Annotated in this window: 76 protein-coding genes (1 of these 76 running past the window's edge); 28 read left to right on the top strand and 48 right to left on the bottom strand. The window is 57.2% G+C overall.

Going from position 1 to position 115,343, the window contains the following annotated elements; translation table 11 throughout:
* A protein-coding gene (locus L6R21_17230) for an extracellular solute-binding protein (GenBank protein MCK6560941.1) crosses the window boundary here: on the top strand, positions 1-1,693 show its 3' portion. 731 nt of this gene lie to the left of the window's left edge; only the last 1,693 of its 2,424 coding nucleotides appear in the window; its start codon lies off the left edge, out of view; it ends in the stop codon at positions 1,691-1,693.
* Positions 1,686-2,582: a carbohydrate ABC transporter permease gene (locus L6R21_17225; GenBank protein ID MCK6560940.1), complete on the top strand. Its 897-nt coding sequence runs from the start codon at positions 1,686-1,688 to the stop codon at positions 2,580-2,582. The genes L6R21_17230 and L6R21_17225 overlap by 8 nt, the downstream gene beginning before the upstream one ends.
* A 140-nt stretch (positions 2,583-2,722) precedes the next feature.
* Here L6R21_17225 and L6R21_17220 read toward each other — a convergent pair whose 3' ends face one another.
* From L6R21_17220 to L6R21_17210, 3 genes are all read right to left on the bottom strand, one after another.
* Positions 2,723-4,453: a peptidylprolyl isomerase gene (locus L6R21_17220; protein ID MCK6560939.1), complete on the bottom strand. Its 1,731-nt coding sequence runs from the start codon at positions 4,451-4,453 to the stop codon at positions 2,723-2,725.
* 158 nt (positions 4,454-4,611) lie between these two features.
* A complete protein-coding gene (locus L6R21_17215; protein ID MCK6560938.1) occupies positions 4,612-5,466 on the bottom strand; it encodes an alpha/beta hydrolase in 855 nt (284 codons plus the stop codon).
* A 206-nt stretch (positions 5,467-5,672) separates the two neighbouring features.
* Complete coding sequence (locus L6R21_17210) at positions 5,673-7,778, bottom strand: serine hydrolase (GenBank protein MCK6560937.1); 2,106 nt, start codon at positions 7,776-7,778, stop codon at positions 5,673-5,675.
* A 278-nt stretch (positions 7,779-8,056) separates the two neighbouring features.
* On the opposite strand from L6R21_17210, the gene L6R21_17205 reads away from it, so the two are divergent.
* Positions 8,057-10,438, top strand: a complete 2,382-nt coding sequence (locus L6R21_17205) for an ABC transporter permease (GenBank protein MCK6560936.1) — start codon at positions 8,057-8,059, stop codon at positions 10,436-10,438.
* A 6-nt stretch (positions 10,439-10,444) separates the two neighbouring features.
* On the opposite strand, the gene L6R21_17200 is transcribed toward L6R21_17205, so the two are convergent.
* Entirely contained in the window at positions 10,445-10,975 is a 531-nt protein-coding gene (locus L6R21_17200) for a DUF6265 family protein (GenBank protein ID MCK6560935.1), read from the bottom strand.
* Between the two features lie 1,018 nt (positions 10,976-11,993).
* Between L6R21_17200 and ssnA the strand changes: the two genes are divergently transcribed.
* The 15 genes from ssnA (at position 11,994) to L6R21_17125 (ending at position 40,497) form a co-directional block, all read left to right on the top strand.
* Complete coding sequence (ssnA, locus tag L6R21_17195) at positions 11,994-13,340, top strand: putative aminohydrolase SsnA (GenBank protein MCK6560934.1); 1,347 nt, start codon at positions 11,994-11,996, stop codon at positions 13,338-13,340.
* A gap of 173 nt (positions 13,341-13,513) precedes the next feature.
* Positions 13,514-15,532, top strand: a complete 2,019-nt coding sequence (locus L6R21_17190; protein MCK6560933.1) for a glutamate synthase — start codon at positions 13,514-13,516, stop codon at positions 15,530-15,532.
* A 25-nt stretch (positions 15,533-15,557) separates the two neighbouring features.
* The gene (gene xdh, locus L6R21_17185) at positions 15,558-18,122 is read left to right on the top strand and encodes a selenium-dependent xanthine dehydrogenase (protein MCK6560932.1); all 2,565 of its coding nucleotides are present in this window, start codon (positions 15,558-15,560) and stop codon (positions 18,120-18,122) included.
* Positions 18,123-18,841: 719 nt separating this feature from the next.
* On the top strand, positions 18,842-20,098 hold the full coding sequence (locus L6R21_17180; protein MCK6560931.1) for a threonine synthase: 1,257 nt from the start codon (positions 18,842-18,844) through the stop codon (positions 20,096-20,098).
* The gene (locus L6R21_17175) at positions 20,095-21,564 is read left to right on the top strand and encodes a pyridoxal-phosphate dependent enzyme (protein MCK6560930.1); all 1,470 of its coding nucleotides are present in this window, start codon (positions 20,095-20,097) and stop codon (positions 21,562-21,564) included. The genes L6R21_17180 and L6R21_17175 overlap by 4 nt, the downstream gene beginning before the upstream one ends.
* Positions 21,565-21,587: 23 nt before the next feature.
* Complete coding sequence (locus L6R21_17170; protein ID MCK6560929.1) at positions 21,588-22,769, top strand: YgeY family selenium metabolism-linked hydrolase; 1,182 nt, start codon at positions 21,588-21,590, stop codon at positions 22,767-22,769.
* A gap of 270 nt (positions 22,770-23,039) precedes the next feature.
* The gene (locus tag L6R21_17165) at positions 23,040-24,020 is read left to right on the top strand and encodes an ornithine carbamoyltransferase (protein ID MCK6560928.1); all 981 of its coding nucleotides are present in this window, start codon (positions 23,040-23,042) and stop codon (positions 24,018-24,020) included.
* An 18-nt stretch (positions 24,021-24,038) separates the two neighbouring features.
* The gene (locus tag L6R21_17160) at positions 24,039-25,364 is read left to right on the top strand and encodes a 4Fe-4S dicluster domain-containing protein (protein MCK6560927.1); all 1,326 of its coding nucleotides are present in this window, start codon (positions 24,039-24,041) and stop codon (positions 25,362-25,364) included.
* Between the two features lies 1 nt (position 25,365).
* Positions 25,366-25,914 (top strand): BMC domain-containing protein, encoded by a 549-nt coding sequence (locus L6R21_17155; GenBank protein ID MCK6560926.1) that lies wholly within the window; start codon positions 25,366-25,368, stop codon positions 25,912-25,914.
* Positions 25,915-26,642: 728 nt separating this feature from the next.
* Complete coding sequence (locus L6R21_17150) at positions 26,643-28,727, top strand: PEGA domain-containing protein (GenBank protein ID MCK6560925.1); 2,085 nt, start codon at positions 26,643-26,645, stop codon at positions 28,725-28,727.
* Between the two features lie 14 nt (positions 28,728-28,741).
* Positions 28,742-29,356 carry a hypothetical protein gene (locus tag L6R21_17145; protein ID MCK6560924.1) on the top strand — a complete coding sequence of 205 codons (615 nt, stop codon included), beginning with the start codon at positions 28,742-28,744 and terminating at the stop codon, positions 29,354-29,356.
* 143 nt (positions 29,357-29,499) lie between these two features.
* Positions 29,500-36,339, top strand: coding sequence for a fibronectin type III domain-containing protein (locus tag L6R21_17140; protein ID MCK6560923.1), 6,840 nt, complete (start codon positions 29,500-29,502; stop codon positions 36,337-36,339).
* Positions 36,340-36,585: 246 nt separating this feature from the next.
* Positions 36,586-38,295, top strand: coding sequence for a sigma 54-interacting transcriptional regulator (locus L6R21_17135; GenBank protein MCK6560922.1), 1,710 nt, complete (start codon positions 36,586-36,588; stop codon positions 38,293-38,295).
* A gap of 551 nt (positions 38,296-38,846) precedes the next feature.
* Complete coding sequence (locus tag L6R21_17130; GenBank protein ID MCK6560921.1) at positions 38,847-39,512, top strand: hypothetical protein; 666 nt, start codon at positions 38,847-38,849, stop codon at positions 39,510-39,512.
* A gap of 475 nt (positions 39,513-39,987) precedes the next feature.
* Positions 39,988-40,497: a hypothetical protein gene (locus tag L6R21_17125; GenBank protein MCK6560920.1), complete on the top strand. Its 510-nt coding sequence runs from the start codon at positions 39,988-39,990 to the stop codon at positions 40,495-40,497.
* A 95-nt stretch (positions 40,498-40,592) separates the two neighbouring features.
* Here the strand turns inward: L6R21_17125 and L6R21_17120 are convergent, their stop codons facing one another.
* The gene (locus L6R21_17120) at positions 40,593-41,252 is read right to left on the bottom strand and encodes a response regulator transcription factor (GenBank protein ID MCK6560919.1); all 660 of its coding nucleotides are present in this window, start codon (positions 41,250-41,252) and stop codon (positions 40,593-40,595) included.
* 159 nt (positions 41,253-41,411) lie between these two features.
* On the bottom strand, positions 41,412-42,569 hold the full coding sequence (locus tag L6R21_17115; protein ID MCK6560918.1) for an ATP-binding protein: 1,158 nt from the start codon (positions 42,567-42,569) through the stop codon (positions 41,412-41,414).
* A 241-nt stretch (positions 42,570-42,810) separates the two neighbouring features.
* Between L6R21_17115 and L6R21_17110 the strand changes: the two genes are divergently transcribed.
* The 4 genes from L6R21_17110 (at position 42,811) to L6R21_17095 (ending at position 48,494) form a co-directional block, all read left to right on the top strand.
* Positions 42,811-43,410 (top strand): hypothetical protein, encoded by a 600-nt coding sequence (locus tag L6R21_17110; GenBank protein ID MCK6560917.1) that lies wholly within the window; start codon positions 42,811-42,813, stop codon positions 43,408-43,410.
* 13 nt (positions 43,411-43,423) lie between these two features.
* Positions 43,424-45,091, top strand: a complete 1,668-nt coding sequence (locus L6R21_17105) for a T9SS type A sorting domain-containing protein (protein ID MCK6560916.1) — start codon at positions 43,424-43,426, stop codon at positions 45,089-45,091.
* 61 nt (positions 45,092-45,152) lie between these two features.
* Positions 45,153-46,604: a T9SS type A sorting domain-containing protein gene (locus L6R21_17100; GenBank protein ID MCK6560915.1), complete on the top strand. Its 1,452-nt coding sequence runs from the start codon at positions 45,153-45,155 to the stop codon at positions 46,602-46,604.
* A gap of 114 nt (positions 46,605-46,718) precedes the next feature.
* Positions 46,719-48,494 (top strand): T9SS type A sorting domain-containing protein, encoded by a 1,776-nt coding sequence (locus L6R21_17095; GenBank protein MCK6560914.1) that lies wholly within the window; start codon positions 46,719-46,721, stop codon positions 48,492-48,494.
* A 272-nt stretch (positions 48,495-48,766) separates the two neighbouring features.
* On the opposite strand, the gene L6R21_17090 is transcribed toward L6R21_17095, so the two are convergent.
* From L6R21_17090 to L6R21_17070, 5 genes are all read right to left on the bottom strand, one after another.
* On the bottom strand, positions 48,767-49,246 hold the full coding sequence (locus L6R21_17090) for a copper chaperone PCu(A)C (GenBank protein ID MCK6560913.1): 480 nt from the start codon (positions 49,244-49,246) through the stop codon (positions 48,767-48,769).
* Between the two features lie 153 nt (positions 49,247-49,399).
* A complete protein-coding gene (locus tag L6R21_17085; GenBank protein ID MCK6560912.1) occupies positions 49,400-49,978 on the bottom strand; it encodes an SCO family protein in 579 nt (192 codons plus the stop codon).
* 83 nt (positions 49,979-50,061) lie between these two features.
* On the bottom strand, positions 50,062-50,511 hold the full coding sequence (locus L6R21_17080) for a cytochrome c (GenBank protein MCK6560911.1): 450 nt from the start codon (positions 50,509-50,511) through the stop codon (positions 50,062-50,064).
* Positions 50,508-51,116: a superoxide dismutase gene (locus L6R21_17075; GenBank protein ID MCK6560910.1), complete on the bottom strand. Its 609-nt coding sequence runs from the start codon at positions 51,114-51,116 to the stop codon at positions 50,508-50,510. Before L6R21_17075 ends, L6R21_17080 begins: the two co-directional genes overlap by 4 nt.
* 276 nt (positions 51,117-51,392) lie before the next feature.
* Positions 51,393-52,343, bottom strand: coding sequence for a hypothetical protein (locus L6R21_17070; GenBank protein MCK6560909.1), 951 nt, complete (start codon positions 52,341-52,343; stop codon positions 51,393-51,395).
* Between the two features lie 984 nt (positions 52,344-53,327).
* Between L6R21_17070 and L6R21_17065 the strand changes: the two genes are divergently transcribed.
* Complete coding sequence (locus tag L6R21_17065; protein ID MCK6560908.1) at positions 53,328-53,840, top strand: hypothetical protein; 513 nt, start codon at positions 53,328-53,330, stop codon at positions 53,838-53,840.
* A gap of 302 nt (positions 53,841-54,142) precedes the next feature.
* Here the strand turns inward: L6R21_17065 and L6R21_17060 are convergent, their stop codons facing one another.
* The 26 genes from L6R21_17060 to L6R21_16935 all read right to left on the bottom strand — a co-directional run bounded on the left by L6R21_17060 (position 54,143) and on the right by L6R21_16935 (position 95,393).
* Entirely contained in the window at positions 54,143-56,299 is a 2,157-nt protein-coding gene (locus L6R21_17060; GenBank protein ID MCK6560907.1) for a beta-galactosidase trimerization domain-containing protein, read from the bottom strand.
* A gap of 53 nt (positions 56,300-56,352) precedes the next feature.
* Positions 56,353-58,650, bottom strand: coding sequence for a hypothetical protein (locus L6R21_17055; protein ID MCK6560906.1), 2,298 nt, complete (start codon positions 58,648-58,650; stop codon positions 56,353-56,355).
* Between the two features lie 101 nt (positions 58,651-58,751).
* Entirely contained in the window at positions 58,752-62,189 is a 3,438-nt protein-coding gene (locus tag L6R21_17050; protein ID MCK6560905.1) for a fused MFS/spermidine synthase, read from the bottom strand.
* Between the two features lie 64 nt (positions 62,190-62,253).
* Positions 62,254-63,501 carry a Gfo/Idh/MocA family oxidoreductase gene (locus tag L6R21_17045; GenBank protein MCK6560904.1) on the bottom strand — a complete coding sequence of 416 codons (1,248 nt, stop codon included), beginning with the start codon at positions 63,499-63,501 and terminating at the stop codon, positions 62,254-62,256.
* Between the two features lie 60 nt (positions 63,502-63,561).
* On the bottom strand, positions 63,562-64,722 hold the full coding sequence (locus L6R21_17040; protein MCK6560903.1) for a hypothetical protein: 1,161 nt from the start codon (positions 64,720-64,722) through the stop codon (positions 63,562-63,564).
* A gap of 73 nt (positions 64,723-64,795) precedes the next feature.
* Positions 64,796-66,001 carry a hypothetical protein gene (locus L6R21_17035; protein ID MCK6560902.1) on the bottom strand — a complete coding sequence of 402 codons (1,206 nt, stop codon included), beginning with the start codon at positions 65,999-66,001 and terminating at the stop codon, positions 64,796-64,798.
* Positions 66,002-66,063: 62 nt separating this feature from the next.
* Positions 66,064-68,082, bottom strand: a complete 2,019-nt coding sequence (locus L6R21_17030; protein ID MCK6560901.1) for a hypothetical protein — start codon at positions 68,080-68,082, stop codon at positions 66,064-66,066.
* Between the two features lie 238 nt (positions 68,083-68,320).
* The gene (locus tag L6R21_17025; protein MCK6560900.1) at positions 68,321-69,175 is read right to left on the bottom strand and encodes an MBL fold metallo-hydrolase; all 855 of its coding nucleotides are present in this window, start codon (positions 69,173-69,175) and stop codon (positions 68,321-68,323) included.
* 18 nt (positions 69,176-69,193) lie between these two features.
* The gene (locus L6R21_17020) at positions 69,194-70,783 is read right to left on the bottom strand and encodes a gamma-glutamyltransferase (GenBank protein ID MCK6560899.1); all 1,590 of its coding nucleotides are present in this window, start codon (positions 70,781-70,783) and stop codon (positions 69,194-69,196) included.
* A gap of 142 nt (positions 70,784-70,925) precedes the next feature.
* Positions 70,926-72,482, bottom strand: coding sequence for a hypothetical protein (locus tag L6R21_17015; GenBank protein ID MCK6560898.1), 1,557 nt, complete (start codon positions 72,480-72,482; stop codon positions 70,926-70,928).
* Positions 72,483-72,656: 174 nt separating this feature from the next.
* The gene (locus tag L6R21_17010; protein ID MCK6560897.1) at positions 72,657-73,841 is read right to left on the bottom strand and encodes a glycoside hydrolase family 18 protein; all 1,185 of its coding nucleotides are present in this window, start codon (positions 73,839-73,841) and stop codon (positions 72,657-72,659) included.
* Positions 73,842-73,887: 46 nt separating this feature from the next.
* The gene (locus L6R21_17005; protein ID MCK6560896.1) at positions 73,888-75,933 is read right to left on the bottom strand and encodes an alpha-galactosidase; all 2,046 of its coding nucleotides are present in this window, start codon (positions 75,931-75,933) and stop codon (positions 73,888-73,890) included.
* Positions 75,934-75,991: 58 nt separating this feature from the next.
* Positions 75,992-77,071: an amidohydrolase gene (locus L6R21_17000; GenBank protein ID MCK6560895.1), complete on the bottom strand. Its 1,080-nt coding sequence runs from the start codon at positions 77,069-77,071 to the stop codon at positions 75,992-75,994.
* A gap of 35 nt (positions 77,072-77,106) precedes the next feature.
* On the bottom strand, positions 77,107-78,165 hold the full coding sequence (locus tag L6R21_16995) for an amidohydrolase family protein (protein ID MCK6560894.1): 1,059 nt from the start codon (positions 78,163-78,165) through the stop codon (positions 77,107-77,109).
* A gap of 251 nt (positions 78,166-78,416) precedes the next feature.
* Positions 78,417-79,469 carry a T9SS type A sorting domain-containing protein gene (locus L6R21_16990; GenBank protein ID MCK6560893.1) on the bottom strand — a complete coding sequence of 351 codons (1,053 nt, stop codon included), beginning with the start codon at positions 79,467-79,469 and terminating at the stop codon, positions 78,417-78,419.
* 113 nt (positions 79,470-79,582) lie between these two features.
* On the bottom strand, positions 79,583-80,734 hold the full coding sequence (locus L6R21_16985) for an IPT/TIG domain-containing protein (protein ID MCK6560892.1): 1,152 nt from the start codon (positions 80,732-80,734) through the stop codon (positions 79,583-79,585).
* A 136-nt stretch (positions 80,735-80,870) separates the two neighbouring features.
* The gene (locus tag L6R21_16980; protein MCK6560891.1) at positions 80,871-81,872 is read right to left on the bottom strand and encodes a PorV/PorQ family protein; all 1,002 of its coding nucleotides are present in this window, start codon (positions 81,870-81,872) and stop codon (positions 80,871-80,873) included.
* An 80-nt stretch (positions 81,873-81,952) separates the two neighbouring features.
* Positions 81,953-84,034 (bottom strand): hypothetical protein, encoded by a 2,082-nt coding sequence (locus L6R21_16975; GenBank protein ID MCK6560890.1) that lies wholly within the window; start codon positions 84,032-84,034, stop codon positions 81,953-81,955.
* Positions 84,035-84,119: 85 nt separating this feature from the next.
* The gene (locus L6R21_16970; GenBank protein MCK6560889.1) at positions 84,120-87,116 is read right to left on the bottom strand and encodes a TonB-dependent receptor; all 2,997 of its coding nucleotides are present in this window, start codon (positions 87,114-87,116) and stop codon (positions 84,120-84,122) included.
* A gap of 45 nt (positions 87,117-87,161) precedes the next feature.
* Positions 87,162-88,532, bottom strand: coding sequence for a GWxTD domain-containing protein (locus L6R21_16965; protein ID MCK6560888.1), 1,371 nt, complete (start codon positions 88,530-88,532; stop codon positions 87,162-87,164).
* A gap of 17 nt (positions 88,533-88,549) precedes the next feature.
* Entirely contained in the window at positions 88,550-90,244 is a 1,695-nt protein-coding gene (locus L6R21_16960; GenBank protein ID MCK6560887.1) for a hypothetical protein, read from the bottom strand.
* A gap of 10 nt (positions 90,245-90,254) precedes the next feature.
* Positions 90,255-91,166: a DMT family transporter gene (locus L6R21_16955; protein MCK6560886.1), complete on the bottom strand. Its 912-nt coding sequence runs from the start codon at positions 91,164-91,166 to the stop codon at positions 90,255-90,257.
* Positions 91,167-91,233: 67 nt separating this feature from the next.
* The gene (locus tag L6R21_16950) at positions 91,234-92,586 is read right to left on the bottom strand and encodes a class II D-tagatose-bisphosphate aldolase, non-catalytic subunit (protein ID MCK6560885.1); all 1,353 of its coding nucleotides are present in this window, start codon (positions 92,584-92,586) and stop codon (positions 91,234-91,236) included.
* 51 nt (positions 92,587-92,637) lie between these two features.
* Positions 92,638-93,594 carry a carbohydrate kinase family protein gene (locus tag L6R21_16945; GenBank protein ID MCK6560884.1) on the bottom strand — a complete coding sequence of 319 codons (957 nt, stop codon included), beginning with the start codon at positions 93,592-93,594 and terminating at the stop codon, positions 92,638-92,640.
* A 9-nt stretch (positions 93,595-93,603) separates the two neighbouring features.
* Entirely contained in the window at positions 93,604-94,647 is a 1,044-nt protein-coding gene (locus L6R21_16940; GenBank protein MCK6560883.1) for an SIS domain-containing protein, read from the bottom strand.
* Positions 94,648-94,694: 47 nt separating this feature from the next.
* On the bottom strand, positions 94,695-95,393 hold the full coding sequence (locus L6R21_16935; protein ID MCK6560882.1) for a DeoR/GlpR family DNA-binding transcription regulator: 699 nt from the start codon (positions 95,391-95,393) through the stop codon (positions 94,695-94,697).
* Positions 95,394-96,480: 1,087 nt separating this feature from the next.
* Here L6R21_16935 and L6R21_16930 point away from each other — a divergent pair.
* From L6R21_16930 to pal, 4 genes are all read left to right on the top strand, one after another.
* Positions 96,481-96,975 carry a response regulator gene (locus L6R21_16930; protein MCK6560881.1) on the top strand — a complete coding sequence of 165 codons (495 nt, stop codon included), beginning with the start codon at positions 96,481-96,483 and terminating at the stop codon, positions 96,973-96,975.
* A 234-nt stretch (positions 96,976-97,209) separates the two neighbouring features.
* Positions 97,210-98,697 carry an ATP-binding protein gene (locus L6R21_16925; protein MCK6560880.1) on the top strand — a complete coding sequence of 496 codons (1,488 nt, stop codon included), beginning with the start codon at positions 97,210-97,212 and terminating at the stop codon, positions 98,695-98,697.
* Positions 98,698-98,740: 43 nt separating this feature from the next.
* A complete protein-coding gene (locus L6R21_16920; protein MCK6560879.1) occupies positions 98,741-100,162 on the top strand; it encodes a sigma-54 dependent transcriptional regulator in 1,422 nt (473 codons plus the stop codon).
* 539 nt (positions 100,163-100,701) lie between these two features.
* On the top strand, positions 100,702-101,271 hold the full coding sequence (pal, locus tag L6R21_16915; protein ID MCK6560878.1) for a peptidoglycan-associated lipoprotein Pal: 570 nt from the start codon (positions 100,702-100,704) through the stop codon (positions 101,269-101,271).
* Here pal and L6R21_16910 read toward each other — a convergent pair.
* The gene (locus tag L6R21_16910) at positions 101,234-101,509 is read right to left on the bottom strand and encodes a hypothetical protein (protein ID MCK6560877.1); all 276 of its coding nucleotides are present in this window, start codon (positions 101,507-101,509) and stop codon (positions 101,234-101,236) included. The two genes, pal and L6R21_16910, sit on opposite strands and share 38 nt — an antisense overlap.
* Positions 101,510-102,683: 1,174 nt before the next feature.
* Here L6R21_16910 and L6R21_16905 point away from each other — a divergent pair.
* Positions 102,684-103,166, top strand: coding sequence for a DinB family protein (locus L6R21_16905; GenBank protein MCK6560876.1), 483 nt, complete (start codon positions 102,684-102,686; stop codon positions 103,164-103,166).
* Here the strand turns inward: L6R21_16905 and L6R21_16900 are convergent.
* From L6R21_16900 to istB, 10 genes are all read right to left on the bottom strand, one after another.
* Positions 103,156-104,223: an AraC family transcriptional regulator gene (locus tag L6R21_16900; protein ID MCK6560875.1), complete on the bottom strand. Its 1,068-nt coding sequence runs from the start codon at positions 104,221-104,223 to the stop codon at positions 103,156-103,158. The two genes, L6R21_16905 and L6R21_16900, sit on opposite strands and share 11 nt — an antisense overlap.
* A gap of 99 nt (positions 104,224-104,322) precedes the next feature.
* The gene (locus L6R21_16895) at positions 104,323-105,090 is read right to left on the bottom strand and encodes a nucleotidyltransferase domain-containing protein (GenBank protein ID MCK6560874.1); all 768 of its coding nucleotides are present in this window, start codon (positions 105,088-105,090) and stop codon (positions 104,323-104,325) included.
* A gap of 206 nt (positions 105,091-105,296) precedes the next feature.
* On the bottom strand, positions 105,297-106,175 hold the full coding sequence (locus L6R21_16890) for a sugar phosphate isomerase/epimerase (protein ID MCK6560873.1): 879 nt from the start codon (positions 106,173-106,175) through the stop codon (positions 105,297-105,299).
* Positions 106,172-107,260, bottom strand: coding sequence for a glycoside hydrolase family 88 protein (locus tag L6R21_16885; protein MCK6560872.1), 1,089 nt, complete (start codon positions 107,258-107,260; stop codon positions 106,172-106,174). Before L6R21_16885 ends, L6R21_16890 begins: the two co-directional genes overlap by 4 nt.
* Before the next feature lie 891 nt (positions 107,261-108,151).
* Positions 108,152-108,943, bottom strand: a complete 792-nt coding sequence (locus L6R21_16880) for a hypothetical protein (protein ID MCK6560871.1) — start codon at positions 108,941-108,943, stop codon at positions 108,152-108,154.
* Positions 108,944-109,077: 134 nt separating this feature from the next.
* Entirely contained in the window at positions 109,078-109,917 is an 840-nt protein-coding gene (locus tag L6R21_16875) for a HEAT repeat domain-containing protein (protein MCK6560870.1), read from the bottom strand.
* Between the two features lie 30 nt (positions 109,918-109,947).
* Complete coding sequence (locus tag L6R21_16870; protein ID MCK6560869.1) at positions 109,948-112,284, bottom strand: HEAT repeat domain-containing protein; 2,337 nt, start codon at positions 112,282-112,284, stop codon at positions 109,948-109,950.
* 557 nt (positions 112,285-112,841) lie between these two features.
* Positions 112,842-113,768, bottom strand: coding sequence for a hypothetical protein (locus L6R21_16865; protein ID MCK6560868.1), 927 nt, complete (start codon positions 113,766-113,768; stop codon positions 112,842-112,844).
* Between the two features lie 213 nt (positions 113,769-113,981).
* Complete coding sequence (locus tag L6R21_16860; GenBank protein MCK6560867.1) at positions 113,982-114,317, bottom strand: hypothetical protein; 336 nt, start codon at positions 114,315-114,317, stop codon at positions 113,982-113,984.
* A gap of 313 nt (positions 114,318-114,630) precedes the next feature.
* Positions 114,631-115,308 (bottom strand): IS21-like element helper ATPase IstB, encoded by a 678-nt coding sequence (gene istB, locus L6R21_16855; GenBank protein MCK6560866.1) that lies wholly within the window; start codon positions 115,306-115,308, stop codon positions 114,631-114,633.
* Positions 115,309-115,343 lie beyond the last annotated feature (35 nt).

Genomic DNA, 115,343 nt, shown 5'->3' with positions numbered 1-115,343 from the left:
CGAAGATGGCCGCCGCGTGCTGCTCGACAGTCCGGAAGTGCGCGAGGCGCTCGTTTACATCAAACGCCTCTATGATGCTTTGGGCGGACGCCGCGACGTGGTGGATCCGTTCGAGCGCGGTTATGGTCGCGACGCGACCGATCCTTTCCTCATCGGCAAGTTGGCAATGCGCATCGACGGCAATTGGTATCTCAACAAACTCGCGCGCCTGGCGCCGGATTTCGAGCTGGGCGTGGCTCCGCCGCCCGCACCGCCAGGCAAGCCGACGACCACATGGTCGGGCGGCTTTGCCTGGGTCATTCCAACCAAAAGCAAGCATCCCGATGAAACCTGGCGCCTCATCGAGTATCTGGTCTCACCAGCCGGCTTGCTTGCCGAGGGCGAGGAACAAAGCCGGGTGAATGCCGAGACCGGCAACGCCCTCTACGTCCCCAAACTGATCGCGCACAAAGCTGCGAATGAAGAGCGGCTGCGCGCCTTTCCGATTCCCGTGCCGGCTCTGCAGCGCGCGCAGGAAGTCTTCGTTGAGCTGTTGAACGTCTCGCATTTTCGGCCGGTGACGCCGGTGGGCCAGCAGTTGTGGGATGAGCATGTGCGCGCCACCGATCTGGCGACTTACGGCGCGCTCACGCCGGAGCAGGCGCTGCGCGAGAGCGCACAACAGGTACAAAAAGCCGTGGATGCTTTCTACGCCGATGAAACGCGGCCCGTCGTGCCGCTGCAATGGAGTTTCGCGCTGGCCGCGGTGCTGCTGCTGACCGGGCTGGCCGTGCTCCTCTGGCACTTGCGGCGGCTGCGTCAAGCCTCGCCGCGCGCCTGGCTGGAGGCCAGAACCGGTTTGATCTTCGCATTGCCGTGGGTCATCGGCTTTCTCGTGCTCATGTTCTGGCCGACGCTGACTTCCCTCCTGCTCAGTCTCACCGAATACGATGTGCTCTCGCTGCCGCGCTGGGTGGGATTCAAAAACTTTGTCGCGATGTTCAGCGGCCAGGACATGATGTTTTGGAGAAGCCTGGGCAACACGCTCTATCTTGCCGCCTTCGGTGTGCCGCTGAGTTTGATCACCGGCCTGAGCATCGCACTGCTGGTCAATCAAACCGGCCGCAGCGTGCGCTGGTATCGCACCATTCTCTATCTGCCCGCGATCGTGCCCGCGGTGGCAGTGGCGATCGTGTGGATGTTTCTGCTTAATCCGCAAAACGGGCTGATCAATTTCGTGCTGGCCCAGGCGGGCATGGCTTCGATCAACTGGCTGGGCGATCCCCGCTACACCAAAGTTGCGGTCATCATGATGCTGCTGTGGGGCGCGGGCGGCTCGATGGTGATTTGGCTTGCCGGCCTGAAGAGCATCCCACCCTCGCTCTACGAGGCGGCGCGCATCGATGGCGCGGGCACGGTGGGCCGCTTCTTCCGCATCACTCTGCCCCTGCTCAGCCCTTATGTCTTCTTCAATTTGATCATGAGCCTGATCGCCTATTTTCAAATCTTCACGCAGCCCTACTTGCTGGACGCGCGCGGCGGCCCGGAGGATTCCCTGCGCATGTATGTCTTCTATCTGTTCGACAATGCTTTCAAATATTTCAAAATGGGTTACGCCAGCGCGATGGCGTGGATTCTCTTTCTCATCATTCTCGTCCTCACGCTGGTCAATTTCAAGCTGGCGCCGAAATGGGTTTACTATGCCGATGAATGATCGACGACTTGCACCGGCAGGCGGCCGCGCTGCCGGCTGGCAGCAGCGGTTGCAACAGTTCATCCAGCGCCGGGTGTTGTATCACCTGGTGCTGTGCGCCACCTCGCTGCTCTTTGCCCTGCCCATCATCTGGCTGATCGCGACCTCGTTCAAGACGGATGCCCAGGTAGTCAGCTCGGATACGTTAGCGGAGTTCTTCGTGCCGAATCCCGTGGCCTGGGACAACTACGGCCGCGCCATGGCGCGCATCCCGCTGTGGCGTTATCTCGGCAACACTATACTGGTCACCAGCCTTTCCATTTTGGGGACGGCGCTGGCCAGCTCGCTGGTGGCGTTTGCCTTTGCCCGCTATCGCTGGCCGGGCCGCGAAGCCATGTTTCTGCTGCTGCTCAGCACCATGATGTTGCCGCCGCAAGTCACCATGGTGCCGGTATACTTGATCTTCGCCAAGCTCGGCTTGGTCGACACGCTCACGCCCTTGTGGCTGCCTTCACTGTTCGGCACGGCGTTCTACATTTTTCTGTTGCGGCAATTCTTCAAAGGGCTGCCGCGCGAACTGTTCGAGGCCGCGGAGATCGACGGCGCCAGCTCCTGGCGCACCTACTTCACCATTGCCCTGCCGCTGGTGCGCCCGGCTTTGATCGCTGTCATCATCCTGCAGTTCATGGCCTCGTGGAACGACTTTTTGAATCCCCTGATCTATTTGCAGGATCAGGCGCTCTACACGCTCTCGCTGGGCTTGCAGGCCTTTTCCTCGCGCTACGGCGAAACCGAATGGGGGCCGCTGACCGCCGCCTCGCTGCTGATGATCATTCCGGTGTTCACACTCTTTTTCACCGCGCAGAAATACTTTATTCAGGGGATTGCCCTGGCGGGCATGAAGGAGTGAAATGAAAATGCTGGCCGGGCAGCCGGCCCAGACGGGCAGTCACGTTGGTCTGGAACTGGGGCCACCGCGTCCAACGACACGAGCGGTGAGATTATGCTCGGGCAAGATTGCAGCAGAGCGACAGCGCTGGCATTGCCGTTCTAAAACACCGTGCCCCGCTGCCGGAGGGCTTGGGTGAGATTCTCTTCATAGAACTTGATGGCTTCTGGGCGGTAGTCCGCGGGCAACAGGCTTTGCTGCCTGCTTTGCCACGCGGACCGCTGCCAGTCTTCGCGCACGCGTGCTTCGATCTCCTCCCATTTCGGCGCGCGGCGATTCTGCCGGCCAATGCGTATGATGCTGTATCCCTCCGCTGTTGCCAACGGCGCATAAAGATTGCCGGACTGCAGTCGCGCGGCCTGCTGTCCAAAAGCGCTTTCCTGATCTGAAATCACTCCCAGAAAACCGCCGCGCTCCCGTGTTGCGGCCCGCCGGGAATAACGCCGAGCCATTTCACCAAAATCGCTGCCGGCTTGAATGGCCTTGGCGATGGCCAGTGCGGAATCGCGCTGCGCAACCAGAATCTCATACACTTCGGATTCGACTCGCTCGCCGTAGCGCGCGCGGTGTTTGGCATAGAATTCGTGCAGCGCCGCCGCTGCATCGGTAACCGAGTCTTGCGCGGCCAGGGTCGCGTGGTAGGCGTACTGCAGCTCGGCGCGCCGGGCCTTCTCGCGCACCACCGGATCATTGGCGAAGCCGCCGGCTTGGGCGGTTGTCGTCAAGATTTTATCACGCAGCGCCACTTCCAATGCTTTCTTCAAATTCGGCTGCAACAAGTGGCGCGGCAACTCCGGCAGCGCCTCGAAGAATTCCTGCACCGTGAACGGCTCGCCTGCCACCGTGGCCGCAATCTCCTGAAACGAATCGAGTGGCGGCTTGCGCTCGATCTCCTGCAAGGCCTGCGGCCAGCGCGGCTGCGTCGAATGCTGCAGGATGGGCGCGAGATATTCCCACACGCGGCCGAGCACGGCCATGTTCACCACCAGCGGTTTGTTCCACACCAGCTCGCGCAAATGCCGGGCGGCGGCCATATCCAACCGCCGGCTGAGCAGGCGTTGGTAAAGATCCTCCCGCTCCCACGGGGTTACCTCGCCGAAGCGCAGCGTGGTGCGAATCGAATCCACGCGGAAAACATGCCAGCCCATCAACGATTGCACCGGCGGCGAAATCTCGCCGCGCTCGAGCTGATAAAGCGCCTCCTCCACCGGCAGATCGGTGTCGCCCCAACCGAGCCAGCCGAGATCCCCGCCGGCCGCGGCCAGCGCGCTGTCGGGGAGGGTGGCCGCTGCCAATGCTTCAAAGGGAACGCCCTGCTGCAACTGCTGCCTCAGGCTTTGCATTTCTTCTTCGGATCTGGCGAACAACTGCCGCACGCGCAGTTGTGTGTTTTGCCGCTGCCGGGCGACAGCGATTTCGGCTGCAGTCGGCGCGGCGATGGTGTCCTTGAGCGTCACTTCGAGATAGCGCCGCCGCAGAAAGCGCCTGAAATCCCGCTGCAGGGGCCGCTGCACTTCGGCGGTTTGGTGCAGTCCTTTAGCCATGCCCACGTGCGCGATCAATTCCTGTTCGATCATTTGTTGCGCGAACTGACGGCGCAACGCCGGTGAATCGGGCGCGCTGGTGGTTTGCCAATACTGAAAGTAGGATCTCTCGAAATCGGACTGGGTGATCTTGATTTCCCGCCATTCCGCCACTAACGGCGGGCGCTCGCCCTGGCACGCCGCGAGAACGAGCATGCACGCAGCGCTGATCCAGCCGGCGAACCGGATTTTAGACAGGATTGGAACGGTTTTCATCATGCCAACCATGGGAATCGTTGTCAATCGCATCACGCGGCGCTGCCATCTTGAACCGATCCTTTGCCGGCCACAGCTCTGCGAAGATTCAAGCCCAGCGCCAATTTTTTCACAAAACCCCAGTGCAGTATCTATAGCCTGCCCCCTCGGCAGACCGGCGTAACCCTGCACACGTCTGCGCCGGTCGCAATCTAGGGAGTTTCACCCTCGAACACCACACGCAATCCCCGGGTCAATGCCGCAGGAAAAACGCTGTTGTGATTCTCGTCCGGGAAAATTCGGCTGCTCATTTGCAGTCCCTGATATTTTCGGGAAGCCAGCACGGTGGCGAATTGCTCCAGATCTTGCGCCATGATGGGATTCTCCTGGCTGCCCACCGCCAAAAATACGCGCGCCGGTAGCTGCTGCCGGCCCGTGGCCGCTTGCGCCTCGAACGTGAAGATGACGCGGTGGTCATACCAGTACGATGGGCTGACGATGATGTATCTCTGAAAGGCCTCCGGATTCGTCAGCAGCAGGTAAGTGGCAAACAAGCCGCCATAGGAATGGCCGACGAGGGTGCGGTCGTTGGGCTTGACGCGATACTGCGCCGCGATGAACGGAATCAGTTCGGTCACAATGAACCGGCGGAATTGCTCCCCGCCGCCGGAGAATTTCTGAAATTCCGGGCCATAGCCGCCGTCCAGTGTGTGCGTGGGCGTGTAATCGCGCGTGCGGTTGTGACGGTATACGGGCAGGACCTGGCTCGCGCCGGCATAGGCAATGCCCACCACCATCATCTCCGGCAGATTCCGCCGGTCAACCAGATGTTCGATGATATTGTGCGCCAGCGCGAAGGCGTAATCCGCATCCAACACGAAGACGACGGGATATGCTTTGTTCGTCCCGGCATACTGCCGCGGCAAGCTCACGTACAGGGTGTAGTCAATTTCAGTGACGGCGGAATGCAATGATCGCACTTCGGTATGAGGCAGGCAATAAGCCGGGAAAGCGGAATCCTCCGGCGCGTCGGCAGCCTGCCCCCACGCGGCAAAGAGCGGCAACAAGATCAGCGCAAGGCCGCCACGCCAACGGGCTCTGATACTCCTCGCGGTGTGGTTGCGGAGTCCGGGAGAATGGAAAAGACGAATGCAGATTGGTGTGAGATTCCTCATCGTGCGATCGTTCCTGCAAAATCAAGTTGCCGGCCCGCCCGCGAGCCGCGCGCAATGCCGGCCCCGCTGCTGCGCAGCAGCAAGTAACTCTGGCCGGATTACTTTGTGATTTTCTCCAGCATGGCCTTCGCGTTTTGGAAGTTGGGATCAATCTCCAAGGCCTTCTGGTAATAGGTGATTGCCTGCTGCCGGTCCCCTTTCTGCAAGTGAAACTCCCCCAGACTGTCGTAGAGATTGGCTGTTTGAGGATACAATTCCACGGCGATTTGCAGCAAGGCCATGCCCTGGTCAAGCTGTCCGCGGCCGGCAAGCTCGTAGGCGAGGCGATTCAAACCTTCGGCGCCGGCCGAGCCTTGGGGATTGCGGGCCGCGGCCTGTTTGATGCGGGCCAGGCCTTTTTCCTTCGCGCCGAAGAGAGCAAGTGCGACGCCGTGTCCGGCCAGGAGCGCGTCCGAGCTGGGATAAAGCGCCGTGCCCGTTTCTCCCGCGGCCAGCGCTTTCTCGTGCTCGCCGCGCAGCATGTACTGCACGATCGCCTCATCAAATTCGCTGATGAAACTCGGATAGATTTGCGCGCCGGCGAACAGCTTCTGCAGATGAGCCTGCACCGCGGCGAAATCAGAGCGCGGCGCCAGCGCCAGGGCGCGCACTTCTGGCGTCCACGTCCGTTGCCAGTCACGTTGCCAGCGCTGCACTGATTTTTCGAAAGCAGCGTGAAAGCGGAAGGTGGCAGGGTGGCGAGCATCCTGCTGGTACAGGGCGATATAGTCATGGAAGAATGGAATCGCGCCGGTTTGATGATAACTCTCGAGCCGGACTGCGCCGGCTTTTGCTTTGAGGCGCGCGGCCATGTAGGAGCCGATCTTGCTGAATGCCTGCTGCGCAACGGGATGGCGGCCCTCGCGGATTTTCTGCAGCGCCGCAGCGTGATCTCGCTGCAAGGCCGGAGGGCTGACGTGCTGATTGAAATAGGAAAACGCTTGCGCCAGCTCCGCCGGATCCTCGCTCGTTGCTTTGCCGAACCGCTGGAAGTCATTCAAGCCGCTCGCAAAAACTTCGCGCAGGCCGAGCAAGATGGCGTCGCTGACTTTGTCGGGCGCGTAGGCCACGATATTGGCGGGTTCTTCCAAAACGGCGGCCACCACGAGGTTGGCATAGGCCGCCGGATTGGCGCTTTCGAAATTGCAGGCAACCGCAACGATGAAATTGCAGCACGGATAATTGTAAAGCATGGTGCGTGTCTCCTGCTGACCGCCGCTGTGGCGCACCATGAAGTGGCCGAGACTATGGCCCGTGCCCCAGCCCATGCCGTAGTCGGTGAGGCGACCGTCTTTGGTCGCCATGGCTTCATACATCTGCTCGAGGCTGGCGCGGGAAAGCAGCTTGCCGGTGTTCAGGCCGTGCGCAAACTTGACCATGTCCAACACCGTACTGCGCGTGCCGCCCGCGGCAAAGCGGCTGCTGAGGTTGACAAACTCGGAATTCTTGATCTCGCCTTCGACGAGTTGATAGCCGCGCACGCGGTGCGGAATCAAATCATAGGGATCATCGAGGCGAGTGTCGTGCATGCCCAGCGGCTCCCAAACATGCTGACGCATGTATTCACCATACGACATGCCGGAGGCGCCTTCAATCACCGCGCCGAGCAGATTGTAGCCGTAGCTGGAATAGTTGTAGCGCGTACCCGGCTCGGCGACCAAATCAAAATCCTGGAAGATGGCGATGGCCTCGCGCGTCGACTTCGGCGCGGTGATATGCAGCTCTGCCGCGGCATTCTTGTAATGGCTGATGCCGCCGAGATGGCCGAGAAGCTGGCGCACCGTGACCGGCCAGGCCTTTTGCGGGAAATAGGGCACGTATGCCTGCACCTCGCGATCGAGATCGATCCGGCCGTGCTCCGCCAATTGCAGGATCGCCGCCGCGGTCATAGGCTTGGTGACCGAGGCGAGACGATACATGGATTTTTCCGTGGCCGGCACTTGATTCTCCAAGTCCGCCCAGCCGAATCCCCGCGCCCACTGAAAATCATCTTTCATGAAGGCAATGGAAACCGCGGGAGTCCGATCACTTGCCATTTGCTTTGCCACCGTCTGCTCGATGGTTTTGATGGCCCCGGCAAAGCGGCCGGCTTCCTGCGCGCACAGCGGCAACACCCAAAGCAGCAGCACCAGCACGGCAATGCGGCCTCGCAACAGAGTTGTCATCGCGTTCTCCTTCCGGTTGAAAAGGTGCGTTGGAAAGAAGCGATTCATTTTGTCAGACACAAGTGCATTGACGCGAATGCGCGGCAGGATGCCCGATTCACCTCCATTCACTTCCCGCAGGCCCTCGTGACGCAGCGCGACAGCAGCACACCACCATGACCTCTTGCACCCGCCGGCAACCTTTTCTCGGACTTGCTTGTCTCATTCTGCAACCTTAAAAGAGGCCGCCTCGTGGAGGTGCCAAACCGGAGGCTGAATCCAATCGGAGCACAGACCTGATGCTGAAACATTACCTGACGATTGCTTTGCGCAACCTGGCCAAGCACAAGGGCTACACCTTCATCAACCTCAGCGGGCTGGCCCTCGGCCTGGCGTGCTGCTTCTTCATCCTGCTTTACGTCCGCCAGGAGCGCAGTTTTGACCGCTTTCACCAGCATGCGCCCCGCCTCTATCGCCTGCTGCATGCTGCCCGCGAGGGCGAGCCGGAGCGCTCGGCGATCAGCGCCTCCGGCTATGCCACGCATCTGAAGCAGGAGTTTCCCGAGCTTGAAGTGGTGCGGTTCTTCACGGCCAACAGCCGCGCCAATCTCAAAGCGGGCAGCGAAACGCGCACGGTGGACGGGTTTTTCTATGCGGACTCTGCGGTGTTTCGCGTCTTCACTTTTCCACTGCGCCAGGGTGATCCCGCCACCGCGCTGGCCGCGCCCAACACCATGGTGCTGTCGCCGGCAGCGGCTGCAGCCTGGTTTGGCCGCGACAATCCCGTAGGCAAAACGCTGACGCTGTTGCGCGGTGATTTGAAGCTGGATCTCAGAATCACCGGCGTGCTGCAGCCGCTCCCCAAGAACTCGCATCTGCAGTTTGACTATCTGACCTCATTCCACACGATTACCGCCTTCATGGGGGAACAGGCGCTGGCGGAATACACGAATTTCAACTACTACACCTATCTTTTGCTGCCCGCCGGCGCCGCGCCGGAGAACTACACCAGTCGCTTTCCCGAGTTTCTGCAGAAATATCGCAATGCCGAGGCCGCCAACTCCACCGCGCTGGCGCTGCAGCCGATTACCGACATTCATCTCACCACTGAGGTGCGCTGGGACATCGGCAGCAACAGCGATAAACGCCACCTCTACATTTTCTCCGCCTTGGCTGTGCTCATTCTGTTCATCGCCTGCATCAATTTCGTGAATCTGGCCACGGCACGGGCGGCGCAACGCGCGAAAGAGATCGGCGTGCGCAAAGTCGTGGGCGCCGATCGGGGGACGCTGCTGCTGCAGTTGTTCGGGGAATCGCTGCTCGCCGGCATCTGCGCGGTCGGGTTGGCGCTGGCTCTCCTGCAAACGGCAGCGCCGCTCGCCGGCGAACTGGGGGGCGGAAAGCTGGCAGTGGAGGTGTTCGCCAATCCCGGCTTGTTGCTGTTGCTGGCGGGTATCGGCTTGGCGGCGAGCGTGCTGGCCGCGATCTATCCGGCGGTGATTCTCTCGGGATTCGACCCGGCGAAAGTTCTGAAAGGCCTGGTCACCCGCGGCGCCCAAGGCGCGGCGCTGCGCAAGGGCTTGATCGTCGCGCAATTCAGCATCGCAGTTTTCCTGTTGATCGCGATTCTCACCGTCCGCGATCAACTTGCCTACATGAAAACGCATGAGCTGGGCTTCGACAAGGAACAGGTGCTCCATCTCAATCTCAGCGGCGCGGCTAAACAGCGCTTCGCGGCGTTTCGACAATCACTGTTGGCGCATCCCGGCGTGCGCAACGTTGCGCTGGTGGCCAACGTGCCCGGCCGCGTCGGCACCAGCCGCGGCTACGTCTGGCCCGGCAAGGAAGAGCCGGAAACCAGAAGCTTCTACACCATGCTGGTGGATGAGGAAACCGTGCCCACCCTCGGCTTGCAGATCATGCAGGGCCGCAACTTCTCCCGCGAGTTTTCCACCGATGCTGGACACGCTTACATTTTGAATGAAACCGCCGTGCGCGAATTGGGATGGGAAGATCCGGTCGGCCGCCCGTTTCGGGTGTGGGATGAAGAGATGGGTCAGGTGATCGGGGTGGTGAAGGATTTCCATTTCAAATCACTGCATCAAAAAATCGAGCCGCTGGTGTTGGATATCAAGCCCGAGTGGTCGTGGAGCGCGGCGATTCGCCTGGCGCCGCAGCAAACTGCGGCTGCGCTACCGTTCCTCGCCGAACAGTGGCGGGCCTGCGAGCCGGATTTGCCCTTGGACTATCGTTTTCTCGATGCCGACTTTGACCGGCTCTATCAAACCGAAGAACGCCTGGGCCGGCTGTTCAGCGCGTTCACGTTTCTCGCCTTCTTCGTGGCTTGTTTGGGGCTGCTGGGACTGGCTTCCTTCACGGCCGAGCAGCGCACCAAGGAAATCGGCATTCGCAAAGTGCTGGGCGCTACCGTGCCGTCCATTCTGCTGCTGCTCTCCAAAGAATTCAGCCGGCTGGTGCTGCTCGCGTTTGCGCTGGCCGTGCCCGTGGCATATTACGCCACCGATACCTGGTTGGAAAATTTTGCCTATCGCCTGGACTTGGGTCCTCGCCCCTTTTTACTCGGCGGCGGGCTGGCTTTGGCCATTGCTCTTTTGACGGTGAGCTTACAGGCGACCAAGGCCGCGGTGGCGAATCCCGTCAAGGCGCTGCGCTACGAGTAACTTGCTTCACTCAAGCTTCTGAAACGAGAATTCGATCTGCTTCGCTTCACCCTGACCACCCTCTTTGCCCGCAGTGATGACCAGCAGTGAACCATCGGCATTGAGGATATAAGTGATGCGCTGCGGAAAATCATGCTCGGGATTTTCAAAAACCGCGCGGCCGCCCTCGAGTGAAGTGAGCCGGAACGCCACGGGCAAGCGATTCTCCGCCACTTTCGCGAGGTAGAAGATCTCGCCCCGCATTTCCGCCAGCACCAGCGCCTCGACCAGCATGCTGTCGCCGGTGGCCTTGGAACGGCGCACGCCCTCGCCTTCAAACGTTCTCTCGCTCAGTTTGCGCCAGCTTTCATAAGTGATACTCTTGGCTGATTGGCGTTTCCAGGTGCCCAGCAGCCACTCGAAATCCTTTAGTTTGGGCGCCTGCGACTGTGCCGAAACAAAGCCCGGCAGTCCACACGCCACCGCCAACAGCATGAGTATCACATTTCGCAGCATTTGAAAACTCGCGGTCATGTTGCCACTGCGTCTTGCCGGCATGCCAACCCTCCTTGCCATAATGCAGGATACGGTGATTCGTTGTTTTGACATGAAATCGTTGCTTGATGAGAAAGCAAGACATTCCAACTGATAGAAACAACCCAACTGATAGAATGCCGTTTCATCCATCAGTACTACAACGTTGAGTCGAATTCTCTTGCACAGACAAATAGGCCCAAGGTGCGAAATGTGGAAGCGAAGGGCAACGCCCTGGAAGATCGGTAATCATAAGATATCGCCAAGGCCCAACCGGGCGCCATAGACCCGGGTCGGGAATGCCGCCTCTGCAGGGCTATACGCGATGGATTTTATCGGTTTCCCGGGCGCTGCCCGTGGGCTATGACAGGCGACCCCTTTGGGGTCAAGCCGGCCTTCTAAAGAAGACAGTGTATACTTGACGTTGTAGTATTAGGCAGAGAGTAACCTCGTTGCATAAAAGCAAAGACATTCCCACCGCGAAAATACGAAGACGGGAAGAAAAGAAACAGAGTGGCTGCCATTCAAATCCTGTAAACCCTGCCCATCCTGTCAAGAATCGCCCACACCACCTGCGCGGCTTTCCGCGTGCCGTCAAACCGGCACAACGGTTACAAGACGATGGTCGCCCACACGCGTTCAATGCCGGTATGCAGTAGCTTTGGTTTTTGCAGTAGTGTCTCTCCAAAAATGTTCCACTCTCGGCTGAGCCGAGGTTTCCAGAACTTCGAGTGTCGGGGAAACTTTGAGGGTTTGGATGCAACGGCCAAGCCGTTGCGGGAACATTTTCTCAATGGCTGTTCTTTTCCGCGAAAACAGCGTAGCGGTTCAGCAGGCGCTGCGATCTTGGGCAATCAACCCGCAGTGCCAGCCTGCCGATCACATGGCTCGGTCAGACGAAATTCCGCGTTTGGACATCTCGCCAAAACTTCCTATCTTCGCCGCACTCGCAGCCGGCCTCCGGCTCCGGGATGACCCAAAGGCGCGTCGACGGCCATCAGCACGCGCAACAGATCTCTCCGTCCATGCCGGTGAATTGAGCATGAAAACTCTCATTCACAATGCCGTCATTTTCACCAACGCCGGCGCCACGCCGGTGCTCAGCTCGCATGCCGTCGTGATCGACGGCCATCGCATCGCAGAAATCTCTCCCGAAAACGCAGCCCGGCAGAAGCACCCTGAGGCCGCGCGCCTCGACGCGGGCGGCCGGCTGCTCATGCCCGGCTTGATCAACGCCCACATGCACTTCTACAGCACCTTCGCGCGCGGTCTGGCCCTGCCGCAGCAGCCCCGCGATTTCGCCGAGGTGCTGCGCCTGCTGTGGTGGAAATTGGATGCCAGCCTGGATGACGCAGCGGTCTACTACAGCGCCTTGCTCGCGGCAACCACCGCCGTCAGGCACGGCGTCACGGCCGTGATCGATCACCACGCCAGTCCGAATGCCATCGCGGGCAGCCTCGACCGCATCGCGGAAGCTTTGGAGCTGGTGGGCATGCGCGGCGTATTGTGTTATGAGATCACCGATCGCAACGGCAAGGCCGGCGCGGCCGCAGGACTGGCGGAGAACGAACGATTCCTGCAAAAATGCCGAAACGCCAATCATGAAGACGAACGTCATCTTTTCGACGCCATGGTCGGTCTGCACGCTTCCTTCACGGTCGATGACGATACCCTGGAAGCTGCGGCAGGCCTCAGTCGCGCACACCGTGCCGGCTGCCATGTGCACGTGCTGGAAGATCCTGTCGATCAGCAACTGACGCGCGCGCGCTATGGCCGCGCAGTGATCGAACGGCTGCACGCCTGCGGGATTCTGGGGCCGCAAAGCCTGGCCGCGCATTGCATTCACCTCACGGAAGCCGATCAGGAAGTGCTCGCGCAAACGCAGACGCTGGTGGCGCACAATCCCCAATCCAACATGAACAACGCGGTGGGCCGCACCGACGTCTTTGGTTTGTTGCAGCGCGGCATCACGGTGGGCCTCGGCACGGACGGCATGTCGCCCGCGCTGCTGCCCGACCTGCGCACCGCGAATCTGTTGCACAAGCATGATCTGCACGACTGCAATGCCGGCTGGAATGAGATTCAGCAAATGGCGCTGCGCAACAATCCCGCGATTTATCACCGCCTCACCGGCAAGCGCGTTGGCGCGATCGCGCCGGGCAGCCTTGCCGATCTGGTGTTGATTGATTATTATCCTGCCACGCCCCTGACGTCGGAGAACTTCTGGGGGCATTTGCTGTATGGCATTGCCGAAGCGCCGGTTGACACCACCATGATCAACGGCAAAATTGTGGTGCAGAACGGGAAGTTGCTGCAGCTCGATGAGCAACAGATTGCCGCCGAGGCACGGACGGTGGCGCAGCGCGTATGGCAACGATTCTACGCATGAGCCGCGGCATGGCCGCTGCCGCCAGCGAACGCCCGGATTGCCTTAAGACGAAATGATTTGGGGAAGGACGTATTCGCTCGAATCATCATCTTCTCATTGAATTTCCTGTTCGCCGTGGCGTTTCTGTGCACAGCGCAGCGTTGCGGCTTCTGCCAAATCGCATCGAGAGTAACATGGCCGAGTTACAGGGCATGCCAGTGGGTCGCCATTTGGAAGCAATCGTCGCCGAATGCCGCGCGCAAAATTCCATTGGCGGCTACCCGGCCCGCAAGATGTTTCGCGGCTTTCCGGGATTCGATTTTGCCGTGGATTTTCATGGCCGGCGGCCGGCAACGCCGCTGGGCCCGGCTTCCGGGCCGCACACGCAGATGGCGCAGAACATCGTGCTGGCCTTTCTCGGCGGCAGCCGGATCATCGAGCTGAAGACGGTGCAGATACGCGATCAACTGCAAATTCCGCGGCCGTGCATCGACGTGCGCAACGTGGGTTACAATATCGAATGGTCGCAAGAGCTGCGGCTGCACGAGTCTTATCAAGAGTATGTCAACGCCTGGGTGCTGCTCAAGCTTATCGAGAAGCTGGAGCTGCTCGGCGTGCCGGCCGGCGATCCCTTCTACGCCACGGTTTTCGACCTCTCGGTGGGCTATGATCTAGCGGGCATTTCCTCGCCGCCGATGCAGCGCTGGCTGGCCGGCATGCAGAATGCCGAGGCTGCGATTGCCGCGGCGCTCGCCACGCTGCCGCCGGCGTTCCGCCACTTGCGGCACACCGCCATTCCCCCCAACCTTTCGGATTCGGTGACGCTCTCCACTTTTCACGGCTGCCCGCGCGAGGAGATCGAAAACATCGTGCAGCATTTGATCAGCGTGCACGGCTTTCATGTGATCGTGAAGATGAATCCCACCCTGTTGGGATATGAAACCGTGCGCCGCGTGTTGCACGAAGCGCTGGGCTACACCGAGATGCAACTCGATCCACAGGCCTTCGAAACGGACCTGCAATTTGACGAAGCGGTGGCCATGCTGCAGCGGCTGCAGGCTTTCGCCGGCCGCCACGGCCGTCACGTCGGCGCGAAATTCACCAATACGCTGGTGGTGAAGAATCACGAGCGCATTTTCAAGGATGAATTTATCTACCTCTCCGGGCCGCCCCTGCACGTGCTGGCGATGCACGCCATGCAGCGCTTTCGCCAGGCCATGGGCGCGGGATTTCACCTTTCCTTCTCCGCCGGCATCAACAAACAAAATTTCGCAGCGGCCGTGGCCTGCAACCTGCGGCCGGTTTCCACCTGCACCGATTTGCTCAAGACCGGCGGCTACACGCGGCTGTTCGATTATCTCAAAAATCTCAAGCAAGCAATGGCAGAAACCGGCAGCCGCACGATCGCTGAGTTTATTTTGGCGGACGCGGGCGGAACTGCCGCCAGCGTGGCGGCTGCCGGCGAGATCAATGCCGGCAGAATCGTGCCGGCGCTGGTGCACGATCCGCAGTATCACGCGCGCATGAATCGCAAAGCGCCGCCCAAGATCAACAGCCATCTTGCACTCTTTGATTGCATTACCTGCAACAAATGTCTGCCCGTGTGTCCCAACGCCGCCAACTTCTCGCTTCCCATTGGGAAAAAAAGCCTGCCGCTGATCAACTATCGCGTCGACGACGGCAAGCTCACTGCGATTCCAGCGGGTGAATTCGTGCTGGCGCAGGCGCAGCAAATCGCCAATCTCGCGGATTTCTGCAATGACTGCGGCAATTGCGACACCTACTGCCCGGAGGCCGGCGGTCCGTTCATCGAGAAGCCGCGTTTCTTTTTCACGCAAGCCAGCTTTGAGAAATCCGCGCAGGGCAACGGCTTCTACTTCGCCGCGCCCGACACGCTGATTGGCCGCCTTGCCGGCGAAGAGTATCAGCTCACGCGCGCAGCCGCAGGGCAAAAATACCTTTTCCGGTCAGCGCAGATCGAAATGGAATTCGATCACAACGATCAGCCGCTCGCCTTTGCGCTCGCAACCGGCGCAGCCTCGCCTGAGCTGGTTGACTTGCGGCCGTATCACATTCTGCGCACGCTGCTGGAAGGCGTGCGCGGCGCACAGCAGGTGTATGCCGCTTTGCTGCTGCAACCGGCCGGCAGCCAGTCTGCCGGCGCAGTGCCACCTCCGATTTCCGGTGATTTCAACGTTGTTCCCTCGAGCTGAAACACAATTGGAGAAGAGGTGCTTCATGAAACTGACGCTCAATGGCGCCGCGCAAGAATATCACGGTGATCCGGAACTGTCGTTGCTGCGTTATCTGCGGGAACACGCCGGCGTGCTTTCTCCCAAAGACGGCTGCGCCCCGCAAGCCGCCTGCGGCTGTTGCGTGGTGGAGTTGAACGGCAGAGCGGTGCTGGCCTGCGCCACGCCCATGAAAAAAGCAGCAGACGGCCGCGTGATGACGATCGAAGGCCTCGGTGGCTACCGCCAGTCGGTGTTCGCGAACGCCTTTGTTGCCAGCGGCGGCGTGCAATGCGGGTTTTGCATCCCCGGCATCGTGATGCAAGGCAAGGTGCTGCTCGATCACAATCCCAATCCTTCCCGGCAGGAAGTGCAGAAGGCATTGACCCCGCATTTGTGCCGCTGCACGGGGTACAAAAAAATCGAAGACGCGATTCTGCTCGCTGCCGAAGCGCTGCGCGCCGGCCGTGAAATTCCTGCGCCCGCCGGGGACGGCCGTATCGGCAGCAGGCATCCCAAGTACGAGGCCGCGGATTTGGTGTTGGGCCAACGTCCGTTCGTTGCGGATATGAGCGTTGCCGGCATGGTGTACGGCGCGTTGAAACTGAGTGAGCATCCGCGCGCCAAAGTGCGCGCGCTGCACACGGCGGCCGCGGAAAAACTGCCGGGGGTGCTGCGCGTGTTCACGGCCAAAGACGTTCCCGGTGAACGTTGCATTGGATTGATTATCAACGACTGGCCGTTGCTGGTCGCGGTGGGCGAAGAGACGCGCTACGTCGGCGATGTCATCGCAGGCGTGGTGGCGGAAAGTGAAGATCGCGCGCGCGAAGCGGTGGAAATGATCGAGGTTGAGTATGCAGTGCTCGAGCCCATCACCGATCCGGAAACGGCACTGCGGCCGGAGAGTCCGCGCCTACATCCGGGCGGCAATCTCCTCTCCGAAACCGTGATTGAGCGGGGCGAAGTCGCCGAGGCGTTGGCCGCGGCAGCGTTTGTTGCACGCGGCACCTATCAGACCCAGATGATCGAACACGGCTTTCTGGAGCCGGAATGCTGCCTGGCGCTGCCCACTGCCGACGGCGTGCAAGTTTATTCGCAGGGACAGGGCGTCTATGAAGATCAAAAGCAGATCGCGCGGCTGCTCGCTCTGCCCGAGGCCGGCGTCGAAGTGATTCTGGTTCCCAGCGGCGGCGGCTTCGGCGGCAAGGAGGATCTCTCGGTGCAAGGCCACGCGGCGCTCTTTGCGCGGTTGCTGCAGCGGCCGGTGAAAATCACGCTCACGCGCGATGAGTCGATTCGCATGCACCCCAAACGCCATCCGCTGCGCATGACCTACACGCTCGCCTGCGATCGCAGCGGCCGGCTCACTGCGCTCGAGGCGGACATCCTCGGCGACACCGGCGCCTATGCTTCGGTGGGCATGAAAGTTCTGGAACGCGCTGCCGGCCACGCCACCGGCGCCTATCACATTCCGAATGTGTATGTCATCAGCCGGGCGGCCTACACCAACAATCTGCCCTGCGGCGCGATGCGCGGCTTCGGCGTCAATCAAGTCACGTTTGCGCTGGAGAGCTGCATCGATGATCTCTGCGCGCAGGGCGGCTTCGACCGCTGGCAATTCCGCTATGACAACGCCTTGCGTGACGGCAGCCGCACTGCCACCGGCCAGGTGATTCGCGGCGGCTGCGGCGTGCGCGCCACCTTGCTGGCGGTCAAGGAACCGTTCCAAGCCGCCCGTTACGCCGGCATTGCCTGCGGCCTCAAGAACACGGGCATCGGCAACGGCATGCGCGATGAGGGCAAGGTGAAGATCGTGATTGCCTCACCGCACCAGGTGATCATTCACCACGGCTGGACGGAGATGGGCCAGGGCGTGCACACCATGGCGGTGCAGTTTCTCTGCAATGAAACCGGTATTGATCCCAAGCTCGTCGAAGTGCAAGTGAGCACCGCGGCGGCGGCCTCGGCGGGCATGACCACGGCTTCGCGCGCCACCTCCATCATCGGCAATGCCATCATCAAAGCGGCGCAGCGGCTGCGGCAGGATCTCGAACGCAGCCCGCTGGCGGAGCTGGCAGGCCGCGTCTACGAAGGCGAATGGATTTGTGATTGGACCACCTCGCCCAAGTCCGATCACGAGGAAGCCGTCACGCACTATTCTTACAGCTATGCCACGCAAGTGGCCGTGCTCGATGAGCAGGGCAATGTCGCCAAGATCTATGCCGCCCATGACGCCGGCAGAATCATCAATCCGAATTTGTTCGAAGGCCAGATCGAAGGTTCGATTCACATGGGCCTGGGTTATGCACTCACCGAGGATCTGCCGCTGGCGAACGGTGTGCCGGTGAGCACCCGGCTGCGGCAATGCGGAATTCTGAGAGCCAAAGAGATGCCGGAGATCGAGGTGATCGGCGTTGAAGTGGCGGACCCGCACGGCCCATACGGCGCCAAAGGCGTGGGCGAAATCGGGCTGGTGCCGACCGCGGCCGCGGTGGCCAATGCGCTCTATCAATTCGATGGCCGCCGGCACTATCGCCTGCCCATGCGGCGGAGGCAGAGGCAGCCGGATTGAAGCCAATGGATTCGCCGGTTGGCGCAATGCCCCACAAGTGGGCAGAACAACGAAATCGCGGTAGCAGAGCACTAATGCTGGGTGACCTTGATTTTCCCGACGCTGATAAACCGTAACACAAAGAAAGTCGTCAACGGATTGAAACAACCCAGCGGATAGATAACTACGCCATATTTCAGACAAGCTGAAATCTGATGCCCTGTGGGCAGCAATAAGCCCGATTCGTACACTGTTGTCTCTCACGAGGTATCCACCACCACTGTCATCCAGTAAGGATCTTGTGAAGATTTCGGCACACTGCCGTGTCATTCACCTCAAAAGCTCACCGCGAGACGCGAAGAACGCGGAGAAGGATTCTCTTGATTTCAAAACTCTGCACTCTCCGCGACTCCGCGGTTCATATATTTACTTTGTGGTTAAGAATCTTTCAGAACGCTATTCTGACTCTGCGCACCTTATGGCCTCAAATGCTTCCGCGTGTCATGCAGAAGGAAGCCTGTAAAATCCCCGGCGCCGTGCTCGAATCTTCACGGAATCCTTGCAGAATGACATCGGCTGGAGTCAGGCTTTTGAAGGGAACAGGCCACTCGCCTGCAACTGGAATCGCGGGCGAGGCCTTGAACTGCCAACTTGCGGTTTCACTCGCAAGCTGGCCAATGAGAATCGAAAGCAATCGCCCGGCTATTCAACAGCGGCCATAACCAACCACACGAGTCTTCATGCCCAATCTCTCTCATCTGCGCTGCGTCTCCTGCAACCGCAACTTTTCTCCGGCAGAGATCGACTACACCTGTCCTGCTTGCGGCCCGCTGCACGGCACGCTCGAGGTGTGCTATGACTACGACGCCGTGGCCAAAAGGCTGACGCGCGAAGCGCTTGACGCTAATCGGGATTTCACGCACTGGCGTTTTCAGGAACTCCTGCCGATCAACTATTCCCATTACATTCAACCTTTGGCCGTCGGCGCGACTCCGCTCTATCACAGCACAGTGCTGGCGCAACAGTTGGGATTGCGTTCGCTTTGGATCAAGGATGACGGCCGCAATCCCACCGCCTCGTTGAAGGATCGCGCCAGCTCGGTGGCCATCGTCAAGGCTTTGGAGAAGGGCGTCACCACGGTCACGGCCGCCTCCACCGGCAACGCCGCCTCCTCGTGGTCGGCATTCACGGCAGTGGCGGGACTGCGCACCGTCATCTTTGTCCCGGAAAATGCGCCGGCCGCCAAACTGGCGCAACTGCTGCTCTATGGCGCGCTCGTGCTGCAGGTGCGCGGCACTTACGACGAGGCGTTCGATCTCTGCTGCCAGGCCGCGGAAAAGTGGGGCTGGTACAATCGCAGCACCGCGATCAATCCCTATCTCGGCGAGGGCAAGAAAACCGCGGCCCTGGAAATTGGCGAGCAGTTGCGCTGGCAGATGCCGGATTGCGTGTTTGTTTCCGTGGGCGACGGCTGCATTCTGCAGGGCATGTGGAAAGGCTTCACCGACCTGCACGCGGTGCGGTTGATCGACCGGCTGCCGCGCATGATCGGCGTGCAAGCGCAGGGCAGCGCGCCGTTGGTGCAGGCCTGGCAACAGGGCGCTGCCGCAGCCGCGCCGATCGTGCCCGACACCCTCGCCGACAGCATTGCCGTGGGCGTGCCGCGCGATCAAATCAAAGCGCTGGCAGCGGTACGCGCCTCGCAGGGTGAATTCATCGCGGTGAGCGACGAGGAAATTCTCTCCGCCATGTCGACTCTGGCGCGCCGTGCCGGCGTGTTCGCCGAACCTGCGGGCGCCACGGCACTGGCCGGCCTCACGAAAATGTCGCGCGACGGCCGCCTGCCGGAAAATGCCACTGCGGTGGTGATGGTCACCGGCAACGGCCTCAAAGACATTCAAGGTGTGATGCAGGCGGTGCGCCGCCAGCCGCTGCGTGTCGAGAACAGCCTGGCGGAGGTCGAACGGAAATTGTCATCTCATCAGGAGTCACTATGATCGACCTGCAAATCCATGAGCCAACCTTGCAGCAGGCCGTGCGACGCGCGCGTGAGCGCCATCTCATCATTCCGACGTTTGATCAACTCATGCACCCGGAGAAAATTCCTGCAGCCATCTCCAGCCAACTGCGCCGGGTGGGCTTGTGGGAGGTGAATCCGCTCAACCTGTTTCGCATTACCTGGAAGAATGAACCCCGAGATAGCGGTGGCTTGTTTGGCGGTGTGAATTTTCTCGAAATTCCCGCGCGCCTGAGCGGCGTGCCGGCGCGCATTCTTGCCCTGGTGGGCAAATGGTTTCCCACCGGCGCGCACAAAGTGGGCGCCACCTTTGGCTGCCTGGTGCCGCGTCTGGTGACCGGCCAGTTCGATCCCACCAGCCACAAAGCCGTGTGGCCCTCCACCGGCAATTTCTGCCGCGGCGGCGCTTACAATTCCGCGCTATTGGATTGTGAGTCGATTGCCATTTTGCCGGAAGGCATGAGTCGCGAGCGCTTTGACTGGCTCAAGGCCATTGCCGGCGAAGTCATCGCCACGCCTGGTTCCGAATCCAACGTCAAAGAGATCTATGACAAGTGCTGGGAATTGCGGCGCACGCGCAACGACATCATGATCTTCAACCAGTTCGAAGAGTTCGGCAACTACCTCTGGCACTTTCATGTCACCGGCCGGGCGGTGGAGGAAGTCTTCGCGGCCGTGCACCAGCCCAACCAGCGGCTGGCGGGCTTCGTTTCGTCGACCGGTTCCGCCGGCACGCTGGCCTGCGGCGATTATGTGAAGCAAAAATTTCCCCATGCCAAAATCGTCGCCGCCGAAGCGCTGCAATGCCCGACGCTGTTGGCCAACGGCTACGGCAGTCATCGCATCGAGGGCATTGGCGACAAGCACGTGCCGTGGATTCACAACGTGCGCAACACCGACGTGGTCGCTGCGGTTGACGACGAGGCCTGCATGAGTCTGATCCGTCTGTTCAATGAACCGGCCGGCCAGGACTATCTGGCGGCCAGCGGTGTGCCTGCGGCATGCATCCAACAACTGCCGCTGCTCGGCATTTCCGGCATTGCCAATCTCATCGCCGCCATCAAGTTCTCCCGCTATTTCGAGCTGACTGAGCGCGACGTGATCTTCACGGTGTTCACCGATTCGATGGATCTCTACACCAGCCGCCTGGAGGAATTGCGCGCGGCCGAGGGTCCTTACACCCGTGAGCACGCCATCGCCGATTACCACCGTCATTTGCGCGGCGTGAGCACGGATTTCCTGCTCGAGCTGACGCAGCTCGAGCGCAAGCGGATTCACCATCTCAAATACTACACCTGGATCGAGCAGCAAGGCCGCCGGCTCGAGGAGCTGCAGGCGCAGTGGTACGATTATCCGGATTACTGGCTGGCGATTCAAAATCAAATCGACGAAATCGACCGGCACATCGAAGCATTCAATGCCCGGGTGGCCGGGCCGCAGGCATAATGACTTTTTGAAAGGAGAACACGGTGAGCGACATTTTGCGGCGAGCGCAGGAACTGGAAGGTGAGATCACCGCCTTTTTGTGCGACCTGGTGGCAATCCCCTCGACCAGCGGCAAAGAGGAGCCGGTGATTGCGCGCCTGGAGCAGGAGATGAAAAAACTCGGCTATCATGAAATTCGCCGGGACGGCCTCGGCAATCTCATGGGCCGCATCGGCAGCGGGCCGCGCGTGTTGGCGATTGACGGCCACTGCGACGTGGTGGACGTCGGCAATCCTGACTTGTGGGAAACGCCGGCGTTTCAACCGGTGGTGAAAGACCGCAAGATCTACGGCCGCGGCGCGTGTGATCAAAAAGGCGGGTTGGCAAGCGCGGTTTATGCCGGAAAGATTCTGGCCGAAGTTGGCGTCCCGGCTGACGTGTCGGTGTGGGTGATCGCCACCATTTTGGAAGAGGATATCGAAGGGCTGTGCTGGAAATACCTGGTGGAGGAAAACAAGTTTCGGCCGCACGCGGTGCTGCTGACGGAGCCGACCAATCTCAATGTCTATCGCGGCCATCGCGGCCGGCTGGAGATCAAAGTGAAGACCGAGGGCGTGTCCTGCCACGGCTCGGCGCCGGAGCGCGGGGTCAACGCCATCTATCACATGGCGCCCATCATCAGCGCGATCGCGGAGCTGCACGGCCGGCTGCGCCACGACGATTTTCTCGGCAAGGGCAGCGTCACGATTTCCGACATTCGCTCGACTTCCCCCTCGCTTTGTGCGGTCGCCGATTCCTGCACCATTCATCTCGACCGGCGCCTGACAGCCGGCGAGACCATCGAAAGCAGCCTGGCGGAAATCCGCAATCTGCCCGCATTTCAGCAGGCCAACGCGCAGGTGTGGGTGCCGGAATACCGCGCCGCGAGTTACACCGGGACCGTGTTCCCCATGCCATCCTACATGCCCACTTGGGTGTTGCCGGAGGAACATCCGTTGCTCGCGCGGGCGCGCCAGAGCTACCGCACACTGTTCAACGCCGATCCCAAAGTCGACAAGTGGACGTTCTCCACCAACGGCGTGGGCAGCATGGGCATGTTCAACATTCCGACGCTGGGATTCGGGCCCGGTAATGAAGTGTTGGCGCACGCGCCCAATGAGTATATACCGATTGATCATCTCGTCAAGGCCATGGCGTTCTATGCCGAATTTGCGCACGGCTTTTGAGCCGGCGCAGTGGTGCTGGAGTTTGGCAAGTTCGTGCCCTGCTATTCACGTTTGCTGAAGTCGTATCCGTCCAAAAATGTTCCACCCTCGGCTGAGCCGAGGTTTCTAGAGTTTCAAGTGTCGTGAAGACTCTGAGGATTTTGATGCTGCGGCCAAGCCGTTGCCGGAGCATTCACTCCAAAGTTCGCGACTTCAGCAGGACCCCTGGAGGGGTCTGCCCTGAGTGATTGACGTTTTTCATACTCACCCCATCCCTTTTCAGGAGAAGTTATGATCGGATCGTTGCGTGGCAAAGACTACATCTCGACGCAGGATTGGAGCAGCGAGGAACTCGAACTCGCGCTGGAGACGGCGGCCGAGCTGAAATTCATGTTCAAGAAAGGCGTGCCGCACCGCTACCTGCCGGACAAGACCATCTTTCTGCTGTTTTTCGACAAGTCCACCCGCACGCGCAATTCCTTCGAGGCCGGCATCACCCAGCTCGGCGGCCACGCGCACTTCATCGATTCCTCCAGCTCACAAATTTCCCACGGTGAAAGCGCGAAGGACACCGCCTTGATTCTGTCTTCCTATGGCCACGGCATCGCGGTGCGCCATGATCTCGTGCCCGGCGAAGGCAACACCTACATGCGCGAGATCGCGCGCTGGGCGGACAAGCCGGTGATCAACATGCAATGCGACGTCGATCATCCCTGCCAGACGCTCGCCGACTTGATGACGATGCGCGAGATTTTCGGCAAGGACTTGCGCGGCAAAAAAATCGCGGTGTCATGGGCCTATGCACCCTCCTACGCCAAGCCGCTGTCGGTGCCGCAGGGCCTGTGCCTGCTCATGCCGCGCTTCGGCTTGGACGTGGTGCTGGCGCATCCGCCCGAGTATGATTTAATGCAGCCGGTAATCGCAGCAGCGCAAGCCAACGCACGGGCGGCCGGCACCAAATTCGAAATCGTGCATGACATGGATGCCGCCTGCGCGCAAGCCGACATCATCTATGCCAAAAGCTGGGGCATCGAGTCGCTGTTCCATGAGCCGCAGCGCGCTTTGGAAATTTCCAAAAAGTACCGCGACTGGATTTGCGACGAGCGCCGCATGCAGCTCGCCAAGCCCAACGCGATCTACATGCACTGCCTGCCCGCCGATCGCGGCAATGAGGTGACGGATGCCGTGCTCGACGGGCCGCAGTCGGTGATTTATCAGGAAGCTGAGAATCGCCTGCACACCGCCAAAGCGATCATGGCGCTGACCATGTAACCCGCAATCGGACGGCCAATGAAAAACCTGGTTGAGCTGGTGCGCAATGCCGGCGTCGTGGGCGCGGGCGGCGCCGGTTTTCCCACCTACAAAAAAATCGACACGCGCGCCGATACGGTCATCGCCAACGGCGCGGAATGCGAGCCGCTGCTCTACAAAGACAAGGCGCTGATGGAGCATTACGCCGGCGAGATGGTGGCGGGGCTGCGGCTGGTGATGCAGCACGTCGGCGCGCAACGCGGCATAGTCGCGGTCAAGCACAAGAACCGCAAATCGATTCAGGCCCTCACTCCCCATCTCGAACCGGATATGTCGATCTTCGAAATGGAAGACGTTTATCCGGCCGGCGATGAATTCGAAGTCGTGTTTCACAGCACCGGCCGCCGCATTCCCGCCGGCGGCCTGCCGGTGCACGTCGGGGTGGTCGTGCAAAACGTGGAGACCTTGTTCAACGTTTATCGCGCGGCGCAAGGCCACGCCGTCACGCATTCACTCCTGACGATTCATGGCCACGTCAAGCAGCCGCTCACCGCCTGGTTTCCGGTGGGCATGAGCTACGGCGAGGTGCTGGCGGTGGCCGGCGGCGCCACCATCGCTGATTTTGTTCTGTTGGATGGCGGCCCGTTGATGGGCAAAGTGGTCACCGATCTCAGCACGCCGGTGACGGCCGTGACCAGCGGCCTCATCGTGCTGGGCCGCGAAACCCGGCTGGCGGAGAGAAAATCCCAATCCGAACGCGCCTTCAAGCGCATCGGCAAATCGGCCTGTGATCAATGCAGCCTGTGCACCGAGATGTGTCCGCGCTATCTGCTCGGCTATCCGATTCAGCCGCATTTGGTGATGCGTTCGCTGCTGACCACCGGCCCGCTGAGCGAGACGCTCTGCCTGTGGGCGCAGGCTTGTTGTGAATGCAACATCTGCACGCTGTGGGCCTGCCCGGAAGAGCTGGATCCGCGCAACGTGTGTGTGGTGACCAAGCGTGATCTCAAAGCGAGCAACCGCTGGCTGCCGCCGGAACAACTGCAAAAGCTCACCAAAGAGGTGCACCCGCTCAAGGCCTACCGCTCGGTGCCCACGCAACGGCTGATGCAACGATTGGGCTTGTACAAATTCACGCAGGAAGCGCCCCTGTTCGAGGAGACCATCTCGCCGGCGCAGGTGGCCATTCCCCTGCAACCGCCCACCGGCACCGCGCCGCAGCCGCGCGTGCGGCCCGGCGATCGCGTGGAGATGGGTGATCTGCTCGCGCAGCCCGAAGCTGACCGCCTGAGCGTGCCGGTGCACGCCAGCCTCACCGGCCGGGTGGTGTCGGTCGATCAAGTCATCGTTATCGCAAAGGAGTAGCATGGAAAACGCCATCGGCCTGATAGAATTGACCTCCATCGCCCGCGGCTATGAAGTTGCGGATGCGCTGCTGAAAACCGCCGGCGTGCAGATCGTGTTCAATCGCAGCATTTGTCCGGGCAAGTTCATGGTGATGGTGGCGGGCGATACCGCCGCGGTGCACGAAAGCATGCAGGTGGGCCTGGATCGCGGCGGCGAAACCGTGGTGGACAGCCTGCTCATCTCCAATGTGCATCCGGAAGTTTTTCCCGCGATCAGTGGCACCCGTCTCATCACCGCGACCGGCGCGCTGGGCATCATCGAAACATTTTCGGTGGCTTCGGTGATCGAAGCGGCCGATGCCGCAGTCAAGGCGGCCAACGTGCAATTAATGCAAATTCATCTCGCCATGGCGATTGGCGGCAAGGGCTACGTCACCCTCACCGGCGAGGTCGCGGCCGTGACCGCGGCGGTGGAGGCCGGCGCCAACTACATTCGCAACAAAGGACTGTTGGTGAGCAAAGTCGTCATTCCCCAACCGCGCCGGGAGATTTTGGAAGACAAGATTTAGGCAAGCCGCACCGCCGCGGGCAAGAGGCCGGCACCGCAACGCGCCGCAACCGGCCTTGCCGCCGAACGCACGGAAGATTGCGCTTGCGCAATTTCTTTAGGATTGCTATACTCCCGCCCTGATTTTTTCCCTCCCAGGATATTACTCATCATCAGGACGTCGTTTTGAGGCCCGGCAGGGAAGCATGCCGTGATTGTGCTTTGCTGCAAGCATACAGACCAGCGTTACGTATTCCCGGGCTTTTGCCGGATGGCGGGCAACGTACATACTTTGTGAGTAATGCCGTCATGACGATAAATCAACCCACCCAAAATCTGGGGCATAGAATCCGCTTACCTGCACGGGCTGTTGCTCCCGCTGTCCATTCTATCGCTTAGCAGCTTTTTTCGCTGCGGCGGAATGAGCTGAAAGGTGTAACGGTTCACCTTCTGAGCTGATCGTTCCTCGCCATCTTCAGGCACGGCATTGTTGTGATGGGCATGTCGCAGTGCCGCGCAGCCGCGCTTGCGTGAAAAATTCGTCTTCCAGGAAGGTGTTTGGCCCCACACCAATCGCCGCGCAGGCCGGGCGGGGACGTGCTCCTGCTGGGCTGCCGGTGAAGGCAATCAGACGCTACCCAATCCTCGGGCGTTGGCCGGAGCCGGTTGAAATGAGACCGCCGGCGCGGCCAGCCTGCAAGGAAAAGGCGCTGCCGGCTGTTGTGACCTCATAACGACTCGCGTCGACTGATGGAAGCAAGGCTCATCGGCAAGACGATTGACAACTATCGCATCATCGCGCTGCTCGGCAAAGGCGGCATGGGCGTCGTCTACCAGGCCCTCGACCTTCAGCTCGACAAGATCGTGGCGCTCAAGATGATGGACCTCGGGCTGTCGCGTGACGAGAGCTTCTTAAAACGGTTTCGCGCGGAAGCGCGCGCGCTCGGCAAGCTGCAAGATCCCTTCATCGTCAACGTGCATGCGCTGCGGGAAACCGAGTTGGGGCTGCTGCTGGTGATGGAATTCGTTGACGGCGACACGCTGGCGCAAATACTCCGCAGCCGCGGCCCGCTTCCGCATGCCGAAGCGCTGCCTCTTTTCCACCAAATCCTGCACGCCCTCGAGCACGCCCACCGCGCCGGCGTCATTCACCGCGACTTGAAACCCAACAACATCATGGTCAATCGCCTCGGCACGGTGAAGGTGATGGACTTCGGGCTGGCCAAGCTGCAGCATCCTTCCGAACCCACCACCAGCACGATCACCGGCGGCACGCTGCACTACATGTCACCCGAGCAAATTCACGGCATGTCCCAGGTCGATCACCGCAGTGATCTCTATTCCGCAGGCATGAGTTTGTATGAAACCCTGACGGGCAAAACGCCCTTTGACGCGAGCTTGACTGATTTCGCAACCCGCCAGGCGATCGTGGCAGGCAACCTGCCTTCGCCGGAGCGCCTCAATCTGGCCATTCCCAGGGAACTGGCGAAGATTGTGATGAAAGCGCTCGCGCAAAACCCTGACGGGCGATTTCAATCAGCCGCGGAGATGGCCGCAGCACTCACCGAATTTGAACAGGCTGCCGCCGCGCGAATTTCTCCGGCAGCAGTCAAGCGCTCCGGCAAACGGCCGCTGGGAAGAATCGCCCTGGCTGCGCTGGCCGCGATTGTTGTTGTGGCTGCGATCTTGCTTTCACAAAGACTCGCGCGCAATTCCGGCGAACTCGCACAATCTCCCCTTCCCAGCCTCTCGCTCGCCACCCAGCCCGGCGGCGCAACCGTCTTCCTCGATGGCGATTCCACCGGTGTCACACCGCTGAAAATGACCCCGGCGCGCGCAGGCCGGATCGCGCTGCGGCTGCAAAAGGCAGATTACTTCCCGCTCGACACGGCGGTGACAATCATTGCAGGCCGGCCGGAGGCTTTCTCATTCACCATGCGGCCGGCAGCGAAGCTGAGGCTCACCGTCGCGCCGCCGGAAGCCAGTGTGAAAATCGATGGCAGGCCAGTCGCGGCTGTGGAACTTGCCGATCTGCGGCTCAACGTGGGCCGGCATGACATCGACATCTCAGCACCCGGCCATCAAACCCGGCGGGAGGAGCTTGTGCTGTCGCACGGCGCGAATCCTCCGCGCCGTTTCGTGCTGGAGAGAAACCCGCTGCCAAGCGAGACAACGCCGGCAGCGGGCACACTCGCGATCAAATCCGATCCTGCCGGCGCCGCAATTCTGCTGAACGGACGCGCGTTCGGCGTGACTCCCCAAACAGCAGTGATCGCCGCCGGCCGGCATGAAATCATCTTGCGCCTGCCGGGATACAAGGACGACACCACTTTCGTAACAATATTTTCCGGACAAACCAGCGAAGCATTCGGCAGACTGCAGTTGCAGACCGGAACCTTGAGTGTGCTGGTGAAACCGTTTGGCACCATTTACCTCAATGGCGCGCTGGAGCGGCAGGAATCAACCCTGCGTTTCACCAAAACGCTGGCGGCCGGCGTGCATCGCCTGACGGCGGTTCATCCCACGCTGGGGAGATGGGAAAAGAACGTAACGATCGCGCCGGACGAAGAAGTGTCGCTCGAGATCGATTTCAACAGGCAGGCGACGCTGCGCGTGACCGCTTTCGATCAATCGAACAATCCGGTGTATGCCAGCATCATTGTTGACGGCAACGACCTCAATCAAAAAGCGCCCAAGCAGCTCATGTTGCACATCGGTCTGCACACGATCGCGGTTCGGCAGGAAGGTTATCGTATGGTGGGTCCGGCCAAAACGATTCTGTTGGAAGGCAATGTCAACGAGCCTTTGCGTTTCACGCTGCAAAAACTTCAATAGCCCGGAGATTGCTTATGCCTCACAGCAGACATGGCGCGCGGCGGCCAATCGGCCTCTGGTCATTCACTGCCCTGAGCTTGTCCCTCTGGTTGAGCACCGGTTTGGTGGATCACACGCGGGCGCAAACTCCCTGTGCGTCCGAACTGGCCGCGGCGGAGCGGGAATTTCATGAGGCCAATTTTGATGAAGCGCTGGCGCAGGCCGATCGCTGTTTGAAGCAAAGCAGCCTGCCCGTCGCGGCACAATTGCGGGCCTATCGCGTGCAGGCCATGGTCTATCAAGCCCGGGATGATGCGCAGCAAGCCCGCGAGACGGTTCGCGCCATGCTGCGCCTCGCATCGGACTATCAACCCGATCCTGAGCAGGATTATCCCGGTTTCGTCGACCTCGTCGAACAAGTTCGCGCCGAAGAACAGCGTACGACACCAGTCGCGTTGTCCTCCCCACCTGCAGCACCGGATTCTGCCACAGCTTCGCAAAAGAAGAGACGCGGCATGGCGAAGTGGTTCTTACTTGGCGGCGGTGCTGGCGTTGCCGCCCTCACGGTAGCCATACTTGCCGGTGGCAACACCAAGAATGGGGCTGCCCCCACGCCGCAATCTTTGCCAACGCCACCGCCACTGCCATGAGATTGCCGGCATTCGGCTCAAACGCCACAACTCACCAGAAGTGAAAATTTCGCACCGCGGCAATCCAAAGCTGGCGGGACAAAAAAATCGACGGGCGGCCTGCTGAGACTTTGGCAAGAGCGCCGCCAAATGGGAGAGAAACGATGAAACTCAGCCGGTTGCAGGTGTTGCCCGGATCACGCGGCACCACCCACGTGGTAATCCTTCTTCTGTGGCAGGCGCTGGCGCTGGGCGAGGCGCGAGCGCAATCCTTCTGGCAAAAGAGCGGTGGTCCCAGCGATCAGGGTCGCATCACGGCAATGGCAGCCAACCGCGCCGGCGTTCTGTTTGCCGGCACCGAGCAGGGCGGCATCTATCGGTCGGAGGATGAGGGCGCAACGTGGCAGGCGATCAACAATGGCTTGACGAACCCATACGTCTCGGCGTTTGCCATTCAATCGAATGGCTATGTTTTTGCCGGCACGAATGGCGGCGGCGTTTTTCTCTCCACCGATGACGGCGAAAGCTGGGCGCAGGTGAATAATGGCTTGACCAATCTTTCCATCACCTGTATGGCCATCAACTCCGAGGGCCGCGTTTTTGCGGGCACCGATGGCTCCGGCGTTTTTGCGAGTCGCACCGGCGGCCTCTGGACGCAACTGGCCGGCGGCCTCGCGGATGGAAAAATTCGCGCCGTAGCCGTCAACAGCAGCGGGCACCTCTTCGCCGGCACGTTTGACACCGGCATCTTTCGCTCGCTGGATGAAGGGGCAAGCTGGTCGCCGGTCAACAGCGGCTTACTTCACACCCGCGTGCGCGCCTTTGCAATCAATTCCCTGGATGAAATCTGGGTCGGCACGCTGGCCGGGGGTGTGTACCGCTCAACCAACAACGGCAATTCTTGGGTGCGGGTGAGCACGGGTTTGACCAACATGAATGTGCTGTCGTTGCTCAAAAACTCAACTAATGATTTTTGCGTTGGCACAGACGGCGGCGGAGTATTTCGATCAAAAGATCGCGGTCAGAATTGGGTGCCCATGAGCACGGGGCTGACCGAGTCCGTGATTCCATCGCTTGCAAGAGGGCAAGGCGATGTAGTCTTGGCAGGAACTTCTCAATCCGGCATTTTCAAAGGCGTGCTGAACACCTTTGTGCCAAATTTGTTCGCTTCTGCCTTTTCCTTCAGTCCCAACGCCGTCGCGCCCGGAGGCACAATAAGTTTGAGCGGCACGATAACCAACAACGACGCGGATTTGGTTATAACTGACATCAAAATCAATTTCTTCCTATCCAAGAACAACACCGGAGAACCAGATTTTAGCCGCTTCCTGCATTCCTACACCATGCCTCCGCCGCTGGGATTCAATGAAAGCAAAGATTTCAGCGGAGAACTCGCGACTGTGCCGGACACAACCAGCCCTGGGAGTTACTATGTCTGGCTGAGCCTCGACCCAGACACCACCATCCGCGAAAGCAACGAAGAAGACAACTATCGCGTTTCTGTTTCCACCCTGCAGGTCACTGCCAATCCGCCACCGCCCACGCCGCCCGAGGCGCCGACCAACTTGCAGGCAAATGCGATTTCGAGCACGCAAATCAATCTCACCTGGAACGACCAATCCGGCAATGAGACTCGTTTCAGAATTGAAAGAAAAATTGGAACCGGCGCTTTCACCTTCCTCCTCAACAAAGCCGCGGGCAGCACGAATCACAGTGACACCGGCTTGACGCCGGGAACGAGATACACCTATCGCGTGCGCGCGGAAAACGACGGCGGCAACTCCGCCTATTCCAATGAGGCCTCGGCCACGACGCCGGCGCCGCCCACCGTGACCACGAACGCTGCAACCAACGTCGGCAAGCGCACTGCCACGTTGAATGCCACGGTCAATGCCAACCTTGCCAGCGCTACGGTCAAATTTCAATACGGCTTGACCACGAGTTACGGCAGCGAAATAACCGCAACACCAAGCCCTGTGACCGGCAACAACGCCACGGAGGTGAGCGCAGTCTTGCCGAATCTTGCCGCCAACACGACTTATCATTTTCGCGTGACTGCGAGCAACAGCGCGGGAACCAGTAATGGCAGCGACCGCACGTTCACGACGTTACCCAATACCGTGCTGTATGTCTCAGCCACGCGCGGTAACGACGCCAACGCGGGCACCGCCAACTTGCCTGTGCGCAACATTCAAACCGCGCTCACTCGCGCGAGTGCAGGCGACACTGTCAAAGTGGCTGCCGGCAATTTCAGCGAGGGTTTGCAACCGCAAGCACAAGTCGTATTGTTGGGCGGTTATACGGAGGATTTCTCGGCCTCGGCGCGCGATTTTTTTCTCAACAGAACGGTGATTCGAGCGGTCAGTACGAATATGCTGGTTGATTCACATGGCAGCACAATCGCAGGCTTTGTGTTTGATGGCAACAACGTTGCCGAAGATGCTCTGGTTTTGCAAGGCGCCACCGTGGCCAGGCATAATGTGATCTATGGCATCCGGCAAGGCCAGGGACGCGGCGTCGCCATTTCAGGTGCCGCACTACTGATCAACAACACGATTCACAACTGCGCGACCGCGGTGCAAATCACTTCCGGAGCAGCCGCTGCGGTGGTGAAGAACAACATCATCACCAACAGCAGCGTTGGAATTGACAACAACGCAGCGCCTGGCGTGCACCGTTACAACGATGTTTTTAACAACGAAGTCAATTACGCCGGCGCATTCAATTTTTCCGGAGTCGGCGATATTAGCCTGGCGCCGCGCTATCTCGATCCCGCGGCCAACGATTTTCGCTTGCAAAACACTTCGCCGGCGCTCGACGCCGGTGATCCGGCGGATGCGGTCGGCGAGGAGCCGGCGCCGAATGGCAGCCGCATCGACCTGGGCGCGTACGGCGGCACGAAAAACGCCACGCCGCGCCTGCTGCCGCCGGTTTTGCTCACGCCCGCCAACAGCGCTGATGGCCAGCCGCTCACGCCCACGCTCTCCTGGCAGCCCGCCACCGGCGCGAATTCCTACCGGCTGCAAATTTCCACCGGCGCAGACTTCACCACCGCGGTCTTGGATGATTCCACCCTCAGTGTTACCGCATGGCCGGTGGGCCCGCTGGCCAACAACACACGCTACTACTGGCGCGTCAATGCCAAAAACAATTTTGGCCCAAGCTTCTTTTCGAGCGTGTTCGAGTTCATGACAGCTAACCCGACGCTGAGCAGGGTCGCGCCGGCGAGCGGCAATCGTTTGCAGACGCTGGAGGTGACTTTTACCGGCAACAACATTGCCGACGATCTCGCGATAAATGTCGGGGCGGATATTGCGATCAATTCCAAAAGGCTGCACAGTCCGGAGAGTTTGACCGTGAATCTCTCCATCGCCGCCAACGCTGTGACCGGGCCGCGTGAGTTTTCGGTGGGCGAATCGAACAGCCAGATTTTCACTGTTACCAATCCCGCGCCCACGCTGGCCAGCATTGCCCCGGCGCGCGGCGATATGGAACAAACCTTGGACGTGATTTTCACCGGCAGCAATTTCTTTCAAGATGCCACCACGGTGAATGCCGGCAATGGCATTCTCGTGAATGAGATAACCGTGACAAGCCCAACCAGCTTGACGGCAAACCTCACCATCACCGCCGCGGCTGACACCGGCAGACATGATTTCGTGGTGATCAACAGCGGCCCCGGCGGAGGCGTCTCGGCCAGTCAAGCCTTCACGGTGAATCCGCAGACCGTGGTGTTGGCGGCGCTCGCGCCGGCCAGCGGAGATCGTTTGCAAACGCTGGAGGTGATTTTTTCCGGCACCAATTTCACTGAAAGCCTGGCAGTAAATGTGGGGCCGGATATTTCGATCAACTCGCAACGGTTCAACAGTCCAGAGAGCATAACGGTGAATATTACCATCGGCGCCAATGCCGCCACCGGGCCGCGCAATTTTTCAATCGGCTCATCCAACGGCGTGGCGTTTACCGTCAACAATCCCGCGCCCACCCTGGCGGAAATTTCTCCGGCCAGCGGCGATCTTGGCCAGACATTGGAGGTGGTTTTTACCGGCAGCAATTTCTTTCAGGATGCAACCACGGTGAACACCGGCCCGGGAATAGAGGTGAATGCGATCGTCGTGAACAGTGCCACCAGCCTGACGGCGAACCTCACGATTACCGCGGCGGCTGACACCGGTGCTCACAATTTTTCGGTGAGCAATGCCGCGCCCGGCGGAGGAACCTCAGCCACGCAGATGTTCCGCGTGCAGCCGCAGACGGTGACGCTGACCAGCATCGATCCCGCCGCCGGCGATCGCTTGCAAAGCTTGAATGTGATTTTTACCGGAACGAATTTTGATCAGAATCTTCCGGTGAACACCGGCCCGGGCATTACCGTCAATCTAAAAAGTCTGGATAGCGGCGACACCAGCTTGACCGCGAATATCACGATCAGCGGCCAAGCTGCCACCGGGCCGCGCAATTTTTCCGTGGGAACGTCGAACAGCCAAACGTTCACCGTGCGCAATCCCGCGCCAACATTGGCCGGACTCAGTCCTGCCGCAGGCGATGCCGGACAAACGCTCGACGTGGTTTTCATCGGTACGAATTTCTTTGGCGATGCTACTGCGGTGCATGTGGGATCGAACATCACAGTCAACTCGATCAAAGTAAATAGCGAGACCAGCTTGACCGCGAATCTCACCATCTCTGCCGGCGCGGCCCGGGGTGAGCGCGAATTCTCCGTGACCAACAGCGGCCCGGGCGGCGGAACTTCTGCTACGCAAACGTTCACGGTGCGGCCGCAAAGCGTGATATTGGACAGTATCGCTCCCACCGGCGGCAATCGTCTCGACACTCTTGAAGTTGTTTTCACCGGCGCCAACTTGAGCGAAGATTTGACGGTGAATGTTGGGCCGAATATCACGGTCAATCAAAAGCAACTCAGCGATGCAACGCGCCTGACGGTGAATCTCACCATTGACAGCGCTGCCGCCACCGGGCCGCGCCTTTTCTCGCTCGGCGCCTCCAATAGTCAAACCTTTACCGTAAGCAATCCCGCGCCGGTATTGACCGGCATTGCTCCGGACTCCGCCCGCATTGGGCAAACGGTTGCAGTGGAATTTTTCGGCATGAACTTCTTCCCTGATGCCACCACCGTGAATGTCGGCAACGGCATCACGGTCAATGCCATCGAAGTCAGAAGCACGACCAGCATGCGTGCACGGCTCACCCTCTCGATGGCAGCAGCTTTGGGTGTGCGTGAATTCTCCGTGAGCAACGCCAGCCCGGGCGGCGGCGTTGCGGCGAGCCGGGATTTTACGGTCTTGCGCAGCAATGCGGCGCCGGAAATCTCGCATATGCCGGAATCGTCACGCCCCAACGGCCAGAGCATTGCAATCACGGCCAGCATCATCGACGACAACGGCGTTGCCGGCGCGCATTTGCATTATCGCCGCGCCGGTGATCCCGGCTTCATCAAGCAGTCAATGACGCTCACCGGCGGCAACAATTATCGCGGCGATATTCTGGCAAACGCCGTAACCTCGCGCGGGGTGGAGTATTTTATCACGGCAACCGATGCGGATAGTGCACAAGACCGGCTACCGCCGGACCAATATTTCTCGATTCAAATACAAGTCTCCAGCGAGGCGCGGCATGATGAGCAGGGCACTCCCGTGGCGCAGCCGGCAGGCAATACGCAAGCCGCTTATCGTTTGATCTCCGTGCCCCTGCTGCTGGACGAACCCAATGCCCATGCCGTTCTCGCCGACGAGCTTGGCCCTTATGATGACACCAAATGGCGGCTTTATGGCCTGTCGCTGCTCGCTTCACCAAATCTCAACGACAAAGAGCCTTATACCGAACTGCGCAACAGCGGCGATTTGTTGCCCGGAAAAAGCTTGTTCCTGATCGTCAACGAGCCGGGCAAGGTCATTGTCACCGGCACAGCGCGCTCGGTGCGCACCGATCAGGAGTTTGCCATTACCTTGCAGCGCGGCCACAACTTCATCGGCGCGCCGTTCAACTTCACCATTCCAATCAACAAGCTGCGTTTGCAAAGCGGCAACAGCGTGACGCTGCGAACGTTCAATGCCAGCGGTTGGCCGGAGGCCGCGGCGCTCGCGCCCTGGGAAGGATACTACATCGCAAACCTGAACGAGACGACAGACATTCTTTTCGTTGATCCGGATCTCTCCTCCGGCCCGCAGAAAGCAACGCCGGCAGGCGCAACCAGCGCCGGCGGTTGGCGCGTGCAAATCATGGCAAGCTGCGCCGCAGCGCGCGATGATTTCAATTTTGCGGGCGTGTTGCCGCAAAGCAAAAATGATTATGACAGCCACGATCGCGCCGAGCCGCCGCCCATCGGCGAGTATGTCTCGCTGTATTTCCCGCATCCGGAATGGCAAAAGGCCCTGGCGCGCTTCAGTGATGACATGCGCTCTGCGGCGACGCCCAATCACCGCTGGGATTTTGACGTGGCCAGCCAAGCCCACGGCGAAACGGTCAGACTGCAATTCGATTTGAAGGAAATGCCGGCCGGCGAGGTTGAGCTTTATCTGCTTGATCCTGATCTGCAGTATCGCCAAAACGTGCGCGAGAATCCCGTTTACACGTTTATCGCGCGCGGTATCGAACATGCGAAAAAGCTGGCGTTGGTGGCAGGTGAAAAGGAGTTCGTTGCCGAACATGTCGAGGCGGTTGCACCCTTGCCGCGTGACTTTGAGCTGCACCAAAACTTTCCGAATCCGTTTTCCAGCATGGCTTCAGAACGCACGCGCGGCATGGCAAGCACCACGATTCGTTACGGCCTTCCCAGCGACGCGCGCGTTACGCTGCGTGTCTTCAACCTGCTGGGCGAGCTGGTGGCCACGTTGGTGCCGGGCGAGGCGCAAGCCGCGGGGTATCATCTCGTCAACTGGGATGGCCGCGATGCGGCCGGCCGGCCGGTGACAGCAGGCGTCTATTTCTACCAACTCAGCGCGAATGCGATTTCCCAAGTGCGGAAGGCGGTGGTGTTGAGGTAGGGCTACCTATTTCTGATGCTGGTTTGATCTTCAACACGGACGAACCGCGACCACAGCGCGAATGCGCATGAATTGACACGAATAGGAGAAATTGACGTTGATTCGTGGTCAAAGCATGTGCCCAAGAGCAAAGATTTCACTCATGAACTTTCAGGATTTTATTCTGACTTTGAGCGCCGTACGGCGCACAATATTGGGGCAAGTATCCTGAACTGGGATTTCGTGACAACTCTTTGGGAGCATATCATGGCTTTTCAGATTACGACGCTGTTACCGACGATCAAATCCCTCCTGGCAATGACGGAAGTCGAGAATGCTCTGCCGGTGGTGCTCGATCTCGTCAGCGAGTACACCGGCGCGGAACGCGGCTGCCTGGAGTTGTATGACGAAACCGGCGGCATTGCCTTCAAGAGAGCGCGGCAGCACGGCCAGGACCTCGACGATGAAGAATTGAGCCGGATCAGCAAAAACGTCGTGGCGCTCGCGCGGCTGACGCAAGAGGTGATCGTGAGTGAGAATGCCATGGCCGATCCGCGCTTCGACGATCCCGAACGCTCAAAGCAGACGATTTTGAATCAAAAGCTGCTGTCATTTGCGTGCGCGCCGCTGTGCGAAGGCGACCAGGTTTTCGGCGTGGTTTATCTCGATCATCGCCAGGAAGAAGCCAAATTCAACCAGGAAACCCGGCAGTTGTTGCACGAGCTGACCGAGCTGCTGGCCGGCCCGCTGCGCCAATCGCTGGACAACACGCTGGCGCAGCGCCGCGAGCGCGAGCGCCGGCAGCGCCACATGCAACATGTCAGTGATGAACTGGCGCGCATCAAAGGCTATCGCGACATGATCGGCACCAGCCCGGCAATGCAGCAGGTTTATCAATTCATCGAAGTGATGAAAGACTACGATGAGTACAATGTTCTGATTCTCGGGGAACCCGGCGCCGGCAAGGAGCTGGTTGCAGCAGCATTGCACCGCGCCAGCCGCCGCAGCAAGAAAGAGATGATCGCGTTCGATTGCTGCACCGTCGCCGAATCCCTGCTTGCTTCCGAGCTGTTCGGCCATGAAAAGGGCGCGTTCTCGGGCGCGGATCAAAAACGCGAGGGTTTGATCAACGCCGCCGAAGGCGGCACGCTGTTTTTGGATGAAATCGGCAACCTGACGCTCGACGTGCAAAAGAAACTGCTGCGCTTTTTGGAGGAGAAACAATACCGCCGGATGGGTTCCAACACCGTATATCGCGCCGACGTGCGTCTCATTTTCGCCACCAACAAGGATTTGAAGAAACTCGTGGCCGAGGAAAAGTTCATGCCGGACTTGCTGGATCGCCTCGAGCGCGGCCGCACGCTCACCCTGCCGCCGCTGCGCGAGCGCGGCCGCGATGTGTTGTTGATCGCGGACAAATTTCTCCAAACCTTCAATGAACGCCACCGCACGCAAATCCGGTTTGCGCCGGAAGCACGCGATTGGCTGTTGCGCTACCATTTTCCCGGAAACATTCGTGAGCTGGACAAGATCGTCGACAACGCGGCGTTCGGACTTTTGATTTCTCCCGATGACGATCAGGTGATTCAGCCACATCATCTCAGCCGGTTGGCCGTGGCGCATTCCTCCCGTTCCGACGGCTTCTCTGCGGCCGAAGACAGCTTCTATGCGCAATTCCTGCCCGAAGCGTATCGCAGCCGCAATTTTATCGCGGGCCGGCATTCGTCTGAGGGCAAAAACGCGAAATACGAATGGCATGATCAATTGCACGTTGCCGTGACCCCGGCGCTGGATATTCCCTTCCGGTACGCGAAAGAAGCGCTGATCAAAGCCTTTGAATACAATTTTTTCATTGCACTGCTGCGCGAGGCCAAAGGCGTGGAAAAAAACGCCATCGCCCGCGCCGAGGTCGATCCCAAAACCCTGATCGAAAAAATGAAATCGTTCGGTCTCAAGCGTGAATGGTTTGTGGAATGAAACATGTTCGCGTAAATTGAAGCTCTTCAGGCAGCTTTATACTACGCCCACAGAAGTGGAACTGCCACAAAAAAAAGCCTTTTCAGTGGGATTTCATTTCAGTGGGCGAAACACTCTCAGGACCGCGGGGCGGGATAATTCCAACTTTGAAGAGCTAATTGCCCTAAAGCCTTTTAGCCACGGATTTACACTGATCAAACACGGATTTCATTTCTTTTCACGAAACTATCCTAAAACAAAAATCAGTGAAAATCCGTGTTCATCTGTGGCTAAAGAAAATTCGCTGTTTCTCTTCCCTCCGTTTGCAGCGTAGTGCGGCCTTCTCTCCATACGAATGGACTCTACCCCACATTCATTGTGTTGTGACAACGGCACGATACAACCTCGCCTCTGTTTAATTCTTTGATTTTCCTACACACCGCTTTGCATCATTAGGCCATTTCATCGTGGTACGACTTTGGTATTAGGCATGTTTGCGCGCGCATCTCAAATCAAGTTCTCCACGGCCGTGGAATTTAATCATCAAAATTCCACCAGAAAGGAAGACCACGATGAAAGATGCCAGGATGTTTACGGGCGAGGAAAACCATGCCATCACCACTGCGGAAGCACTCACGTTTATCAAGCAATTCCGCGAGCACTACGGCCCCGAAGCGGCGCCCGGCGTGTTTCTTGACAAGCATGCGGTGCAGGCCATTCTCGCTCAGCCGCACGCCGTGGGCATGCGCTATTACTACGGCGTTGACAGCTTCGATCAAACACAGCTTGTGCTGGTGGGAACCAATACGAATAGAAATGATCTGCTCGAAGGCGAGCCGCTCAAGCTCTCGATGATGAATCCGCCGCTGAACGAGCGCGGCCGCTACGATCGCGCCGCTGTGAGCCACGGGATTTCACTGCAAGAAGCCTCGGAACTCACAGCGCGCTATCAAGAGAACTTGCAGCCCGGCCAGCCCAAAGGCGGTTTCTTTGGCAAGCAAGCGGTGCAACGATTGCTCGATCATCCCGAATGCGTTGGCCTGCGCTTTTTCTTCGGCGCGCACAAGGATGGCAAGCGAGCGGTGGTCGGCATGTGTGTGGACAAATTCGGCGCGGAGATGTTTCACGGGCCAGCGATGGAGTTATCCATTGGTTGCCCTCCCTACTGCGGCATTCCTAATCTTCTGAATCACGGCATCGCGGTCAAGGGCAAGACGCTGAGCGGAAGCACCGTCTAGACCGCACGATGCAACCGCCAATCGAAGTCCATCCGGAAGGTGCAGCGGATGGACTTTTCATTTCTAACCGGCCCTGTTGCGTTTTTGCCGCTTTTTGTTTACCATGCCAGCACTGCATTTCCGGCTCCATGGGTCTTCAGAGAGTCAAGTCCGTGTTGCTTCAGCAAGAAAACTCGACCACGACTGATCGCGTCCGGCCGCAACTCCTCTAATCGTGTTCCTGCGCGCCTGATCTCAGATCGAAGCGCCTCGTCTGGAGGCGGCTCGTTCGCGTTCGGAATTGTGAGACGCTTCGCACCCGCATTAAGAAATCGGGAACGAGATGAGGTATCCCCTACTTATTCTGTGTTCAAGCATTTCGACTTCCCTGCCCTTCCTGGCATGGGCCACGCTCCTCAGGCGTCACACCAGACCAGCCAATGGCCTGCAGTTCTTGTGGGCGTTCTTTGCCTCTGCCACCCTTGCTGAGATCATTTTGCTCATTCTCAGTGCGCAGGGCATACAGAGTGCCTGGTTTTTTCATGTCTATACACTGGTGGAATATGTCTTGCTCGCCTTGATCATCACGAATTGGCAGACGGATGCCACCGTTGCCCGCCTGATGCGCGCAAGCATTCCCGTATACCTCTTTTGTTTTATCTTGGTGAAGCTTGCCGGTCTGGAGAGTCTCGAACCGGGATCCTATAACAATCTCACCAGGCCGCTTGCCGTTCTCTTGTTGAGCACGTTTTCCTTTCTCACCCTACAAGCCTTGTGGCGTCAAACGCCTGCAAATCTCACCGGCGATTATCGCTTCTGGATGCTGCTTGCCATGCTGCTGTATTACAGCACCTCCCTGGTTCTCTCTGCTTTCATGTTCACCAAAAATCATGATCTGCTGAAAGGCCTCTTCGAAACGCACGCCGTTGTAAACATCATACGTAATCTCTTGTTCACAATCGGCGTCTTTCAATTGAGAAAAGCACAGCAAACGGCCCTGCAATAGCCGAAAGAAGGGGCCACGGATGAACACGGATTCTCACGGATTTCATGTTTTGCATTCAGCCGTGACAATCCGTGTCGATCTGTGGCTAAAAGCCCTCACTCCCCTTCCTGAATGATCTTCTCCCGAATGGCATACTTCGTCAAGTCTGCCACGCTGTAGAGTTTGAGCTTTTCCATGATATTGCGGCGGTGGGTGTCAACGGTTTTGGAGGAAATATTGAAACGGAGGGCGATGGTTTTGGAATTTTCTCCCAGAGCAATAAACCGCAAAACTTCCAGCTCGCGGTCGCTCAGGGCATTGGGATTGGGCGAGGGGGTCTGCCGCAGGATATTCACGAACTCTTCCTGAATCGTGGCATTCACGCCTTTGCTAAAGTAGAATTTGCCTTCCATCACGGTTTGAATGGCTTCGTGCAATTCATCGGCGGTGCAACCTTTGGACAAATAGCCCGAGGCGCCGGCTGACATCATGCCTTTGACGTGGGGGCCGTCTTCCATCACGGAAAGCGCAATGACTTTGATCTCCTTGTGCGCCGCGGTGATTTTGCGTGTGGCCTGCGTGCCGGTGATTTCTGAGCCGCGCAAACCGATATCCATAATCACCACCTGCGGCTGCAGCTTGAGCGCCAGATCAATCGCCTCCGCACCGTTATCCGTCTCGCCCACCACTTCCACCGCAGACTGGCTCTCCAGCAGCGCGCGAAATCCCGCGCGAATCACGTGATGATCTTCAACCAACAGGACTTTGATCTTCATTGCGTCTGGTGATCCTTTTGCCCTGAAGTTGGTTTCAGGTTAATCGTTGGTTGATGGTCGTTCGTTGCTGGTCGCTGGTTGGTCATTTGACCATTCAGAATGGCCAGTGGTCAATGGCCGTATGCTCGACTACTACCCTTCGCCCTACTCCCCTCCACCCTACTCCCCACGCCCCGCCTTGTCTTGCGGCACCCAAACGCGAATCTGTCCGCCGCCCAATTTGGCTGAATTGCCGATCTCGAGCCCACCTTGATAGTATTCCACGCGATTCTTCACATTGAACAAGCCGAAGCCTGAATCGGTATTCATCGCCAACTGGCTGGCCTCCACGGCGAAGCCCGAGCCATTGTCTTCCACCGTCAGGGCGAGCTGGTGCTCGGCGCGACTCGGCGAGATGAGAATCTCATCTGCGCCGCCGTGTTTGACGGCATTGTAAATGAACTCCCGCACGGCTTTGTAAAGGAAAATGCCAATTTCCTGATTGATCTGCATTTCCTGCCAGCCGTCTTCGAGCTGAATGGCAAGATCGTGCTGCCGCTTGAAATCCACCGCCAGCGCTTCAAGGGCCGCCACCAAGCCGACATTGTAGAGGATGGGCGGCACGAGATCGGAAATCAGCGTGCGCGTGCCCTTGGTGAATTCTGCAATGGTGCGTTCCAACTCTTCGAGCCCCTGCCGTATCTCCGGCGTGGCGTTCTGCTTTTTCAGGTTATCGAGCAGGCGTGAGGAGGAAATCAGGATTTCGCCGATGCGATCGTGGAGATCCTCGGCGATGCGTTTGCGCTCGCGCTCCTCCCCTTCCGAGGAAGTGGCGGACAGCACTTGCAGCTTGCGCTGCGTGTGCAACAGCTCGTTGGTGATGTCGAATCCCCGCAGGAGGTGGAAGTCGGAATTGTCCCCGGAGCGTTGCCGCTCCCATTCGAGGTAGAGAACTTCGCCGTCTGGCAATTGCAGCGGCGCGCGGCGGCTGGCCGCCTCCACCGGCGGCGCCGGGGCGGCAACAGCGTCGCGAGGAATCCGCAGCGCGGCTGGCAGGAAGCCCAGCTCTGCGAGCTTTATGCCGAACAGTGCCGTACGCAAATGGCCGGCCACTGCCGGATGGCGCACCTTGACGTCGGCAACACGGTCGCGACCATCGAGCAGGATCGTGATGAAAGCAGGCGTGAATTCCAGCGCGGCGTCCGCCAGCCGCTGCGTCTTGCGGAGCCTTCTTGCTGAAATCACCAGTTGAAAACCGAACATGCCGACGACCAGGCTGATCATGGCAACCGTGAAGCCTATGGCAATAATGAAGTCAGAGGTTGTTACTTCATTCACGATCGCGCTCCTTGGCCGGAAGTCAGAGTTTCGGAGCGCCCATTCTAAGGATTTGCGCGATCAATGAAAAGGGAAATCTTGCCGCACGGCAGGGCCGCTTGATGAGGCTCCCCCCGTGCCTCATCAAGCGCATGGTTTGGAGGAACCAGACAGGCTGGACTGGCTCACGACCTCCCTGAACTGAGGCAGGGGCAAGCGGCGAGGCAAGCTAAGGAGAAGAAACTGCAGCGGCACTAGGCCAATGGCGCACACGCTAGGCATTCTGCTGAGCCAGCCGAGCCGCGCCCACCGGCTGCGCGCTGAGAAGATCAGTATTCCCCGCATCGCGTGCCCGACCCCAAGCAGTCGTGAGCTGCACCAACGCGACGCTAGGCGTATTCCTGACCCGTACGGCCAAATGCCTACTGTTTCTGGCGGGCAGAACAGCCATCTTTGCCGCACTCGCTTTCTCGGGATTCAGATCGCTGACGGCGAGGCCATTACGGAAACGGAGAACTGGAATGCAAGAGTTCGTGATTGGCACCGGCAATCTGGTTTCATTGGCTGGCAAGTCTCTCGGGGGCTCGCCGCGGGTACGTCCATTGGCAGTGAATTATGGTCTTTTTCTGGGACTTCTCTACAGACGACTGGAATCCATTCCACCTTCCGCACTTTTGGCGCATTCATCCCATCCTTTGGGTCACTGCTTGATCTGTTGATCTTATTGCAGAGTTATTTGATCCCGCATTGTGATTTCAGCGTGGCACTGTTTTCGTTATCGGCATTCTTGCAGACCAGCCGGAAATCAGTATCTGGCAAGGGCAGCAACACATTCATTCCATTCATCCCATTCACACTTTAAAAGGATTGTGCAAATGAACTGTAAGATCCCTACAAAGAAAGCCGCTATTGTCATCTTGCTTGTTTCACTTTCAACGATAGCTAATGCTCAGGTCCCGTATCTCGTTAAGGATATAAATCCTGGTCCAAATGGTTCGGGACCGTATGAACTGACAAATGTCAATGGAACACTTTTTTTTCGAGCCACTGACGGTATCAATGGTATTGGCCTCTGGAAAAGCAACGGCACGTCAGAAGGTACAGTCCCAATCATAGTTAGCGATCCAGCAGTTGGTAAAGCTTTTTTCTTTAGTAACTTTGTAAACGGCGATGGTGTACTTTTCTTTCTTGCGGCTGTTTCTTATAATGACTTCATTCTTTGGAAAAGTGATGGTACCACAGATGGCACATCGCTAATCAAAAAATTTGACCCCGAGGGTAAATCATTCACATCGTTTTTAACATTTGTCAACAGGACTCTGTTTTTTATTGCCAATGACCAAGAACATGGGATAGAATTATGGAGAAGCAACGGAACTGCCGAAGGAACTTTATTGGTCAAAGACATTAACCCTGTAGGCGATTCACAGCTTTACGGACTAACTAACGTCAATGGAACACTATTCTTCTTCAACAACAAAGGTTTCGTGAACGGTTATGAATTGTGGAAAAGCGATGGTTCTGCCGATGGGACTGTGCTCTTGAAAACCTTCCCAGGAGGATTTTCATCTCCCTTCATCCCGACTAATGCCAATGGAACACTTTTCTTTTTCGCCAATGACGGTGTCAGTGGTTTTGAATTGTGGAAAAGCGACGGGACCGCTACCGGAACAGTATTGGTCAAAGACATTAATCCGGGGAATGGGAGTAGTATAAGCTCTAATTCGTTTTATCAAAGCGAGCTTATAAATGTGAATGGTACGCTTTTCTTTGGTGCGGTTGAGGGTACGACTACCGGATTAGAGCTATGGAAGAGCGACGGGAGTCTTGAAGGTACCGTACTCGTAAAAGACATAAACCAGACGGTAATTGTGAATTCATTCCCAAGATCATTGACCGCAGTTAACGGATCCCTTTTCTTTTGGGCATTTCATGATATACAAAGAATCAGCTTGTGGAAGAGCGACGGGACGCCTGAAGGCACTCTACTGGTCAAGGACCTTACTTCTGAAAAAATATCACAAATTCTGCTATTGACCGATGTCAATGGAACACTCTTCTTTGCTTCTCATTATGACGCGTTCAGTAACAACAAGTTGTGGAAAAGTGATGGCACCGCGGATGGAACAGTAGAGGTAGGCCCTCCCTTTAATCCGATCTATCTAACAAACGTCGATGGCACGCTCCTTTTTAGCGCCGAAGGTGCTGGTGCTGGGCTGGAGCTGTGGGCGCTTAAAACACAAACTACTTCGGTAAATGAAGGTGATGGACAGCCTGCCTTGTTCGGTCTTTTTCAAAATTACCCCAACCCCTTCAACCCTTCGACCAAAATCTCCTTTGCCTTGCCGTCTGCTCAAGAAGTAACACTAAAAATTTTCAACCTCGCTGGCCAGGAAGTCGCCACGCTGCTGGACAACGAGCACAGGGCTGCGGGCGTGCATGCACTGACGTTCGAAGCGCAGCATCTTCCCAGCGGAATTTATTTGTACAGATTGCAAGCTGGTGAGTTTGTGGAAACAAAGCGGATGGTTTTGATTCGATAACGTCAAACACTTTCATAGAATCGAAAAGCGCAGAGAAGACCACATCTCGGAGAAAGAGAAAATGCGAGCCTCGTTCCTAATCGGATTTCTCACCTTGCTGTTGCATGGGGAAGCATTGCCGCAATTTACAGAGACCAGACTGTTTGCCAGCGATGGTGTCAGAGGAGATGGTTTTGGCGCCTCCGTCTCAATCTCGGGAAACTATGCAATCATCGGGGCTTCTTTCAAGAATTCGGCTCAAGGAGCTGCCTATGTCTTCAAGCGTTCGCCTGCCGGGTGGGTGCAACAAAGCATCCTCACCGCCACCGATGGCGTTGCAGGAGATGGTTTTGGGATCACGGCCTCGCTTGCTGGTGACCGAGCGATTATCGGTGCTACTCATGTGAACGGCGGCACGGGCGCGGTTTACATTTTCGCGCTTACACAGGGCGTTTGGAAAGAGGAGGCCAGGCTGACCGCTAGTGATGGGCAATCGCGTGAGTTCCTCGGCTCTTCCGTCGCGATCTCCGGTGATTATGCTCTCGCAGGAGCTCGAACGGCTAATGGATCAGCAGGCGCAGTATACGTTTTCATGCGTACAGCCGGGGGCTGGCTTGAACAGACGAAGCTTGTTGCCAGCGACGCTGCGCCTTTTGATGTTTTTGGCTGGTATTCTTCGCTCTCCGGCGATTTCGCCATCATCGGCGCTTATGGCAAAGACAATAGAAAGGGAGCAGCCTATGTCTTTGAGCGCACGCAAGACACTTGGATCGAACGAGTGAAACTGACGGCACCAGATGGAGTGGCGGGCGACCAATTTGGTGTCGTTAATATCTCGGGGAAGTATGCCATTGTCGGAGCGCCGACACACAATTCCAGAGGCGCCGCATATCTTTACGAACAAACGACCAGCGGTTGGAGGTTGCGCACAAAACTGACGTCAACAGATCCCAACGCAGGAGATTTCGGGATCGCAGTTGCAGTTTCTGAAACTCACGCGATAGTGGGAGCCGACTTCACAGATATTTTAGCAGGAGCTGCATTTGTTTTTCAACCTGCTGGAAGCCGATGGAATGAAACAGCCAAGCTAACGGCGAGTGATCGGCAAATAGCAAATCTTTTCGGAAATCAAGTGTCAATTTCAGGTAACGCCATCTTGGTGGGGACGCCCAATGGCATCGTTAATGGGGTTGTCTCAGGTGTTGTCTACGTGTATGAGAATTCCTCCACCTCTGTGAAGGCCTGGGATCAGTTGTCGCAATTGCCATCAGAGATTTTACTGGAACAAAACTACCCCAACCCCTTCAACCCCTCCACCCAAATCTCTTTTGCTTTGCCGCAAGCGCAAAAGGTGACGCTCAAAGTCTTCGACCTCACCGGCAAGGAAGTGGCAACATTGCTGCAGAACGTACACAAACCGGCGGGGGCGCATGAGGTGATTTTCGCGGCGGGGCAGCTTGCCAGCGGGGTTTACCTCTACCGGCTGCAGGCGGGCGAGTGGGTGGAGACGAAGAGAATGGTGTTGATCAGATAATTCGGTGCGGCAGGCAAGTCCCGGCTGGCACAAAGCAGCCTTTCTGACCTTCTGAGGCCTGCAAGCGCAAGCCGGGCTAGTTCACCACCACAGACTCAACGCAAGGAAGCAACCATGAGAAAACTGATCATTGCCCTCGTACGAACGCTTCTGATGGTCGCGCAGGTGGGATTGGCACAAACGCCTTTTCTCATTAATGACGAACGACACGGAATAGACCTCAGCAATTCACAGTTTCTCGCCTCACCACAACCTTCAGCAGCATCTCATCAACAAACAGCTTGGGCCGCCGCAACTGACACGGTTTTTCGAATTCTGCCATACTCCACGGCGTATTTGGTGATCGCCAAAAACGGTCTGTTTCGCGCGGCGGATACTTCAACCGCATTGGCCAATCTAAATGCGCCTTTTCCGACGGATAATCGAACCGTTATTCGTACATTTCCAGCACTCTTGGGATGGAACACCGTCAATTACAACGGCGTCTTCCGTTCGCTGAATGATGGCGCTTCGTGGACGCAACTGAACGTTCCTCTTGCATTGAACTCGGCCTCGCTTTTCACAGACCTCGCCGGAAACATGTTTGTTCATAATATCGCGCTTTATCGTTCCACCGACAACGGCAACACTTGGCGCAGCTTGAACACCGGATTCAATACCGCCGGTTACAGCTTTTTTCTGGGCAGCATGAATGGCCATATTTTTGCCGCTAATACCTCCGGCAGCAGCCTGTCACGCGGATTGTTTCGCACGATTGATAACGGCGACAACTGGACGCAATTGCCGTTGCCTCTACCAGCGGGACATCGCGTTTTCACGATGAGCATTAGAAGTGATGCGCTCGCTTTCGCCATCACCGACAGCAACAATGTTTCGGCAACGCGCCGGCTTTACCGTTCCACGGACAATGGGCAAACGTGGATTTTGGCCAATGTGCCGCAAGCGAACAACCTCGCATTCAGCCCAATTGCCGGAACCGTCTTCGTTACGTCTTTGGATGGGACAGTTCGCCGTTCCAACAACAATGGTCAGACGTGGATTCTGACCAGCCTGGCTGGCTTCAGCAGTTTTGTCCCACTGTGGTTTAGCGGGGACAGTGTGTTTGCTTTCAACAGCACGCAAGGCAGCGTCGCTTTCTTTCGGTCCACCAATAATGGCGAGACCTGGGAGAATCTGAATGCACCTTTGAGGAATTGGAGCTTTTTAAGAATTTCTTTCCCCATTTATGTTACAGGCGACAGCAGTGTCTATCGTTTTGGCGCGGACAATCGCTGGGCGAAGTTTGTTTTCCCTGAACCTCTTGAATCGGGATTGACCATTGGGCTTTCAATTTCGTCACCATATCTCCTGGCGTTTGGATCGAGATTCGATGTGGCGCTCCGCACGGTCGTGGGCCAAACCAGCATGTGGCAATTGCACGACGATACCGGCATTTGGCAAAAAGCACGGTTGCCTGACCAAACCAAATTTTTTTGGTTGCAAATGCAAACTTTGCATACGATCGGCAATGTCTTCTATCTGGGAACATTTGACTCTGGCGTGCTTCGTTCGGCAGACCAAGGCCTCACCTGGACACCGTTATTGCCAAGCGCCACGTCCGTTGCGGAAACAAACCGGCCGATAAGAGATTTTTCATTGCACCAAAACTACCCCAACCCCTTCAACCCCTCCACCCAAATCTCTTTTGCTTTGCCGCAAGCCCAAAAGGTGACGCTCAAAGTCTTCGACCTCACCGGCAAGGAAGTGGCAACATTGCTGCAGAACACACACAAACCGGCGGGGGCGCATGAGGTGATTTTCGCGGCGGGGCAGCTTGCCAGCGGGGTTTACCTCTACCGGCTGCAGGCGGGCGAGTGGGTGGAGACGAAGAAGATGATTTTGGTGAGATAGTGTCCGTCTGCAAATGCTGCAACCTCGGCTGAGCCGAGGCTTCCGAAACTTCGAAAACCGTGGAAACTCTGATGGTTTGACGCAACGGCCAAGCCGTCGCAGGAGCGCTTTTGACAGGAGCTGTGATTTAGGACGGACGCGAGAGGGCAACTCGAATCCGGCTGGCGCGTGAAACTCCCGGCAATCTGCTGCGGCTCTCACCTGCCAGCCGGGTCTTTTCTGCCAATCGCGGCGAGTCGCAACCTCCCGCCAGACTCGCCGCCAAGCTCAACTCAGGGTTGGCGGATGTGAGAAAAAACGGTTCTGACTCCGCTTCTCTCGAATTCAAGCTGCACGGCTATGCTGTCGCCGGGGGCGAGGCCGCGTTTGAGATTCATCAGCATGACATGATGACCACCCGGCGATAATTCCAGGCGGCCGCGCGCGGGAATTTCCAACCCGTTCGTCACCGGCTGCATCCTCATGCGGCCCTCCTGCATGATGGTCTCATGCAGCTCGGTCACCGCGCAGACCTCGGCTTCGGCGCGCAGGAGACGATCGGCGGCACCGCCGCGATTCTCCACCTGCAAATAGACCACGCCGTTGAAGCCAGCATGCGGCGTGTCCGCCACGCCGGCAGCGGAATCCTGCGCCGGCACCGCCACCGGCCGCGACCACACGCCGCTGATCACCAACTCGGGAACCTGCTGCCCACCCCCACACCCCGCCAACACCACTATCGCCGCGCAAACCATCAAACCTGCATATCGCATCACTCTCTCCTCCACCCTCCTGAACAAAGTTCACTTCTGATCTCCTTGCCCCTATGCCCATGCCCTTTGCCCTTTGCCCTTTGCCTTTTGTCCTTTGCCCCTTGCCCTATGCCCCATGCGCTGTGCGCTATGCGCTTTGCCCTTTGCCCCCTGTCACCTCCTCCCTCGCACCAACAACCTCAAATCATGCACCACCTCCGGCACCGGCGCTGCATGATCGATGAGCAGGCGCAAGTCGCCGCGGGCATCCACCACGAACATGCGCGTGGAATGATTGATCAAATAGCCGCTGGCGCCGGCCGCGATGTTCACTTTCTCGGCATACACGCCAAAATCAGCATACACCTCGCGCAATGCTTCCGGACTGCCGGTCAAGCCGGTGAAACTCGGACTGAAAATGGCGAGATGCGCCTGTAATTTCTCCGGCGTATCGCGCTCGGGATCAACCGTGACGTAGACAAATCGCACGGCCGCGGTGTCGGCCCGCAGCGCATCGTACACGCGTTTCCAGGTGGAGAGCGTCATCGGGCAAACATCCGGACAAAAGGTATAGCCAAAGAAGAACACCACCACCTTGCCGCGCTGCTCGCTCAGCTTGAACGGCTGGCCGTGCTGATCCTGCAAAACAAAATCGCTGATGGGCGTGGCCGGCATTTCGGTGGTGCGAAAGGAATCATCGGAACGGCACGCCCAACCGGCGAGCGCGAGCATCATGATCACCCAGATTCGCATGTGGTTCTCTTCGTCAAGAAGTTCTCTGCCACGGCAATCTCACTCCCGCCTTTTCGCCGTCGCGACGGCCCAACGCAATTCCGCTATTGGGATTGATACAGACGGCGCACGTACTGGTAAATCGCCAGAATGTCCTCCTCCGGCAGCATACCTTCCCAGCCGATCATGGCGGTGCCGGCAATGCCTTTGCGAATGATGTGCAGCCGCGCTTGCTCGGAGAAGAAAGTCGCTTGCGCCGGATCCGTGAAGTTGGACGGCTGCTGCAGCAGCACGCCGGGATGCTCCGTCCTGCCGTCGCCGCGCGCGCCGTGACAGCCAGCGCACAATTCAGCAAACAACGCGCTGCCGCGCTTGAGCTGCGCCACCGTGGCGGCCGGCACCGGCTCGTCATACTTTGCCCCGAAGGCTTGGCGCAGCTCCTGGCGCAGGCTCTCCAGGCGGGCATGCTGATCCGGCGGAGGTGGCGGTTGCTCTTCTTTACTGCAGGCCGTAAAGCAGAGCGCAACCGCCAGCATCAACGCGACCGGCTTCATGCGGCAAAATTCCGCTGGCATTGTTCCCAATTGATCACCTGCCAAAACGCGGTGACATAATCCGCGCGTTTGTTTTGATAGCGCAGATAATAGGCATGCTCCCACACGTCGATGCCGAGCACGGGTTTGTGTCCGCTCGCCAGCGGCGTGTCCTGATTCGGCGTTTGCGTGATTTCGAGTTTGCCTTTGTCATTCACCACCAGCCAGGCCCAGCCGCTGCCGAACAACGAGGCCGCGGCCTGATTGAACTTCTCTTTGAGGCCGTCAAGCGAGCCGAAATCGCGGTTGATCGCTGCCGCCAACTCGCCGGCCGGCGCGCCGCCTTGCGGTGTCATCATGTGCCAAAACAGGCAGTGATTGAAATAACCGCCGCCGTGATTGCGCACCGTCCGGCGCACGTTTTCCGGAACGGCCTCGAGATCCGCGAGCAGCTCGACAATCGTCTTTTGGTGCAGCGCGGGCAGATCCTTCAAGGCATTGTTGAGATTGTCGGTGTAGGCTTTGTGATGCCGGCCGTGATGAATCTGCATGGTTTGTTCATCGATGGCGGCTGCCAGCGCATCGGCAGCATAGGGCAGCTCCGGCAGGGCGAAGGGATAAGTCACGGCGGCGCCGGGCGCCAGTTTTTGGAAATCGACGGTGACCTTGGTCTTGCTCCCCTTCTTCTTCTTTTTATCCGGTTGCGCGAAGACCCTGGTGGTAAACGCCAGCGCAGCTCCGCCCAGCATCAGACTCAGCGCTTGACGCCGGGTGGGCAAAGAATGATTTGAGCTCATATGAATTCTCCTTGAAGTTGACCATGCGGCGCCGCCAATGGCTCAGGCAGCGCGACGAGATTGAGGCGGCCGGGCCTTTATACCCTCGCACGCTTCCCACATCCTTTAAAGTTCCCACACCAAACCGGTGCGCAGATTGATCTTCTCGTTCTGCTCACCGTGCAAGCTTTCGACGAGAGGAATTTGCACCTGACTGCGCACGGAAGCCACGCCGAAGCGCAGGCGCAACCCCGGCGAAAAGTAAACCGCCGTGCCGCCGCTGTTGGCATCGGCTTCCGCGCCGAATGTGTCATAATCCGCCACGCGGCCGTTGACTTCCGCGATCAAATCGAACGACCCGGTCAGCGCGGTTTGCGCCGCCGCGTTGAAACGGAAGACATTACCGTAAGCAAACTTTTGCTCGTTGCTGCCGTTGGTTTGATAACTCACGCTCAAGAACAGCGGCACGCGGCCGGAGGCCTGCAGCAATTGCACGCCGAAGATGCCGGCCCAAGCGCCGCTGCCGGGTTGCAGATGCTGATCCCGGCGTACGCCCGCGCCCTCCTCCAGATTAGCGGCGCCCAGGGGCAGGCGGCCGCCGGCCGCGCCTTGCAGCCGCCAAGCGCCACCGCCAAAATCGAGCAAGCGCGCAATCGCCATGACTTCGGGATCGCCCAAACCATTGGCGGTTTCCACGCCGGCGTCCGCGGCAATGCGATTGAACACGTACGGCGCGGTGGCCAGCAGCATCAAGCGATCGCTCAGGCCATATTTGAAGCTGAGCTGCACGGTATGTTGCGTCTGCGCTTCCCGGCCCACTTCCTCGTGCTGGCCGCTCCCGGAGCCGGACAGCTTGGCCAGGCCGTGGCCGCCGTCATCATGCCCATGCAGCACCGCGGCACTCTTGCGCGTGTGGAGATGCTCGACCGCAATCAATAAACGACCACCCGTGAGCTGCCGGGCATTGTTGATGAAAAAACTTTGATCACCACAGCGGCAAACCGAACACGCCCGCGCGGTTTGCTGCACTGCCAACACACTGAGCACTACTGCGGCGAGCATAGGCATGCGGCGCATCAGGATTCTCCTCGCTGATCGTGAGAGTGAAGAGGAAGGTTCGTGCCCCATCCCGAACGCCGCGTTTCCAGCCAACCGGCACGGGCCAGCGTCACCGGCGCATGCGCACGCAAAGAGTGAGCAAAGACAAATGGGATCAGCACGAGGGGAATGAAAAACACCGTCGCCAAACTGGAAAGAAGCAATGCGGCGGTCAGGGCACAAGTGGGATTCAACCAACCGAAGCAACCGCCGCACAATCTCAGCCGGGCAGCACAGGTGTTGAAGGATTTTGGCATGCGGCAATATAAAAGCCGAGTGCTGAAAAAGCAAGGCGCAATTGCCTGACACACGGCCGCGATCTCGTTTGCGCAGTTGCGTCACCATCTTCACGCTGATTCGTTTCTGCACACTCGCGGCGCTGCAAAAACAGAAAACTCGTGCTGCGAAGGCAATTTCGACCTGTATTTATGCGGGTTTTATGACAATTCTGGAAGTCTCCAACTCTTTCGAGTTTGGGCAAAAGAATTCACGTTGAGACACAAAGCCGCAAAGGTCGCAACCATATGAACCGCGGCGACGCGGAGAGTGCAGAGTCGCAAGATCAAAAAAAGCCTTTCTCTGCGTTCTCAGCATCTCTGCGGTTACGGTGTTGACTTGGTTTGATTTCGTGGTGTTCCAGGTTTGACAGGTATGATGCTGCCCGGAAGGCTTTGGAATGGAGCTTGTCTGAAATTTGGCGCAGGCCCTTTCCGTGCGTCCCCTGACATATGCAAGGCAATCACGTGGACCTGGTCGTGCCCGTGGCCTCGCTCGGCAAGCTGGCCCCAATCACCGCGGACACGACGCAAATCACCAAAGCCGGGATCGCCTGGCGCTTGCAGACACCTTGCTCATTCTGTCTAGGCGGCCGGCCTCCTGCGTGACGGTTTCACCACGCGCAAAGGCCCTGCTCAGCGCCAGTCCCTTCACCAACTACAAGTGCCCCGCTGGGGCGGTTTCGCCTTGCACGAGTTGCAACAGAATTGTCCGAATCCCTTCAACCCCACCACTCGCACTGCCTTCAGCATGCTGGAAACCGGCGCCGTGCAGTTGTTGATCTGCAACTTGCAAGGCCATGAAGTTCGCACACGGGTGTCCGGCCAGATGAATTCCGGACGCCACACAGTCAACTGGTACGGCAGCGACAATGCCGGCGATTTCATGCCCAGTGGCGTGTATCTCTACAAGCTGCACGTGCATGGCTTTGAAGAGACCCGGAAGATGACTTTGATGAAAATAGACAGCAGTACAAACAGCGTTTCACACTTTCAAAGGGCGATCAGGCTTCCTGACCACCCTTTTGTGTTTCGCCGTATCGATTCATTGATTCCGGCCCTCTGCACTGCGCTGCCTCACCCATATCGATCGCTCTCCACGCGAAGAGCTGCCGTCTCGCTGCACCAGCGATCTTGCTCTGGGATAGAAGCTGAACGCGCCTCGATTACGGGAGAACATATCCAAACAACGGATCGCTGATCCCAGGAAGCACGCTTCGTCCCGAGAGGCTCTCCCTCAGTCTGCAGGCACTGGCGACCGTGGATCGTCGACTATTTCAGACAATGGCGATGCTGCCCGCAGGACGATCGATCTGAGGCCGGCGCACGGGCCAAATACAGACAGACGCACAGATCCTCACAAACCGAGTAGGCCGCCAAGACTGCAAGAAAGACACGAGCGCCTCTCTCCAACCGAATTCTCGGCTGTCTCATGACTCGGCGGGGAGGACAAGAATGCGCCGAGGTGTAGAACATGACTGATTTGCGGCAGCTTCACTCACGCTATTCCAATTCGACAACAGCCAGTCCATAGACCTGAACCTCATCCGCCTGAAAGCGAATCACCTGCGCGCCGCCTTTCCTTGCCGTTGAAAATTGCAGCGGACGCATTTGCGCCAGCGCGCCGTCAAAATGTACACTCTTCGCTTTCTTCCCTTGCGGCAATGCAACTTGCACGTCCATGTTCTTTGCGGGCGTGATGTCGCCGTCAACCGTCACATCGTAGTTCACAAAATGCACGAGCATGCGGCTGCCGTCCTGGGGGGCCATCGCCGTGATCTCGACGTATGGCTTTTGCTCCACCAACCGCGTGACGCGATCATCGAGCAGCGCAACGACTTTCTGCGCCGCGGCCTCCAAACTCACCCGCAGCGCTGGATCGATGCGACTGCGCGTGTAGCCCTCAGGAATGTCCGCAAAGACATTCGCCATGGTTGGGCCAAAGGTGGTAAACTCGCCCTTTTCCTTTGACGGGATCAAAAAACGAGAGGCGGGGAGGTTCAGCGGAATATAGCATGCACGGCCTTTGCCAACTTTTTTCTCAGTCAGCTTCGCCGGATACTCCGTGCGGCCAAAAAGCCCGGCCAGAACAATCTGTTCATGCGGCAGGTTGAATTCGTCTTTGGCACCGGAATTTCCCAAAACCACCAGCGTGCCGCCCTTTTCAACATACCGCTTCAGCGCCTCCTGGCTGCGCGTGCTCAACAGCGGCAGGTAGGGCACCAGCAGCAGATCGAATTCCGCGACTTTGCCCGAATGCAAATCATCCTCGACGATCATCGCGTGGGCGATGCCGTTGTCGGACAGCACGCGCGAGGCGCTGAACGCAAAACTCAATTCATCGGCGAGATATTGGTGCAGAGAAGCCAGCACCGCAATGTTGCTGGTGAGTTGTGCACCGAGCAGACTTTTCTCGTTGGCGCTGAGAAAGCCGTAAATCTGTGTCGCGCCGGGCGGCGTCTCGCGTTTCTCGCGAAAGATGGCGTGATTGGCGGCAGCTTCGGCAATATTGATCTGCGCCATGCCGCTCAGGCATTTTTCGGTGGGATTGGGAAAAATCGGCGGCGTGATTTCAGTGGCGTAGACGATCACCGGCTTGCCATGCGCGGCGGCGGTCAGGAATTTCAATGCCGGGCTGTTGGTGATCTTCATGCCTGCTTCATTCTTGCGCGGGGCGCTGTCGAGAAATTCCTGAATCTCCGAATAAATGAAGTCGTCGTATCCCTCCCGCCCCAGCATTTCCATGTTGCCGGCGGCGTCATAGGCAATCGGGCCAAATCCGAATCCGCCATACACATTGCCGGAAATCATGAAATGCGGATTGTATTGCCTTGCCACCGTGCGCAGCCGCCGGTGAAACTCGGCCACCACGTGACCGCGATAGGTGATCCACTCCATCCAGAATTTGTCGCCGCGTTTTTGCGGCAGGTCAATGCCGTCGTAATTGGAAGTGCCGTACTTCCGCTCGCCCATTTGCAGCGGCAGGTTCTTTTTGAGATAGGCGATGAAGTTTTGTTTGGTATAATCGCAATAGCAGGTGCCGCCGGCAATGTGCGTCCAGTCGACATAGGAGCCATCAATGCCGGTTTCGGCCTGAGCGCGCACTTTTCCTTCCATGAACCCCACGTAATCTGGATTGTCCGGGCAGCCCCAGGTTTCGAAGCCCGCGGTGGTCTGCTGACCGTACGGCGCGTAGCGGTAATGCGGAAACGATCCATCCGGATGCACGGTGATCCAGGTGGTGGGATCTTGCTGCGGTTTCGGACCGAGATAATCTTCGAAATCCTGCCAGCGTTCGCTGTAAAATTTCAGGAGATTGATTTGCTGCTTCTGTGGTTGATCCTGGTTCGATTCGGACTTGCCGTTCAACGAAGTCGACAAATAGCGCAGAACGATGTAGCCCTTGTCATGATACTCTTTGTTGAAGGCTTTGGCTTTGGCCATGGCTTCGTCGAATTCGGCGCGGGTCACGGCGTCGAAATTGGGCGCGCCGCTGCCAAACGTGACGGTCAGATTGTTTTTCGTCAAAAAGCCAAGATCGGTTTTATGTCCCAGCCGCCAATGGCCCCAGTCGGTACTGGGTTTCCAGTCATTGAGCGCGACGGCAATGGAAAAAAGCAAGACCACCGCCGCGGCAATTTGTGTCGGTAAACTTCGCATGATTCTCTGAAAGCGGTGCATACGGCCTCCCGTAAGTTCGGCAAGAGTCACGGTTAGAATCCAATTACCAATTCTGCCTGCCCGGTGAAATCGGGCAGTGTTACACAATAATCCTTTTCGCTTTTCACAATTTCCAGTTGCTGATTTCCCAGCATGACTCTTTTCGGTGCATGCGCACTGCGGAAATGGATCGCCGCCTCCGGCTGCGTATTCACTTGCAACTTCAGAATCACTCTGGAAGCCTCTCCTTTATAGTCCACAATGCGGGCGGCGGCGCGGGTGAGGGCGAATTCTCCGCCGTCGATCTTCTTGAGAACAAGCTTGCGATCAGAATTGACAGATGCGTCCAGCATCCTGTCGCCTGCACGATTCCATTCCTGCCAGTCGGCGTTCAAAACCACCGCAGCCTCCGGTGCAAAGAAGTTGCAACGCGCCTTGGTTTTGCTGATCACTTGAACTTCGATGGTCTCGCCCTTTTTCTCGATGGCCGGCATTCTCTTGGAGATGTAGGTCAACCGCGCCTCCGGTGAGGCCTGCGGACCCAGGGTCACGACAATCTTGTTCACGCCCTTTTTCAGATTGGGCAGAATGATGACCTGCTCATCGAAGGCGAAATGCGGCTTGCCGTTGATCGTGACTTTCTCGATGCGATCGCTGGTGTTTTCGATTTTGATGCCCATGCCGCCGGTGAATTGCGGAATCGTATCCAACAATACACCGGAGAGATCCAACTCCATCTCGAGCTGATTGCCCTCGCTGCGCCACGAATAGTTCCACTGCGCCATGGCGCGCAGCTTGTGACCAAGGTCCTCCGGCGTTGGGCAATAGATTCTGTGCGTCGCAAATTTGGCCTTCATTGCGTCGTAGAAAGCAATGGTGCTCTCGTTCACAATGCGTTCTTTCTTCGACTGCGGCTGCGCGGTAATCGAGTAATCGTGCCACATTTCGTTGAAGATCACCCCGCGGCCGATGTTGTTGAACATGTGGTCAAAGATGGCTTCTTCATAAGCCGTGATCTGCGCCGTGGTATAACTCCAGGTCGGATCGTTGAACCACTGGTAATCCGGGGACGGCACATTTTCCAACACCACAAGATTTTTGTGCGGACCGGTGTACCAGGTGAGATTGCCGAATCCCAGCGGCATGTCCTGTTCGAAGCCATGCGTCATGTAAAATGAAAAGCGGCGGGCGATTTCTTCATAATCCTTCATCTGAATCGTATTGCCGGGATTGATGAACCATTCGACCTTGCCGATGGGAAAATCGTAATCCGCCATGTTGAATTCGATTTCTTGAATCGAGCCGCCCAGCTCTTCTTCCCAGCGCGCCGGGGTCATCTCTTTGTTGATGCGATGAAACTTGCTGTGCGTGCCGATTTCCCCGCCCACTTCTTCGATCCTTTTTCCCCACAGCCCCAAATCCTGCCAGCCGGCTTTGGTGGCGTTGCTCGACACCCAGGCATACACTGGCACCACGCCGGATTCTTTTGCCAGTTCGACGAGATAGTTGATGGTCTTGATCTGTGCGTCCAAATTGTTGCTGTTGTCGGCGTCGAGGCGGACGATGGCGGTGAGATTCGCATGCGAAACCTGCGGCGCGGGAAACGGCGCCTCGAGATCGCCATAGATCGCCCACTGCACCGTGCGGATCATGACATTGAACAACTGGTTGGCATAGAACACCTGCGGTTGCACATTTCGAAAGAACGAGGCCGCCCCGGCCCACGTGCTGAAGTCGCTCACCAGCACGATGCGGTTCTTCGCCGGACTGGAAATCGACAGGAACGGGTGGGATTGCCTCTCATTAGTAGAAGTCAGCAAAGCCCGACTGTTAGTTTTGAATTGCATGATGTTCAGGCCGTTCGCCAGGTGCTGGGTGGCAAATTGATTCCTCTCGAAGGGTTTGGTTATATAATGCGCATTGTCGGAAACCTTGATGCGGTAATCGGAGTTGCCCTTGAAGCCGGCGTATTCGATGCCGAGCAGTGCGTCGAGATCAGCGTGATCCCGGTCGCGCGCCTGTTCATCGGCCGTGGCGAGCGGCCCGTCGATGATAAGGTTGCCGCCGGCAGCGAGATATTTCTGCAGCGCGCTTTTCAAATTCTGATAGGCAGTTTCTTCGACATAATTGCATTGTCCGAAGATCAGGAGATCATAGCGCTCGAGCGCTTTGTTGTCCGCGAGATCTTCGAGAAACAGACAGTCATAGGGAATGCCGGCAAGATTGGCAACCGCGGCCCAGCCGTGCGCCGACATCTGCGCCACACCCCAATGCTGCGCGACGCTGGTGCGGCTGATGACGATGCCAAAACGCGGCGTATCAAAACCGGCGCCCATAACCAGCGACGACACAAGGCATATCCAAATCACAACAAATTTGCAGAGAATTTTCGCCATGATTTCCAGCTCCGTTTCCTGTATGGAATGATGTAGGAACGCGACCTGTCGCGGTTCTACCGCAGAATGCCTCGATAATTCTCAATGAGCATGCGCGAATCGGGATGCAGCGCCAGACCGCGCTCAAAGACTCTTCTTGCCTCGGTCAATCTGCCCAGCTCGCGATAAGACAAGGCCAGATTGTTGAAATAATCCGGTTCGCCGTCGTTGATCTTCACGGCTTGCGCATACGCCGCAGCAGCTTCCTGGATTTTCTTCTGCATCATCAGGGCGTTGCCGAGGTTGTAATAGATCTCGGCGTTGGTCGAATCGGTGCGCAAGGCGTTTTCGTAACAGACGCCGGCCCTGGCGAACTCCTTGCTCAGATAGAAGACATTGCCGAGACTGAAAAACAAACTCGCCTTCTCTCCTCCCATGCCCAGCGCCTTCTGGTAGAAACCGATCGCTTTTCCGAGATCGCGCGCTTCACGATAACAATCGCCGATGGCCTCAACAACTGCCGGTTGGAATTCCATGATCGCCAGCGATGTTTCGAATGCTGCGATTGCCTCGGCGTACTGCTGCTGCCGCCGATAGACCCGGCCGATGGCATTATGCGCTTCATACATGCGCGGATCGATCTGCAGAATCTTTTCATAAAGAATGAGCGCCCGGTCAAACGCCTCTTCCCGCGAAAGGAGTTCTCCTTCCAAAAACAATGCGTCGACAAACTGCGGGTGGGCAGCAGTTGCCTTTTGAATGGCCGTCTTCGCGGAATCGACTCTGTCCTGCGCCAGGTAACACCGCGCCAGCTCGTATTGCACCAGCGGGTGAGAAGCATGCGGCGCCTCGACGGCGTTCAGGACTTTCAAGGCCTCTTCATACCTCGCCAATCCGATCAGGTGCCGCGCAAGATTGACCTGCGCTTCGAGGTTGCGGCGGTCGAGGGCAGCAGTGGCAATCAACTCGTTACCCAGAAGATCCGCGCGCTGGAAATATTCTCTCGCCAGATTACTTTCCGGGATGAGCTTTGAACCCGCCATCAGCGTCTGCAGCGACGCATGAGTCTTGCCCTGATAAGCCTCCACCATGCCGGCGAGCAGCAGTCTGGTGGCCCCATGGTGTCGCCGCAGGTCACTCTCGATTTTTTGTCTCTGCGCTGCGTCGTCGGGAAGGTTGGTGATCATTTCGCCGAGCCACGGGCGGCGCGCGGCAATAGCGCCAAGATTGATAAACGCGCAGAAATCCCGCGACCGGATATCGCGCGTGGAAAACTCCAGAAGGGGGCGATCGTCGGTGTTGATCGGATACGCCGCGCTGATCTCCGCAATCCCGCGATGGTCGAGCATGAAGCAATCGAGAAAATCATACACCGAACTGATATTGATTGCTTCAAAATCTTTTTTGACCGCCGGGATCGCCAGGCGCGCGCTGAGTTTCTGAAAATCAATCTGCCAGGGCTCGACCGATCCCAGCAGCACAATCTGCTTGTTGATGCAATTGGGCGCCATCCACAGCGCGCAATAGGGAAACACTGATTGAAAGGTCTTGAGGACAATGGCAAAATCCACCGGATCCAAATCGATCGTCATCCACGTCGAAACGATGCCACCGGGCTGGAGGCGGTCGCGGCAGTTTTCGAAATGATCTTTGGTAAACAGCGAAGCGCTGCTGGTGGCCACTGCATAGTTGCCATCATTCATCACCACATCATAACGCTGCCCGGCATACTTGACGATGTTCTTGCCGTCGACGATGGCATAATCAAACTTCGGATGCTTGAGCACGCCTTCGTTAAGCTCTCGAAAATGAACATCGGAGAGCTCCAGCACGTCCTGCGAGATTTCCGCAACCTGAAAGTCAGCGAGCGGATGCCGCAGCGCGCATTTGGAAGTTTCTCCGGTGCCGAATCCGATCTGCAGCGCCGATTGTGGATTGGGATGCAAACACAGGGGAATGTGTCCCTGCAAGGTCTGCAACGTTTTGAGCATGAAGCTGGTGCCGGCAACGTTCAGTCCGTCGACGTCGATTCTCTTGGTGCGCGAGAACGGTTTGACTTGCTCGTGGACGGTGACTGTGCCTTCGATGCCCTCGCGGTAGTCGATGAGCGGAAAATCCTTTTCGACATGGGAATAGGCGACTGTGAACAGCGTCGCTGGCGTGGCGCGAATGCCCAGAGTCAGAATGAGCATGCCAACCACCGCAAAGCCTGCCACAAATCGCCGCGATAAGTGCCGCCGCTCATACTGAATCAGAAAAACGCCGAGCAGGAGATTGAGCAACACCATTGCCGTGACGGTGGCAGAGGTGCCCAGCGCTGAAATGAGAATGAAGCTGGTGAGGAAAGACCCGGCCACGCCGCCCAGAGTGTTGCAGAAATAAACCAGTCCCAGCCGCGAGCTGAGGTTTTGCAGCCGCGGCGCCGCAATCTTGCCGGCGACGGGAAAACTGGCGCCCATCAACAGCGCAGGCAGAAACATCACCAGAAATGCTTCGAAGAAACGCACGCCGTTCCAGGTCCACCACGAAGTCCGCGGGCCAATGGTGAAAATGCGGTCGTGAATCCACGACAGGTTGATCAACACGATTGCGGCGAGAAGAGCGCTGCACCCGATGCCGATCTCGATCCAGCCGAAAACCGCAAACAGGTTCCGCGCGCGATCCACGCGGCGCGCGGCCACAAAGGAGCCGACGCCAATGCCGCAGAGCATGGTGGTCAACATCACGGTTGTGGCGTAAACCGAATTGGTCATCACAAAAACCAGAACACGCGCCCACAAGACTTCATAGGCGAGCGCCGCAAATCCCGAGAGGGCAACGGCAGCCAGCACGATCTTGACGCGTTGATCCAGCGGAGCCTCTTCCGCCGCGCGCGCAAGCGCGGGAGCAGTTCTGCTCGCAACCGAAAACCGCCAGAGCAGATAAGCGCCTGCCGCGATGATGAAATTGGTGAGCACTCCCGCATAGATGGCATTGGCAACACCGATCACGCGAATGAGCACAAAGCCGGTGACGAAACAGCCGGCCATGGCGCCCAGCGTGTTCACACCGTACAGCGTGCCGATGCCGAATCCAGTGCGTTCAGACTCACGCACCACTGCGCGGCTGAGCACCGGCAGGGTCCCGCCCATGAGAAATGTTGCGGGAAACATGAGGAGAAAGGCGACGAGGAATTTCAGCAGGAAGAACAGCGTTGCCTGGCTCGCCGCTTGGGGATAGAGGAAGGCAAAGAGGGATTCCATCGGGGCGCGCAACAGCGGAATGAGTAGCGCACACAGACCCGCGCCGGCCTCGAGCCAGGCATAGAGCTTCAGCGGATGTTCATGGCGGTCGGCGATTTTGCCAAGCATCAGTCCGCCGCCGGCCAGACCCATCATGAACGCGGCCAGCACCGCGCTCAACGCCAGGGTGGTGTTGCCGAAGATCAATCCGAAAATTCTCACCCAGACGATCTCGTACAGCAGACCGGTCACTCCGGAGAGAAAGAAAGCGATGAAGATAACGATTCTGGCCATGGCTTTTCACAGCGTGTGGTTCATCCAGGTCTACGGAATGATGTGCCTCGCTGGCGCGAAGCGCTCATCCGGCATATTCCGGTTTCCAGTATTCCATGGTTTGCTTTTGCATCGCCAAATTTGCCATGTCCACGGCAATGGCAACGTCGCGGCCGTTGTTTACATTCGAAGTCGGCTGGGTGCGGCTGCGAACACATTCGACGAACTCGAGAAACATCGCACGCGTCGTTTCCAGATCGTCGTTCGTGTTGTTCGCCACCGTTATCGGAATCGCCTCGCCGCGCGCCCAGGCTTTTCTGGTGGCGCTGGTAATGGCGTCGAGCTTGCCGATCTCCTCCTGCGAAAGCACGGCCTCAACCCTTTTGCGCTCGGCATAGAAGTTGGCGACGTGGCCCTCCTCTTTCTTCATTTCGATCGTGCCCTCGGTGCCCATGAAAACCATGGCGACGTCTTCAAAAGCATTGGTGGTGATCGCCTGAAAACTCGCCTTGACGCCGCCGGGATACTCGAACATCGCGCTGACATTGTCGTAGGTCTCCCTGCCGTCCTGCCAGTAGTCGATGCCACCCATGCCGGACACTTTCACCGGCACCGCGCCAAGCACCCAGTTCACGATATTGACGTGATGCGAGCACAGCTCCGCCATCAAGCCGCCGGAGTATTCGCGATACATGCGCCAGTTGAGCAGGCGTTCGTGGCCCGGATCATCCACCGGCACGCGCCAGTTGCCGTTGCGATTGTAGTTGCAGCGAATGTGGGTGATTTTCCCGCACTCGCCGCTTTGGATGCGGCGGCGAACTTCCTGGAACAGAGGACAACTCATCCATTGATAGGCGACCTGAAAGACTTTGTTCGAGGCTTTGACCGCTTTTGACAAACTCAGCGCCTCTTGAATATTCAGCGTCATTGTTTTCTGGCAGATGATGTCCTTGCCGGCGCTGAGACAATCGAGCGCCATGGAGTGATGCAGATGCTGCGGCGTGCAGATCAAGACGGCGTCGACCTGCGGATCGTCGAGCAGCTTGCGATAATCGCTGTAGCCCTTGGCATTCTTGGCAGCGTGCTCCATACCGTTCTCGAGATGTTTCGGAAGAATGTCGCAGCAGGCCACAACTGAAGTGCCTGGGGTCTGTTTGAGGATATAGACTTCCCACGCGCCGCGATCGCCGGTGCCGATGACGCCGATGCGGAGCGGGGCAGCAGCCGGAGAGCGCGCGTCACCCGGCATCATCGCGCTGAGGCCCAGCGTCATGCCGGCGGCGGTGGCGCCGCTGATTTTGAGAAATTCCCGGCGGGAGACTTTCTTGTTCACGATGGCTTCTCCTTCAAAGAAACTCGTTAAGGTTCACGCGTTGGATCCAACCATCACCGGTCACTGCGGCAATACAGAAACTCGAATCGGGTTTCTGAGCTGCCGCGCCAGGTTCTCGATCGCTTCAAAACGTTGAGGTGCGCCAATCCGGAAAACGACATAGGCATTGCGCTCAACGTAGCGGCTGCCCTTGGGAACAAAAGTCAGGTGATCGTGAATGAGGCGGCGATTCCAGTATTTGATCCCGCCGAGCCATTCGCCGATTTGCGTGTGCGCCTGATAGGTCGGCGAAGGCTCTCCCAACGCGTTCGTCAGATCATATTGCAGCCGAATGCTGCCAAAAGCATACTGCTTCTCGGCGTGATAGAAGCACAACCACGGCGCCTCGTTTTCAATCGGCCGCTGCTGCAGCAACTCATATCTTTCAGCAAAAGGCACATCGACGATTTCGCCCTCCGGCCGCTGAAATGCGAGATGCGTGAACATGCTGTCCATGGTCATCTCGTCATTGCGCAGCAGCTCGAGCCAGAGATCCTCGGTGACTTCCATGCTGGAATAGAATTCGAAATAGGGCTCTTTTGCATAGAAGCTGTAAACTGCCGTCAGTAAAATTTCCGGATGACCGGGAGCAAGGTCTTGACGCCGCGTCTGGATCAAATACCTGCCGTTGTCGATCGCCTGCACGCGCGGCTCATTCCAGTGCGCAATCGTCGTGTAATACTCCATCCCCGGCCGCTTGAAATTCGGCGCCCAGTGCAACCGGTCTTCGGCATTGGTCAGCAGTTGATTGAATTCCTCGATGAGCAGCTCACGAATCTGACCTGAGGCATGGCTTTGCGGCTCGGCGCGCTCACTGCGCCGCAGATCCGCGACATAAAACTTGTTCGCGATCCGCAACTCCGTTCCCTTGCCTTCCAGCAACAGGTCGGTGACGGGCTGGGAACGCGAGCCGCTCTCGCGACTTGTTCCCAGCGACAGAATTTTGGTCTCTCCAGCCTGCAGCGTGACCGGAAAAATGACGGAAAAGAGCACTGCTTCGCCATTGGCCGAGAGCTGCTGGTTGAAAACCTGACACGGGATGGCACGCTGCGTCGCGGCATCGATTGCCAGCAATGCGGCATGCGAATCTGCCAACGCCCCGGCTTCGGCTTGCAGCGACAGTTTCACATACTCGCGGCTGCGCGCCAGGCCGATTGGCTCGGTCAAAACAATGCGAGCCAACTCGCGGTCCTGAGCGGATGCCGCTGAAAGCAGCAACAGAAAACCTGTCACAAGGAGAAATCGCTTCACGTTCTCAATTCGCTCGAATGGGATTCCGCAATCGCTCAGCCCAATATTTGATGGCGGCTAAACGATCACCGTTTTCGATTTTGAAAACCAGGTACGCATTTTCTTCAGCGTAGCGACTGCCTTTGGGAAGGATCGTCGCCCGCTCACTGACCAACCGCCGGTTCCAATACTTCCCGCCGTTGGCGCCATCGCTGATTCTCGTATGCGGCTCAGAAGTTGGCGAGGGCGAACCAAAACTGTTTGTATTATCCTCCCGCAGCCTGATGCTTCCGAAGGCATAGTCTTTCTCACGATGATAAAAACAAAGCCACGGTGCGTCGTGTTCAATCGGCTGCTGCTCAAGCACGGCGTACCGTTCCGCCAGCGGCAACTCGAAAACCTCTCCGCCCGGACGTTGAAAAGCGACATGCGTGAACAGGCTGTCCATGGTCATCTCGTCATTGCGCAGCAATACCAGGCTAATCTCACGGCTGATTGCCATGGTCGAGACAAACTTGAAATAGGGCTGGTGTGCATAGAATTTGTATGTCGCGGACAGCAAAATCTCTGGATGGCCGGGAGCAACGTCCTGCCGTTGCATTTGAATCAGGTATGGCCCCTGCTCCAGCGTTGCCAGGCGCGGCGATTCCCACCCTGCGATCGTGCTGTATTCTTCCGCTCCGGCCCGCTGAAAATTGGGCGCCCAGTGCATGCGGTTTTCGCGGCGTGACAGCAGTTGGTTCAAGCCGCTCTTGATGAACAACTCGCGCAATTGTCCGGAGCGATGGCTCTTGCCTTCCGAGGAGGTGGACGAGGTCAAGTCGGCAATGAAGAATTCATTCTCCACGCGCAGTTCAAGTGCATCGCCATGGGCTTGGAGATCAGTGGCGGGATTCGTCTGCGCAACATTCGGCAGTCCGGTTTTGAGATGCAACACGCGGCGCTCGTGAGGCTGCAATGAAACCGGAAAGATGAGCGAGAACAACACCTGCTTCTCGGCAGGCAAAATCCGTTTCTGAAAAATCTGGCATTCGATTTTCTTGCCGCTGTTTTCTGCGATCGCATAAACCATGTCGCCTGGAATGGAGATTTCATCAACAGACGCTTGCAGACTGACTTCGACGTATTCCTCCATTCGCGGCAAGCCGGCCGGCTCACTGAGCACGATACGGCCAAGCTCGCGTTCCTGGCCGGCGGCGTTGCCAAGCCAGCCCGCCAGCAAAAGTGCCATCAGCCTTCGAGGCTGCATCATCTTCGCAGTTCGCATTCTGCCCATCGCCGTCCAGCCACGACTCATTCGCACCACACCACCATGCCTTTGTCGATTTGTGGGATCACGCAAGTCATCTGGCCGTCGCGCCATTCGCCGGCAATTTCCTGAGTCGCTCCCATGAATGGCAATGCAAATATTTTGGAATTCTGCTTTGCCGGAAAAGTGATTTTGACATTTTGCTCCGGTGTCTGCACGGCGTTTTCATCGCCCTTCAGGCCTTTGAAATTCGCAAGGAACACGTGCGGTTTGCCATCCACCTTGGCGATTTGCGCGGAGACAAACGGCGAGGCCTCGACGGCAACCGCCGGTTGGTAGCCGTGCACGTCAGTCAACTCGCCGACAAAACTGGCTTGCTGCTGCTGGAATTGGGCGGTTTGATAATCGCCACTCACGGCAAAGTCATTGAATTCGCTTTTCAAAATCTCGGCATAGGCCTTGCCCGGACACTGCGGCGTGAAGCTGACTTTCATTGGCCGGTTGAGACTCACGGGTTGGGTCGCGTCGGTGATGCCGAACAACTCGTGCAACGGATTCGACGCCAGCAGCAGTCCGGTGTCATCACACTTGCCGGTTTCGCCGGTGATGATCAACGTTTTGCCCGATTTGACATACTGCTCGAAATAACTCAGTTCATCCTTGCTCAAACATTTGGCATCAGGGACAAGCAACACTTCACCTGCGAAATTCTGGCGGTCTCGCGGCGTAACGATTTGAAACTCGAGATGCGCCTGCAGCAGCAAATACATGATGCCTTTGTAGGACGCCATGAAGTCATCGGCAAAATAGTTGCGGGTCTGCGGGGAGAAATAAACGCCAATGGGTTTGATCGGCTGCCGCGGGAGATAGAAGGTCTTTTCATGCTCGGCGATCCACTTGAAAATCTCCGTGCGCGCCGCCATGTCGTTCGAGCCGGACATCACGTGGCCGCGCGCATCCCAGCAATTGGTGCCGGCCATCACATTCGCCAGCGCCAGATTCTTCATCGCCTCGGCGGGATTGATTTTTTCCTCGCCATCCCACGAGTAGGTTAGCATCCAGGAAGCCTTGCCGCCGGCAAAGGCGCGGAAGGAATACATGCCGCTGAGATAAGAAAACCAATTCAGCGGATTCTTCGAAGCAGCATTGCCGCCACCGCCGCTATACTCATGGGCGATCACATCGACGACGGGATACATGTCATAGACATCGGCGCCGACGCGCACCGCGCTCTCCTCGATGCCCGGATAGATCTCGGCGATGGTCATGCACTTCGGATTGACGGCTTTGACATTGTCAGCGATCTCCTGCATGAATGCGGTCAGCGTCGCGATGCGAAAGTCGATCCAGCGAAGGAAGTTGGCATCGCTGAAGTTTCCCAGCTTCAAATCGGTTTTGGCATTCAAACCGGTTTTGGCCTTGAATGCGGCAACGGTGTAGTCATCGAAGCTGGCCCAGGAATCTTCCCAGCCGTCGAAATGCGTCATCCAGTAGGGAATGTCTACAAAGATGCCGTCGATGCCGGTGGCCGCGATTTGGCGCACACGTTCCATGTAGATCGTACGCCACTCTTGCGCATAAGGACTGATCCACACGTCTTCGTCGCCCTCATCGATCCAAAACGCAGTGCCGCCGCCGAAGATCGCCGGCTCGCCGCTCAGCTTGCGCTGCACCCAGTCGGGATGCTCCTTGAAAAAGGTGCGCTCGGTTTCGTCGGCATTCGCGGTGATGCATTCGAGTCCGGCAATGTAGACAAAGGCATGGTTACCGATGGCGTGCGCCTTGTCCGCCATGGCCTTGATTGCTTGCAGCTTTTCGGTGGGATCAAGAAAACTCTCGTAGCGGCCGGGAATATCATTGTCGGTTTCGATACCGAAGACGTGGGTCTCCGTGGCGCTCTTGATGATGTTATCGACGTTGTTGAGATTCAAGCCGTGTCCGGCGATGCGGACAAAGTGCGTCCAATTCTGTTGCGGTTGTTGTGTTTGCGGCTTGGGACTGCTGCACGAGGTTGCGATCAAAAACAAACCCGCCATGGCGATTTGTAGCAGTGGCTTTTGCATAGACTTTTTCTCCAAATCGATACTGATGATCTCTTCGAAAATCACCAAATCTACAGCGGTTTTTAGTCGGATGAACAGGTTGTAGTCCCCGCCCCTTGCCCCGCCTCGTCTCATTGTTTTCACGGAAGCGGGACGAGATGGGCGGCTATCGAAGCCAATAAACTCACGATTGCAACAGTGCCCGCAGGGGGGCAAGGCTACGATTCCTGTTCTTTGGCAACACAGGGAATGAACCGGCTCAGCGGATGATGATCTTTTCTCCCATCGCCAAAATGTGATAGCGTTCTTGCAGCGGCTTGGAAAGCAGCAGTTTTACTTCATAAGGATAAGCGCTCGTCCAATAGCGATTCTCCGGCGTGACTTTGAACGTATCACGATGCTGCGGAAGAATGTAGTCCGGTTCCAGCTCGTTGATGAGAATCACCGAGCGGTCGATGTGCATGTTGTGTTCCGTCGGCGAGAAGAACAGCACGTCGACATGGTCGAGGAAAAGATGATCCTCCAACAACACCGAATCGCCGGGCTGCAAAAAACGCTTGCCGCCGAGCATGATCAAATAACCGCAGTCTTCGAGATTGGCCTCCGCAAAAATCGCGAACTTCGGATTGCCATGAATCGCCCGCAACGGTTTGACCTGCACGCCTCTGGCCGCAAACGGCTGACCGGGAGTGGCGACGATGAGCCGAGACGCGGGGATGGCTGTCTCCTCTTGCGCGATCTGCACACAATTCCGCGGGAGCACAAACATGCAGTCGGATTTTTCCGCAAGGATTTTCGAGGTTTCCCGTTCAAAATGATCGCCGTGCTCGTGGGTGATGAACGAAACATCCAGCTCGCTCGCCAATTCTGTGGCAGACACCGGCGAGGGAATGGCGCGATCGGATTGCTCCAGGCACAAATCGGTTCCAATGAGCACCCCGTCCGCTTTGATGAGCCAGCCGTTGTGGCCGGTCCACCACACCGCAATGCCGGAACGATGAGCACGAATGTCGTCTATAAGACGCGTGGGTGCATCTTGTGTCTGCGCAGCAGCGGGAATCAGTGCCACCAGCGCCATCATAGAAGTAATGAATTGTACTAGGCCCTTCAACATATTGCTCTCCCTCACCTCTCACTCAAGTCCGCCGGCAGCGGCGCCTTGGCCCTGGCACATGCCGCTCTTCGGATCAATCAGCAACATGGCAACCCCGCCGATGTTGGATCGGGTGGTCTTGACCGTATGTCCGCGCCGCTCGAGTTCCTTTCCAACCTCTTCGTCTATGCGCTGATTAAGACTCAAGCTTCCGAGTCTGGGCTTGTCCTGGCCGAACGAGCCGATGAAATGATCGGTCGAAAAGCGCGGCGCGGACATCGCTTCCTCGAGGCTCATTTGGAAATCGACATGATCGAGAATGAGCTGCAGCGCCGCCTGATCCTGCATGTCCCCGCCGGCAACGCTGATCGCCATCACCGGCTTGCCGTTCTTGAGCACCAGCGTCGGCGTCAGTGTCGTACGCGGGCGTTTGCCGGGTTCGATGCGGTTGGGATGATCCGGCCACGTATTGAAAATCACCAAACGTGTGCCGTGGGTCACGCCCGTCGATCCGCCCGAGCCTTCGGTGCTGCTCAAGCCGCTGGGCGTAGCAGCAACTACACTTCCCCAGCGATCGACAACCACACACGTGGTCGTGCCGCCAGAAGCTGGAAATGTTCGCGGCTTTCGTTGCAGGAGAGCTTGCATATTCATCGGATCGCCGGGACGCAGCTCGCGTGAGGCCTGGTTCATGCCAATGAGCTGCCGGCGCAGTTTGGTGTATTCATCAGAAAGCAGGGCTTTCAGGGGAACTTCTGAAAACAGCGGGTCGCCATAGTACTCATCGCGATCGGCCAGCGCCAGCTTCATGGCTTCGGTGACAACGTGGATGTAGTCGGCGGTAAGAAATCCCATGCGCTTGAGGTCGAAGCCTTCAAGCAGCCGCAGCGCCTGGCTGAGGTAGGGACCCTGCGTCCAAGTATCGCATTTGAGAATGGTATAGTCGCGGTAGGTGATCATCACCGGATCTTCGACGCGCGTCACATGCTCGGCAAGATCGCGCTTGCGCAAGAACCCGCCGCATGCAATGTACCATTCAACCAACTCATCGGCGATGTCACCACGATAGAAACGATCGGCGACGGCTTTCAATTTCGCTTCCCGCGTTCCGGTGGTGTTCCGTTCGGCATCACCAAGCTTGCGCAGCGTCTTGGCGAGATCCGCATACCAGCTTCTGCCGCCGGTGTCTGCACTCAAGAGATGAATGTCGATTTTCTTGCCGCTGAGGCCGTCGAGGGTGTCGCCGCTGCCGGTGTCGCGATACCAGTTGGGGCCGCCGGCCTCGAGCAGGGCGAGCGCCGGCGTCGCAACTTGTTCGAAGGACATGGTGCCGTAACGGCTCAATGCGGTCACGCACAGATCAATGACCGCGGGCACCGCCGCGGCGCGCATATCGTCCCCGGGGATGCCATTCTTGTAGTACCACGCCATCGCCAGCGAATCTTTCGGCGCAGCACCCTGGCCGGCGAGCACTTTCACTTCGCGCTTCTTTGCATCATAAATCATCAGCGGCACTTCCCCGCCGATGCAAAAAGCGCCGATGTGTTTGACGCTGAGCACCAACAACGTCGCGACCGCGGCATCTGCCGCATTGCCGCCGGCTTTCAGGATGGCGGTTCCCGCTGCCACCGCCTCTTTTTTGCCGGCAGCAACGATCCCATTTTTGCCCGACGCCGAGGTACCGATCTCTTGCGCCTTCAGAAGATTGCATGAACAAAGCAACACAACCACAACTGCAATCCTGTCGAACACCGGTTTCATCACCTTCATCTCACACCCCTTTGGTCGGTCGGAGCGTCAGGCTGCCATCGTCATTGAGCTTCTGATGGCATGCCCAGCGCAGCGGATACCGCACGCCTTTGACTTCAAGCTCACCCTTCAGTTTCAAGCCTTTCCAGTCCGTGCCTTTGGGCAGCACCAGCATGGCCTGGCGCACGCCGCGCGTCATCGGATAGCCTGAATCGAGACAGCCGCTGACCTGAACTTTGCCGTCGTCGTTGAAGGCCGTAACGCGCAACACACCCGGCACGCAGGCAATGCCATTGTTGACAAAGCCGATCACCAATCCCGGATAACCTTCTTTTTCGAAATGCCAGATCCACGAGGGCCGGACGCGATAACCCACCCGGCGCGCGATCTCATCGATGTACTCCGGATATTTTGCGTAATAATCTAGAATGTGCTTCGGCGCGATGTTGTGCCAATGCCACAGCGACCAGTAATTCGCGCCAATGTCCATCACATGGGCAATGATGTTATCGGTGCGCGTTACCCCTTCGTCGATCATCAAGGCCTCGGGATCGGCCGTGGTCATGCCGACTTCGCTGATGGCCGCAACCCAGGGCGGCCGGTTGCTCAACGCTTCGATCTGCTCATTCTCGATGAAGATGGTGTCGGTGCGAATCCAGTTGTGCGTGCGAATGGTGCGATCTAGCAACTCGGAATTGCCGACCAGACTGAAATCCGGCTGGGTGTTGGTGACCAGCGGAGTTTTGGTCCATGCCTCCAATTGCATCTCGAACATTTTGACGAACGTCTCTTCGGCGATCTTGTTATCGGGAAAGGGATTGCCGTCGAACGGCCAGGAATGGCCTTCGCCCCAGAAGCCGTACATGAACGTGTCCACGTATTCCACTAGCGGATTACCGTTCAACTCGTCGGCGAGCAGAGCATTCAGCTCACGGAACGCCGCCAGATAATCGGGATAATCATAACGCGGCATGCAGTGTTCTTTCTGGTAGCGCGGATTTTGTGGATTGCCCTTCCATTCGCCTTTGAGTTTCACATAAGGAACTTTGTTCATCAAGAACTCAGGCATCCCCGGCTCGGGGAAATCCGGATTCTCCAGCATAATGCGGAACCCGACGCGCTTGTTGTAACGTCGGGCAAGGTCGAAAGTAATCTTCCAACCTTCGGGGAAATCCAGTTTGCCGGGCTGCTTCTGTACATCGCGCCAATTCAGGCGGATGTAGATTTTCTGCGCAAAGGGAATTTTGATCAAATCCTCACAATATTTCTCGATCGAATCGCCTTGAGTGCGCGGCGGCCAGTAATCGCCGGAAATGTACACCGTCAGTCCCATGCCGAAATTCGGCACAATATCTTTTGATGGCGTTGTGGTCATTACCACTTCGCTGCCGGGCAAGAACTCTTCGGGGGCATATTGTGGAAAAGGCCCCTGATAAAGACGATCTCTCACTTCGGGACCGGAGCCGAAATCATAGCGATCCCAATTGTGCGCCGGGATGTAAGCGCCGGCTTTTTTCGCGCCGACTCCGGCGGCCAGCGCCGCCGCGCCGGCGGTTTGCAGGAAAGTTCGTCGTTTCATGAAATATCACCTTGTCATGTTTCTCAGGATAGTCATTTAAATAACTTACTCATTTTCTTTAAACCGCTAATCAACGCGAACGGCCGCTAATGCTTTTTAATTCGCGATGATTCGCGTCTATTCGCGGTTGGAGATCGGGAAAGTTATTTGATCGCCGATCCTCAGTTGGAATCTTCAACGAGCGATAAATCTGCCATAGATCGCATCGAGCAATGGCGTCCGCCCATCTTTCAAACGATCCCCCTGCAATGTCCAAACAATCAGGCCGGCAGCGTTTTTTTCCTTCACATAATCCGCTTTGCGGCCGACCGATTCCTCGTCGTCGAACGAAACGAGAATTCTTTGCGATTCGCTCACCAGGTAAGGCGCTTGCGCTTTGTTGTCCCACAAGCGTTTGAACCGATCGAGGCGCTCAGCGATCAGGGCGTAGGGTATTCCATCATCCGCCGGAAAGAGTTTGGTGTCTGCGCCGCCATGCTCGGTATAGATTTGCGTGCAATTGGCGTAGGCATGCCCGTAAAAAGCAACGCCCAGGTTGATTTTCTCAGCGGGTACTTGATGCTCGTTGTGATAAAGCTTGAAGGCGCCGTCCACACAGCGGGCGGAATCGCCCTGCGCCGGGCCGAAGAGCGCGGAGTTATGATTGCTGAGCTTGCCCCACGGTCCAAAAAGATCGTAAGTCATAAGGTTGAGACGATCCAAAATAGCGGTGATCTTTTGAACCTCGATATCGGGCAGATGGCTGGCGGCTGCGGGCAGGGAGGCCGAGAGCAGATAATATTTGCCGGTTCTTTTTCCAAGCGCTTGGAGACTGTCTCTCACGGTTTGCAGCAACAAAGTAAAATTCTGTTTATCCTCGGGTGTGCCCTTATGCCGGACGTAACCTGGAAATTCCCAATCGACATCGATGCCATCAAAACCATAGTCAGTAATTTGCCTGATACAGCTTTGCGCAAAGTTGGCGCGCTTCAAAGGATCGGCAGCGACCTGCGGGAATTTATTCGAATTCTCCCAGCCACCAATCGAGAGAACCATCTTGGCGCCGTGGCGATGCGCGAGGGCGACCATTGAACTATTTGGCTTGAGGTTACCGGAGAGCGAGTCCATTTCGCCTTTAAGAAGATAGCTGTCGGCCACCGGATCCATCCCAACGATTTCGCCGCTTTCCAGTGGATAGAAAAACGCATAGGTGACGATGGTCAACTTCTGATAGGGTATCAAGCGATGGTCGAGACGCTCGCGATTCTTTTGCCATTTCCATGACGGAAAATAACCATTGATGTCCTTTTGCTGTCCCTGCAGCGGCAGCGCAAAAAGAAAAACCGCAGGGATCAGAGTCCATTTCAGAAATTTGGCCATAGTCGCCTCTCACCAAATGATCTCAACATGCCAGCCTTCGGCCCAATTATTCGGGAACCGCTTCGAGCAACAAATTCCGGCTAAATTGCACCGCAAGTTTTGCCGCCGGTCCGCTCACGCTGCCGTAATCTTTTTGATTGACATAATCAAGCACGCGATAGCTGCGTGCCTCGAGACCGCGAAGTTCCACCTCGCCATTCCATTCGTTCGCATAGAAGGCATAATACATCTTGCCTTCTTTTTGAATCGCATGGGCCTCGGGTTTGTCAAAGCCGATATCGTACAAGCTGCCGAGATAAGTGCCGGCGGGCAACATTTTCGCGTGATATGCTTCCGACCATTTGGCCCACACCGGCTCATGCTCGGGCGTCAGGTCGACTTTGGAATCCTGCTTGGCGCCGACTGGCCAGGTGAACTTCGTGCCGATGATGCCGCCGATGCCGACCGTGGTGGCAAAGTCATCGCGGCCATCGCTCAGCTCGACATGATCGCCGTAATAGGCCGCGTTGGGTCCCATCAACGCCTTGAGGGTCTTGCCCTTCAAGCGAATCTGCCAGGAGCTTTCGGGATCCGAAGATACCGATTGATTCATATAAGGCATGGTGAAAAACGAAAACGCCGTGCCGCACGGGCAAATCTGCACGACGGCATTGGGATGAATGCTTATTGCAGTTTCATAGATCACCTTGAAAAACTCCGGCATTTTCTCGACGGACTCTTCGGGATCGGCGTGCTGATGCGCCGGGTTGTAACACGGCGGGGCACCGTTCAAGTGTTGCCCATCGATCTTCAAACCTTCGAATCCCCAGGTCTGCATGAAGGTCTTGACGAGGTTTTTGGTGTACTCCTGCACCGGCGGATACGCGGGGCACAAATAGTAGGCATCCCACCAACTGATGTCTTGCCGGGAGCCGTTTTCGTTCAGCAACAGATACTCGGGATGCTGCTTGATCAGATCCGTGCCGGGATCGACCGCCAACGGTGCCCACCACAGTTTCGATTTCAAACCTTGGGCATTGATGCGTCTCACAAAATCGATCATGTCGGCATCGCCGTGCGGGAATTTCTTTGGGTCGAGATACCAATCGCCCTCCGCGGTTTGCCAGCCGTCATCGAGCGTCGCCCACTGATAACCGAGCTTCTTTGCCATCGGCAGCGTGTTCACGACTTGATCGATGGTGAACTTGCGCTCATAACCCCAGGCGCACCATTCCGGCTCATAGGTCGAGGCCGGCGGCTCATGAAACGCAATACCCTTCTTGATCATCAGCCGGCGATAGTCCACCAGGGTTTGAAAATAATCACCGCGGTGAACGGCCACAAAGGTCGGCAGCGTGACAAGCGATTCGCCGGGCGTGAGCGTCATCTTCATTTTGAATTGGACGCTCAACGACGCGGTGGTGGAGTCCATCATGTTCACCGGCAACGAAACCAATTTCGGCACCATGGCGAGATGGCCGACGCCAATACCGACCTTGCGATTCCAAACATCGACCACCGGCGTGCCGCCGCCGTAGTCGGAGGCGTTCATGCCCATGAAATTTTCTTGTGAGAAACCCGCTTTGAGTGGCAACACCCAGTCCGCACGGGATTCATAAGATCCGCTTTGATAAGACCAGAAACGCGGCTCGCCTGCCTCCGTCGCAGAAACCGTGTAATGATTGTTCGTCCAGCCGTCGATGACAACCTCCGCATCGCCAGTGTTGGTGTAAGAAACCTGGCACACCGCAATGCTCGGGAAATCATCATAAAGCGAAACGGCAACTTCCTTGCGCAGTGCCGCATTGCTGCCCGTGATGAGATGTTTCGTTCCTTTGCCAATGGCGTCATCGAGGTTTTCCCGCCGTTGCCCTGCGAAAGCAAAATCCTTCACCTCATTTCCGGCAATGACGACGAATTCGCTGGGTGAAAAGTCTCCAACTTCGACGGCGCGGCCGTCCAGTTTTGCCACAACTTTGCTGTGCAGCTTGCCATCAAACACAATCCGGATGTTCTTACCGTCCACGGTTGCTGATTTCTGCGTACTGCAGGCGGCAACCCAGACTGCCAAAATGAGCATGCCCGCCAGCCAGGCGATTTCGGTCGATTTCATTGGGTTTCGCATACTTGTTCTCCGGTTATGAACAAATCAACTCCTGCCGTTTGCCGCATCACTGCTGCCAAGCGGTTGGGAAGATTCTTTCAGCATTGCGGTGATAGATCTTTTCGACAACACTTTTCGGCAAAGCTACCCCCTGAAATGGCTGGTCCAGCTCCGGCACCGTCATGGTGGAGTCGGTGTTGAGATATTTCCAATCCGCCAGCCATTTGGCATGGATTTCTTTCTTGAATTCCTCCGGCTTCGCCTCCGGCGCCTGCGTCATGTCCGTGGCATAGAGAATCCGATCCTGATATTTGATGAGGAAGCGGCGCACTTTCTCGCGGTCGCGGCTGGATTGATACTGCACCTGGCCCATGCGCGCGGCCATATCGACCACCGCCTGCGGAAAACGGTCGAGAAATTTCGCCAGCTCATCGACGCTCCATTCGAGACTCGCCAAATGGGCGCCCATGAACTTCAAATTGCGATTCCTTTCGAGCATGCGATCGCGTGCGCTCATTTGCTCTTCGTAGGATGGAAACTCGGGATGCAGGTACATGTGATACTGCGGATGCGCTTTGAAGTAGCCCTTGTCGTTGTTGACGGTCATCTCCTCGATCGGCAGCCAGCAGTTTTTCGGCTCACCCTGATGGCCGACGAGCACGACATTTCTCTGGAGGAGATGCTGAAAGATCGGATCAAAACGCGGATTGTCGATCATCACCAGCGCGCCGCTCTGGTCACGAAATTCCATGCCGATATTCTTCCAGACTTTGACGGCCACGGCGCCGGCGGCAATGGCCTCGTCCAGTTGGCGGAGCGCGCCCTGCTGCCAGCCCGGCTCATCCCATCCCTGCATCAAGAAGGTTCCTGCAAAAGCCACCTGTGCCGGATGCGCTTGCTGATGTGTCAAAGCGAGGCGCTGCTGCTCTGCCACCGGCGGGAAATCGGGATAATCGACATTGATCGTCAACAAGCGGAAATTGTCCGCCTGCGCCGCTTCGACAAACGCAGCGTTGCCGGCATTGAGATGAACGTGCGCATCGATTTTCGTCACGCGCTGAAAATCAGCGATGGTGAAATGGCCGCCGTCGCACGAGATCAGAAGCGGCAAAAACAACAGCGCCGCAAGAGAGCGTCGTTTGTTCATGGGGAAATTCCTGTGATTATACTACCGGTGTCCGGTTATTTTCCAGATCGACGATTCAAGATCTGCAGCGCATTGTCCCGATAGACTTTCTTCAAAACTTGATCACTGAGCCCGAAGCCATTCAGCGCCCAGTGATAACCGAACTGGTTGGTTTCATAAAAATGCTCATCGGTGCTTTCGAGAATGCGAAAGGTGATCCGGTACATCTCCGGGTCAAAGCCCATGTCGGTGCCATAGACCAGCCGGTCCTGATATTTTTCATAGAAACTGGCAACAAAGCGCGGGATGGGCGCGGTCTCAGCATAACGCGCGGCGTTGTCGGCGTAGAGATTGGGATACTTGTCCAACAGTTCGCCCATTTTCGTGAGATCGTAACTCAGATTGGCAAAATGCACGGCGATGAACGTCGTACGCGGATGGCGTTTGACGGCGCGTTCGAGGATGTCGATCATGCCGGCATGGCCGACGATATCTTTTTGATTGTCGAGGCGCCACTCCATCGCGTTCATCAAGCCGTCGTTGGTGGAGTCCATCGGCTGGTACATCCAGATCGGATCGGCAACGTGAATGCTGATGGGAATCTTCAAGTCCGCGCACTTTTCAAGCAACGGATCCATGCGCGGATCGTCGAGGTGCATGCCCCAGGCCTTGGTGGGATGCTCATAGAACAGGCCCTTGCCCTTGTCGCCCATTTCGCCCACGCCGGCCGCGCCGGCTTTCACGCAGCGTTCCAGCTCAGCCACCGCTGCCGGCCCAAAGCCGGGTTTGTCGTAGCCGGTGTAATCGAAGCCGCACCAGACCGCGAAACGCTCCGGATATTTCGCATAGAGCGCATAGATCGAATCGAATTTCGCGCCGCTGGCTGCGGTCAGAATCATGGTTTTCGCGATGCCGACCTCGTCCATGAATTTCACCCATTGCGCAATTTCCGCGGGGCCGCTGGCATAGGCATGCGAGTGCATGTCAATGACCGGATATTTGGCTTTGGCAATGAGCGTGCGCGGGGTTTTGTAGATCGACTGCGGGCGGTAGTCCTTGAGCAGCAACTTGTCAGGAGGTGTTTGCGCGGCGCTTTGCGTTGGTTCAAGTATCATCAAAATTGCCGCAATAAGACACAGCGGCACCACTGATTTCAAGATTTGCGTTTTCATTTTTCTCCGAGAAAGAGATGGCAACTCAACCGGTTGCCATCGCGCTGATGGTTTTTCGTGAGGGCATAACGATATCAAGCTTCTTGCAGGCGATGGTGATGGGAGGAGGAGACATGGAGCTCCGTTCTTATTTCAAGATTAATGAGGTATGCATGCAAGCACGTACGGGCAGGTGAGCTGCAAATGCCACCCGCTTATCTGATGACATAAAACTTCTTCGTCAGGAGATTGCGCCCGTTGGTAATGCGCACCCAGTAGATTCCGGTCTGCAAGAATTCGCCCTGTTCGTTTCGCAGGTTCCACATAAAGCGAAATGGCTGGACGGCAGCCTTGTGCGATGCCGAAAAAACAGTTTGACCAAGGACATTATAGACCGCGATGGCAGTGATCGATTCGAGATTCGAGGTGAATTGCACCATGCCGTCATTCCCTTCGCCGGCTGCGAACACCGGATTGGGAAAAACCTGCAGCGTGCTCGGTACGGTGGCCGCCGCGGCGATGCTGCCCTCGGCCACTGCGGTTGGCTGGGGCAGAATATCCGCGAGGCGGCCGCTGAGGCGCACATCATCAATCCGCCCATCAAAATCGTTGATGCTGGGCGCTGCCGGATCGCTCCGGAACCACGTGCCAATGGCGAGCGGGTCGTCATTCGCAAAAATTGCCTGGTTGAAATTCAGCGTATCGACCGCCTGCCTCGGGTTATTCCAAAGGTAAACCTTGCGAGCGTTGAAGTCGTAGAACGCTGCAACGAAGGTCCATTGCTGCAGCGGAATCGTGAAGCTGGAGGTCACGCGTTGCGCGCGGTCGTTGGCATCGCGGATGAGGAATTCCAGTTTTCTGCCGTCCGCGAGGCGCAGCGAGTAGTTGGTGGTCTTGGGTGTGGGGAATTGATCACCCTTGGTGATGATGAAATGAACTCTATCGAAACGGACGGGATAGATCCAAGCCGAGATGCCGATATTCTCGTTGGTGAAATCGAGATCGTCGCTGTCGTCGACCAGAAAATAGTCGTGCACATTGGCGCTGTCCAGCCAGAGATAGGCGCCGCCTTCCGGCACTGGCGGCATCGCGCTGAAGCTTGCCTGCTGCTGCAGCGTTCCGTTGTCCGCGCGCGCATCCCAGACAGCGGTGTCCAATCCCAGGTTTTCGAATTGCCATCTTCCCCCTTTGCTCTGCGCATATCCCATCGTGCTGAGACCCAGCAGCAAACACCACAATCCTTGTCGCCTCAGAAAATGCGGTTTCATAAAGAACTCATGAATTGGGGGAGCGGTGGCATCAGCGAAATCGGACGAGCGCGGCCGGGCGCCTTGCAGCGCAAATGACCGGCGCCCGTCCGATTCCATTCTTCCGGCGGTGATCACGGGCCGTAGCGCGGCGCCTGCTCGACGCCGATGTAAGCGGCATAAACGATTCCCACATCACCCCAACCCGGATGCACCGCGTACATCGTCTTGTTGTGGAGCGTCAAGTAGCGCATCGGCGTGGCCAGTTCGCCATCGTACAGGATTTCGGTGGAGCCGTCGGTCTTGATGGCCAGGATGTGCACATCCCAGGCTTCGGAGACGTAAACGGTTCCCTCGTTGTCCACTTCCAACCCGGTCGGCGGAGAATCTTCGTTAGTATGAATAATCTCGCCGTTCTCAAGGCCACTCGCCGTGATGTCATACCGCCAGACGCTTCCGGTTTCCCAAATGTCCGTCACAAAAAGATGACTCTGAAAAACACGGCAACTCTTCGGCGAACCCAGCTCGGCTACCAGGGTCACGCCTCCCGAAGCGCCGGCACGGAACACACCGGCATCGTTTGCTACGAGATACAGGTTTCCGCTGGCGTCCCAATCGAAATCGACGACCGCCAGCGAGTCACCCAGGAAGTAATCTTCGACGGTGCCTCCATCCGGCGATACACGGGTGATCTTGTGCTCGCCCTGATCGCACACATAGAGATAGCCGCCGGGGCCGAAGTGGAGGGAACCATCCACTGTCGTGTGGGCAAACTCCGATTTGTCTCCACCTGGCGTGATCTTGAAGATGATGCCGTCATTGCCCGAGCCGACATAGACATTGCCGCCGGCATCGACGGCGACGCCCTTGGGCCAGCTTATTTCTTCGTCGACGACGGTCAGGGTCGGCTTGAAGGTGAAGTTCATTTCATTGCTCCAGTGCTCCGAGCCCTTGACGGCGACCCGAACCATCACGGTTGCATCCGAGAAATTCGGCGTTCGCACCGACAATTCCGTCGCGCTGGCGGCCAGCACCACGCCCGTCCGGTTGCCGAACTGCACCAGGTTGAATTCCGGAGTGGTATTAAAGCCGCTGCCCCTGAGGGTGATGACGTCCCGGAGAAAACCCTCCGTAGGCTCCACTGCCGTGAGCGTCGCCGCGGGCAGCCCAGTGGGGTTCGGATCGGGTCGCCCCGGCCCGAAGGTTGCGTTCTCCGGCGCCTCGCATGCCAGGCCGCAGAAGACGCAGGCAGTGACAAGTGTATACAGGGTGAATCTGGCGTTCATGATTCAAATTCCTCCGTGGGTCTTCGTAGTCCTGTCCCCTTGTGGGACACTGTTACAAACAAGAATTCAATGCCTTCGACAGCCGCCCACAAGAGGCGGGGGCTACGTTTATACGGGAAGTTATTTTGATAAACCATCAGAATTCAAAATCAAAGGAGAACATGTGAACGGCGTCGAAATTATCGAACGCCAGATAGCTGTAATCCAGGCCAAAGGCGGTCTGGCCCATGGTCAGCCTGGCGCCGCCGCCGACCGTCACGTCTTCTTCGTCATAGTTGGTTTTGTAGCCGGTCCGCAGGAAAAACGCCTTCTTGAAGCTGTATTCCACGCCGAAATGCAGCCGTTCGGAAAAATCCCGCGGGTGAATGGCATCCACCGAGACCGTGACGCTTTGGTCGCTCGCGGCCTCCTGCACCAGTTGCAGCAGGTTCATCGCGACGCCGAACTTGAAGTTGAGCGGCAGCGGAAAGGCCTCGAAACGGTACTCCTTTTCCTGCGAGACGTTCTGCATGGCCATGGCGATCCGCAGGTCTTTATAGCCGGTATAGAAGATGGTCCCGAAATCGATCGCCATCACATTCATCCGGGCGTTGAATCTCTCCGGACTGGCGAAGGATCCCTCCAGCGAGTTGCCGAGGTTTTCATGCAGAAATTTCAGCGTGCCGCCAAACGAGAATTTGTTCGACACCCGCCGCGCAAAGCTGACGCCGAGCACCCAGCTCTCCGGTGAGAAGGTGCCGGTCTCTTCATACAATCCCGCGCCACTGGTGAAGCGCGTGCCGTACAGATTTCCCCAATCCACCGTGATGAAGTGCACGCCAAAGGTGCCGATATCACCAGCCGCGTAGGTCGCCGAGGCGGCATTGACATCGATGTCCGCAATCCACTGGGTTTGATTGAGAAAAACGTGATGGCCTTCGGCCAGTGCCAGACCGGCAGGATTCCAGAACGCCGCGCCGGCATCGGTGGCCATCGCGGTGTAGGCGCTGCCGAGCGCCGCAGCCCTGGCGCCCACCGGAATGGACAGCCACTTCATCCCGGTCTGCGCGATCTTGTCCACGCCCTGGCCGGACGCCGGCAAAACTGCGCACAGCGCCAGCAGCAGCAGGAGCGTTGTCGTCTTTGGTATCGCTTTCATGTCTTGCCTCACGATTTGCAATGTTCAGTTTTTGCTCGCGAAAGGCGCCGCCGGTGGGACGGCGTGGCGGCCCTCCGGCGCTACCGCACCACCACAAACTTGTGAATGCTTCCCGAAATCGGCTCCTGGTTGACGTTGCGGGCATTGGTCACCTGCAGCAGATACACGCCGCTGGCAACGTACTGATTCGATTCGGTAATGAGATCCCATTGATTGTCAGCGCTGCCGCTCTCGTGCTTGATGACTTTGATCAAGTCACCGGTCGCGGTGTAGATGCGGAGCGTGCAGTAAGCCGGAAGATTCACAAACAGAATGGTGTTGGCGCGCGTGCCGCTGAAATTGAAATCGCCGGCGCCGGCCAGGAACGGATTCGGCACCACCCTGACGGCCTCGGAGCTGCCGCGTCCCGGCTCGAAAGCGATGGCCGGCAGCTCGGAGCGATTGGCGTACTTCGAGCTTTCCAGGCCGGAGTTGTCCACTGCGGTGACCGCATAATGATAGGCCTCGCCGCGCACAACGTTGACATCGCTGTACGAAGTTTCGGTCGCCGGCACGTCGGCGATGCGCTCCCACAGCAGATGCGTACCCTCGGCGTTCAGCTCGGTGTCTTCGTCGACCAGGAAATTCCCACGCTTGCGGTAGATGCGATAACTCTGCAGATCCGGAACGCCGGTCTGGAAATCAGGGACCGTGGCGAGATCCTCCCAGCTCAACTCGATGCGATTCGGCCCGGAGGTCACGGTCAGGTCAGGCGCCGGCAGCGGCGAAGGAATGTTGAGATTCTGATTCCACGCCCACAGGGCGCGATCCAGCGTTTGAAAGAGGGAATCTTTTCCGGTAGCCAGCAGCTCGTTCTTGGCAGCATCGTCGAAGGTGGCGCCGGCAACGCCGCGGTACCAATCGCGCCATGCGAGGCCTTTCTCGATGGCAAGCTGCCGCGAAATGCCGTTGACGCCGACGGCATAGACAATGACCACGGAATCGCCCAGCGCCAGATCATAAGGCCCGAACGCCTGGAACGGATACTCATCCTCCTGGGCGCCGGCGTCATCCGGCCAGCCGGCCTGATCTTCCACCGTCTGTTTGGTGCCGGAAGCCGCCCAATCCCACTCGGTCGCAAAGCCCGGGAAATCCGAATCCCACACATTATAGATGCTCATGTTGGCAATGATGGAAATCGGCTGGGCCGGATCGTCGCTGCGATCCTGCGGGGAACGATCGACGTGCAGCGCCGCAAAGCCCGAGTACGCGCTGGAAATGAATTCACCCGAGGGCATGGCGGTCGATCCTTCCTCACCGATAGCAAAGCGCGGGTCGCCGGTGTCATCGAAGGCCGGCCCGCCGGTTTCGAATTCCGTGAGGTCCGGATGATCGCCGTCCCAACTGTAGGATATCGCCAGTTGCCGGCCGCCGGGCACGAGCTGCGATGAGTAATCCTCATAGCTTGCCCAATCGTCCTTGCCTTCCTCATACCAGCGCGAGTAGGTGATGTACGTGCCCTCGGCGGTCTGGAAGGAATAGCCGACGACGAAATAAACGTCTTCGAGGGTCTGGGAGGTGCTGGTCTCGGGTTCGGGATCCTGATCCCAATCGAAGGTGACCAGGTAACGGTTGTAGAAGATGACATAGTCATCGTGATTGGGATTGGAGAAGGAGTAGGAACGCTTGAGCACGTCGAACCCGGGAGCTGATTTGTAGCGGTTTTCGATCATCAGGTCCGCCGGCAACTCGGGATCGACTTCGCCGTTGTATCGGCGCGACGACAGTTGCAGCTCGCCGTTGGCATAGACCCAAACCTCCGGAGGCTCATAGCGCCGCACTTCCCGCAGGCCATAGGGTGCGGCGGCATTGTAGGAAACCGGCCCGCCGATGAATTGCTCTTTGCTGTGCACCGTGCCATTGGCATCGATCCAACTGCCCACCACATGGCCGGTGTTGTGAAACACGATATGCGCATAGCGAAAATGATCCTGCGGCCATTCGCCGGTGGGCTGCACGTCATTGGTGTTGATGTTCTCCCCGGCTTCGATGCGCAATTTGAAATCACCCAGATTATGCGTTCTGGTTTGCGCGAGCAGCGTGGTCGAGACGAGAGCGGCCAGCAGCAGCGCGCCGAATGCGCAGAACGCATGCGTCCTTGGAGGGCTGCAAAATTTCAACATGAGTGTACCTCCATCCAGATCTTGAATGTCAACTGTGTTGCGGTCATTTGACGCGACCTTTCTTGGCAGTCGCATGCGGCCCGGCTCACATTTCGATCCGCAGGCCGAAGTAGAATTCCCGCGGATTCACGAATTGCGACCAGGTGTTCCAACCCAAGTCGATGTAGGGTTTGTCCCATTCACCGAGCTTGTCGTTGCCCTTCTGGGAGCCGGTTTCATGCGGAAAGTGCAAGGAGTCGAGGTACTTGTTCCAATTGAAGGGATTGGGGAATCCCTTGTTGTCGAACAAATTGTTGACCTGCATGTAAAGGCCGAAACGGTTCGCGCCGAGCGCAAAACGCTTCTCGAACATGAGGTCGGTGTTGGCATAGTCGACGACCTTGACCCAGATCTGCTCTTTGAGCGGCGCATCGGGATTCAGCAGAGACTCGCCGCCGTCCGACCAGTTTTGCAGCACATTCAAGCGCCAGTCGCCGAGCAGCTTGTGGCCAAGAACCTTGGGCCCGAAATCAGCCGGCGTCCGGAAGGAGAGGTTCGCGGTTACGGAGGGCACACCCTTCTGCTTGATCTGCGCGGCGGTCTCGCGCTGGCGATTCGCCAGTTGCCGGTCTTCATAGAGATAACGGTAGCCGGTGCGGCCTTCGCTGCTGGTCAGATACTCCAGCGAAGTCCAGCCATACCACCAGTCGCCGAAGCGTTTCTCCAGCTTCAGTTCGAGGCCGCGGATGTCGGCGTAGCTGTTGTTGGCATAGGTGGTGATGTCGTTTTCGCCGTCGAGCGACACGATGTTTTGCGGGCTCAATTGATCGGAAACGTCTTTGTAGTATCCGGTGAGATGGATGAGAAAATCAGTGCCGATGCCCTGCTCCAGGCCGGCTTCATAGGCGATGGTGCGCGGCCATTCCGCGGCAACGTTCGGCAGATCGGCGCCCCGGCCGGTGGCATTCGGCCGCACCAGAAAGAGCTGATCGACAACCGGCGGCTGGAGAAAATGGCCGTAGTTGAAGAAGATCTTGCTCGCCGTGTTGATCGGGTGGGAAACGCCAATGCGCGGGCTGAAATAGAGCTTGTAGGAACCTTCTGAAGTCGTCAGGTTCGCGAAGCTGCCGTTGTTGGCGCGGTAGGAGTCCAGCGTGTAGGGATTGTTGGCGAAGATGAACGCCGGATCCAGATTGAAGGCCTGGGTGCGGGTGTTGTAGTAATCCAGGCGCAGGCCGACGTTGGCGACCATGCCTTCGAATTCCAGCTTGTCCTGCACATAGCCCGCCAGTTTGATGGGCGATTCATTGTAATACCACCAGAGCCAGGGCGCTTCACTCACCGGCGTGGTGGTGGCGCCGTTGTTGATTTCCCGCCGCTCTTGGAAGTCGGTGTATTCGAACTTGACGCCCAGCTTCACTTCGTTGTGCCGGTTGACCTGCGAGACCAGATCCATGCTCAGGCTGACGCCGCGGTATTTGGAATGATCCTGGCCGCGCCCGCCGCCGGACATGAGAAACTCGCCGAGGATGTCGTACTTCTCGGTGATGCCGCCGCCCAGCGCACTGCCCACGTAACCGAACGGGCCTTCATCATACCAGGTGTCACCGATGCGCTTGACGCCCGCGGTGTCCCGCAGGGCGATGGGTTCCTGCCGCGTGCGGAAGTCGGTAAATTCCAGGCGCAAATCATAGAAGGTCTTGCCGCTGAGCAAATGATTCAGCGCCAGGCCGCCGCGGTATTGGCGGGTTTCGATCGGATTGAAGTTGGCATCGTGCCAGATGTAGCGCCAGAAGTGCGCATCACGCGCATACTGCGTGCCTTCCCGCGTGCCGGTGATCATGCCGACGGTGTCATCATAGATCGAACCGTCGACGCCCCGCACGAGAATGTACGTGTTGTTCAAGCTGAGCTTCAACGACGGTGACAGGCGCTTGGTCAGCTTCAGCAACGTCGTGCTGGCAATCGAATTGTTGCGGCTGAAGGGATAGACCAATTGCAGATTCTCATAACGCTGCGACAACAGGAAGGCGACGTTGGAGAAGGGTACCTTGCCGCCGATCGACAGATCACCGATGTAATCCGGTTTGTTGGCGTATTCCCGGGTGCGATGCTGCCACTTCCAAATCTCGAGCAGCTCCTGCGGGGTATAGTCGTTTCTCGGATCCGTGTCCGCCAGAAACTGCCGCGCCACTTCATTCCAGCCGATGAACGTGAACGGGTACGCCTTGCTGTTCACCATGTCTTGGGTGACGCCGGTGAAGGCCTCGGCGCCGGCATAGACCTGCCAGAAAGGCCCGTCGATGCCGAATGGGCTGGGGCCAAAATGCTTGCGATCCGGCGGCCGTAACTTGCCGTCAAAACTGATGGTATAGCGGTCGAGATTTCCTTCTTTGGTGATGACATTGACCAGGCCGGAGCGGATGTCGCCGAACTCGGCGTTGAAGCCGCCGGTCAGAATCTCAACCTCCTGGATCGCGGTGAGGCTGAGGTTGGTCATCGGTTGCTGCGTCCGTTCGTTGCGGGTGGAAAGCCCGTCGATCACGATGTCGGTTTCATTGAGCTGGCCGCCGCGCACGATCAGGCCCGAGCCTTCGGTCGAGGCCGCCAGGCTGATGCCGATCTCGGTGCTGAGAATTTCCTCAAAATTGTCCAGCGGCCGGCTCTGAATCGCCTCGGCGGTGACGATACGCTGACTCGCGGACACGTCCATTTGCACCACCGGCCGCGAGGCCTGCACCACCACGGTTTCGCCCTCGAGTAACTGCTGTGACAGGGCGAAATTCAACGGGGTGGTCTGGTTGATGCTGACTTTCACATTCTCCTGCACGACCTGCCCATAGCCGATGATGGAGGCGCGCACACTGTAAACGCCCGGCGGCAGATTGAGCACGGTGTAATTGCCGCCCATATCAGTGGCCGCTCCCGCGGTGGTGCCGTCAACCACGACATTGACACCGACCAGAGGCTCCGAGGTTTCACGATCGATGACGCGTCCGGCGATTTTGCCGGTGTTGGCCGCCCAACTGTCACCGGCCATCGCCACCAGCAGGACGTGCGACAACAGAATCGCTATCGCGGTCCCATACCTGTGGAGTTTCATCTTCCGCCTCCTGAGTTGGTAAGAGGTTGCTTTGGTTTCTTGCGTTCAGTTGGCATAGTCTTCCATCCAATTGGGATTGCTGTACTCCGCCGGGTGATTGGAATGCACCAGCACATAATGGCCGTCGCCGGTGCGGTCCACAAACACAAACTCCCTCCTGCCGTCCAGCGCATACGTCCAAATCTCCACCGGGCGGTTGATCTTTGCATCGAAAGCTTCGCGGCTTACCTCCATGGGTGATCCGTATTTGATATAGATCCTCGCCATGTCAGAGTTCAGGCCGCCGGAAAACTTTTCCCGGCAATAGGCCAGGCGCCGGAAATGTTCCAGCATGAATTCATTTTCCGGCGTCCCGGGCGTCGGATCCTTCGCTTTCCAAAATTCGAGCAGAAAACTCTGCTTGCCGTCGTTGGAAAGCTGCCAGTAGATTTCCCGCTCCCGTTCGCTGGCCACGTATTTGATTTGATCGAAGTATTTCTGCATGTCCTCCGGGGTCATGGTGAGAACCCTCGCCACCGTCTCAGGCCCGGACGTGCAGGCAAAATCCACCGACGCGCTGCAGGCTTGCTGGGTTGTCAGGTCAATCACCTGCAGGGACAGGCGATAGTGGCCCGGGGGCAGGCCGGCGACCGGAATCTTTTCGATTCTCGAGCTGTTGGCACCGGCTTTGGGGAGCTGCGCCCGCGTGTTCGTGAACACGCGCTTTCCGTGCGCATCGTGAACTGCGTAGTGGATGCCATAGAAGGAAGTCTCAGCCGGCGCATATTGCAGATGATTGATTTCGAAATACACAAAAAGCTGCGACAACGAATCGGCGAGCGAGAATGATCGTGACGGCAGCGGCACCACGACCAGCCCGCCTTTTTCAAAAACACTTTTGCCCCGCGCTTTTTGAAGTTGCGCCGACAGCATGAGATCACTGAGAGAGAATCCCCGGCTCAAATCGCGCACCACGAATTCCCGACGCAAGCTTCCTTCCCGGCCGGAAGCCGAATCGCGCAGCGCCATCTGCAGCGTGACCGGGCCCGGCGCCACCTCATACCGCTTGAGATCGAGGAATGAGAAAACCCCGCCCTCTTGCTCGCGCGCAAGAGCGATGGACTTTTTCTCGTGCGCCGCCACGAGGACCTCGCCCTGCGCTGAGCGCAGGAGGAGGTCAAGATCGAGTACCAGGGGTTGACTTGGAGATGAGTGCGAGGAGAATTGGGACAGGTCAACGGCGTAGGAGATTTCCAGGGCGGTTGTGCCGGCGCGGCCTTCGAATTGGCAAATGTCCGCAAAGAAGGCGAGCGCGCCGGAGCTGTGGCTGGGCATCGCGAACGCAACGCCCGGCGGTGACAGCTCTTGCGCCGGCGATGACCTGGCCGCAACCAGCAGGAGCAGGCACGCCGCCAGATCGGGTAGTCGTTTCTTCATTTTCTAGACATCCATTTTCACTGCCGCAAAATCATCTTGTGCATGGCCTGCCAGGCGCCGGCGCGGGCGCGGCAGGAGTAAACTCCGCTGCGCGCGCGCCCGCCGAAACGCGTCTCGCCGTTCCAGTGAAACGACACTCGCTTCGCCGCGGAAGCCGGCTGTCGTAATTCCTGCACCAGCCGGCCGGTCATATCAAAAATCTCCAAGACGATTTCCTCCGTGAGCCACGCCGGCACCTCCAGCTCGATGCGCGTACCCAGGTGGAAGGGATTCGGGAAATTCTGATGCATATGAAAGCTCGGCGGTGTCAAGGCCACCTCCGCCACGGCCGTCCCGCCAAACCAGACACCAAGCTCGACCCGGTTGCCCTCCTCGTTGCCCAGCGCATCTTCGGCGCGAATCGCGAAATAGTACTCTGCCGCCTCAACCAGTCCGGGAACGGCGAATTGCAGATCATGGCTCACGGCGGCTGCGGGCGTGATATGCGCGAGCCGGGTGGCCGTGGCAAAATCAAGCGGCGACGCGGTGCCGTGGTAAAGATTGTATTGTACCGGCTGATGACGATCATCAGCACGATTCCACCGCACCACGACGTGACCGGATTCCACCCGCGCCTGCCGCACACCCACCGTCTTGCTCCAGGTCGGCGGATTGACATCCGGCACATGCTGGTGATAGATGTCGTAGCGCATCTCCTCCAGCATGATGCTCGATACCGCATCCGTCCAGCCCTGGACGTCGATGGCTTCATGCCTCTGATTCTCCAGCATGAGTTGATAATCGGCTTGCGCCGGATTGAGATAATCGAGACAGAGCACCGTGAAGCCGTCTTGCTGGTGCGCGGCCGCATTCACGCGTGGCGCCCAGTAGTTTTTGTTGTCGGCGAAATACGGACTCACGCCGCCGGCACTGGTGTTCCAATCCCACTCTGTATAGTAAGACTCGAACATGATGGCATTCACATAAGGCCGAATAGTGTGCGCGTAAGAGGCCGCCTGCGCCGGATCGAAATAGAACAGCCCGCGGTTGCCGATGATCACCGCCGGCGGATACCATTGCCGCAGATTCGCGAGGCACTGCGACATCCCGGCCACGGTCCAATGATATTTCCCCCATGGCGAGGCCGTGTCGATGGTATCGAGAAACAGGCCGTCACACTTCCACCGGTTGATGATGTCATCGGCGCCATGAGCTTTGGTGCGAACGAATCTCTGCCAGAGCGAATCACCGGCATTCACATAGAAACTTCCCCACACGCCATTCTGATCGGGGCTGCCATTCTGATCCGCATCATCGACATACCACGAAGCGACGCCGCGCTGCTGATAAACGAGCACCTCTGATTGTGCATTCCAATAAACCGGGCCGCTGCCGTTGCCAACGTGTTTGCCATCATCATCTTCGCCGAGGGAAAGATAGCCGACAACGATCACATCGTCGCCGGTGCCGCTGCGATCATCGAGGCCGTTGCGCAGGTCGGCGACCTGCGCCGCTGTGATGCCCGAGCGAATGTCAAGGATCACCAGGTCGAAATATTGCGCCTGCAGGATCTTGGTCGCGTTCCATCCGCCGTAGTAGACCAAATAATCGGACGCGGAGGTGATGCCGGCGAGCGGACCGGCATTCTGGCTGAAGCTCAGCGTGGACCACAGGAAAACCAAACCCAGGCTCAGGTTGGTTCTCCGGTGGGCGGCATTCTGCGCAAACGGCATGGCAAAGGAATCACGCTACAGGGTGAACTGTCGCTGCACCGGCCGGCTTGGCCTCCTCCTCGAGGGACATGAGAAGCGTCGCGAGGAGCGCCAGCACCATGCCGGTCAAAACAAAACGGCTGGGTACGGCACGATGGATGATCAGCGAAATAACGACCGTGATCACCGGCGCCACCGCGTTCGTCAAAGGACTGACGATGATGGCCCTGCCATAGCGGAAGGCATAAACGATGCACAGCGCGCCGATGGAATTCAGAATCTGAATCATCGCGGCGAGATACGGGCCGCGGAATCCCCAATTGATCGGCTGCGCGAAGTCCGTCATCCACAAGGCAAATGGAATGAGAATGATGCCGGTGACCGTCATGTAGAAAAAAATGCTCTCCGCCTTCATCGTTGCATTGGCGAGTTTCATGAAGTACGCCTGAATGCCCCAGGCCAGAAAGACCAGCAATGCCAGCACCACCCACAGCACGCCGCTGGCGCCGGAATTCCCCGGGGGTTGATAGGACAACAGCGGCATGGCGATCATTGCCAGGGCGATGCCGGCCCATCCCATCTTGTTGGCGCGCTCTTTCAAAAAGCCATAGGCGAGGAGAATCGTCACGACCGGCGACAGGGAAATGATCGGAAACACCAGGTACGCCGGTCCCATGCGCAGCGCTTGAAACAAAATCAACTGGCCGCCGGCGCCGGTCAAGCCGATCAGTGTGCCGAGCAGAATCGAACGGCGGTCATAATCCAACTTCCAATTGATGACGCGCAACGCCACCAGGGCCGGCACGATCATGGTCAAGGCCCAAACCGAATAACCCAGAGTCGCCGGGAAACCGGATTTCTCAGGAAGCTCGATCAACGCGCCCCACAATCCCCAGAAGGTGGTGGTGACCAGCGCAAAAATCAGCCAGAGTCGTGATTTCACAGATTGTTCTCCTTAGCCTGCTTGTTCTGAATCCGCACCTTTGCCGCTTTGCTGTGATTCATGGCAATCATGTCTTCCCATTCAGCCCGTGCGCGCCGTTGCGCGAGCGGTTTCCCGGCCGGGTGGCTTCCGCGTAGACTTCCAAGACTTCCTGGATTTTGTGATAAATCAAATCCGCCGGCGTGTTGCCGAGGCCGCCCTCACGCACCGCCTGGGCCTGCACCGGGAGATACTGGCTCAACAACGTCGCCGGCGCAGGATACTCACTCAGGTTCGCAAGCAACACGTGCAGCGCCGCAGCCACCTCCGGCTCGTTCCAATAATATCTGATGCGATCGCTGTAGCTGAAGCGCCGCGCAAAGGCAATCTCGTTCTCGTCGCCATGATAGTGCCTCTGCCAGTATTGCGGCTTGGCCAGCATCGCCCGCTCCAGCGCCGCGCGCACCTGCGAAAGCTGCACGGATTTGCGTCCCGCCAGCCATTCCTGCTCGATGTGTTCCAGCGCAAAGATCGCCTCGCGAAACGCCAGCGTCAGCCAGGGTCCCACTTTCAGAATCGCAAAATGATCCTCCACCAAATGGCGCAGGGCGGGCCGGCTTTGATAGTCCGTGGAGTGCGCCTCGAATACCAATGTGGGGTAGTGCTCGATGAGTTCCTTCAGCGCCGCGGTTTCCGGAGAGCGCTGATAGGGCATGAGCGCAAGCTCGCCGAATTCGACGCCCGGCTGCACCACCACGGCAATGACGCGCTGCCATGCTGCTGCCAGACCAGTGGTGAAAAAAGCCTGGCGCGTCGCTTCGATGGATTGTCGGGCGTGTTGAACTTCGGTGGGCGTGGCGTGGGCAAACTTCTCTTGGGCGCCGCCGGGCGGCGGCACTTCGGTGCCGATCACATAGACTGGGGCAATGGCATTCGGCGGGAGTTCGGCAAAAGTGGCTTCACAGACTTTGGCGAGCTGCGCGGCTCGCGCGACGGCCAGGGTCATCGGCAGGCCGCCCTGCGCCTCCGGCGGATCATCGGCGCACGGCATGCTGGTGTCGAGATGAATCTTTCTGAAGCCGGCGCGAATGCAGTCGCGCGCCAGCTCACACGCCTTGGCCATCGCGACCGCGGCGCGTTCGTGCTGCCAGGGATTCGGCCCGAGATGGTCGCCGCCGAGCATCACCCGCGCATAGGGGAATTCCATCCGGTGGGCGGTGGCCTCGACAAAGTCGGCAAAGTTCTGCGGTGTCATGCCGGTATAGCCGCCGAACTGATTCACCTGGTTCGAGGTTGCCTCGATGAGCAATTCCGCCGGGTCGGTTTTACCCAGCGCCATGGCGGCTTCCAGAACAAAACGATTGGCCGAGCATATGGAGCATACGCCCACCGCCCGTCCCTGCTTTTGCTCCGCGACCACCTGCCTCAGCGGATTTTCCATGGCAGCCATCCCTGGATTGCACCTCCCAGGATGAAGATCACATGACGATAATCACGGCCTCAACAGCTCTGCTGTATATCCAAAATAGTTCTCGAAATCCTGCGCGATTTGTTCACGATTCTGAAAGGCGGCGGTTCCGCCCGCCTGGGTGACGGACAGCGCGCCGCACATATTGCCAAAGCGCAAACATTGGCTGACGTCGCCGCCCTGCAGCCACTGGAAAATGAATCCGGCGTCGAAGCTGTCGCCGGCGCCCACGGCATCGACCGCGGTCACATTGAAGCCCTCGCTGGTGTAGAGCTTGCCGTCACGTTTGGCGAGCGCGCCGTGCTTGCCCAGTTTGATGACGACGGTGTTCACGTGTTGGGCGAGCTTGTCCAGGGCGGCCGCCACGGTTTGGCATTTGGCAATCAGCAGCGCTTCATCTTCGTTCGGCAGAAAGACATCGACATGGGGAAAGACTTCGTACAGTTCCGGATCCCACCGTTCCTCGGGATCCCAGTTGGTGTCGAGAGAAGTGGACAAGCCCAAGGCCCTGGCACGCTGAAACAGTTGCGCGCACTCGCGCCGCAAGCCGCCTTGGAGAAAATAAGAGGAAAGATGCAGGTGACGCGCCGTCTGCACATAATCCCAGTTCACATCCGCCAAGCGCAGCTCATCCATCGCGCCCTTGTAGGTCAGCATGGCACGCTGGTGCGCATAGTTCATCGCCACGGTGGCGCCGGTGCCGCACGCCGGCTGGCTGATGATTTGCCCGACCTCGACGTTGCGATTCCGGAGACGGGCGAGCACCAGATCGCCGAAAACATCTTCACCGAGCTTGCCGATGAATCCGACGCGTGCGCCCAGCGCCGACAGATTACTGGCAAAAATCGCCGAGGAGCTGCCGAGCGTCAGGGTCATCGCGCTCGCGATCTTTTCCTTGCCCAGCTCGGGAAAGCCCTGGATTTGATCCAAAATCAAATCCACGTTCAGCTCACCGACGACCACGACGTCGAGTTTTTTCATAATTGGCCTTCAGAGCGTGACGACCTGAGAGAGATGGCGCGGCGCATCGGGATTCAAGTTCTTGCCAACGGCGCGATGATAGGCGAGAAGCTGCAGCAGCGGCATGGACAACAGCAGGCGCGCCTCCTCCGGCAAACCCACGCCCAGCGCGAGGAGATGGTCGGCGTGGCGGCGAATCTGTTCATCGGCCACGTCGCACAGCACCAAGGTCCGGGCGCCGAGTTTCTTCATATCGGCGAGCACGCGCAGTTCCTGCTCGCGGCCGGCGTCACTGATCAGGAACGTGATCAGCGTGCCGGCGCCCGCAATGCTCATGGGACCGTGACGGTATTCCAGGGTGTGGTAGGCTTCGGAAAAACTCAGCGACATTTCCTTGGTCTTGAGCATGGCTTCGTTGGCGGCGCCATAGAAAATGCCCTGGCCGAGAAAGACGAGATGATCGAGGGAGGCATCGGCGCCGACGGCGCGCGCCATGGGAGCCGCGTCGTTCAGGAGCCGGGCCGCGTGCTCCGGCAGCGCGGCAAGCTGGTCGATCAGCGCGCGGTCCCGGGCGGCAGCAGCGGCGGCGAGATAGAGCGCCAGCAGTTGCGAGGTGAACGATCGCGTCATCACCACGCTCTTTTCCTGCGCCTCGGGGATGATGATGCGCCAGTCGCTCTCATGCGCCAGGGCGCTGTCAGCGCCGGAGGTGACCGCGACCACCGGCACCTGCAGGTTTCGGCGCAAATGGCTGGCGGCCCACACGGTTTCCGTGGTCGTGCCCGAACGCGAGATGGCCACCGCCAGCAGCTTGGCGGAGGAAACGGCGGCAGCGGAAGCGAGAAGAAAAGCCTCGGAGGAAGGAAGCGCCTGGCTGGAGCATTTTGAAATGCGCGTATATCCGGCGGCGGCACTTTGTGCCAGATAGTAGGAAGTGCCACAACCGACAAACAACAGCGGGCCCGGCGGACTGCCGGCAGGCCGCAATTCCCATTTCTCCTGCGCTGCCCGCTGCACAACTTTTTTCCACGTTTCCGGCTGGCTCAAAATCTCCTGCAAGGTCAGAGAGTCCATATGTCCATCCGCACATTGCCCTGCATGAAAAGACCGGACTTCGGATTTCACACGATGATCAATTCGATACCATTGGAACGCAGGTACTCGGCATCCGCTTTGGGAATGCCGGCATCCGTGATGACTTTGTGGATACGCCTGGTGGCGGCGATCAGGCACATGCTGCGCCGGCCAAACTTGGAGGAATCGGTGACCGCGATGACTTCGCGCGACATGTCGACCATCAAGCGATTCACCTGCGCCTCATCGAGATTGGGAGTGGTCAACCCGGCCTGCACATCAAAGCCGTCGACGCCCAGGAACACCTTGCTCGCGAAGTGTCCGCGCAGCAAGGCCTCCGCATGTGGCCCGACCATGGAGAGCGACTCCTGCCGCACCGAGCCGCCGGACACGATCACCTGAATGTCCGGCGCCGTGCCCAATTCGCTTGCGACCGGAATGGAATTGGTGATGACGGTGAGTTGGCGTTTGCTCTTCAGCAGCTTGGCCATCTCCCAGGTGGTCGAACCGGAATCGAGCGTGATGATCTCGCCGTCGTTGACCAGCGCTGCCGCGGCGGCAGCGATTTTTAATTTCTCACCCCGGTGCTGCTTGGTCTTCTTATAAAGTGGAACATCGTAGACATACAAACCACTCTTGACCGCGCCCCCGTGGGTACGCTGCACCAATCCCCGCTCGCTGAGTTCCTTGAGGTCGTTGCGGATGGTCACCTCAGAAACCTGCAGCAAACGGCTCAATTCGACCACTGAAGCGCGCCCATCATCATGCAAGCACTTCAGAATCGTCGAGTGTCGTTCGATCGCGTCGGACACAATCGAGTTTCGGATTATTTTCGATTACTTTCGATTGGTTACCTTTTTGTGTGAAAAATGTAACATTTGACTTCGTTTTTGTCAACACATTTTTCATCTATTTTCGATTCGGTCCCCAGAAAATTCCCTTCAGAATTGCAGGGGGGAAAGTCCATCGGCGCAGGGTCGTGCCTCATTTCCTGGGATAAATCACAGCGATGAACGCGAAGTCCCCGCCTCTGCGGTTTCATCGAGCCGCCGCAAGTTGATTCGAGCTTGAACGGCAGCGAGGGTGTATTCCGGTCCAAAATTGCCAGCTGTTCTGGCGTATTCCTCCAATGTACCACAACTTTCCTCCTGGTGAGTTGCTTCGTGTTTTCGCCCAAAACTCACCAGGAGAAATGCGTTTTTCCCTCGCAGACTTCGGGTGTGGCCTTCTACTCATGGCACCGCCGTTGCGATGACAAAGTTTTCCTCCCCGGCAATTGAGGTGAAGAAGCTTCCACTGAGGCGCATTCTGCACGGGCCGGCGCAGCCTGCAGAAGATGGATTAACTCGAAGACGAGGGCTGCTGTAAGCAATTCAGTCATCCTGCCAACGCTTCTTGCAGGTAACGTCCGACAAAGTCAAATGCCAGATCAAACTCCATTGGCCTAATGCTTTGGAAAACAGTTGTCTTCATTTGGTAGAACGGTGGGGCAAATTTGGCATGGTGTTTGTCTCAACCAAGCGTCGTACAATGAGTGACAACGGATAATGAGTCCACAAACTTGTACCCTGTTCAAGACAACACGTGGCTCGTACTCAGCGCCTTCATCAGAGCAGCGTCGTAAGCACTGCCCGGCCTCATCCTCCGATGCCTGAACCAAAAGACAGGAACAGTCTCCGGCAGAGGCGGGAGGAGCTTCGCTGAGGCCGCTGGTGGGCGCTGAGCCGCGAAGGGCGGCGGCTGGCAAAAGCTGCCGCCCTTCCCGTTTGCAGCAAACTCTCAGTCGGAGAGCATCTCACCAATCCACGGAAATTCCAACGGAGCGTTTTGCCAATGGCATGCATACTCGTCGTAGATGAGGCCGCCAACATGCGTTTGCTCTATCGTACAGAGCTCGAAGTGGAAGGACACGAAATCGTCGCGGCTGCCTCAGCCGAGGAGGCGTTGAAAGTGCTGGCGCGGCGACCGATCGATGCGATCGTTGCGGATTTGGTGCTGCCCGATTGCTGTGGCTTGCACCTGCTGAGTGAGGTTTTGACGCGGCAGCGGCACTTGCCGTTCATCATCAACACCGCCTACGGACAATTTCGCGACAATTTCCAAACCTGGGGCGCGGAGGCTTTCGTCATCAAGTCTTCCGATCTGTCGGAGTTGAAGAAGGTATTGCGCCAAGTGGTCGGCGCCGGCGCGGTTGGCAAGCGCTGTGACGAACCGGAAAGAGGAAGGCAGGCACCGGTTGCCAAGTACCAGATGCACGGTGAGCCTGGCTCACCGGCGCTGAAGGTCTCGTCTCCGAAGCGATTCGGCCATGCGTGCATACTGGCGTGACGAGTGCAGCCGGCGGGTAACGGCTGGTGCATTGTCCCACAAAGTTGCCGTGGTTTCGAGTCGGGCGCTGGGCACCCCGAAGCAGTGGAGTGGCACGACGCGGCAAACGGCCAGGCGGCAAGCGAATGGCCAATGCCATCAACAAAATGCTTTTGATATTAGAACAGACCGCGTTAGATTACTGCCACGATGAAGCTTCGCATTGGTTCAAAAATGCTGGCCGGGTTTCTGGCCATGGTCATAGTAATCCTGGCGGGCGGTTTGGTGACGATTCTCTACACTTACCGCCTCCAGGAAGTGGCGTCCAGAATCCTGGCAGAAAACGTCTCCAGCCTCAAGGCGGCACAGGAGCTGGAAATTGCGCTTTTTCGCATGCGCGGGCTGACGATCAATTTCATGCTCGATGGCGACACGCGCTGGCTCGAAACGCTGCAAGAGCGGAAAAGAGAGTTCCAATCGTCACTGGACGCGGCGAGGGCGAGCGCCAGAACGGCGCAGGAAGACGAGATCGTCTACATCGTGGCACAGCTCTCACAGGAATATGAACAACAACGGCAGCGCGCTCTGGCGCTTTTCCGCGAAGGCAAAGCCGGGGAGGCGCAGACGCTCATGCTCAAAAGCAACCAGCTCTTTGACGAGATCTACACGCAATGCGAAGCCTTTGTCGCGGCCAATGAGCAGACCGTGATTGCCGCAGTGGAAAAGAGCGAGCGTACCAACGCCATTGTGCGGACGACGATGTACGGCCTCGGCGTGGGCGGCATTCTGCTCGGCGTCATGCTGGGCTGGATCATTTCGCGCAGCATCGTGAATCCAATCTACGAGCTGGTGCTGAAAGTCCGTGCCGCAGGCGGTGAATTCGTCCAGCGCGTTGGCGTCAACGGCACCACGGAGATCGAAGAGCTCGACCGGCATATTCACGCACTCATCGACCGTATCAACGCGGCGATGGCGGATTTGGAAAGGAATCGCAAGCTCTTGGCACGCGCCGAGAAATTTGCCGCGCTCGGCAAAGTGGCGGCCAGCGTCGCACATGAAATCCGCAATCCCCTGACCGCCATCAAGATGCTGATCTACGCCATGCACGAAGATCCGACCGCGGATCATGAGAAGCGCAAGGACTTGGCGGTGGTTCTGAAAGAAATCGACCGCGTGGAACGGTTTGTGGAGAATTTTCTGCAGTTTGCGCGGCCGCCCGCCCCCCTGCTCGTTCCCACCGATATCGACGAAGCGGTTCATGAAACCCTGACGCTGCTGGCGCCACGCCTGCAGCAAAACGGCATTGCACTGCGCGAAATCTATCGTGCCAGTCCCCGGCAGATCATCGCTGACACCGACCAACTCAGGCAAGTGGTGATGAACTTGGTAATCAATGCCATCGAGTCGATGCCGGAGGGCGGCCGTTTGACGGCGGAGACCCTTTCGTTGCCACCGGCCGCGGCATCCGCGGGGAAGCCGTGCGCGCTGATTCGAATCAGCGATACCGGCCGGGGAATTCCAACCGAGCTGCTCGACAGCATTTTCGATCCGTTCGTCAGCGGGCGCAGGAACGGCGTGGGGTTGGGCCTTTCGGTTGCCTATCAGATCGTGAATCAGCATGAGGGCTGGCTGGAAGGCGTCAACAACGCTGACGGTGGCGCGACCTTCACCGTGAGGCTGCCCCAGAAAGAAGGGCCGGCAACGGGCGGGCAGGACCCGCAAGACATGCGGAGCTGCGCATAGCCAATGACAAAGACCCAATACTGATCATCACACCCCACTTGCCATGCACAAGGTTCTCATTGTGGACGACGAAGAAAGCGTCCGCTACTCCTTCAAGAAGCTGCTGCGCGCGCCGGCGTACGAGGTTCTGGAAGCCTGCGATGGCGAGCAGGCACTGATCCGGCTGAAAGCGGAGACGCCGGACTTGGTGATTCTCGACATCCAGATGCCGGGCCTTTCCGGTTTGGAGGTGTTGCAGCAAATCAAAAGCTTTGCGCCGAGAACGCCTGTGTTGATCATCACCGCCTATGGCAGCAGCGATCGCGTGATCGCAGCGATGAAACACGGCGCCTACGAGTATATCGAAAAGCCGTTTGACATCCCGCGTATGCAGGCGTTGATCGACGAGGCGCTTGAGGTGGGCCGTTTGATGCGCACAGAAGTCCTGTTAACGCCACCTCTCGCCGGCGCCCCTTCCGCAGATCACATCGTCGGCAAGAGCCGGGCGATTCAGGAAGTCTATAAAATGATCGGCCGGGTGGCGGCAAGCGACGTCGGCATTCTGCTAGTGGGTGAGAGCGGCACTGGCAAAGAGCTGGTTGCGCGTGCGATTTACCACCACAGCCGGCGCGCCCACCAGCCTTTTCTCGCGGTGAATTGTGCCGCCATTCCGGAAACGTTGCTGGAGAGCGAGCTGTTTGGGTTTGAAAAGGGAGCGTTCACCGGCGCTGCCAAACGCAAAATCGGCAAATTCCAGCAAGCCGACGGCGGCACGCTGTTTCTCGATGAAGTCGGCGACATGAGCCTCTCCACACAGGCCAAATTGCTGCGCGTTCTGCAAGAGGGCACATTTGAGCGCCTGGGCGGCGACGAGACGATACGCTGCGACGTGCGGATCATCGCCGCCACCAACAAGAATCTCGAAACTGCCATTACGACAAAGATCTTTCGGGAAGATCTCTACTATCGCCTCAAAGTCATTACCATCCCTCTGCCGCCGTTGCGCGCCCGCCAGGAGGATTTGCCGGACTTGATCCAGTACTTTGTCAACAAATACGCGATTGAGCTGAAGAGCGGGCCGGTCTCGCTGGCGCCGGAAACGCTGCAACTGCTGCAGGCCTACAACTGGCCCGGCAACGTGCGGGAACTGGAGAATGTCCTGAAGCGTGCGATCTTGCTGTGCAAGAGCAACGTGATCACGCCTGAGGTGATTGCCGAAGATCTGCGTCGCGCCGAGAGACCGGCCGCAACTCCCAGCCCCGGCCGCCTGGCCCTGTTCGTCAGCGGCGACCTGGAACAGTATCATGGCAAGCTCTACGAAACGGTTATGTCCGAGCTCGAGCGCGAGTTGATCCTGGCCGCGATGCAGAAGGCCGGCGGCAACCAAGTCCGGGCGGCCCAGCTTCTGGGCATCTCCCGCGTCATGCTGCACGATCGCATTGAAAGGTACGGCATTAAGTCGGAAGTCATCGTGCAAAAGGCGTGAGTGCCGCGTTCAAGCAGCAGAGCCGACGGCAGCGGCAAGTGTGGCAGGATGCAGGCTTCCTGGGCGATGCCGGGAAGCTTGATTTTTTTGGAGTGTTAGCAGTTTGGTCAGCGTGTCTGGAATCCTTACACCAACTTTGCGAAGAGATGCCCTTGACCTGGTTTGGCACGATGACAAGCCACCAAAAATCAATCACAAATTCCAAAACGACTTGCGGCGTCCGTGGCATGAACTTTGTCTTGTCCGATTATATGAAAGGCCGTCACAAACTGGAGACTATATCCTACGGTTCCCTAGCCGGCCTGACGCAGAACGATTAATCGCTGCGTACCAACCGGCTTCTCTCCGTCACGTAGAACGGGACAACCATTCTCACGCGATCGAAATGAAAGCATCCGTCAACTCCAGGTCCGGAACGGCCGGCGATCACCAGATGCGGAGCACAGCGGGAGCACGCGCGGGCCGCTGAAGCGTTGCCGCCCTCTGCTCTTTCATGTAAACAACAAGGCCCCTTGGTTCCAAAACTCATGGAGGTAGACATGCCTTTGCTATGGAAAAGACTGGCCGCGGTGATGCCGATCAGCCTGGCGCTGGCTGCGGTCTTGCTCTTCACCACCGGATGCGGCGGTCGCAAAGCGGTCAAGACAGCGGACGCGCCGGCGCCCGCGATCACGACACCAGCGCCGGTCTCGTCACCGAAACAGACGGAGCCCGAGACGCCCGAACCTGCTCTGCCGAAAACGGCAGTTCCGGCCCTGGAAAAAGTCTATTTCGACTTCGACAGGTACGACATCACTCCCATGATGCGCGAGGTGCTGGCAACCAACGCGCAGGCGCTGCGACAACGTTCCAACTTTGAGGTTGTGATCGAGGGACACTGCGATGAGCGTGGTACGATTGAATACAATTTGGCGCTGGGCGACAGACGAGCGCGCGCCGTCAAAGACTATCTGGTGTTGTTGGGAGTCGATGGTTCACGATTGAGCACCGTCAGCTACGGCAAGGAGCGGCCCGTCAATCCGGATCACAACGAGCAGGCTTGGGCGCAAAACCGGCGGGCAGAATTTGTGGTCAGGACACAACCGCGCTTTTCAGATTCCAATCAATGAAGACCGCCGCACGCCTCGTGCCGTGAATGAACTTGCCCGGTGAGCGTGTTGTTGATACTGCGCGGTCGATGGTGCCGCCGCCAGGCAGCTTCTTCGCGCGCCGGGTAATGGAATGGGCAGCGACAGAATAACTGTTGCTGCCCTTTTCAAATGAAATGTATCCACTCGGTGAACCACGTTTTGCCTTTTGGTGAATCGCTTCATAGCTTCGCGCAAAAACTCCCAGGACGAATTCCATGTTGCCTCGCAAACGGCGGGTGCGCCCCGCGGCTTGCATTGCCATTGTCAAGAAGCATCTTGCCAGCAGTCTGACCCAAAGGGAGTTTTGCCAGCAGGAAATGGTGGCTTACCCCACGTTTCTCGCCTGACTCCGAGAGTACCGCGTCGCCGAAGGCCGGGTCCCCAATTCATGCGCCTCTGCTCCGAGCTTCGTCTCGTTCCAGCTTGAGCCGCCCACCTGCTGCACGCGACCGCAGATGAGTCTCGATTCCGCTCTTCTCGCGTCTCAACTTCTAGCTTTATTCCCACGCCACCTGCACGCGCAAGAGCTTCTGTCGTGAATGCCATTCGTCCGGTTTTGATCGGACGCCGCAACTATCTCCTCGCAGGTTCCCATGAGGGCGCGCGGCGATTATCGACACGCTCCTGGCCACCGCCAAGCTGCATCAGGTGGAGCCCTTCGCCTATCTGAGAAACATTCTCAACCGCCTGCCGGACCATCCCATCAACAAGATCGCCGAGCTGCTTCCGCAAAACTGGCGCACGCCGAACTCTTGAGATTGGGCATTGGCCCAGTCTCAAGAGGCCTTGCCATTTGATATTCCCCTTTGTTCCCCCTCAACCTCGGTAGTTCATTTTCTCCCCTTCAATTCAGCTCGCCGGGCAAAGGCGTCCTCTCTCAAAAGATCTTGCCCAGCCACAGCACCATTGCTTCAACCGCCATCCCGTCTTCATTTCCGGCCGGTCTCTGCCAAAATCGGCGCTGGAAAAATGTCGAAATTACCTCTGCCTTCGCCAAGTTTCAACCTGGGTTCACCGGATGGATACGCCTTCGCCGGAAAATACAGACCGCTGGCAAGATACGTTTGGACGGGGGCAAAGCGAGCTGCGACGCGCCCGCTGTCGGCGAGGCAACAGGGGACTTCTGCTGGCAAATTTTGTGCGAAGATACGAGGCGATTCACCGAGAGAGAAGTGGGGGTTCATCGAGTGGATACATACAGACGACTAGCAAGGCCCCCTTATGACGCGAGGATTCATCTCCCGAAGGCACAGGCGCCCGATCGATCGTGCTCCCGGAATCCCGGCACAGATCTGCGGACTCCCGGAAGAGTCTCACGACCGTGCTTCGAGCTATATTGTTGCCAGCGCCACGCATGGTGCGTCGCGCCTCAAACGAAGGAGATCGAAATCATGAGTACCCGAGCTGAAATCCTTGCCGCCAATCTTGAGAGGGGTGCCGCTGCCCTTGCGACGTTCGCCTCCAGCCTGACGCCGACGGAATGGGAGACGCGGCTGCCGCGAGACGGCCGCAAAGTCGGGGTCGTCGTGCATCACGTCGCAAGCGTCTACCCGCTCGAAGTCGAGCTGGCCCAGAAGCTTGCGGCCGGCGGCGCGCTGACGGATGTGACCTGGGACGCGGTTCACGAAATGAACGCCGGCCATGCACGCGAGCACGATGGCACCACGCGCGAGGAGGCGGTTACCCTGCTGCGCACGAACGCGGCCGCGGCGGCGAAGACGATCCGTACCATGACTGACGCCGAGTTGGATAAGATCGCGCCGAATTCGCTCTACGGCGGGGCGCTGCTCACCTGCCAGTTCATGCTGGAGGATCACGCCGTGCGCCACAGCTTCCATCACCTCGCCCGCATTCGCGCGGCACTCAGGCGGTAGCGCGCGGTGGCCGCGCCGGCGGCGTGAGGGGTTTACCACCCCCGCGCCGTCCGGGTCGCGCGCGGCGGGCGCGGCGCCAGGCGCCGGGCGACTGGCCGGTTGCGCGCCGGAAGGCCCGCGCAAAGGCGGTCTCGTTCTCGTATCCCACTTCCAGCGCCACCTCCAGTACTTTGGCGTCGGTGTCCCGGAGCAAGCGCGCGGCGAGCTGCATGCGCCATTGCGCCAGATACTTCATCGGCGGCTGGCCGAGGAAGCGGACGAAACGCTCGTGGAGCGTCGAGCGCGAGATCGCGGCGGCCTCTCCGAGGCGTTCGAGCGTCCACGGCTCGCCGGGACGTTCGTGAAGGAGTGCGAGCGCCCGACCTACGGCATCGTCGCCCAAGCCTGCGAGCCAGCCAGTCTCGCCGGTTGGGAGCGTGTCGGCATAGCGGCGGAGCGCCTCGACAAACATCATCTCGGTCATGCGCTCAAGCACGGCCTCGCCCCCGGGCCGCTTGTGGTTCGATTCATCGACGAGGGCCTGCAGCAAGCCGGCGAGCCATGGACTCCCGCCGTCGGCCTGTCCGGGCACCCGCAGCATCCGTGGCAGCGCCGTTAGAAGCGGATTGAAAGGGCGTGCGTCGCATCCGATGAAGCCGCATATAATCGTGGTTGGCGGCTCGTCGCGTTCGGGATCGGCCTCTGCGGTTCCGCGCGCGGATACCCGCAGCACATAGGGAAGCTGCGGCGGTCGCGGGCCGTAGTAGAGGCCGAGATCCGGACGCCCCGCACGGAGACCCGGGCTGCTGGAAATCACGTGGGCATCGCCTTGGGGAAAGATCACGAAGTCGCCCGCACCAAGCCGTATTGGATCCTCGCCAACGATGCCAGCCCAGCAGGCACCGCGCGCGACGACGTGAAACTCCATCAGATGATCCACTTCGGGGAGGATCGCCGGGATGATCTCCGTGCCCCGGGGCGCCTCCGCGACCCAAGGCGTCACTCCTTCAACGCGATAAAAGATCGCGCCGCGCAGGCGGATGGCTCGCAGAAGGTTCGACAGCGTATCACGACTCACTTATGCACTCGGTTATGTTAATCGTTGGCGCAAAGAATTCTGTATGTCTGGCGTTTGAGCTCAGCCGCGGCCCTCAGGGCCATCTGCTGCAACGAATTATCAACCCCCAATATTCCATGGTGCGAGCTCTCCTTCTGGCACGCCCAGTTCATGGGCAATCTGATCGATCCACCGCACCAGCCCCTCCTGATCGCTTGGGAATTCACCGAAAGGACGACTCACGGGAGCCAACCCGGCCTCCTGGAGAATGCGCTTTTCATTGCATATCCAAAGAGCCTGCTCACACAACCGCGCGTGCGCCTCTTCCATAACGGCTTTTGCCACCTGCCCGGCAGCCCCAACGTAATTGCCGCGTCGCGCATGCATGCGGGCGTATTCCAGACTGAACGATCTGCAGAATCGCCATACGGAGGGCGCGGCGGTCGCAAGTTTGACTGGAAATGGCACAGCGTTCAGGTGCCCGTAAAGCACTCGGCAAGATGCAAGCTCGGCAGTCAAGAGATAGGTTGGAACGCCCGCAAGATACCCAAGCAAATGGTCGACTTCGAATTCGCCCTGTTCTGCGCGCTGCGTCCAATATTCGACCTGATTCAAATCGCGGAAAATCACATCAACGCACTCGGCGCCGCAACGAAGCCACGCTCCACCGTTCATGAGTCGTCCCCATGTGCCGGGCGGATGGACGGTTCCCCGCGCAGCAAGTGCAGTCAGATCAATTTTGTCACGGTAATAGAGGCCAATGTCCCAATCGCTTCCAGCATCGCTGGTTCCCAACGCCTTTGATCCTCCCAGTACAACGGCCACGGTTCCTGGTGCTCCGGCTAATTCGTCGATGAGTGCGACTATTTCTTTTGGAATGTCTTTCATAGGAAAATATCCACCGCAAACGAGGGCCACACGACCCGTGTCAGCGGCTCGGCGAGCGAGGAAAGAGTTTGATCGAAGACGAGGCGTTCAAACTACCATAACATGAAAACCAGGCCAGGACGAGACATGAAAGGCGCCTTGCTCAGCGTTCTCTGCGACTCTGCGGTTCCGCTGACGGCTTTGTGCTGCCCGCCGGGCTTCAGCATTCAGCTTGTCTGAAATTTGGCCTGGCGCCCTTGTTCTGCCACCTGCCGCAAGAAATCCCGGCTTTCCCGCGCCGTCTGCGGGCTGGTATCTTCCAACAAAATGCTGATGCCGGGCTTTTCTTCAACGGCAAATTTCATCACCAGATCGTGCCGCAGCTTGCCACGGCCCGCGCTGGCACTTCTGAGCTGGCCGTTTTCGACCACGAAATCTTTCGCGTGAATGATCGCAATCCGCTCGCCGAAAAGTTCGAACGCTTCACCGATAACTCGCTCCTGCGCGTGAAAATTCTCGACTGAAAGCAGATTCACCGGATCGAAAACGACCTGCAGGTTGTTCGACGCGACCGCCTCCAGCATCCGCCGCATTTTTTGCGGCGTCGAAACGACGTGCGAGGCAACCGCCTCGATGCCGACGACGACGCCGAAGTTTTCCGCCTCCGCGGCCAGCTCGGCGAGGCTCGCGAGCGCTTGCTGAAAAGCGGCCTCACTGTGGTTGTCGGGATGCGGCGAATAATCCGCGTTGAGCGAGCCGGTTTCGAGCGCCACCAGGCCGTTGCCGAAATCGCGGGCGTAGCGCAGGTGTTCCTTGAAAAGTCCGAGCAGCGCTTTTCGCGTCGCGGGATCGGGGTGAATCGGATTGACGTAACAGCCCAGCACCGCGATTTGGACGCCCTGTTGGCGGAACGCCCTTCCGATTTCAAAGGCAAGACCAGGATTCAAAATGCCGGGTTTCAAGTTGAGTCCGGCGATGGCCTTGCCAAGCGCGAGCTGCGCGCAGACCAAATTCTGCGCCGCGATCTTGGCGGCAAGCTCACCGGCCGGCAAGCAGCCGAAATCATGCGCCCGCACGCCAATGCGAATGGGTAAAGTCGAACTCAAGCCCCGGCCTCCGCTTTTTTCTCAAAAATGTATTCATTCAACATCAGCAGCGTCAAACCCTGGCCGTAAAGCGTCGGATAGCGGGTCAGTTTGCCATAGGCCTCAATCGTCGGCATGATGGGCGTGCCTCCTGAGACGCCCTCGACGGCGCCTTCAGGATTAATCTTGGTGATCACGGCTTCCATCGCTTTGAGGGCACTTGCCATCGCGCCGGGCTCCAGAATTTGGAGACGCACCGCTTTCATGATGCCTCCGGCAATGCCGGCACTGCCGGAGGTCTCCTGATAGAAATCAGGCCGATCCATCACGGTGTGCCATAGACCATTGCCGGCGTGGTAGCGCAAAATACCCTCCACCAGTCTTTTATATCTGCTCGGGATTTCCGTCGGCACTTCCACCATATCACGTAGCGTCTCGATGATGATTGGAGTTCCAATCACCACCCAGGAATTTCCTCTGGTCCAGAGGGCGCCCGACATGTGATGCCTTCCCACACAATGATAGCCATGATACAGAATCCCGGTTTCCTTATCCTGCAGGAGTTGCAGATGGGAAAGCAATTGTTTGAGGACTTGCTCGGCGATTTTGATATTTGCCGTGAGTTTGGCCGTGCGTGACAAGAAGACCAAGGCCATGAATACCGTATCTGCCCACACCTCTTCCGAAACCGACGCGCCGTGGAAGAACACACCGTCTGTGGATCTCGCCGCATTGGCCATGACCCAGTCCGCGTATTCGACCGCGGTTTCCCGATAGTACGGCTCTTGGGTTCTCAAATACATATCCGGATAAATGGCCAGCGGCGCCAAGTAGTTGACGTGGTCTCTCTTTTCGCACTGGTGCTTGTTCTTGGCGACCCAATTTGCAATGTACTCCAATACTTTTGGCTCTTGCGTCTTTTCATAATAGTCGGAAATTGCGATCATGCCGACCCCCGCGTTCCAGTCCCAATCATCAATATCCATCCCCCAACTGGCAGGATCATGGTCCACCGCATTGGCGGTTTCCCGGGTCAAGCCTGCGGTTCCTCGCTTCATGTATTCGTAAACCCTGCTTGCCTTCTCTTGCACCAATGCGAGATTCATCGGATTCACTCTCTTTCCATCGTTGCTTGCGTTTGCCATGTGAGATTTGTATAGACGAGTGTTGCTGCTTAACCGAACGAAACATGCTTTGATCGTTTCCGCTCGGCGCGCGAATCGGATCGCGCCCATCCGACCCCAGAACAATATCCCGAAGTGACGCTTCGATATCGCGACGGCGAGACTAAACAACTGCAGACCGAGACAATCTCGGCGGAAGAGTTCACCCCGTGAGATCATCATAACACTGATTAAAGACTCCTTAAGCACAGCAGTATCTCACGGGGTGAATCCGCCGCTTCTTGCAGCACGTCTTGCCGCACCGCTTCATCAAAGTGCGCCACTACGGCTTTCTGTCTTCGTCGCATCGGAAGCGTTTGGAGAAAGTCAAAGAACTGCTGCACGTCAAACCCGTCGCGACAGAGCCAACCGACATTGCCAGCACGGAAGCGGCCGAGGAGCGCGAAACTCACACCGTGTGTTGTCCCAAATGTGGCGGCGTCATGAAACTGGTTGGTGAAATAGAGCCCAAACGGACACGATCGCCGTAATCGCATCAGGGCAGTGACTTGAAATTCACCTGTTGCTCGTAGGGCAAGATTTGGGGTGTCACGGGAGAAGTACGCCCTGGACGTTCGTCAATGGCATGTTGGGCATGTAAAAAACCGTCGGGCATGATGAAAAAGCTGTCAAAGAACATTTCCACCCACTTCAGCCAAGGCCATTGGCTCTTCTTGGCCGTGGCCTTCAACCCCACCTCGCCGGTTCATCCTTGATCCAAAGCTCAAATAAACTAGGAAAGCGCTTAGTTCAACGCAGAATTATGCGGCGGCTCACGCTGTGCTCATTCCGGAGGTCTGTGCTGGGTATCGCGCCGCACGAATTCTTATCTCGTTAGACGCTTTGTTTGTCTCCAATACCAAGCATGAATTCAGGAGAAATCTCTTTACTCATACGACCAATCACATTATCAAGCTGTGCTCGCATCTCATCAACAAGTGGCAATATTCTCGAACATAGATCATTCTCTTCAGTCACAGCAATTGTCTCAGCAAGTCGGCTTAAGTTTTGAGCATTACGAAATCCTTGTATACCTTCTTGGATTTGCTTGTCCTCGAACACTGTATTGGTTTGAACCGAAAGCAGAATCACCTCGCTTTGCAATTCTAACCATGCCGAACCAGCCTTTTCTACTTCCTTAAGTTTTTCTTCATTGTTCATTTGTTTCGATAGCTCTGACAGTTGTTTCGCGTAAAATACCGTCGACGAAATTAACGACAGGCCACTCTTTACCAATGATCTTAATAGATCATATCTTCGCTCATACAAGATTCTTTGACGAACGCGTTTCTCCTCCAAACTGCCCAATTTCCTGCCGACCCACCAACTACCACCCCATACTAAAATGATCGCTTGAAGTATCGTTGCAATCGCAGGAAAAAGCCATGATCCATGCCTTGATATGAAGTCCCTATTATTAGTGGTACTAGTTTGCAATAGCGATGTAGATGGTATTGGCCGCTTTGCAAGTGAATCGATTTGTATGTCCGCTTTTTGTGCTCCTTTGGAAGAATCTACTCGAATAGTCTGCGTTGGTTTCACGTTTTGTCTTGTGCTGTCACGTTCGATCTGAGAATAAGCTATCTGTTGACACAGACACAAGGCTACCAATACAAGTGTTCTCATAGAAATACATCTTTCGAATTTGGAACGCCTATGCTGCTCTTCAAAAACCAAGACGCGGCTAACACGAGCTTAGCCACAAAGCATCAATGACTTTATCTTCTATCCTTTGCTTTGTTAGAAGCAAATTAGAAACATCATGATATTTGATTTTGTGTTAGTTTAACAGAATTTTGTCTACAGATTTGCCACAAGGCATCATAGGCAATATCGCGTATTTCTTCATCAGTATCCGATAATAGATTTTTTAGAAAGTGAATTGATTCTGGCGAGCCAATTCTACTCAATGCCCGACATGCTGAAGATTTGACATCAAAATTTTCGTCATGGGTTAACTGATGTAAGATATGTAATTCGTCTTTATTCCTAAGGGAGCCGAGTACAAAACATGCCATTGCCCTCAGGGCAGGTGGTTCACTTTTAAGTGACTGTTGTATAACATGAATACAATTATCATCCAGGCTTTCTTTCAATAAAAGAAAGGCATTTAATGCAACTTCTTTGGTTTCAACAGAATTTGATTTTTCAATAAACTCCGCAAATAACTGTAGCGCTTTGTCTGAAGCTAGCCTTGTCAAAATGTTTGCTACTGCCCACTTATCATCGTGAGATGGCGCATTACAGAAGATTTCCTTCAAATCTTCAACCAACTCATACATCGGTTTGGTATCATAAACAATGGGATGACGTAAAAGAATGAATTGATACCTAGTTGAATATTTTTTTAGGTAAGGTCGTATTAGAATCACTGCTCGTTCATCTTTCAAAACGGGCCCTAACAAGCTTCTATAAAAAGATGTATAAAAATTCAGCTCTTCCTTTGGCATCGAAAATAAAAACAAGAATGGCTTTGCGAGAAAAGCTATGAGCCAAAACAAATACCAATAGAAATGTTTTATTAATTTCAAAAGGTTGGTTTCTCGTTTTAGAGGAAGAATAGGGTAAAGAGGTAAAATGCTAATCAGCGCAACAATCATTGCAATTCCCGCAGATATCGCACAAAAAGTTCAATGGCGAAGTTCTGCTTTGGGAAGGAATTTAATCACTTCTAGAAACGACCGAAACGTAATATGAACTATACGATACCACTTCAAGTTAAACCACAAATGCAACAAAGTATTTCCAGAAAGAATCGCAACTCTACCTTCCCGATCAAAAATTCCTAATCCAATATAGATTAAAATATTGGAGTGGGTATCGTAATTCTCCAAAACTTCTGCCACTGCACTTCTAACGCTTGCATCTTCGTCAAATAATAAGGCTTGTGTTAATGCTTTGTATGCAACAATATATTGACTTTTATTATGCAAACAAGAAACCGCCTTCAGACGTACATTTGCATTATTGTCGCTAATTTGCTTAACAATAGCCTCAACTAATTCATCGCTTAGAGTATTCCGCTTTGTGAGAGCACGCAACATCATAACTTTCATACCAATATCAGTGTCATTAAGTAACTTTAAGCAAGCCTCTTCAGTTAAGAAATCTGCAAAGTAGCTTAATGCTTCTATCAAGCTAGTTCGAGACGATTTGTCTGAGTCTTCACACTTTTTAAGCAATAGTTTCAGCGTTGCTTGTGGATCTAATCGCTGTAATACTGACGAAATGGTTGTTCGGCATGCCTTAAACGGGCTGGTAAATAAAAGCTCCTGTAATTGTGTAGTAACATTCCTTTTAGTACTAGCGTCAATCTTTAAGGCCTCATTTATACAGCGTCCAGCCAAAAGAAAGTGCGAATGAAAAATATCATCTGGAATAGATAATAAAGTTTTGACGAACTCCGTAGCATCTGTCATACCACAATATAGCAATATGACTTCATGCCAGCGATCATCATTAACATGATCCAACAATAGCGATTCTTTGCTATTTCGGCATACATGACTGGCAGAAAGATATTCTTGAAATGTAAGATGAGAAAAGGAAAACACATCCGGCCCGCGCTCTACTAACAACCCACTTCGTTCTCGTATTTCGTCAACAAAGTCTTTTGTGTCGTCTTTAGTTCCCCCAATTTTAGGTAATTCACTTTCGAGAATCTGCTCTATTTCAACACGAGTAAGCTCTGGTGAGTTTTGTATTTGCATCTTATGAGCTATCGGTTCAAGAGTTAGTCTTTTCTTAACAGGCGGTAAGTCACCTGCTATACCTTTAGCCTCGTCCCAATAGCCGAGTAATACTTGTGTACATTCATCATATAAGTCTACTCGTCGTTCCGGTAATTTAGTTCTATATCGATGTACAAGCGCTATGATTGATAACATTAATGGATTGATCGCCAAATGACGTATTTTCCTGTTGTTCAAAATTGTGCGAATCAAAGCATCTGCACTCTCCTTCGCATGGTAAAGGACAATAGGGTTTTGTTCTTTGCTATGCATCTCCACTGTTTGATACCAGGCCTGTATAAATCGGGTTATGTCTCTATTGTTAAAGTCTTCCAGCGTTAGAGTTTTAAATCCTCCAGCTAAAGGAGTGGAATAGCCCACTATTCGGGAAGCAACAACATATCGATTCTCCGGGTAATGTGCTACTAACTCTTCAATCCACTCAACAATCTTTCGTCGCCCTTCGTTTCCCCTAACCTCATCAAGCCCGTCGAACAAAACGATGCATTTTCCATCCCGAAAAATGTTATTGACAAAATCATTTGGGTAATCATCTTTAAAATAACGACCTAGAAAACACTCATTCAAGGCACTGCCATCGGAGATTTCGTCAATAGTTATTGCTCGAAGGGGCATATACAAAGGGAAGGGGATATCATTTGCCTTCACAAATCCAAATCTATTTCGTTGTGATCCCCAATATCCATCGAGTCTTTTTTGCAATAACTTGCGGTTGTCTCCTTTATTTTTGGCGGCTCTTTGAAGTCGAGCGAAGGTTACGGCTAAAAATCGTAATAAAGTAGTTTTGCCCGAGCCGGGATGCCCTAAGATTACAATGCGTTTATTTTGTGTCAACGCTTTTAATACTGGGATACTTTCATGCTCATTAGCTATTTCAGAATCAGTCTTTTTCAAAAGATCAGATTGAGAATATTGGGTAGATTTAGCTTTCAGAGATACGTAAACGTCTTCTAACTCTATCGAAATTGGAGCACGCGTTCGTAGTCCTCGTATTTCTAAATACCGATTTTCCTCGATTAGCCAGTTTAAGTAGTTTTTGCGAAAACTTCGTGTTCGCCATCGACTACCTGAGTGTCGCGCTATAAAAACCCATGCGCGTGCTACTATATTTTTCCAAAGCCAAGGAAGTATTTGTTTTGCTATCATCGTCGCTATTACAGAAGCAACGGCAACGATTAGAGTCTGATAATCTGACCACAGTTTATGCCAATCCATTGAAAACAGTGTCCTTCACTAATTTATTGGCAGATTCTGATTCTACAGGCATTCTTCAACACGCCGTCGCGGTAGGGACACGGGTTTCTCCGTGCCCCCCGCACAGATTCCCGCGTGCAGTTTTCCCGCACCGGGCCCTTCAGCAATACTCGCTTCCGCAATCGAGCTGCTTGCGCTGCTCGACATCGCTATTACCCGCAGGGAGGTTGGCTTGTATGATCCAGATCTGCGTGTCCGGAACAAGTTTCCTTTGCAGGTTTCGTATCACCGTCAGCCCCTTTGCCGTATAGGCGCGTTGATAGACCGGGGTAAGGTCATCAAGCACGATGAAGAAGCTGGCGGCAGAGCCGGCTTATCGCTGTCACCCTCTGCCTCCCCACCCATCCTTGATGCAAAGCTCAATCCAATAAGGAAGCGCTTCGTTCAACGAAGAATTATGCGGCGGCTCACACTGACTCAGCGCCAACGGCTCTTCTGAACTCATCGCGCCACATAAATTCTTAGATCGTTAGCAGTGTACAGGGCAATGTTGACCCTGACACTCATGAGCACGCGGCTCACTGGTTGAGTAACTCCAATTCTGCTTTGACTCTCTCTGTGTCAATCTCCATTACATAAATGTCCCCTCTGCCCGTTCGGCCACTCGCAAACGCAAGCCGTTTCCCATCGGGTGACCAGGCTGGACATTCATTGTGATCTCCGCGTGTTATCGCAAGTGGAAGTGATCTTCCTCCTTCGGCGAGCATGATCCACAAACCAAGCCTTTTTTCTTCCATGGCCGCATAGACCAACAAGATACCGTCAGGCGAGAGAGCCAAGTATCGGTAGAATCCGTCATGATGTCCGGTGATTTGTTGTCTCTCTTTGCCGTCCGAGGAGATTTTCCACATGGTCGACTTTCGAGATTTTCTGTCCATAAGCGTTATGAGGATCCATTTCCCATCACGCGACCAGCAGCCCGGAAGCGGAAGCATCCCTTCTTCGTAAAATATCTTCGCAACGCTGCTTGTCTTGACCTCATAAACATAGAGAGATGAGGTGATTCCGCTTTTAAACGCGATATGTGCACCGTCCGGAGACCAACAAGGGAGACCGCCATTGTGAATACCTATTGAGTCGGGAAGAAACTTGACCGGGTTTCCTCCTTCTGCCCCTATCATCTTTATGCTCGCGCCGGTGTCAGCGTCAAAAACGATGAAGCGACCATCGGGCGACCACTGCGGATGCTCAGTTGGAAAGTCCGTGAACTGGACCGGGGTTCCACCACTGGACGGTATTTTTTGCGATCCGTGTACCGGTCTCCCATCAATGATGTTGAAGAACGAATAGACGATTGTTTTCCCGTCCGGCGACCATGAAGGGAATCCTTCTCGCGTGGAGTCGGAAGTGAGCTGTTTGGTTGCGTACCTATCCTGGCAGTAAAGTGAAGCGGCACACACGGAAATCATCAGTAAAATGTAGCCGCATACAGTCACATTCTTCATATGCACCTCCACATAGCTTCTTCTATGCTAGTGACTCTTGAATAACAGAATTGCTAACGTAGGCTTCCCGGGCGCTGCCGCGCTCTGCGACACCACTCGGCGACGCCATTGAAGTTGAGAATTGCACAATTCGAAAAATGATCGGGCGCGGCAGCGTCCCGAGCAAGCCAAGTTAGGGAAACGCCTCTTTTTTTGATGGTTCGATTTGATTCCTTACGAGCCGTCCCTCCGGACGCGGCCGTGAGAAGCAGGCTCTACGAGCCTCCAGTGCAGTCGAAACGCGTGCTCATCAAAATTATCGTACACGCGGCATCGGAGTTCGTATTCTCGACCATCAACACTAATGCGTCTCTTTCTTTTCGCGATACTGGATAGGTCAGCTAGCAATGACTTGGCTTGCTCGCTGGAGCTTTTCAGCCGGAAACCAACGCTGGTACCGATCGAGCCGCTCACCGGAAATATTTCCTCATAGCCATCTTTATGCTCGATTTCCAAGGCGTTGCCACCAGAACGGATGGCTTTCGACGCAATCTCTTCAAGGATGTTCATTGGTTCCGAACCATTTTTCAGTCCGCCACGCGTCGCGGTAGGGGCACGGGTTTCTCCGTGCCCCCCGCACAGATTCCCGCGTGCAGTTTTCCCGCACCGGGCCCTTCAGCAATACTCGCTTCCGCAATCGCACAGTTTTTACTGCGCGACTTCGCTATTCCCCGCAGGGAGGTTTGCTCGTGTAATCTGGATCGGCATGTCCAGCACAAGTTTCCTTTGCAGGCTGCGTATCCCTGTCAGTGTCAATGGTCTTGTAAAAGTATACCAAACGTGGTCGTGAAAAGTATACCACTTTGGGGAGGTGATTAGGTGGTCACTTGACGGCCTCCTTGTCGGTTTTGTCTTTGAGGCGGTAGCTTTGGCCTTTGATGTTGATGACGACGCTGTGGTGCAGGAGACGGTCGAGAATGGCGGTGACAATCACGGGATCGTGGAAGAGCTCAGCCCAGTCGGTGAACGCCTTGTTCGAGGTGATCAGCGTGCTGGCCTTTTCATAGCGCTGGGCGACGAAGCGAAAGAAGAGATTGCATTCTTCCCGATCAATGGGCGTGTAGCCGACTTCATCGACAATCACCAGGGTGGACTTGTAATAGCTTCGTCCCCGGCCTTTGCGCTCCGCCTGGCGGTCGTTCTTGAGTTTTTTCATCAGGTCTTCCATGCTGGTGAAGTAGATGGTGATCCCGGCTTGGCTGGCCTTGACCGCGAGCGCCACCGCGAGATGGGTCTTGCCCACGCCTGGCGGGCCCAGCAGGAAGACATTGGCGCGTTGCTGGATGAAAGTGAGATCGAAGAGCGACATCACCCGCTGGCGATCGAGCTTGGGCTGAAAGGTGAAGTCGAACTCATCGATGGTTTTGATGAACGGCAGGCCGGAGATCTTCAGTGCGGTCTCCACCCGGCGTTGTTCTTTGTGCGCGACTTCTTCTTCCAGCAGCGCATCCAGAAAGCTGAGATGGCTGTGGGCATGCTGTTCCGCCTCGGCGACTGCCACCGTCAAAATCGTTTTGATGTGAGGCAGGCGCAAGC

Source organism: bacterium (genome assembly GCA_023150945.1).
GTDB lineage: Bacteria > Zhuqueibacterota > Zhuqueibacteria > Zhuqueibacterales > Zhuqueibacteraceae > Coneutiohabitans.
The sequence above is the reverse complement of the archived record's forward strand: the minus strand, read 5'-3'. Positions and strand labels throughout refer to the sequence as shown.

Excerpts from the sequence above, each read along its gene's own strand:
- L6R21_17225 (MCK6560940.1), top strand. The coding sequence starts at position 1,686 with ATGAATGATCGACGACTTGCACCGGCAGGCGGCCGCGCTGCCGGCTGG.
- L6R21_17220 (MCK6560939.1), bottom strand. The coding sequence starts at position 4,453 with ATGCGATTGACAACGATTCCCATGGTTGGCATGATGAAAACCGTTCCA.
- L6R21_17210 (MCK6560937.1), bottom strand. The coding sequence starts at position 7,778 with ATGACAACTCTGTTGCGAGGCCGCATTGCCGTGCTGGTGCTGCTGCTT.
- L6R21_17205 (MCK6560936.1), top strand. The coding sequence starts at position 8,057 with ATGCTGAAACATTACCTGACGATTGCTTTGCGCAACCTGGCCAAGCAC.
- L6R21_17200 (MCK6560935.1), bottom strand. The coding sequence starts at position 10,975 with ATGCCGGCAAGACGCAGTGGCAACATGACCGCGAGTTTTCAAATGCTG.
- ssnA (MCK6560934.1), top strand. The coding sequence starts at position 11,994 with ATGAAAACTCTCATTCACAATGCCGTCATTTTCACCAACGCCGGCGCC.
- L6R21_17190 (MCK6560933.1), top strand. The coding sequence starts at position 13,514 with ATGGCCGAGTTACAGGGCATGCCAGTGGGTCGCCATTTGGAAGCAATC.
- xdh (MCK6560932.1), top strand. The coding sequence starts at position 15,558 with ATGAAACTGACGCTCAATGGCGCCGCGCAAGAATATCACGGTGATCCG.
- L6R21_17180 (MCK6560931.1), top strand. The coding sequence starts at position 18,842 with ATGCCCAATCTCTCTCATCTGCGCTGCGTCTCCTGCAACCGCAACTTT.
- L6R21_17175 (MCK6560930.1), top strand. The coding sequence starts at position 20,095 with ATGATCGACCTGCAAATCCATGAGCCAACCTTGCAGCAGGCCGTGCGA.
- L6R21_17165 (MCK6560928.1), top strand. The coding sequence starts at position 23,040 with ATGATCGGATCGTTGCGTGGCAAAGACTACATCTCGACGCAGGATTGG.
- L6R21_17160 (MCK6560927.1), top strand. The coding sequence starts at position 24,039 with ATGAAAAACCTGGTTGAGCTGGTGCGCAATGCCGGCGTCGTGGGCGCG.
- L6R21_17155 (MCK6560926.1), top strand. The coding sequence starts at position 25,366 with ATGGAAAACGCCATCGGCCTGATAGAATTGACCTCCATCGCCCGCGGC.
- L6R21_17150 (MCK6560925.1), top strand. The coding sequence starts at position 26,643 with ATGGAAGCAAGGCTCATCGGCAAGACGATTGACAACTATCGCATCATC.
- L6R21_17145 (MCK6560924.1), top strand. The coding sequence starts at position 28,742 with ATGCCTCACAGCAGACATGGCGCGCGGCGGCCAATCGGCCTCTGGTCA.
- L6R21_17140 (MCK6560923.1), top strand. The coding sequence starts at position 29,500 with ATGAAACTCAGCCGGTTGCAGGTGTTGCCCGGATCACGCGGCACCACC.
- L6R21_17135 (MCK6560922.1), top strand. The coding sequence starts at position 36,586 with ATGGCTTTTCAGATTACGACGCTGTTACCGACGATCAAATCCCTCCTG.
- L6R21_17130 (MCK6560921.1), top strand. The coding sequence starts at position 38,847 with ATGAAAGATGCCAGGATGTTTACGGGCGAGGAAAACCATGCCATCACC.
- L6R21_17120 (MCK6560919.1), bottom strand. The coding sequence starts at position 41,252 with ATGAAGATCAAAGTCCTGTTGGTTGAAGATCATCACGTGATTCGCGCG.
- L6R21_17110 (MCK6560917.1), top strand. The coding sequence starts at position 42,811 with ATGGCGCACACGCTAGGCATTCTGCTGAGCCAGCCGAGCCGCGCCCAC.
- L6R21_17105 (MCK6560916.1), top strand. The coding sequence starts at position 43,424 with ATGAACTGTAAGATCCCTACAAAGAAAGCCGCTATTGTCATCTTGCTT.
- L6R21_17100 (MCK6560915.1), top strand. The coding sequence starts at position 45,153 with ATGCGAGCCTCGTTCCTAATCGGATTTCTCACCTTGCTGTTGCATGGG.
- L6R21_17095 (MCK6560914.1), top strand. The coding sequence starts at position 46,719 with ATGAGAAAACTGATCATTGCCCTCGTACGAACGCTTCTGATGGTCGCG.
- L6R21_17090 (MCK6560913.1), bottom strand. The coding sequence starts at position 49,246 with ATGCGATATGCAGGTTTGATGGTTTGCGCGGCGATAGTGGTGTTGGCG.
- L6R21_17085 (MCK6560912.1), bottom strand. The coding sequence starts at position 49,978 with ATGCGAATCTGGGTGATCATGATGCTCGCGCTCGCCGGTTGGGCGTGC.
- L6R21_17080 (MCK6560911.1), bottom strand. The coding sequence starts at position 50,511 with ATGAAGCCGGTCGCGTTGATGCTGGCGGTTGCGCTCTGCTTTACGGCC.
- L6R21_17070 (MCK6560909.1), bottom strand. The coding sequence starts at position 52,343 with ATGCGCCGCATGCCTATGCTCGCCGCAGTAGTGCTCAGTGTGTTGGCA.
- L6R21_17060 (MCK6560907.1), bottom strand. The coding sequence starts at position 56,299 with ATGCGAAGTTTACCGACACAAATTGCCGCGGCGGTGGTCTTGCTTTTT.
- L6R21_17050 (MCK6560905.1), bottom strand. The coding sequence starts at position 62,189 with ATGGCCAGAATCGTTATCTTCATCGCTTTCTTTCTCTCCGGAGTGACC.
- L6R21_17035 (MCK6560902.1), bottom strand. The coding sequence starts at position 66,001 with ATGGCACTTTTGCTGGCGGGCTGGCTTGGCAACGCCGCCGGCCAGGAA.
- L6R21_17030 (MCK6560901.1), bottom strand. The coding sequence starts at position 68,082 with ATGCAAAAGCCACTGCTACAAATCGCCATGGCGGGTTTGTTTTTGATC.
- L6R21_17025 (MCK6560900.1), bottom strand. The coding sequence starts at position 69,175 with ATGTTGAAGGGCCTAGTACAATTCATTACTTCTATGATGGCGCTGGTG.
- L6R21_17015 (MCK6560898.1), bottom strand. The coding sequence starts at position 72,482 with ATGAAACGACGAACTTTCCTGCAAACCGCCGGCGCGGCGGCGCTGGCC.
- L6R21_17010 (MCK6560897.1), bottom strand. The coding sequence starts at position 73,841 with ATGGCCAAATTTCTGAAATGGACTCTGATCCCTGCGGTTTTTCTTTTT.
- L6R21_17005 (MCK6560896.1), bottom strand. The coding sequence starts at position 75,933 with ATGAAATCGACCGAAATCGCCTGGCTGGCGGGCATGCTCATTTTGGCA.
- L6R21_17000 (MCK6560895.1), bottom strand. The coding sequence starts at position 77,071 with ATGAACAAACGACGCTCTCTTGCGGCGCTGTTGTTTTTGCCGCTTCTG.
- L6R21_16995 (MCK6560894.1), bottom strand. The coding sequence starts at position 78,165 with ATGATACTTGAACCAACGCAAAGCGCCGCGCAAACACCTCCTGACAAG.
- L6R21_16990 (MCK6560893.1), bottom strand. The coding sequence starts at position 79,469 with ATGAAACCGCATTTTCTGAGGCGACAAGGATTGTGGTGTTTGCTGCTG.
- L6R21_16985 (MCK6560892.1), bottom strand. The coding sequence starts at position 80,734 with ATGAACGCCAGATTCACCCTGTATACACTTGTCACTGCCTGCGTCTTC.
- L6R21_16980 (MCK6560891.1), bottom strand. The coding sequence starts at position 81,872 with ATGAAAGCGATACCAAAGACGACAACGCTCCTGCTGCTGCTGGCGCTG.
- L6R21_16975 (MCK6560890.1), bottom strand. The coding sequence starts at position 84,034 with ATGTTGAAATTTTGCAGCCCTCCAAGGACGCATGCGTTCTGCGCATTC.
- L6R21_16970 (MCK6560889.1), bottom strand. The coding sequence starts at position 87,116 with ATGAAACTCCACAGGTATGGGACCGCGATAGCGATTCTGTTGTCGCAC.
- L6R21_16965 (MCK6560888.1), bottom strand. The coding sequence starts at position 88,532 with ATGAAGAAACGACTACCCGATCTGGCGGCGTGCCTGCTCCTGCTGGTT.
- L6R21_16960 (MCK6560887.1), bottom strand. The coding sequence starts at position 90,244 with ATGCCGTTTGCGCAGAATGCCGCCCACCGGAGAACCAACCTGAGCCTG.
- L6R21_16950 (MCK6560885.1), bottom strand. The coding sequence starts at position 92,586 with ATGGAAAATCCGCTGAGGCAGGTGGTCGCGGAGCAAAAGCAGGGACGG.
- L6R21_16945 (MCK6560884.1), bottom strand. The coding sequence starts at position 93,594 with ATGAAAAAACTCGACGTCGTGGTCGTCGGTGAGCTGAACGTGGATTTG.
- L6R21_16940 (MCK6560883.1), bottom strand. The coding sequence starts at position 94,647 with ATGGACTCTCTGACCTTGCAGGAGATTTTGAGCCAGCCGGAAACGTGG.
- L6R21_16930 (MCK6560881.1), top strand. The coding sequence starts at position 96,481 with ATGGCATGCATACTCGTCGTAGATGAGGCCGCCAACATGCGTTTGCTC.
- L6R21_16925 (MCK6560880.1), top strand. The coding sequence starts at position 97,210 with ATGGTCATAGTAATCCTGGCGGGCGGTTTGGTGACGATTCTCTACACT.
- L6R21_16920 (MCK6560879.1), top strand. The coding sequence starts at position 98,741 with ATGCACAAGGTTCTCATTGTGGACGACGAAGAAAGCGTCCGCTACTCC.
- pal (MCK6560878.1), top strand. The coding sequence starts at position 100,702 with ATGCCTTTGCTATGGAAAAGACTGGCCGCGGTGATGCCGATCAGCCTG.
- L6R21_16910 (MCK6560877.1), bottom strand. The coding sequence starts at position 101,509 with ATGGAATTCGTCCTGGGAGTTTTTGCGCGAAGCTATGAAGCGATTCAC.
- L6R21_16905 (MCK6560876.1), top strand. The coding sequence starts at position 102,684 with ATGAGTACCCGAGCTGAAATCCTTGCCGCCAATCTTGAGAGGGGTGCC.
- L6R21_16895 (MCK6560874.1), bottom strand. The coding sequence starts at position 105,090 with ATGAAAGACATTCCAAAAGAAATAGTCGCACTCATCGACGAATTAGCC.
- L6R21_16885 (MCK6560872.1), bottom strand. The coding sequence starts at position 107,260 with ATGAATCTCGCATTGGTGCAAGAGAAGGCAAGCAGGGTTTACGAATAC.
- L6R21_16880 (MCK6560871.1), bottom strand. The coding sequence starts at position 108,943 with ATGAGAACACTTGTATTGGTAGCCTTGTGTCTGTGTCAACAGATAGCT.
- L6R21_16875 (MCK6560870.1), bottom strand. The coding sequence starts at position 109,917 with ATGATTGTTGCGCTGATTAGCATTTTACCTCTTTACCCTATTCTTCCT.
- L6R21_16870 (MCK6560869.1), bottom strand. The coding sequence starts at position 112,284 with ATGGATTGGCATAAACTGTGGTCAGATTATCAGACTCTAATCGTTGCC.
- L6R21_16865 (MCK6560868.1), bottom strand. The coding sequence starts at position 113,768 with ATGAAGAATGTGACTGTATGCGGCTACATTTTACTGATGATTTCCGTG.
- L6R21_16860 (MCK6560867.1), bottom strand. The coding sequence starts at position 114,317 with ATGAACATCCTTGAAGAGATTGCGTCGAAAGCCATCCGTTCTGGTGGC.